Annotated in this window: 89 protein-coding genes, 11 tRNA genes, 1 other RNA gene and 1 riboswitch (1 of these 102 running past the window's edge); of the genes, 52 read left to right on the top strand and 49 right to left on the bottom strand. The window is 70.9% G+C overall.

All coding sequences use genetic code 11. From position 1 onward, the window contains the following. The 5 genes from ABZ876_RS04570 to ABZ876_RS04550 form a co-directional block, all read left to right on the top strand. Positions 1 to 145, top strand: the end of a protein-coding gene (locus tag ABZ876_RS04570; RefSeq protein WP_361774184.1) for a response regulator transcription factor. The gene continues 596 nt to the left of window position 1, outside the view; only the last 145 of its 741 coding nucleotides appear in the window; its start codon lies off the left edge, out of view; the stop codon is at positions 143 to 145. After that, positions 142 to 1,794 (top strand): HAMP domain-containing sensor histidine kinase, encoded by a 1,653-nt coding sequence (locus ABZ876_RS04565; RefSeq protein ID WP_361774181.1) that lies wholly within the window; start codon positions 142 to 144, stop codon positions 1,792 to 1,794. Before ABZ876_RS04570 ends, ABZ876_RS04565 begins: the two co-directional genes overlap by 4 nt. A gap of 14 nt (positions 1,795 to 1,808) precedes the next feature. Further along, entirely contained in the window at positions 1,809 to 3,230 is a 1,422-nt protein-coding gene (locus tag ABZ876_RS04560; protein ID WP_361774178.1) for a bifunctional glycosyltransferase family 2/GtrA family protein, read from the top strand. Beyond that, positions 3,227 to 5,488, top strand: coding sequence for a glycosyltransferase family 39 protein (locus tag ABZ876_RS04555; RefSeq protein ID WP_361774175.1), 2,262 nt, complete (start codon positions 3,227 to 3,229; stop codon positions 5,486 to 5,488). Before ABZ876_RS04560 ends, ABZ876_RS04555 begins: the two co-directional genes overlap by 4 nt. 180 nt (positions 5,489 to 5,668) lie before the next feature. Next, positions 5,669 to 6,454 carry a TetR/AcrR family transcriptional regulator gene (locus tag ABZ876_RS04550; RefSeq protein WP_361774172.1) on the top strand — a complete coding sequence of 262 codons (786 nt, stop codon included), beginning with the start codon at positions 5,669 to 5,671 and terminating at the stop codon, positions 6,452 to 6,454. Between the two features lie 10 nt (positions 6,455 to 6,464). On the opposite strand, the gene ABZ876_RS04545 is transcribed toward ABZ876_RS04550, so the two are convergent. The 4 genes from ABZ876_RS04545 to ABZ876_RS04530 all read right to left on the bottom strand — a co-directional run bounded on the left by ABZ876_RS04545 (position 6,465) and on the right by ABZ876_RS04530 (position 10,989). Further along, positions 6,465 to 6,938: a PPOX class F420-dependent oxidoreductase gene (locus tag ABZ876_RS04545; RefSeq protein ID WP_361774169.1), complete on the bottom strand. Its 474-nt coding sequence runs from the start codon at positions 6,936 to 6,938 to the stop codon at positions 6,465 to 6,467. A gap of 51 nt (positions 6,939 to 6,989) precedes the next feature. Next, positions 6,990 to 7,811: a YceI family protein gene (locus tag ABZ876_RS04540; protein ID WP_361774166.1), complete on the bottom strand. Its 822-nt coding sequence runs from the start codon at positions 7,809 to 7,811 to the stop codon at positions 6,990 to 6,992. Between the two features lie 111 nt (positions 7,812 to 7,922). Beyond that, the gene (locus tag ABZ876_RS04535) at positions 7,923 to 10,454 is read right to left on the bottom strand and encodes an MFS transporter (RefSeq protein WP_361774163.1); all 2,532 of its coding nucleotides are present in this window, start codon (positions 10,452 to 10,454) and stop codon (positions 7,923 to 7,925) included. 19 nt (positions 10,455 to 10,473) lie between these two features. After that, positions 10,474 to 10,989 carry a MarR family transcriptional regulator gene (locus ABZ876_RS04530; protein ID WP_361774160.1) on the bottom strand — a complete coding sequence of 172 codons (516 nt, stop codon included), beginning with the start codon at positions 10,987 to 10,989 and terminating at the stop codon, positions 10,474 to 10,476. Between the two features lie 247 nt (positions 10,990 to 11,236). Between ABZ876_RS04530 and ABZ876_RS04525 the strand changes: the two genes are divergently transcribed. Further along, positions 11,237 to 11,431: a hypothetical protein gene (locus ABZ876_RS04525; protein ID WP_361774157.1), complete on the top strand. Its 195-nt coding sequence runs from the start codon at positions 11,237 to 11,239 to the stop codon at positions 11,429 to 11,431. A gap of 114 nt (positions 11,432 to 11,545) precedes the next feature. Here ABZ876_RS04525 and ABZ876_RS04520 read toward each other — a convergent pair whose 3' ends face one another. The 8 genes from ABZ876_RS04520 to ABZ876_RS04485 all read right to left on the bottom strand — a co-directional run bounded on the left by ABZ876_RS04520 (position 11,546) and on the right by ABZ876_RS04485 (position 16,292). Further along, positions 11,546 to 12,457, bottom strand: coding sequence for an RNA polymerase sigma factor SigF (locus ABZ876_RS04520; RefSeq protein ID WP_361774154.1), 912 nt, complete (start codon positions 12,455 to 12,457; stop codon positions 11,546 to 11,548). A 246-nt stretch (positions 12,458 to 12,703) separates the two neighbouring features. Continuing rightward, positions 12,704 to 13,756 (bottom strand): SigB/SigF/SigG family RNA polymerase sigma factor, encoded by a 1,053-nt coding sequence (locus ABZ876_RS04515; protein ID WP_361774151.1) that lies wholly within the window; start codon positions 13,754 to 13,756, stop codon positions 12,704 to 12,706. Between the two features lie 206 nt (positions 13,757 to 13,962). Further along, positions 13,963 to 14,256, bottom strand: coding sequence for a Dabb family protein (locus ABZ876_RS04510; protein ID WP_361774148.1), 294 nt, complete (start codon positions 14,254 to 14,256; stop codon positions 13,963 to 13,965). Positions 14,257 to 14,302: 46 nt separating this feature from the next. After that, entirely contained in the window at positions 14,303 to 14,479 is a 177-nt protein-coding gene (locus tag ABZ876_RS04505; protein WP_361774145.1) for a hypothetical protein, read from the bottom strand. A gap of 165 nt (positions 14,480 to 14,644) precedes the next feature. Then, a tRNA-Ser gene (locus ABZ876_RS04500) sits at positions 14,645 to 14,729 on the bottom strand. Positions 14,730 to 14,799: 70 nt separating this feature from the next. Then, positions 14,800 to 15,228, bottom strand: a complete 429-nt coding sequence (gene tadA / locus ABZ876_RS04495) for a tRNA adenosine(34) deaminase TadA (protein ID WP_361775537.1) — start codon at positions 15,226 to 15,228, stop codon at positions 14,800 to 14,802. A gap of 66 nt (positions 15,229 to 15,294) precedes the next feature. Beyond that, positions 15,295 to 15,819, bottom strand: a complete 525-nt coding sequence (locus ABZ876_RS04490) for a hypothetical protein (RefSeq protein ID WP_361775534.1) — start codon at positions 15,817 to 15,819, stop codon at positions 15,295 to 15,297. 287 nt (positions 15,820 to 16,106) lie between these two features. Next, entirely contained in the window at positions 16,107 to 16,292 is a 186-nt protein-coding gene (locus tag ABZ876_RS04485) for a hypothetical protein (RefSeq protein ID WP_361774143.1), read from the bottom strand. 157 nt (positions 16,293 to 16,449) lie between these two features. Between ABZ876_RS04485 and upp the strand changes: the two genes are divergently transcribed. Further along, positions 16,450 to 17,085, top strand: coding sequence for a uracil phosphoribosyltransferase (upp, locus tag ABZ876_RS04480; protein ID WP_234519035.1), 636 nt, complete (start codon positions 16,450 to 16,452; stop codon positions 17,083 to 17,085). A gap of 222 nt (positions 17,086 to 17,307) precedes the next feature. On the opposite strand, the gene ABZ876_RS04475 is transcribed toward upp, so the two are convergent. The 6 genes from ABZ876_RS04475 to ABZ876_RS04450 form a co-directional block, all read right to left on the bottom strand. Further along, positions 17,308 to 17,955 (bottom strand): LytR C-terminal domain-containing protein, encoded by a 648-nt coding sequence (locus ABZ876_RS04475; protein WP_361774139.1) that lies wholly within the window; start codon positions 17,953 to 17,955, stop codon positions 17,308 to 17,310. 141 nt (positions 17,956 to 18,096) lie between these two features. Continuing rightward, the gene (locus tag ABZ876_RS04470) at positions 18,097 to 18,393 is read right to left on the bottom strand and encodes a type II toxin-antitoxin system VapB family antitoxin (RefSeq protein WP_004943146.1); all 297 of its coding nucleotides are present in this window, start codon (positions 18,391 to 18,393) and stop codon (positions 18,097 to 18,099) included. A gap of 281 nt (positions 18,394 to 18,674) precedes the next feature. Continuing rightward, positions 18,675 to 18,821 carry a hypothetical protein gene (locus ABZ876_RS04465; RefSeq protein ID WP_361774136.1) on the bottom strand — a complete coding sequence of 49 codons (147 nt, stop codon included), beginning with the start codon at positions 18,819 to 18,821 and terminating at the stop codon, positions 18,675 to 18,677. A gap of 70 nt (positions 18,822 to 18,891) precedes the next feature. Further along, positions 18,892 to 19,179 carry a hypothetical protein gene (locus ABZ876_RS04460; RefSeq protein WP_361774133.1) on the bottom strand — a complete coding sequence of 96 codons (288 nt, stop codon included), beginning with the start codon at positions 19,177 to 19,179 and terminating at the stop codon, positions 18,892 to 18,894. 148 nt (positions 19,180 to 19,327) lie between these two features. Further along, the gene (locus ABZ876_RS04455; RefSeq protein ID WP_361774130.1) at positions 19,328 to 20,002 is read right to left on the bottom strand and encodes an HdeD family acid-resistance protein; all 675 of its coding nucleotides are present in this window, start codon (positions 20,000 to 20,002) and stop codon (positions 19,328 to 19,330) included. 455 nt (positions 20,003 to 20,457) lie between these two features. After that, positions 20,458 to 21,060: an HhH-GPD-type base excision DNA repair protein gene (locus tag ABZ876_RS04450; protein ID WP_361774127.1), complete on the bottom strand. Its 603-nt coding sequence runs from the start codon at positions 21,058 to 21,060 to the stop codon at positions 20,458 to 20,460. A 98-nt stretch (positions 21,061 to 21,158) separates the two neighbouring features. Here ABZ876_RS04450 and ABZ876_RS04445 point away from each other — a divergent pair, with 98 nt between their 5' ends. The 9 genes from ABZ876_RS04445 to ABZ876_RS04405 all read left to right on the top strand — a co-directional run bounded on the left by ABZ876_RS04445 (position 21,159) and on the right by ABZ876_RS04405 (position 31,902). Next, positions 21,159 to 23,342, top strand: coding sequence for a penicillin acylase family protein (locus ABZ876_RS04445; protein ID WP_361774125.1), 2,184 nt, complete (start codon positions 21,159 to 21,161; stop codon positions 23,340 to 23,342). Beyond that, positions 23,332 to 23,964, top strand: a complete 633-nt coding sequence (locus ABZ876_RS04440) for a GNAT family N-acetyltransferase (protein ID WP_361774122.1) — start codon at positions 23,332 to 23,334, stop codon at positions 23,962 to 23,964. Before ABZ876_RS04445 ends, ABZ876_RS04440 begins: the two co-directional genes overlap by 11 nt. 10 nt (positions 23,965 to 23,974) lie before the next feature. Continuing rightward, on the top strand, positions 23,975 to 24,454 hold the full coding sequence (locus tag ABZ876_RS04435) for a cupin domain-containing protein (protein WP_361774119.1): 480 nt from the start codon (positions 23,975 to 23,977) through the stop codon (positions 24,452 to 24,454). Next, complete coding sequence (locus tag ABZ876_RS04430) at positions 24,442 to 25,215, top strand: SDR family NAD(P)-dependent oxidoreductase (RefSeq protein ID WP_361774116.1); 774 nt, start codon at positions 24,442 to 24,444, stop codon at positions 25,213 to 25,215. Before ABZ876_RS04435 ends, ABZ876_RS04430 begins: the two co-directional genes overlap by 13 nt. A gap of 221 nt (positions 25,216 to 25,436) precedes the next feature. Next, entirely contained in the window at positions 25,437 to 27,197 is a 1,761-nt protein-coding gene (locus tag ABZ876_RS04425; protein ID WP_361775531.1) for a copper resistance protein CopC, read from the top strand. A 335-nt stretch (positions 27,198 to 27,532) separates the two neighbouring features. Beyond that, positions 27,533 to 28,846: an ABC transporter substrate-binding protein gene (locus tag ABZ876_RS04420; protein WP_361774113.1), complete on the top strand. Its 1,314-nt coding sequence runs from the start codon at positions 27,533 to 27,535 to the stop codon at positions 28,844 to 28,846. Next, on the top strand, positions 28,843 to 29,826 hold the full coding sequence (locus ABZ876_RS04415) for a sugar ABC transporter permease (protein WP_361774110.1): 984 nt from the start codon (positions 28,843 to 28,845) through the stop codon (positions 29,824 to 29,826). The genes ABZ876_RS04420 and ABZ876_RS04415 overlap by 4 nt, the downstream gene beginning before the upstream one ends. Next, a complete protein-coding gene (locus ABZ876_RS04410) occupies positions 29,823 to 30,707 on the top strand; it encodes a carbohydrate ABC transporter permease (RefSeq protein ID WP_361774107.1) in 885 nt (294 codons plus the stop codon). Before ABZ876_RS04415 ends, ABZ876_RS04410 begins: the two co-directional genes overlap by 4 nt. 103 nt (positions 30,708 to 30,810) lie before the next feature. Then, complete coding sequence (locus ABZ876_RS04405) at positions 30,811 to 31,902, top strand: hypothetical protein (RefSeq protein WP_361774104.1); 1,092 nt, start codon at positions 30,811 to 30,813, stop codon at positions 31,900 to 31,902. Between the two features lies 1 nt (position 31,903). Here the strand turns inward: ABZ876_RS04405 and ABZ876_RS04400 are convergent, their stop codons facing one another. Further along, positions 31,904 to 34,624, bottom strand: coding sequence for a SpoIIE family protein phosphatase (locus ABZ876_RS04400; protein ID WP_361775528.1), 2,721 nt, complete (start codon positions 34,622 to 34,624; stop codon positions 31,904 to 31,906). Positions 34,625 to 34,879: 255 nt separating this feature from the next. Here ABZ876_RS04400 and ABZ876_RS04395 point away from each other — a divergent pair, with 255 nt between their 5' ends. Continuing rightward, the gene (locus ABZ876_RS04395; protein WP_361774101.1) at positions 34,880 to 35,392 is read left to right on the top strand and encodes a hypothetical protein; all 513 of its coding nucleotides are present in this window, start codon (positions 34,880 to 34,882) and stop codon (positions 35,390 to 35,392) included. 85 nt (positions 35,393 to 35,477) lie between these two features. Here the strand turns inward: ABZ876_RS04395 and ABZ876_RS04390 are convergent. Continuing rightward, positions 35,478 to 35,565, bottom strand: a tRNA-Ser gene (locus tag ABZ876_RS04390). Between the two features lie 73 nt (positions 35,566 to 35,638). On the opposite strand from ABZ876_RS04390, the gene ffs reads away from it, so the two are divergent. The 6 genes from ffs (at position 35,639) to ABZ876_RS04360 (ending at position 44,807) form a co-directional block, all read left to right on the top strand. Then, positions 35,639 to 35,735, top strand: an RNA gene (gene ffs / locus ABZ876_RS04385) — signal recognition particle sRNA small type. A gap of 102 nt (positions 35,736 to 35,837) precedes the next feature. Then, on the top strand, positions 35,838 to 38,132 hold the full coding sequence (locus tag ABZ876_RS04380) for a DNA polymerase III subunit gamma and tau (RefSeq protein WP_361774098.1): 2,295 nt from the start codon (positions 35,838 to 35,840) through the stop codon (positions 38,130 to 38,132). A 124-nt stretch (positions 38,133 to 38,256) separates the two neighbouring features. Beyond that, complete coding sequence (purD, locus tag ABZ876_RS04375; RefSeq protein WP_361774095.1) at positions 38,257 to 39,519, top strand: phosphoribosylamine--glycine ligase; 1,263 nt, start codon at positions 38,257 to 38,259, stop codon at positions 39,517 to 39,519. Between the two features lie 394 nt (positions 39,520 to 39,913). Continuing rightward, positions 39,914 to 41,677, top strand: a complete 1,764-nt coding sequence (locus tag ABZ876_RS04370) for a hypothetical protein (protein ID WP_361775525.1) — start codon at positions 39,914 to 39,916, stop codon at positions 41,675 to 41,677. 296 nt (positions 41,678 to 41,973) lie between these two features. Beyond that, positions 41,974 to 43,473, top strand: a complete 1,500-nt coding sequence (locus ABZ876_RS04365; protein ID WP_361774092.1) for a N,N-dimethylformamidase beta subunit family domain-containing protein — start codon at positions 41,974 to 41,976, stop codon at positions 43,471 to 43,473. A 434-nt stretch (positions 43,474 to 43,907) separates the two neighbouring features. Continuing rightward, positions 43,908 to 44,807 (top strand): phosphoribosylaminoimidazolesuccinocarboxamide synthase, encoded by a 900-nt coding sequence (locus ABZ876_RS04360; protein WP_361774089.1) that lies wholly within the window; start codon positions 43,908 to 43,910, stop codon positions 44,805 to 44,807. Between the two features lie 54 nt (positions 44,808 to 44,861). Here the strand turns inward: ABZ876_RS04360 and ABZ876_RS04355 are convergent. The 4 genes from ABZ876_RS04355 to ABZ876_RS04340 all read right to left on the bottom strand — a co-directional run bounded on the left by ABZ876_RS04355 (position 44,862) and on the right by ABZ876_RS04340 (position 46,174). After that, a tRNA-Gly gene (locus ABZ876_RS04355) sits at positions 44,862 to 44,937 on the bottom strand. Positions 44,938 to 45,441: 504 nt separating this feature from the next. Continuing rightward, positions 45,442 to 45,517: transfer RNA gene (locus tag ABZ876_RS04350), tRNA-Gly, on the bottom strand. Positions 45,518 to 45,627: 110 nt separating this feature from the next. Beyond that, a tRNA-Gly gene (locus ABZ876_RS04345) sits at positions 45,628 to 45,702 on the bottom strand. A gap of 154 nt (positions 45,703 to 45,856) precedes the next feature. Further along, positions 45,857 to 46,174 carry an Lsr2 family protein gene (locus tag ABZ876_RS04340; RefSeq protein ID WP_361774086.1) on the bottom strand — a complete coding sequence of 106 codons (318 nt, stop codon included), beginning with the start codon at positions 46,172 to 46,174 and terminating at the stop codon, positions 45,857 to 45,859. A gap of 363 nt (positions 46,175 to 46,537) precedes the next feature. Between ABZ876_RS04340 and purS the strand changes: the two genes are divergently transcribed. The 7 genes from purS (at position 46,538) to purM (ending at position 54,472) form a co-directional block, all read left to right on the top strand. After that, a complete protein-coding gene (gene purS / locus ABZ876_RS04335) occupies positions 46,538 to 46,801 on the top strand; it encodes a phosphoribosylformylglycinamidine synthase subunit PurS (RefSeq protein WP_015659417.1) in 264 nt (87 codons plus the stop codon). Then, entirely contained in the window at positions 46,798 to 47,478 is a 681-nt protein-coding gene (purQ, locus tag ABZ876_RS04330) for a phosphoribosylformylglycinamidine synthase subunit PurQ (protein WP_361774083.1), read from the top strand. Before purS ends, purQ begins: the two co-directional genes overlap by 4 nt. After that, positions 47,475 to 49,733 (top strand): phosphoribosylformylglycinamidine synthase subunit PurL, encoded by a 2,259-nt coding sequence (gene purL, locus ABZ876_RS04325; protein ID WP_361774080.1) that lies wholly within the window; start codon positions 47,475 to 47,477, stop codon positions 49,731 to 49,733. The genes purQ and purL overlap by 4 nt, the downstream gene beginning before the upstream one ends. A gap of 348 nt (positions 49,734 to 50,081) precedes the next feature. Then, positions 50,082 to 50,879 carry a sterol carrier family protein gene (locus tag ABZ876_RS04320; protein ID WP_361774077.1) on the top strand — a complete coding sequence of 266 codons (798 nt, stop codon included), beginning with the start codon at positions 50,082 to 50,084 and terminating at the stop codon, positions 50,877 to 50,879. A 58-nt stretch (positions 50,880 to 50,937) separates the two neighbouring features. Beyond that, positions 50,938 to 51,747 carry an META domain-containing protein gene (locus ABZ876_RS04315; RefSeq protein WP_361774074.1) on the top strand — a complete coding sequence of 270 codons (810 nt, stop codon included), beginning with the start codon at positions 50,938 to 50,940 and terminating at the stop codon, positions 51,745 to 51,747. A gap of 85 nt (positions 51,748 to 51,832) precedes the next feature. Continuing rightward, entirely contained in the window at positions 51,833 to 53,359 is a 1,527-nt protein-coding gene (gene purF, locus ABZ876_RS04310) for an amidophosphoribosyltransferase (RefSeq protein ID WP_361774071.1), read from the top strand. Positions 53,360 to 53,392: 33 nt separating this feature from the next. Beyond that, positions 53,393 to 54,472: a phosphoribosylformylglycinamidine cyclo-ligase gene (gene purM / locus ABZ876_RS04305; RefSeq protein WP_361774068.1), complete on the top strand. Its 1,080-nt coding sequence runs from the start codon at positions 53,393 to 53,395 to the stop codon at positions 54,470 to 54,472. Between the two features lie 84 nt (positions 54,473 to 54,556). On the opposite strand, the gene ABZ876_RS04300 is transcribed toward purM, so the two are convergent. After that, complete coding sequence (locus ABZ876_RS04300; protein WP_234519094.1) at positions 54,557 to 54,808, bottom strand: DUF3073 domain-containing protein; 252 nt, start codon at positions 54,806 to 54,808, stop codon at positions 54,557 to 54,559. Positions 54,809 to 55,082: 274 nt separating this feature from the next. Continuing rightward, positions 55,083 to 56,216, bottom strand: coding sequence for a Glu/Leu/Phe/Val dehydrogenase dimerization domain-containing protein (locus ABZ876_RS04295; RefSeq protein WP_361774065.1), 1,134 nt, complete (start codon positions 56,214 to 56,216; stop codon positions 55,083 to 55,085). 232 nt (positions 56,217 to 56,448) lie between these two features. On the opposite strand from ABZ876_RS04295, the gene ABZ876_RS04290 reads away from it, so the two are divergent. Both ABZ876_RS04290 and bldC read left to right on the top strand, forming a co-directional pair. Next, positions 56,449 to 57,291 (top strand): hypothetical protein, encoded by an 843-nt coding sequence (locus tag ABZ876_RS04290; RefSeq protein ID WP_361774062.1) that lies wholly within the window; start codon positions 56,449 to 56,451, stop codon positions 57,289 to 57,291. A 569-nt stretch (positions 57,292 to 57,860) separates the two neighbouring features. After that, positions 57,861 to 58,067: a developmental transcriptional regulator BldC gene (bldC, locus tag ABZ876_RS04285; RefSeq protein WP_003949541.1), complete on the top strand. Its 207-nt coding sequence runs from the start codon at positions 57,861 to 57,863 to the stop codon at positions 58,065 to 58,067. A 496-nt stretch (positions 58,068 to 58,563) separates the two neighbouring features. On the opposite strand, the gene ABZ876_RS04280 is transcribed toward bldC, so the two are convergent. From ABZ876_RS04280 to ABZ876_RS04235, 10 genes are all read right to left on the bottom strand, one after another. Beyond that, positions 58,564 to 58,758, bottom strand: coding sequence for a DUF6274 family protein (locus ABZ876_RS04280; RefSeq protein WP_361774059.1), 195 nt, complete (start codon positions 58,756 to 58,758; stop codon positions 58,564 to 58,566). A 1,366-nt stretch (positions 58,759 to 60,124) separates the two neighbouring features. Continuing rightward, a tRNA-Asp gene (locus ABZ876_RS04275) sits at positions 60,125 to 60,199 on the bottom strand. A 93-nt stretch (positions 60,200 to 60,292) separates the two neighbouring features. After that, positions 60,293 to 64,321, bottom strand: a complete 4,029-nt coding sequence (gene hrpA, locus ABZ876_RS04270) for an ATP-dependent RNA helicase HrpA (RefSeq protein WP_361774056.1) — start codon at positions 64,319 to 64,321, stop codon at positions 60,293 to 60,295. 129 nt (positions 64,322 to 64,450) lie between these two features. Continuing rightward, a complete protein-coding gene (locus tag ABZ876_RS04265) occupies positions 64,451 to 64,900 on the bottom strand; it encodes a hypothetical protein (protein ID WP_361774053.1) in 450 nt (149 codons plus the stop codon). A gap of 94 nt (positions 64,901 to 64,994) precedes the next feature. Beyond that, positions 64,995 to 65,876 carry a hypothetical protein gene (locus ABZ876_RS04260; protein WP_361774051.1) on the bottom strand — a complete coding sequence of 294 codons (882 nt, stop codon included), beginning with the start codon at positions 65,874 to 65,876 and terminating at the stop codon, positions 64,995 to 64,997. 9 nt (positions 65,877 to 65,885) lie between these two features. Further along, entirely contained in the window at positions 65,886 to 66,419 is a 534-nt protein-coding gene (locus tag ABZ876_RS04255; RefSeq protein WP_361774048.1) for a SigE family RNA polymerase sigma factor, read from the bottom strand. Between the two features lie 382 nt (positions 66,420 to 66,801). After that, positions 66,802 to 66,878, bottom strand: a tRNA-Phe gene (locus tag ABZ876_RS04250). Between the two features lie 24 nt (positions 66,879 to 66,902). Further along, a tRNA-Asp gene (locus ABZ876_RS04245) sits at positions 66,903 to 66,977 on the bottom strand. A 37-nt stretch (positions 66,978 to 67,014) separates the two neighbouring features. Further along, positions 67,015 to 67,087: transfer RNA gene (locus tag ABZ876_RS04240), tRNA-Glu, on the bottom strand. Between the two features lie 80 nt (positions 67,088 to 67,167). Next, entirely contained in the window at positions 67,168 to 68,844 is a 1,677-nt protein-coding gene (locus tag ABZ876_RS04235) for a metallophosphoesterase (RefSeq protein WP_361774045.1), read from the bottom strand. 108 nt (positions 68,845 to 68,952) lie between these two features. Between ABZ876_RS04235 and ABZ876_RS04230 the strand changes: the two genes are divergently transcribed. The 6 genes from ABZ876_RS04230 to ABZ876_RS04205 all read left to right on the top strand — a co-directional run bounded on the left by ABZ876_RS04230 (position 68,953) and on the right by ABZ876_RS04205 (position 77,817). Continuing rightward, complete coding sequence (locus ABZ876_RS04230) at positions 68,953 to 69,303, top strand: metallopeptidase family protein (RefSeq protein ID WP_361774042.1); 351 nt, start codon at positions 68,953 to 68,955, stop codon at positions 69,301 to 69,303. A 365-nt stretch (positions 69,304 to 69,668) separates the two neighbouring features. Beyond that, entirely contained in the window at positions 69,669 to 70,199 is a 531-nt protein-coding gene (locus ABZ876_RS04225; protein WP_361774039.1) for a hypothetical protein, read from the top strand. Positions 70,200 to 70,459: 260 nt separating this feature from the next. Next, the gene (locus tag ABZ876_RS04220) at positions 70,460 to 72,709 is read left to right on the top strand and encodes a DEAD/DEAH box helicase (protein ID WP_361774036.1); all 2,250 of its coding nucleotides are present in this window, start codon (positions 70,460 to 70,462) and stop codon (positions 72,707 to 72,709) included. 175 nt (positions 72,710 to 72,884) lie between these two features. Next, positions 72,885 to 76,010 (top strand): FG-GAP-like repeat-containing protein, encoded by a 3,126-nt coding sequence (locus tag ABZ876_RS04215; RefSeq protein ID WP_361774033.1) that lies wholly within the window; start codon positions 72,885 to 72,887, stop codon positions 76,008 to 76,010. A 99-nt stretch (positions 76,011 to 76,109) separates the two neighbouring features. Continuing rightward, positions 76,110 to 77,645: an amino acid permease gene (locus ABZ876_RS04210; protein WP_361774030.1), complete on the top strand. Its 1,536-nt coding sequence runs from the start codon at positions 76,110 to 76,112 to the stop codon at positions 77,643 to 77,645. A 99-nt stretch (positions 77,646 to 77,744) separates the two neighbouring features. After that, a tRNA-Lys gene (locus ABZ876_RS04205) sits at positions 77,745 to 77,817 on the top strand. A gap of 113 nt (positions 77,818 to 77,930) precedes the next feature. Here ABZ876_RS04205 and ABZ876_RS04200 read toward each other — a convergent pair. Then, positions 77,931 to 78,092, bottom strand: coding sequence for a hypothetical protein (locus tag ABZ876_RS04200; RefSeq protein WP_361774027.1), 162 nt, complete (start codon positions 78,090 to 78,092; stop codon positions 77,931 to 77,933). Between the two features lie 1,291 nt (positions 78,093 to 79,383). On the opposite strand from ABZ876_RS04200, the gene ABZ876_RS04195 reads away from it, so the two are divergent. From ABZ876_RS04195 to ABZ876_RS04185, 3 genes are all read left to right on the top strand, one after another. Next, on the top strand, positions 79,384 to 79,626 hold the full coding sequence (locus ABZ876_RS04195; RefSeq protein WP_361774024.1) for a hypothetical protein: 243 nt from the start codon (positions 79,384 to 79,386) through the stop codon (positions 79,624 to 79,626). Positions 79,627 to 79,673: 47 nt separating this feature from the next. Beyond that, on the top strand, positions 79,674 to 79,901 hold the full coding sequence (locus tag ABZ876_RS04190; protein WP_361774021.1) for a hypothetical protein: 228 nt from the start codon (positions 79,674 to 79,676) through the stop codon (positions 79,899 to 79,901). A 123-nt stretch (positions 79,902 to 80,024) separates the two neighbouring features. Then, the gene (locus ABZ876_RS04185; RefSeq protein ID WP_361774018.1) at positions 80,025 to 80,975 is read left to right on the top strand and encodes a restriction endonuclease; all 951 of its coding nucleotides are present in this window, start codon (positions 80,025 to 80,027) and stop codon (positions 80,973 to 80,975) included. Positions 80,976 to 81,199: 224 nt separating this feature from the next. Here the strand turns inward: ABZ876_RS04185 and ABZ876_RS04180 are convergent, their stop codons facing one another. Further along, on the bottom strand, positions 81,200 to 81,403 hold the full coding sequence (locus ABZ876_RS04180) for a hypothetical protein (protein WP_361774015.1): 204 nt from the start codon (positions 81,401 to 81,403) through the stop codon (positions 81,200 to 81,202). Between the two features lie 1,148 nt (positions 81,404 to 82,551). Between ABZ876_RS04180 and ABZ876_RS04175 the strand changes: the two genes are divergently transcribed. Together ABZ876_RS04175 and ABZ876_RS04170 are read left to right on the top strand one after the other, a co-directional pair. Continuing rightward, on the top strand, positions 82,552 to 85,263 hold the full coding sequence (locus ABZ876_RS04175; protein WP_361774012.1) for an ADP-ribosylglycohydrolase family protein: 2,712 nt from the start codon (positions 82,552 to 82,554) through the stop codon (positions 85,261 to 85,263). A gap of 167 nt (positions 85,264 to 85,430) precedes the next feature. Further along, positions 85,431 to 86,108 carry a hypothetical protein gene (locus tag ABZ876_RS04170; RefSeq protein ID WP_361774009.1) on the top strand — a complete coding sequence of 226 codons (678 nt, stop codon included), beginning with the start codon at positions 85,431 to 85,433 and terminating at the stop codon, positions 86,106 to 86,108. 313 nt (positions 86,109 to 86,421) lie between these two features. On the opposite strand, the gene ABZ876_RS04165 is transcribed toward ABZ876_RS04170, so the two are convergent. From ABZ876_RS04165 to ABZ876_RS04145, 5 genes are all read right to left on the bottom strand, one after another. Continuing rightward, positions 86,422 to 88,035 carry a GTPase domain-containing protein gene (locus ABZ876_RS04165; RefSeq protein ID WP_361774006.1) on the bottom strand — a complete coding sequence of 538 codons (1,614 nt, stop codon included), beginning with the start codon at positions 88,033 to 88,035 and terminating at the stop codon, positions 86,422 to 86,424. Positions 88,036 to 88,037: 2 nt separating this feature from the next. Beyond that, the gene (locus ABZ876_RS04160) at positions 88,038 to 91,850 is read right to left on the bottom strand and encodes a GTPase (protein WP_361774003.1); all 3,813 of its coding nucleotides are present in this window, start codon (positions 91,848 to 91,850) and stop codon (positions 88,038 to 88,040) included. Continuing rightward, positions 91,847 to 92,347, bottom strand: a complete 501-nt coding sequence (locus tag ABZ876_RS04155) for a PASTA domain-containing protein (protein ID WP_361774000.1) — start codon at positions 92,345 to 92,347, stop codon at positions 91,847 to 91,849. Before ABZ876_RS04155 ends, ABZ876_RS04160 begins: the two co-directional genes overlap by 4 nt. 928 nt (positions 92,348 to 93,275) lie before the next feature. Continuing rightward, on the bottom strand, positions 93,276 to 93,989 hold the full coding sequence (gene ribA, locus ABZ876_RS04150) for a GTP cyclohydrolase II (protein WP_361773997.1): 714 nt from the start codon (positions 93,987 to 93,989) through the stop codon (positions 93,276 to 93,278). A gap of 138 nt (positions 93,990 to 94,127) precedes the next feature. Continuing rightward, entirely contained in the window at positions 94,128 to 94,637 is a 510-nt protein-coding gene (locus ABZ876_RS04145; protein WP_361773994.1) for a MarR family transcriptional regulator, read from the bottom strand. Positions 94,638 to 94,853: 216 nt separating this feature from the next. On the opposite strand from ABZ876_RS04145, the gene ABZ876_RS04140 reads away from it, so the two are divergent. From ABZ876_RS04140 to ABZ876_RS04120, 5 genes are all read left to right on the top strand, one after another. Beyond that, complete coding sequence (locus ABZ876_RS04140) at positions 94,854 to 96,002, top strand: dihydrofolate reductase family protein (protein WP_361773991.1); 1,149 nt, start codon at positions 94,854 to 94,856, stop codon at positions 96,000 to 96,002. 82 nt (positions 96,003 to 96,084) lie between these two features. After that, positions 96,085 to 96,158: transfer RNA gene (locus ABZ876_RS04135), tRNA-Met, on the top strand. A 393-nt stretch (positions 96,159 to 96,551) separates the two neighbouring features. Next, positions 96,552 to 97,682, top strand: a complete 1,131-nt coding sequence (locus ABZ876_RS04130) for a PP2C family protein-serine/threonine phosphatase (RefSeq protein WP_361775522.1) — start codon at positions 96,552 to 96,554, stop codon at positions 97,680 to 97,682. Positions 97,683 to 97,950: 268 nt separating this feature from the next. After that, a riboswitch (cyclic di-AMP (ydaO/yuaA leader) is annotated at positions 97,951 to 98,107 on the top strand. Positions 98,108 to 98,118: 11 nt separating this feature from the next. After that, positions 98,119 to 99,153: a M23 family metallopeptidase gene (locus tag ABZ876_RS04125; RefSeq protein WP_361773988.1), complete on the top strand. Its 1,035-nt coding sequence runs from the start codon at positions 98,119 to 98,121 to the stop codon at positions 99,151 to 99,153. A 225-nt stretch (positions 99,154 to 99,378) separates the two neighbouring features. Continuing rightward, a complete protein-coding gene (locus ABZ876_RS04120; protein WP_361773985.1) occupies positions 99,379 to 100,323 on the top strand; it encodes an aldo/keto reductase in 945 nt (314 codons plus the stop codon). 57 nt (positions 100,324 to 100,380) lie between these two features. Here ABZ876_RS04120 and ABZ876_RS04115 read toward each other — a convergent pair whose 3' ends face one another. The 4 genes from ABZ876_RS04115 to ABZ876_RS04100 all read right to left on the bottom strand — a co-directional run bounded on the left by ABZ876_RS04115 (position 100,381) and on the right by ABZ876_RS04100 (position 105,608). Beyond that, positions 100,381 to 101,757 carry a PrsW family intramembrane metalloprotease gene (locus ABZ876_RS04115; RefSeq protein WP_361773983.1) on the bottom strand — a complete coding sequence of 459 codons (1,377 nt, stop codon included), beginning with the start codon at positions 101,755 to 101,757 and terminating at the stop codon, positions 100,381 to 100,383. 63 nt (positions 101,758 to 101,820) lie between these two features. Then, entirely contained in the window at positions 101,821 to 102,612 is a 792-nt protein-coding gene (gene trmB, locus ABZ876_RS04110; RefSeq protein WP_361775519.1) for a tRNA (guanosine(46)-N7)-methyltransferase TrmB, read from the bottom strand. Between the two features lie 192 nt (positions 102,613 to 102,804). Then, entirely contained in the window at positions 102,805 to 104,022 is a 1,218-nt protein-coding gene (gene lhgO / locus ABZ876_RS04105; RefSeq protein WP_361775516.1) for an L-2-hydroxyglutarate oxidase, read from the bottom strand. A 164-nt stretch (positions 104,023 to 104,186) separates the two neighbouring features. Next, complete coding sequence (locus tag ABZ876_RS04100; protein WP_361773980.1) at positions 104,187 to 105,608, bottom strand: MFS transporter; 1,422 nt, start codon at positions 105,606 to 105,608, stop codon at positions 104,187 to 104,189. A 672-nt stretch (positions 105,609 to 106,280) separates the two neighbouring features. On the opposite strand from ABZ876_RS04100, the gene ABZ876_RS04095 reads away from it, so the two are divergent. Beyond that, the gene (locus ABZ876_RS04095; protein ID WP_361773977.1) at positions 106,281 to 108,365 is read left to right on the top strand and encodes an asparagine synthase-related protein; all 2,085 of its coding nucleotides are present in this window, start codon (positions 106,281 to 106,283) and stop codon (positions 108,363 to 108,365) included. 129 nt (positions 108,366 to 108,494) lie between these two features. Here the strand turns inward: ABZ876_RS04095 and ABZ876_RS04090 are convergent, their stop codons facing one another. After that, a complete protein-coding gene (locus tag ABZ876_RS04090; protein WP_361773974.1) occupies positions 108,495 to 109,259 on the bottom strand; it encodes a helix-turn-helix domain-containing protein in 765 nt (254 codons plus the stop codon). A 431-nt stretch (positions 109,260 to 109,690) separates the two neighbouring features. Here ABZ876_RS04090 and ABZ876_RS04085 point away from each other — a divergent pair, with 431 nt between their 5' ends. Both ABZ876_RS04085 and ABZ876_RS04080 read left to right on the top strand, forming a co-directional pair. After that, on the top strand, positions 109,691 to 111,040 hold the full coding sequence (locus ABZ876_RS04085) for an NAD(P)/FAD-dependent oxidoreductase (RefSeq protein ID WP_361773971.1): 1,350 nt from the start codon (positions 109,691 to 109,693) through the stop codon (positions 111,038 to 111,040). A 208-nt stretch (positions 111,041 to 111,248) separates the two neighbouring features. Beyond that, positions 111,249 to 112,901 carry a SpoIIE family protein phosphatase gene (locus ABZ876_RS04080; RefSeq protein ID WP_361773968.1) on the top strand — a complete coding sequence of 551 codons (1,653 nt, stop codon included), beginning with the start codon at positions 111,249 to 111,251 and terminating at the stop codon, positions 112,899 to 112,901. A gap of 16 nt (positions 112,902 to 112,917) precedes the next feature. On the opposite strand, the gene ABZ876_RS04075 is transcribed toward ABZ876_RS04080, so the two are convergent. Then, positions 112,918 to 114,180, bottom strand: a complete 1,263-nt coding sequence (locus tag ABZ876_RS04075) for an MFS transporter (protein WP_361775513.1) — start codon at positions 114,178 to 114,180, stop codon at positions 112,918 to 112,920. A 182-nt stretch (positions 114,181 to 114,362) separates the two neighbouring features. Between ABZ876_RS04075 and ABZ876_RS04070 the strand changes: the two genes are divergently transcribed. After that, positions 114,363 to 114,911, top strand: a complete 549-nt coding sequence (locus ABZ876_RS04070; protein ID WP_361773965.1) for a MarR family transcriptional regulator — start codon at positions 114,363 to 114,365, stop codon at positions 114,909 to 114,911. Positions 114,912 to 115,343 lie beyond the last annotated feature (432 nt).

The raw sequence follows: 115,343 nt of genomic DNA, 5'->3' as shown, positions 1-115,343 counted from the left end.
CGTGTGGTCCTACGACTTCGGCGGGCAGGCCAATGTGGTCGAGCTGTACATCTCCTATCTGCGGCGGAAGATCGACGCCGGCCGTGAGCCGATGATCCACACACGGCGCGGCGCCGGCTACCTGATCAAGCCCGCGGCGTCATGAGCAGGCGACGACGACCGCGTACGCAGAGGCGAGGACGACAGCCGCGCACGCTGCGGACACGGCTCGTCGTCTCGGCGGTCAGTCTGATCGCCGTGGTGTGCGCGGTGATCGGCACGGTGACGACGATCGCACTGAGCCAGCATCTGTACAAGCAGAAGGACGCACAGGTCGTCGAGGCCGGCCGGCGTGCCGCCGGGCCGCCCAGGGGGGTGCCCGGTGGGGGGCCGCTGGGACCCGGCGACGGCTCGGAATCGCCGTCCGGCACCGGGTCCCTGCCGGGCGCCTCGGACCGGATCGACTCGACGGACGCGAAGCTCGACTTCATCGTCACCAAGGGCGGGACGCAGCCCGGGAACATCGCCGCCGTGGTCGACACGAGCGGCAGGATCGTCAAGGCGGCCGTCGCCAAGGTGAACAACGACAAGGGCATGGTCCCCAGCCAGCTCGACGCCGCGCAGGTCGCCGCGCTCGCGACCGTGCCGAAGGAGGGCATCCACAGCGTCGATATCCCGGGCCTGGGTGGGTACCGGGTCAGGTACATGTCGGGCATCCGCGGCAACTACTACATCGGGCTGCCCACCTCCGACGTCACCGACAACGTCGACACTCTCATCCTCGTCGAGGTCAGCGTCGCCGGCGCCGGTCTCGTCGCCGCCGGGATCGCCGGATCCGTACTGGTCGGACTCGCCCTGCGGCCCCTGCGCAAGGTGGCCGCGACCGCCACCCGGGTCTCCGAACTGCCGCTGCACACCGGCGAGGTCACCCTCGACGAGCGGGTGCCGGAGTCCGAGACCGATCCCCACACCGAGGTCGGGCAGGTCGGGGCCGCGCTCAACCGGATGCTGGACCACGTCCACGGCGCCCTGCACGCGCGCCAGCAGAGCGAGACGCGCGTACGGCAGTTCGTCGCGGACGCCAGTCATGAGCTGCGCACCCCGCTCGCCTCCATCCGCGGCTACGCCGAGCTGACCCGGCGCGGACGCGAGGAGACCGGGCCCGACACCCGGCACGCCCTCGGAAGGATCGAGTCCGAGGCCGGGCGCATGACGCTCCTCGTCGAGGACCTGCTGCTGCTCGCCCGGCTGGACGCGGGCCGCCCGCTCCAGTTCGGGCAGACCGACCTCGTACCGCTCGTCGTGGACACCATCAGCGACGCCCGGGCGGCCGGGCCGGACCACAACTGGCGGCTGGAGCTGCCGGACGAGCCCGCGCTCGTGTCGGCGGACGCCGCCCGGCTCCAGCAGGTGCTCGTCAACCTGCTCGCCAACGCCCGCACCCACACCCCGCCCGGCACGACCGTCACCGCACGCGTCGTGCGGCGGGGGCCATGGCTGTGCGTGGACGTCCAGGACGACGGCCAGGGCATTCCGCCGGATCTGCTGCCGCACGTCTTCGAACGGTTCGCGCGCGGCGACTCGGCGCGCTCACGGGCCACCGGCTCCACCGGACTCGGGCTGGCCATCGTGCAGGCCGTGGCGACCGCGCACGGCGGCGCGGTGACCGTCGACAGCGTGCCCGGACGCACGGTGTTCACCGTGCATCTGCCGGCGCTCACCCCGTACGTCCCCGCGCCCGCTCCCGAAACGAACCGGCAACGGCACTCACAGGCACGGCACAGCCTCACCACATGGGTGCGACAGGGCGCTTGAGAAGAGTCGGGGGCATGCGAACCGATTCCTCTCCCGGCCCCCTGCCGGCGCGGGAGCACCTCCCGGCCGCCGGAGCCGGTACGCCTGTGCTGGACGTAGTGATCCCCGTCTACAACGAGGAGAAGGACCTCGAGCCGTGTGTGCTCGGACTGCACGAGCACCTCAGGCGCACCTTCCCGTACGCCTTCCGCATCACGATCGCGGACAACGCGTCCACGGACACCACACCGCAGGTGGCCGCGCGGCTGGAGGCGGAGCTCGCGGAGGTGACGTCCTTCCGGCTGGAGCAGAAGGGGCGCGGCCACGCGCTGCGGACCGTCTGGTCCGCCTCGGACGCCCCGATCCTCGCCTACATGGACGTGGACCTCTCGACCGACCTCAACGCGTTGCTGCCCCTGGTGGCACCGCTGATCTCGGGCCACTCCGACCTGGCGATCGGCTCCCGGCTGACCCGTACCTCCCGGGTCGTGCGCGGCCCCAAGCGGGAGTTCGTCAGCCGCGCCTACAACCTCATCCTGCGCGGCTCGCTCCAGGCCCGGTTCTCGGACGCGCAGTGCGGCTTCAAGGCGATCCGCCGTGACGTGGCCCAGGTGCTGCTGCCGCTGGTGGAGGACACCGGCTGGTTCTTCGACACCGAGATGCTGGTGCTCGCCGAGCGTGCCGGTCTGCGCATCCACGAGGTGCCCGTCGACTGGGTCGACGACCCCGATTCCACGGTGCACATCGTGAAGACGGCGACCGACGACCTCAGGGGCGTGTGGCGGATCGGCAGGGCGCTGGCCACCGGCTCGCTGCCGCTGGACCGGCTCGCCCGGCCGTTCGGCGACGACCCGCGTGACCGGGACATCCAGGACGTGCCGCGGGGCCTGGCCCGTCAGCTCGTCGGCTTCTGTGTGGTCGGCGGCCTGTCCACCCTCTTCTACCTGGCGCTCTACAGTCTCTTCCGGCAGTTCTCGGGCGCGCAGATCGCCAACGCGCTCGCGCTGCTGGTCTCGGCGGTCGCCAACACGGCGGCCAACCGCCGGCTCACCTTCGGGGTACGCGGCCGGGGCGGCGCCGTCCGCCACCAGGCGCAGGGCCTGGTGGTCTTCGGCATCGGGCTCGCCCTCACCAGCGGCTCCCTCGCCGCCTTGAACGCGGCTACCGGCAATCCGGCGCATTCCACGGAGCTGGCGGTGCTGATCGCCGCCAACCTCGCGGCGACCGTGCTGCGGTTCCTGCTCTTCCGGGCCTGGGTCTTCCCGGACCGGCGCGACGGCGACCATGCGCCCGGCTACGACCGGACCCCCCGCACATACGACAGCACGTACGGCACCACGTACGACACCGCCCAGTTCCACGCCGGTGCCGACGCGGACCGTGCCATCTGGAGGGACGCCCCCACGCCGGTGCAGCCGGTGCGTCCGCAGGACACCGACCCGAGGGACTACCGATGACCACCCACTTCGAGCAGCCGACCCACCAAGGTGGTACGGGGCCGCACTCCTGGGGACCGCCCTCCACGGCACCGGCGGCACCGGTCCCCGGTGCCGGTGAGCCCGGGCAGCCACTGGTGCGCAGACTCCGGCGCGGCCGGCCCGAGGACCCCCGCTGGGCCCGTCCCGCGTTCCTCGGTCTGCTGCTCGCGACCGCTCTGCTGTACCTGTACAACCTGAGCGCCTCCGGATACGCCAACTCCTTCTACTCGGCGGCGGTCCAGGCCGGCAGCGCCTCCTGGAAGGCGTTGTTCTTCGGCTCGCTGGACGCGGGCAACGCGATCACCGTCGACAAGCCCCCGGCCGCGCTGTGGCCGATGGCCCTGTCGGTACGGATCTTCGGGCTGAACTCGTGGGCGATCCTCGTCCCCGAGGTGATCATGGGCGTCCTGACGGTCGCCGTGGTGTACGCGGCCGTCCGGCGCCGGTTCAGCCCCGCGGCCGGCCTGATCGCGGGTGCCGTGCTCGCGCTCACCCCGGTCGCGGCGCTGATGTTCCGGTTCAACAACCCGGACGCGCTGCTGGCGCTGCTGATGGCGGTCACGGTCTACTTCGTCGTCCGGGGTCTGGAGGACGGCCGCACCAAGTGGCTGGTCTGGGCGGGTGTCGCGGTCGGCTTCGCCTTTCTGACGAAGACCCTGCAAGCCTTTCTGATCCTGCCGGCCCTCGCGGCCGTGTACGGCGTCTGCGCGCCCGTGAAACTGAGGAAGAGGCTGCTGCAACTGGGCCTCGCGACGGTCGCGCTGGTCGTCTCCGGCGGCTGGTGGGTCGCGACCGTCGAGCTGTGGCCCGCGTCCTCGCGCCCTTACATCGGCGGCTCGCAGAACAACTCGTTCCTGGAACTGACCTTCGGCTACAACGGCCTCGGCCGCATCAACGGCGACGAGACCGGGAGCGTCGGCGGCATGGGCGGCGGGGGCGGCGGTCAGTGGGGCGCCACGGGCTGGGACCGGATGTTCGGCGCCGAGATCGGCTCCCAGATCTCCTGGCTGCTGCCGGCCGCGCTGATCCTGTTCGCCGCGGGCCTCGTCCTCGCCGGCCGGGCCGCCCGGACGGACCTGACCCGCAGCTCCTTCCTCGCCTGGGGTGGTTCGCTGCTGACGACCGCGGTCGTCTTCAGCTATATGGCCGGCATCTTCCACCAGTACTACACGGTGGCTCTGGCCCCCTACATCGCCGCCCTGGTCGGCATGGGCGTCACGGTCCTGTGGGAGGAGCGGTCGAGGACCTGGGCGTCGCTCACGCTCGCGGCCACCGCCACGGCGACCGCGGCCTGGGGCTATGTGCTCCTCAACCGCACGCCGGACTATCTCCCCTGGCTGAAGTGGCTCGTCCTCCTCGGCGGTCTGGCCGGCGCCCTCGGCCTGGTCTTCGTGGCCCGGCTCGGGCGGCAGCTCGCCCTCGCGACGGTGGGTCTGAGCATCGTGACCGCCCTCGCGGGCCCGGCCGCGTACACCCTGACCACGGTGAACGAGGGCCACACCGGCTCGATCGTCACGGCCGGCCCGGCGGGCGCGAGCAGGATGGGCGGCCGCGGTGGTCCCGGTGGCCCCGGCGGCCCCGGCGGTGGCGGCATGCGCGGCGGCTTCGGCGGCGGTATGCCGGGCGGCAACCAGCAGAACGGCAACGGCACCACCCAGGGCGGGCAGGGCGGCGGCTTCCCGGGCGGCGGAACCGGCGGCTTCCCCGGAGGCTTGCCCGGCGGCGGCATGCCGGGCCAGAACGGGCAGGGCCAGAACAGTCCGGGCCAGAACGGTCCGGGCCAGAACCCGCAGCAAGGCAACGGCCTTCCCGGCACCGGCCGGACGGGCGGGGACGGCAGGGGTGCCGGCGGCATGGGCGGCCTGCTCAACGGCGCCCAAGTCGGTTCCGAGGCCAGGAAGCTGCTGGAGAAGGACGCCGGGAAATACACCTGGGTCGCCGCGTCCATCGGCTCCCAGAACGCCGCGAGCTACCAACTCGCCACCCGAGACCCGGTGATGGCGATCGGCGGCTTCAACGGCAGCGACCCGTCACCGACGCTCGCCCAGTTCCGGAAGTACGTGGCGCAGGGCAGGATCCACTACTTCATCTCCGGCGGCGGCTTCGGCGGCAGGGGCGGCGGTGCCGGCGGCTCCGGCGTCTCCTCGCAGATCAGCTCGTGGGTCGAGAAGAACTTCAAGAAGGTGACGGTCGGTTCGGCCACGTTCTACGACCTCACGCGGAGGACCGGCGGCTGACGGCCGGCCCGGGACCCGAGGGTGGGCCTCGAAGCGGTGGGCCGGGCACATGCGCGGCCCACCGCTTTTCGCGGGGACGGAACGGGAAGAATCGGGGGTGGCGGCCGCACAGCGGTCTCGCGCCCCCGAAGGGGCACCTGGCATCGTGATCAACGGTCGGAGTGTCGAGGAAGGTGCGCCATGGTGAAGGCAGCCCAGCGGGCCGGGCGCCCGTTGCGGACCAGCGTCTGGCTGGAGGGAAAGGCCCCCCGGGGCGGCGGCACGCGCGCAGCCGGCGGTCAGCCCTCCGGACTGGACCGCGAGCGGATCACCGGGGCGACCGTGCGGCTGCTGGACGCGGAGGGCCTGGCGAAGTTCTCGATGCGCCGCCTGGCCGCCGAGCTGAACGTCACGGCGATGTCGGTCTACTGGTACGTGGACACCAAGGACGACCTGCTGGAACTGGCGCTGGACGCGGCCTTCGGGGAGATGCGGTTGCCGGCCGCCGACGCGGACCGGGACTGGCGCCACCAGCTGCGGGCGCTCGCCGCGGAGTACCGGGCGCTGCTGGTGCGCCACCCCTGGCTGTCCCCGCTGGCCGGGAGGTTCCTCAACATCGGCCCGTACGCCGCCGCCTTCTCGCTCGCCGTGCAGCGGGTGATCCGGCTGACCGGGCTGCCCGCGCACGAGCAGATGGGCGCGATCTCGGCGGTCTTCCAGTTCGTGTACGGATTCGGCACGATCGAGGGGCACTTCATCGAGCGCTGTGCGGCGGCCGGGACGACCCAGGACGAGTACTTCCGGCAGGCGCTGAGCGCGGTGACCCGGAGCCCCGACCTGGGTGAGGCCGTGCACCGCTCCGCGGACCTCGTCGAGGCCCGCGGCGGCGACACGGTGGAGGAGATGCGCGACCGAGACTTCGCGTTCGCGCTTCAGACGCTGATCGCGGGGATCGAGGCCATGGTCGCCCGGGGCCGGCCCGGGTGACCCAGGGCGGTCAGTCCTGCGGGGGCGCGAGGCGGGCGGGGAAGCCGCCGGTCGCCACCGGGCCCCACTTCACCGGGGTGATCCGGATGATCGACTTGCCCTGCCGGACCATCGCCTCGCGGTACTCGTCCCAGTCCGGGTGTTCGCCCGCGATGGTGCGGTAGTACTCGACGAGCGGCTCCACGGAGTCCGGCGCGTCGATGACCTCGGCGGTGCCGTCGACCTGGACCCACGGGCCGTTCCAGTCGTCGCTGAGCACGATCACACTGACCCGTCCGTCTCTCCTGGCGTTGCGCGTCTTGGCCCGCTCCGGGTAGGTGGAGACCACGATCCGACCCGAGTCGTCGACCCCGCAGGTCAGCGGAGAGCCCTGGGGACCTCCGTCGGCCCGGCGCGTCAGCAGGATCGCGCGGTGCCGGGGGCGTACGAAGTCCAGCAGCTCGTCCAGCGATACGGCGGTGTTCGTCGCGATGTCGGGTGCCATGGGACGGAAGCCTAGGCGCTCACGCGGCCGGGGAGCCCGACCCCGCCGTGCCTACGCCTGCGGGAGTGACTCGCCCTGCACCGCCTGGATGTCCAGTTCCACCCGCAGCGTCGTGCCGATCGCGGCGATGCCGGCCTGGAGGACCTGGTTGTAGTTCATCGCGAAGTCCTCGCGGCGCAGTTCGGTCGTGGCCCGGAACGCCGCGCGGGTGCCGCCCCATGGGTCGGATCCGGTGCCGAGGTAGGCGAGGTCGAGGTCGACCGGGCGGACGACGCCGCGCATATGCAGCTCTCCATGGACCGTCCAGCGGTCGGAGCCGGTGGCCGTCAGGCCGGTGGAACGGTAGGTGATCCGCGGGTGCGCCTCGACGTCCAGGAAGTCGGCCGAGCGCAGGTGGTCGTCGCGCATGCCGTTGCCCGTGTCGATGGACGCGGCGCCGATGACGGCCTCGACGCGGGACTTCCGCACCTCGTCCGGGGCGATCTCGATGCGCCCGGAGAACTCGGTGAACCGGCCGTGCACGCTGGAGATGCCCAGGTGCTGCGCGACGGCGCTCACCGAGGAGTGCGCAGGGTCGATGGCCCACGGTCCGGGCGGCGGCAGCTCGGCGCCGCCCTGCCGGGCCAGCGTCACGGCCCCGATCTCGGCCCGGCCGCTCGCGGTGACGATCGCGCTGGAGGCGGCGGGCGCGTACCCGACCGCTGTGACGATCACCGTGTACGCGCCGGGTGCCAGTTCGGTGGTGTCCCGGACGGACCCCTCCGCGTCGGCCTCGGCACGCAGCACCTGCGTACCCGTCATGTCGGTCACGGTGACGACCGCGTGCGACACGGCCCAGCCGTCCCGCGTACGGATGCGTGCGGTCAGTGCCATCGTGTGGTCTCCCTCTGAATCCTTGAAAATCCCCGTGGAAAGGCTCAAAAAAATCCGGCCCGCGGGGGCGCACCTCCGCTCAGAGCGCGCCCCCACGGGCCGGGGTCCGGCCTACTCGCCCGGGTGGGCGAGTTCGATGTCGTGGTCGTCGACGCCGCGGCCGCTCACCGTCACGGCCGTGGCCACCGGCGGATAGCCGGTCGCGATGACGGTGTACTCGCCGCCGTTCAGGTCGGTGAAGGCATACGCCCCGTCCGCGCCGGTCGTGGCCGTGCCGACCACGTTTCCGGCCGCGTCCACCAGGGTCACGCGAGCGTCCGCGAGCGGGCCGTGCGGGGCCCGTACGACGCCCTGTACCTGGGCGCCGGAGTCGAGGTCGACCTCGATCCGGGTGACCCCGGTGCCGCCCACCTCGACGGGCAGGGCCCGTGGCCGGAAACCGGCGGCGTTCACCGCGACGGTGACGGGACCCGGCACCAGTTCGGCGAAGGAGAAGTCGCCCTGCTCGCCGGTGGTGGCGGTGGCCAGCAGATCACCGCGGACGTCCGTGACGATCACCATCGCGTCCTTGACCGGCAGTGCGGTCTCGGCGGCCCGGACGACACCGCTCAGGCCGCTGGTGCCGCTGAGCAGGATGTCGTACGCCACCGGCTCCCCGTTCACCACGATCGTGGACGCCTGCGGCTGGTAGCCGTCGGCGGAGGCGATCAGGACGTACGAGCCCGTGCCCGGCGCGTCCACGGCGTAGGAGCCGTCCGCCCCGGCGACCGACCGGCCCAGCTGGCGACCCCCGAGGGAGATCAGCGTGACGGCTGCCTGCGGGACCGGGGCGCTCTCGGCGCCGCGGACGAAGCCGCGCACCGGGATGCCGCCGGACGGCGTGGACTCGCCGGGTGCGGCGAGGGTGGCGACGGCCGCGAGCCTCTGTGCGGCCGTGCCCTCGGCAGCGGTCTCGGTGCTCGCCATGGCCCAGCTGGGAGTCTTCTCCTCGGCGGGGCCGGTCGTCACGGTGGCGGTCGCGGTGGCCGCCGGGGCCTGCTCGGCCTCGGCCGCCGCGGCCTGTGCCAGGCCGCCCCGGGTCTTCAGCGGGACCTCCTTGATGAACAGCGTGATCACGAAGGCGAGGAACGCCAAGCACGCGGCGATCAGGAAGACGTCGCCGATGGCGTGGCCGTACGAGCTCTCCATGAGGGTGCGCAGCGGCCGGGGCAGCTTGGCGAGGTCCGGGATGGCGCCGTCGGAGCCGGAGTGGGCCGCCAGCCTCCGGTACTTCGGGCTGAGGTCGACGAGGCCGTCGGTGAAGTAGTGGGTGATCCGGTGGGCCATGATCGCGCCGAGCGCGGAGACGCCCATCGCACCGCCGAGGGAGCGGAAGAAGGTCACCGTGGAGCTGGCCGAACCGAGGTCGGTGGGCGCCACCTGGTTCTGCGTGGAGAGCACCAGGTTCTGCATCATCATGCCGATGCCGAGGCCCATCAGCGCCATGAAGACGGCCGTCTTCCAGTACGCCGTGTCGTACCGGAGGGTGCCGAGCAGCGCCAGACCGGCGGTGACCAGCACGCCGCCGCTGACCAGCCACGCCTTCCACTTGCCGGTCTTGGTGATGACCTGGCCGGAGACAGTGGAGGAGACGAACAGGCCGCCGATCATCGGGATGGTCAGCACACCGGACATCGTCGGGGACTTGTCGCGGGCCAGCTGGAAGTACTGGGCGAAGAAGACCGTGCCGGTGAACATCGCGACGCCCACGAAGAGCGAGGCGAGCGACGACAGGGTGATGGTGCGGTTGCGGAACAGGCGCAGCGGGATGATCGGCTCGGCGGCCTTGGTCTCGACGAACACGAAGACCGCGCCGAGAACGACCGCGCCCGCGACCATGGCGTACGTCTGCCACGACAGCCAGTCGTACTTGTCACCGGCGAAGGTGACCCAGATCAGCAGCAGGGAGACGGCGGCGGAGATGAAGAGCGCGCCGGCCCAGTCGACCTTGACGTCCCGCTTCACCACGGGCAGGTGCAGGGTCTTCTGGAGCACGATCAGCGCGATCACCGCGAAGGGCACGCCGACGTAGAAGCACCAGCGCCAGCCGAGCCAGGAGGTGTCGGTGATGACGCCGCCGATCAGCGGGCCGCCGACGGTGGCGACGGCGAAGGTGGCGCCGAGGTAGCCCGAGTAGCGGCCGCGCTCACGCGGGGAGATCATCGCCGCCATGACGATCTGCGCCAGGGCGGACAGACCGCCGACACCGACGCCCTGGACGACACGGCAGGCGATGAGCATGCCGGGATTCTGCGACAGGCCCGCGGCCATCGAGCCCAGGACATAGATGACCAGGGCTATCTGGACGAGCGCCTTCTTGCTGTAGAGGTCCGCGAGCTTGCCCCACAGCGGGGTGGTCGCGGTCATGGCCAGCAGCGACGCGGTCACGACCCAGGTGTAGGCGGACTGGCCGCCGCCGAGGTCGCCGATGATGTGCGGCAGTGCGTTGGAGACGATCGTGGACGACAGGATCGCCACGAACATGCCGAGCAGGAGCCCGGACAGGGCCTCCATGATCTGCCGGTGGGTCATCGGAGCGCCGTCGGGGGAGCCTCCCCCGTGCTTGGCGTGAGCCCGCACACCGGCTGGTGTGGTCGTTGCCATGGGCTTCCTTTTCTTACGTCTATGCGGGTGTACGGGTGGTCCGGTCGGCAACGGGTTCCGCCGGGGGTTCCGCCGCGGGGGCGGAGTGCGCGAGCCGGGGTGCGGAGCGGCAGTCGCCGAAGCTCTCCCGCAGCCGCGTCATCAGCTGGATGAGCCGGAGGACGTCGTCGTCAGGCCAGTCGGCGAGCCGCTCGGCCAGCAGTTCGGTGCTGCGCCGGGACAGTTCGTCGAGCTGGGCCATGCCGGCGTCGGTCAGGCGCAGGATGCGGGAGCGTTTGTCCGCGGGGTCGGGGGAGCGCTCGATCCAGCCGCGCTCCGCGACGTGCGCGACATGGCGGCTGGTGACCGACATGTCGACGGCCAGCAGCTCCGCGAGCTTGCTCATGCGCATGTCGCCGTGACGACCGAGCAGGGTCAGCACGGCGGCGGAGCCGCCCGGGCACTCGGGCGGCAGGATCCGCCCCATGTCCCTTTTCACGGCACCGATGGCGCTGAGCTGTCGCGCGAGCTCTGCGTACTGCGCTCGCTCGGCCATCGCACCTCCCGATAATTCGTTGCCTAGAGCAACCTTAGGTTCATTGGTTGCTGCAGGCAAATGAATCATTGGGTCCGACGCGTAAAAAGTTGACAAAGGCAAGTATTGGCGAGTGTAAATCCCGAGGTGAGAGCCGGGAGCGCAGACCCGCCCGCCGGGCGCGGACCAGGCCGTTCAGCCCGAACCGGGCATCAGGGCGCAGCCCCCCACTTGGGTGGCAACCGCGGATTCGCTAGGGTCTCGGGCCATGGCTAACACCCAGGGCCCCCAGGGCAACTACGACCCCGCCGGCAGCACGCAGATGTTCCGCGCGTTCGTCGACGAGGCGCCGCAGGCCAGGCAGTCGGCCCCCGCCTCGGCGGGGCCGCGCATCGGCCTGATCGTCGGTGTCATCGCCGCCGTGGTGATCGTCGCCGCGGTCGCCTGGCTCGCGATGAAGTAACCGGCCGGGAGCCGGACTCCGGACGGAGACGGCCCCCGGGGCTTTCTCTCGCACAGGCCGAAACGGCCGGCGGGCCGGGCTGACGCGACGTCAGCCGGGCCGGGCGCGGCGGGGCTAGTCCGAGATCAGGCCCTCCCGCAGCTGCGCCAGCGTGCGGGTGAGCAGCCGGGAGACATGCATCTGGGAGATGCCGACCTCCTCGCCGATCTGCGACTGCGTCATGTTCGCGAAGAAGCGCAGCATGATGATCCGCCGCTCACGGGGCGGCAGTTTGGCCAGCAGCGGCTTGAGGGACTCGCGATACTCCACGCCCTCCAGCGCCGAGTCCTCGTAGCCGAGGCGGTCCGCGAGCGAGCCCTCGCCGCCGTCGTCCTCGGGTGCGGGCGAGTCCAGCGACGACGCCGTGTACGCGTTGCCGACGGCGAGGCCGTCGACCACGTCCTCCTCCGACACCCCGAGCACGGAGGCGAGTTCGGTGACCGTCGGCGAGCGGTCCAGCTTCTGCGACAGCTCGTCGCTGGCCTTGGTGAGAGCCAGGCGCAGCTCCTGGAGCCGGCGCGGCACCCGCACGGACCACGACGTGTCCCTGAAGAACCGCTTGATCTCACCGACCACCGTCGGCATGGCGAACGTCGGGAATTCCACCCCGCGTTCGCAGTCGAACCGGTCGATCGCCTTGATCAGACCGATCGTGCCGACCTGGACGATGTCCTCCATCGGCTCGTTGCGGCTGCGGAAGCGGGCGGCCGCGTAGCGCACGAGGGGGAGGTTCAGCTCGATGAGCGTGTCCCGGACGTAGGCGCGCTCCGGGCTGTGCTCGTCGAGGGCGGCGAGCCGCAGGAAGAGGGAGCGGGACAGGGTGCGGGTGTCGATGGGCTCCGAGGACGGAAGGTCCGGGGCCTCGGGAGCCGGAAGGATCTCGGCACCCGGGAGGTCCTGAGGGGCCTGAAGGTCCTGGAGCACGTCGGGCGCGGGGTCGCTCTGCATGAGCGTGAGCACCTTCGAGCTGCCCTGGTCTGCGGACATGCCACCCCCTTTGGGTCGCGGGACGGTCGCGGCGGACGCTCCCGTCGAGAGGAACGCAGCCTCCGACTGAATACCGGCCACGAGGCTGCGGCAAACGCGCTCCGGGAAGAATGTCACATGTCGGCAACACGCTGTAGTGACATGTCGACATCTACGAGGTGAAGGTGCCCTGGTTGGAAGGGTTCTGACTGCCTTTCAGTGCAGAACTGTCGGGAAGAACCCTTGGGAATGATTCGCTCGCGTGAGTTATGCATCGATCCTGTTTGCGGATCTCAGTCGCGCGAAGCTCCTGGCGAGGAGCCTTGACACATGCATCTGGGAGACCCCCAGTTCGGCGCTGATCTGCGACTGGGTCAGATTGCTGTAGTAGCGCAGCAGCAGGATCCGCTGCTCGCGCTCCGGCAGCTGGACGAGCAGATGCCGTACGAGATCGCGGTGCTCGACTCCGTCGAGGGCCGGATCCTCGTAGCCGAGCCGGTCCAGGAGCCCCGGCAGTCCGTCGCCCTCCTGGGCGGCCTCCAGCGAGGTGGCGTGGTACGAGCGCCCGGCCTCGATACAGGCCACCACCTCGTCCTCGCTGATGCGCAGCCGTTCGGCGATCTCGGCGGTGGTCGGGGAGCGCCCGTGCGTCGTCGTCAGGTCCTCGGTGGCGCTGTTCACCTGTACCCACAGTTCGTGCAGCCGGCGCGGGACGTGGACCGTGCGGACGTTGTCGCGGAAGTAGCGCTTGATCTCGCCGACGACGGTCGGCATCGCGAAGGTCGGGAACTGCACGCCCCGGTCGGGGTCGAAGCGGTCGATGGCGTTGATCAGACCGATGGTGCCGACCTGGACGACGTCCTCCATGGGCTCGTTGCGGGAGCGGAAACGGGCGGCGGCGTAGCGCACCAGCGGGAGGTTCGCCTCGATGAGGGCCCCGCGCACGCGGTGGTGCTCCGGCGTGCCCGGCTCGAGATCCTTCAGCTGGGCGAAGAGCACCTGGGTGAGGGCCCGGGTGTCGGCGCCGCGGCGCTTCGGGGGGTTGGTCGCCGAGGCTGGGTCCGGGGGCGCGGAGGAGGTGCTGTCGGGGGGCTGGGGGTCGCGGGAGGGCGAGGGGGTGGTGTCGGGCGGCCGGGGGTCGGAAGGGGCGGTGGAGGCGGAGGAGGCGGGCGCGGGGGTGCTGTCGGGTTCCCGGGGTTCCGGGGAGGCGGAGGTGGCGGATTCCTGGCGTCGTGCGGGAGCCGTGGCGGACGTCCGGTGCCGGCCGGGACTCGGGCGCGGGGCCTCCTCGTCCTGGGGTGGCGCAGTACTGGCCGACACGGTCAACGCCACCTCTTCATCCACTAACGCCTCTGTCAACTCACCGTCAAAAGCGGTCATAGCATCACAAGAAATGGACACTCTGTGCAAGCACCGCATAACGCCGTGTTGAGGGAGAGTTGGGGCACTAGACACAGGAGAGCCCGCCACCGTTCCGGTGGAGGGCTCCGCGGGGGGTGTCGCACGGAATCCGTGCCCGCTGTCGCTCAGATTTCGTAGTCCGCGATCACCCAAGTGGCGAACTCGCGCCACATCGCGACGCCCGCCTGGTGCGCCGGGTGCTCGAGATAGCGCCGCAGCGCGTCCGTGTCGTCGACCGCCGAGTTGATCGCGAAGTCGTAGGCGATGGGCCGGTCGGTGATGTTCCAGGCGCACTCCCAGAAGCGCAGTTCGTCGATCTGGTCGCCTAGGGCCTCGAAGGCACGCACCCCCTCCACCACGCGCGGGTCGTCGCGCCGGACGCCCTCGTTGAGCTTGAAGAGGACCAGGTGGCGGATCACGGGCGCTCCCAGGGGTGTGACGGTGGCCGCCCGGCCCGGTGGAACGTCACTGGGCTCCGTCGGCGATCCACGTCATGAATTGGCCGATGGCCTTGGCGGCAGTGGAGATGCCCTCGAACCCTATCTGGACGTAGTCCGCGGCCTTGGATGGGTCGGTGATGATCACGTAGAGCACGAAGACCACGAGCGCGTACAGCGCGACCTTCTTTCCCTGCACCGCCACCGCGGCCTCCCCCGTCTGCTGCGCCTCGCGGGCCCGTTCGCCGGCGGTGAGTGTATCTCGGCCGGGTGTTCGGGTCCCGCAAAAGATCACGAATGCACCAGGTCCTCACCTGACCCTTTCCCGGACGCACGAAGGGCCCCGTCTGTCGACGGGACCCTTCTCCGGCGGTAGCGGAGGGATTTGAACCCTCGGTGACTTGCGCCACACTCGCTTTCGAGGCGAGCTCCTTCGGCCGCTCGGACACGCTACCGAGGGAGACCCTACCCCAAGGTGGGCCGGGGTCTGAAATCCGTTTCCGGTGATCGCCCGGGCGGGGATTCTCAGCGGGCCCGGAAGAAGTCCGTGAGGAGCTGTGCGCACCGGTCGGCGAGCACGCCGTCGACGACCTCGGGGCGATGGTTGAGGCGCCGGTCGCGCACCAGGTCCCACAGCGACCCGGCAGCGCCGGCCTTGTCGTCGCGCGCGCCGTAGACCAGCCGGTCCACCCGGGACTGCTGCACCGCGCCCGCGCACATCGTGCAGGGCTCAAGCGTGACGACGAGCGTGCAGCCGGACAGCCGCCACTCGCCGAGCGCGTTCGCCGCCCGGCGGAGCGCGAGGATCTCCGCATGGGCCGTCGGATCGCCCGTCGCCTCGCGTTCGTTGTGACCGGTGGCCAGCACCGAGCCGTCCGCGGACAGCACAACGGCGCCGACGGGCACGTCACCGCCCTCGGCGGCCTTGCCGGCCTCGTCCAGGGCGAGCCGCATGGCGGCCCGCCACCGGTCGCGCACCGGATCGGGGGCCGGCGTCCCGTCCTCGATCACCCGGAGCTCCTAGCGGACGGTCTCCAGGACCTCCGAGGCGCCCAGGGCCTCGGCGATCGAGCTGAGCGCGTCCTCGGCGTCCAGGGCGCGCAGCTCCTTCTCGCCGACGCCGAGGTCGTCGAGGATCTCGCTGTCGCCCACGGGTCCGTGCGGCACGGCGGTGTCCGAACCGGCCGCGTCGTCGTCCTCGGCCTCCCCGTCCTCCGTGCCGTCGAGGTCGAGGGAGTCCAGGTCGGCGACGTCGTCGCCGGGCTCCCTTCCGAGCAGTTCGTCGGTGAGCAGGATCTCGCCGTACGAGCTGCGGGCGGCGGCCGAGGCGTCCGAAACGTAGATACGAGGGTCCTCCTCGCCATCCACGCGGACGACGCCGAACCACGCGTCCTCCTGCTCGATGAGTACGAGCACCGTGTCCTCGTCGACCGAGGCGTCGTGGGCCAGGTCGGTCAGATCCGACAGGGTCTCCACATCGTCGAGCTCTGTGTCGCTCGCTTCCCACCCGTCTTCGGTGCGCGCGAGCAGTGCGGCGAAGTACACCGTGACTCTCCCACTGGTCATAGGCGTGCCGGTTGGGGGTCCCCCCGGCGGAGGTCGTGGGCGGGGAGCGTGTTCTCCGAGCCCCGCCCACTCGGAATCGTGGCAGAAACAAGGCGTTCAGGGGACGTCTTCGGCTCCCTGTGTCTGGCCGTTTCGATCGAGGATGCTCCGATCGAACACCCCGGTCGAAGCGGTCCACTCACCAGCGCACTCATTGCCGCCACCAGCGGATCGTACGCGGCCCGGGGCGTTGTGGCCGCACGGCCACCCCCAAGGCGGCCGCGTCGCTACCAGCGGAAGGTGCGCATGCGCATGACGTGACGCAGGCGCGCGGCCTTGGCTCGACGGGGCTGGACGCGGTCGCGGAGCTCCCGGGCCTCCGCGAGTTCGCGCAGGAACACGGCCCGGCGCCGCCTGCGCTCGGCGTCCGTGTCCTGCGTTTCGGGTTCCTCGTGGGAGTCCCCCTCGGGCATAGGCACACCACCCCCGTTCCGTCCCTCCCACTTTCCCCCTGATGGGGGGATCGATGCCAGGTGCGGGCGGTCCTCTGACGAGCCGCCGGCCGGGTGGCGGCCGGCGGGGCGGTACGGCCGGGCGGCCGCCCCGGAAAGCCCGGTTACTGTTAGGGACATGCGTCTCCACGTCGTCGACCACCCGCTGGTCGCCCACAAGCTCACCACGTTGCGCGACCGCCGCACCGACTCCGCGACCTTCCGTCGGCTCGCCGACGAACTCGTCACCCTGCTCGCCTACGAGGCCACGCGGGACGTGCGCACCGAGCAGATCGACGTCGAGACCCCGGTCGCCGCCACCACCGGCGTCAAGCTCTCCCGCCCCCGCCCGCTGGTCGTCCCGATCCTGCGGGCCGGCCTCGGCATGCTCGACGGCATGGTCCGGCTGCTGCCGACCGCCGAGGTGGGCTTCCTTGGCATGATCCGCAACGAGGAGACGCTCCAGGCCTCCACGTACGCGACGCGCATGCCGGAGGACCTCTCGGGGCGCCAGGTGTACGTCCTGGACCCGATGCTCGCGACCGGCGGCACGCTCGTCGCGGCGATCCAGGAGCTGATCAGGCGCGGAGCGCGCGATGTGACGGCCGTGGTGCTGCTCGCCGCCCCGGAGGGCGTCGAGGTGATGGAGCGCGAACTGGCGGGCACACCGGTCACGGTGGTCACGGCCGCCGTCGACGACCACCTCAACGAGCACGGCTACATCGTGCCGGGCCTCGGAGACGCGGGCGACCGGCTGTACGGGGCAGCGGAGTAGACGGCGCACGCCGGGCCGGGCGGGGGTCGCCGATGGCGGCCGCGCCCGGTTGCTTCCGTTCGCGTGGTGACCGGTACGTCCCGTTGCGCTGTGCGTTGCGTTGCGGTGCGCGTCCCGTTGCGCTGTGCGTTGCGTTGCGGTGCGCGTCCGGTTGCACCGCGCGTCCCGTTGCGGTGTATGTCCCGCCGCGGTGCTCGGTCCCCGGCCGCCGCGGCCGGTCGCTCAGCAGCCCTTCTTGGCGTTCTTGCCCGGGGACGGTGACGAGGCCGGGGCGGTCAGTGCCGCCAGGGCCTTGTCCGCGTCCGGCTTGGCCGTCAGAGACTTGAAGCCGTCACCCAGGATGAGGTCGACGGCCGTACCCGTGCGGGCGTCGGTACGGCGCTCGGCGTCCGCGAGCTGTGTGCCGAGGACCGGGATCGCGGTGTCCAGGGCGGTCTTTGAGCCGAGCAGTACCCCGGTTCCCTTGACCTTCTTGTCGTAGTCCTGGCTCGCGTTGCCCACCGTGCCGATGCGGAAGCCACGCTTCTTCAGCTCGTCCGCGGTCTCCTTGGCCAGGCCGGTGTGCGCCGTGGCGTTGAGGACGTTGACGGTGATCCGGCCGGGCTCGGTCAGAGCGCCGGCGGCCGTCGTGGGCGACGCGCTCGGCCCGATGGCGCAGCCCGCCTTCGAGCCGACCGCCAACGTCCTGTCGCCGCCGGTGAAGACGTCGATGAGCTGCAGTGTCCCCCAGCCGATCAGCCCGACGGCGGCGACCGACGCGACGATGGCGAACACGAGCCTGCCGCGGCGTCGTGGCCGGCGCATCCTCGGATACTTGTCCCCCGTGATCCGGTACTGGCCACCCATGCCTGGGGGAGTCAGCATGCTCATGGGCGCAGCGTAGTGCCCCTGGGCGGCAATGCCTACTAGATGATCATTGGGCGTCTCTCGGTCCAACCCGAACGGGTCACGGGAGCGGGCACGCCGCGCGAGCCGGAGCCCTCCGCACAAGGTGGGCGGGCGTGCCGGACATCAGTCGAGTTCGAGCACTCTCGCGTGCAGGACCTGGCGTTGTTGCAGCGCCGCGCGCACCGCGCGGTGGAGGCCGTCCTCCAGATACAGGTCGCCCTGCCACTTCACGACGTGCGCGAAGAGGTCGCCGTAGAAGGTCGAGTCCTCGGCGAGGAGAGTCTCCAGATCGAGCTGCTGCTTGGTCGTCACGAGCTGATCGAGGCGGACCGGGCGCGGCGCGACGTCCGCCCACTGCCGGGTGCTTTCCCGGCCGTGGTCGGGGTACGGCCGGCCGTTTCCGATGCGCTTGAAGATCACACGGAAAGCCTACCGGGCCAGACGTTCCGGGCGCAGCCATGGCGACGGAGTGCGACGAAGGAAAAGAGGCAGTAAACGGGTGCAATACGGAACCCTGGCTCGCGAGGAGCGACAGCCGGCCGGTGTCCGGGACACCGCGCGCGGGCCCCCGTGGGGTGCTCCCGCGCCTCTTCGGAGGCATGGAACAGCCTCCGGTCACGCCTTCGCGGGTCCGGGCCCGGAGCACCGCGCGCGGTGGTGCCGGAGAGGGGCGGCCGCCCGGTGGGGGCGGCCGCCGTGCGCTACTCGGGGTCACCCTCCCGAGCGCGGGCCGGCGGGGGTTCCTCCCCGTCGTCGGGTTCGGGTTCGGATTTCGGTCGCAGTTTCGTGCTGCGGATGGCCTCGGCCCGCAGCAGGGCGATCAGGGCCGCGTACGGATCTCTGGGCATGACGTCGTCCTCGCGTTGCTGACGTTGCCGGCCTTGTCGGCGGCAGGTGATGGTCCGGAGGCCGGACCTGTCAGCAGCGCAGGACGACGGTGCGCAGGGCGGACAGGGCGGGGAACAAGGGTGCGCGTGCGGACGCCGGTACCGGGCCCGGCGGTTGGGACGGCCCGCCGGTCCCCCGTGGCACCGGCCGCAGCGGCGCCGGGGCACGGGGGCCCTGAGCGCTGGCCGGCCGCAACGCCGTGATGAGTTCCTCGTGCTCCGCGTCGCAGACCTGAACCGCGGACACCTCGTCGGATTCGGCCGTCACGGCCTCGGCGTGCGCACCGACCGCGAGCAGCGCGAGGAGCACCAGGAGCACCCGCAGCCAGATACACCGACGAGCGGTGCGAGGGGGGTGCGGGGTGGTGCTCACAGGGGTCATCTGCCCGTCGACACGGCGCCGTTCATCGCATCGGCCGCGAGAATCGCCCGCTTGAGTGATTTGCGCGGTGCGCGGTTGACGTGGGTCACACGGTGCGCGGGATCCGCTCGGCGCGGCCGCGGATCCGGAACGCCGTGATCAGCTCGACGACACCGACCACGACCAGCCACCAGCCGGCGACCAGCACCAGAACGGCGATCGACTTGAACGGCGAGACGATCAGCACGATCCCGGCGACGAAGGTGACGATGCCGAGGAAGATCTGCCAGCCGCGGGCGGGCACCCCGGGGTCGTGTGCGGCTGCCACAGCCTGGGCGATCCCACGGAACAGCCAGCCGATCCCGATCCACAGCGCGAGCAGCAGGATCGACTCCAGTGGGCCCCGGAAGCAGAACAGTCCCAGCACGATCGACAGGGCGCCGCTGAGGAACCCGAGGACCCGCAGCGAGGTGGCCCGGTGCGTGCCGAAGGCGGACGCCACCTGGAGAATGCCGCTGGCGATGAGGTAGATCCCGAAGAGGACCCCGGCGGCGAGCAGCGACGGGCCCGGCCAGACCAGCACCAGGATCCCGAGGATCACGGACGCGACACCGGTGGCCAGGACGACCTGCCAGGCGGTGCGGGAGAGCAGGTGCAGAAGGCCCTCGACGGGTGGCTCGAGGCCGTCGGAGGGCCTCGGCGCGTGCGGGTCGCGCGAGGCGTGGACGTGACGGTCGTCGTACTCGGATCCCCACGGGGAACCGCTCGGTGCGTCGGTCATGGTCCATGCTTGGACCGGTCACGCAGGACCCGCCACCGGGGCGGTCCGATCGACTGACCGGCGCACACGGACCGGTGACTGCCTGTGTGGCGACCGCGTGCGCTGCGGGCGACGGCTACGTCCGAAGACTGCGCCCGGCCACTGCGTGCGCTGCGTCCGGCGACTGCGTGCGTGCCGGCCCGGCCACTGCGTGCGCTGCGTCCGGCGACTGCGTGCGTGCCGGCCCGGCCGCTGCGTGCGCTGCGTCCGGCGACTGCGTGCGTGCCGGCCCGGCCGCTGCGTGCGCTGCGTCCGGCGACTGCGTGCGTGTCGGCCCGGCCGCTGCGTGCGCTGCGTCCGGCGACTGCGTGCGTGCCGGCCCGGCGACCGCGTGCGCTGCGGGCGACGACCGCGTGCGCTGCGTCCGAAGACTGCGTGCGTGCCGGCCCGGCGACCGCGTGTGTGCCGGCCGGCGGTTACGGGCCCGCGGTCCTGGCCGCCTTGGCCGCCTTCGCCGCCGCCTTCATCTCCTGCTTGTGCGCACGGACCTTAGCCAGCGAGTCGGGGCCGGTGATGTCGGCGACGGAACGGTGGGAGTCCGCCTCGCCGTACACCCCCGCGGCCTCGCGCCAGCCCGGGGGCAGCACGCCCAGCTGCTTGCCGAGCAGGGCGAGGAAGATCTGCGCCTTCTGTTTGCCGAACCCGGGCAGTTCCTGGAGCCGCCTCAGCAGCTCCGGCCCGCTGCCGACGTCCTTCCAGAGGGCCTCGGCGTCGCCGTCGTAGTGCTCGACGAGATAGCGGCACAGCTGCTGGATGCGCCCCGCCATCGAGCCCGGGTAGCGGTGCACCGCGGGCTTCTCCGACAGCAGCGCGGCGAAGGCCTCCGGGTCGTATGCCGCGATCTCGTGCGCGTCGAGGTCGTCCGCGCCGAGCCGTTGCGCGATGGTCCACGGCCCCTTGAACGCCCACTCCATCGGGATCTGCTGGTCCAGCAGCATCCCGGTCAGCGCGGCGAGCGGACTGCGCCCGAGGAGCGCGTCGGCTTCGGGGTCCTGGGCGAGGTGAAGCGTGACATCCATGTCCCGATGATCGCCCCGCCGTACGGCGTCCGCACCCTTCGCGTACGATCCCCCTGACACTTAGGCAAGGCTTACCTAAATTAGTCGAGGGGCGCAGGGTGACCATCGAGACCTACCGCGACGCCTGGGGCATCCCGCACCTGCGCGCCGGCGATGCCCACGCGCTCGCCCGAGCCCAGGGCCGGGTCACCGCGCTGGACCGCGCCTGGCAGCTGGAGGTCGAGCGGCACCGCGCGCGGGGCACCTCGGCGTCCTTCCTCGGCCCTACCGCCCTGGCCTGGGACCTCCTCGCGCGACGGGCCCGCCTCGACGACACGGCCAGACGCTGCTTCGCCGCCCTGGAGAGGCGGGACCCGGAGAGCGCCGACTGGGTGCGCACCTACACCGACGGCGTGAACGAGGGGCTGGACGAAGGCGCCCGCCGCGCACCCGAGTTCGCTAGCACGGGACTCGTCCCCGGCCCCTGGGAGCCCTGGCATCCCCTCGGCGTCTGGCTCGCCACCCACCTCCTGTTCGCCGGGTTCCCCGCCAAGCTGTGGCGGGAGGAGGCCGTACGGCACCTCGGCGAGGAGGCCGTCGCCCTCTTCGCCACCGACGGCCCCGGCACCTCCGGCAGCAACGGCTGGCTGGCCGGCGGCGAGCGGACCACGACCGGGCAGGCCGTCATCGCGGGCGACCCCCACCGCCTCATCGAGGCCCCGGGCGTCTACCAGCAGATCCGTCTGGCCTGCCCGGAGTTCGACGTCTTCGGCCTCGCCGTCCCCGGCGTTCCCGGCATCGCCCACTTCGGTCACACGGGCCCGGTCGCCTGGGCGATCACCAATGCGATGGCCGACTACCAGGACCTCTACCGCGAGCGGCTGCGCCGCACGGCGGACGGAGGCGTGGAGGCCCTGGACCCGGACGGACGGTGGCGCGCCGCGGCCCGCCACATGGAGCGGGTCCAGGTGGCCGGGGCGGACCCGGTCGAGGTGGAGGTGATCGAGACGCCGAGGGGCCCGGTGATCAGCGGCGGCCCGCAGGACACCGGCGAGGACACCTACACCGACACCCGCACCGGTCGGGACACGGACACGCACACCGCCACTCACACCCCCACAGACCAGGACCCCCCGCTCGCCATCGCCCTCCGCCACCCGGCCCGGGTCACCGGGGAGCTGGGCTTCGGTGCCCTGCTCCCCCTGCTGCGGGCGCGCAGCGTCGCCGATGTGGACCGGGCGCTGGACCGTTGGGCCGAACCCGTCAATGTCGTCCTGGCGGCGGACGTCCACGGCGGTGTGCTGCATCGCGTCGCCGGCGCCGTACCCCTGCGGGCCGAGGCCAACCGCATACGGCTGGTCCCCGCCTGGGAGCCCGGCCACGAGTGGCGGGGATGGCACCCGATGCCGCGCGGAGCCGTCGACGACGGCATCGCCGTGATGGCGAACCAGCGCGGTCCGGCCTCCCCGCTCGGCGTCGAGTTCGCCCCCGCGCACCGGGCGGACCGAATCCGCGCACTGCTGACACGGGAGGCCGTCTGGTCCGCCGGGGACATGGCGGCCATCCACATGGACACCCATCTCGCCACCGCCGCGCCCTTGCTGGACCTTCTCGCCGCTCTCGACGGCCTCACCCCCGCGGCGAGCGCGCTGCGCGGCCGTCTGCTGCGCTGGGACCGGCACATGGATGCCGGCAGCACGGCCGCGGCGGCGTACGCGGCGGTGCGCGCCGCGGTCGTACGACGGCTGGCGGCCCACCCCGCCTTCGCCGAACTGGCCGCCCTGACCGCCCACCCGGAGGTTTTCCACCCTTGGCTGGCGCTCCTGCACCGGATCGCCCACGCCCTCGAACGCCTGCTCAGGGCCGAGCGGCTGTTCGGCGTCGACCGTGCCGCGCTGGTGCGGGAGGCCGTCGAGGAGGTCGCCGCGAACCCGCCGCGAGGCGCCTGGGGGGACACCCACCGGCTGGCCCCCTGGCGGGCGCTGGCGGGGACGCCGTACGACACACCGGAGGACGACGAACCGCCGTACGAGGAACCGGGCCTGTCCGGCGACCACGACTGTGTCCTGTGCACCTCCGCCGTCCCCGGGCTGACCGATCTGAGTGCGCGCGGCCCGTCGGCCCGTTACGTCTGGGACCTGGCCCGCCGCGACGACAGCCTCTGGGTGGTCCCCTTCGGCGCCTCGGGCGTCTCGGGCTCGCCCCACCACCGCGATCAACTCCCTTTGTGGCTCGAGGGGGACCTCGTCCCGGTCGTCACCGACTGGGACCTGCTGAAGAAGGAGGGCACCGATGGCCGCTGAGCCCCGCGTCCCCGCCCGGGAGGCCGTCCACGAACAACTCGTCGACGGATTCGGCACCGTGCGGATCCTGCGCCTGGACCCCTGGGCCGACCTGGACCCGGTGCACGCCTGGGTGAGCGAGGAACGCGCCTCGTTCTGGGGCATGAACGGGCTGTCGAAGCGGCGGGTGGGCGAGATCTACGCCCATCTGGACACGCTCGACACCCACCACGCCTTCCTCCTCGTCAAGGACGGAGAACCGGCCGCGCTCCTTCAGACCTACGAGCCGACGGCCGACCGGGTCGCCGAGTGCTACACCGTCGAGCCCGGCGACATCGGCGTCCATCTGCTGCTCGCGCCCGCCGGACCCGGCGGGCCCCGGCACGGCTGGACATCGGGGCTGCTGACCGCCGTCACCGCGTACGTCCTCACCGGCCTCGGACGGCGGCGGATCGTCGTCGACCCCGACGAGCGCAACGCGAAGGCCGTCGCCCGCTTCCTGCGCCAGGGCTTCGTTTCCGGCCCCACCGTCGTACTGCCCGAGGTGGACCTCCCGGACGTGTACCTGCCCGAGAAACGCGCCCGGCTGGCGTTCCTCGACCGCCAGGCGGCCTTCGGCGACGAGGCCGCCTACAGGGCCTAGTCTGCGTGCCGTGACCCCTGACGACCTCATCGCGCACTACGGCCTGGAACCGATCCCGCGTGAGGGCGGGCGGTTCCGGCGGACCTGGGCGGGTCCGGAGCGGCCCGACGGGCGGCCGGAAGGCACCGCGATCGTCGCGCTGCTGACCGCCGCACCGGACGACTACTCGGCGCTGCACCGCCTCCCGTCCGACGAGACCTGGCACTTCTACCTCGGCGACCCGCTGGAACTGCTGCTCCTCGCCCCGGACGGCGGCGCCCGCACGGCCGTCCTCGGTCCGGACGTCCTCGGCGGCCAGCACGTCCAGCTCACCGTGTCCGCCGGCACCTGGATGGGCGGGCGGGTCGCCGAGGGCGGGGCGTGGACGCTCTTCGGGTGCACGATGGCCCCGGGTTTCACGGAGGAGGGCTACGAGCACGGCGACGCGGCCGTGCTGAGCGCCCGTCACCCCGCCGCGGCGGACCGGATCGCGGGGCTGTGCCGGCCGTGAGCGGGCTGCTGGCGGGGCAGGTGGCCCTGGTGACCGGGGCGGGCGGCGGCATCGGAGGCGGTATCGCGCTGCGGTTCGCGGAGGAGGGCGCGGCGGTCGCGGTCCACTGCCGCACCTCGGTGGAGGCGGCGCGGGAGGTGGCCGCGCGGATCCGTGACGCGGGCGGCCGGGCCGTCGTCCTGCGGGCCGATCTCACCGACGAGGACGCGGCCCGGCGCCTGGTGCGGGAGGCGGCCGAGTGGGGCGGGGGCCGGCTCACCGCGCTGGTCAACAACGCGGGTGTGCAGCCGACACGGGAACTGGCCGGGATGACGGCCGCCGAGTGGCGGGCCGTGCTCGACGCGAACCTCTCGAGCGTGTTCATGTGCACCCAGGCGGCGGCGGAGGTCATGCGGGAGACCGGTGGCGGCAGCGTGACCCACATCGCCTCGATCGAGGCGACGCACCCGGCGCCCCTGCACGCCCACTACTGCGCATCCAAGGCCGCCGTCGTCATGCACGCCCGGTCGGCGGCCCTGGAGTACGGCCCGCACGGCATCCGCGTCAACACCGTCTCGCCCGGGCTGATCGATGGCGACGGCCTGGCCGAGACCTGGCCGGAGGGCGTGCGGCGGTGGCAACGGGCCGTGCCGACGGGCCGCCTGGGGCGCCCGGAGGACGTCGGTGACGCCTGCGTGTTCCTGGCCTGCCCGCTCGCGTCCTGGATCACCGGCCACGATCTGGTGGTGGACGGCGGGGTGTCGGCCCGGCCCACGTGGTGACACGGCCGCCCGTCATGATGGCGTGACCCGCGTACGCGTGCGTCGTGTCGCCCCGGTACTGAGCACGGGGCGGGTCGTGTGCGTACGTAACGGGACCCGGGAACGGCGGATACGGGAGACATGACGTGGGCGCAGGACGCGTGAGCGGGAGGACCGCGGGGGTGGTCGGACGCCCGAGGGGGCTTCGGCACCTGGCCTTCCTGCTGGTCGCCGTTCCCTTGATGCTTCTCGCGGGAACGGGTTCCGCGTCCGCGCACGCCGCGCTGAAGGGCACCGATCCGGCGGACGGCAGCGTGCTGAAGACGGCGCCGAAGGCGGTCACCCTCACCTTCACCGAGTCGGTCGGGCTGCTGGACAACTCCATCCGCGTTCTCGACCCGGGCAACCGCCGGGTGCACACGGGCAGGCAGGAACACGCGGACGGCCGGGCCGACACCGCGCGGGTCACGCTCCCGCACCTCGCCGACGGCACCTACATCGTGGCCTGGCGGGTGGTGTCGGCCGACAGTCACCCGGTGTCCGGCGCCCTCACGTTCTCCGTCGGCAAGCCCTCCGTGACGACCGCGGTCGTGCCGGGCGACACGGCCCAGGACGCCGCCTCGACCATGCTCTACGACCTCGCCCGGTACATCGCCTACGGCGGGCTGGCCCTGCTGCTCGGCATCACCGCGTTCGCGATGGCGACCGGCGTGAGCGGGGCCCGCGGCCTGCTGGTGGGCGGCTGGTGGACGCTGCTGGCCGCCACGTGCGCGCTGCTGCTGCTCAGGGGCCCGTACGAGCAGGGCAGCGGCCCGGCGGCGGCCTTCGACCCCTCGGTCCTGCGGGAGACGGTGACGAGCCGCCCGGGCCTCGCGCTGCTCGCGCGGCTGGTGCTGCTGGGGCTGGCGGCGGTGGCCGCAGGGCGGACGGGGACGGCGCCGCGCGGCCGGCTCCGGTTCGCGATCGTGAGCGTGCTGTCCATCGCACTGGCCGTCACCTGGGCGGTGTCCGAGCACGCCGCCGCCGGGATCCAGGTGCCCGTGGCGATGACGTCGGCGGTGCTGCATCTGCTGGCGATGGCGGTGTGGCTGGGCGGTCTCGCGGCCCTGCTCACGGCGCTGTACCGGGCGCCCGAGGAGCTTCCGGCCCGCGCGGTGGCCCGTTTCTCGCGGCTGGCCTTCACCGCGGTGGCCGTGCTGGTCGCCACCGGCGTCTACCAGTCCTGGCGAGGCCTCGGCTCCCTCGACGCGCTGACCTCCACGGCGTACGGCAGGCTGCTGACCGCGAAGCTGGTCGCGGTGCTGCTCCTGTTGACTGCGGCGGCGTACTCGCGCCGCTGGACGGCGCGGCTCGCGGTGGCCGCGGCCGCGGTGCCGGAGCGGGTGCGGGAGACGGTCGCGGCCGGGACGGGACGGGCACAGGCCGTGGCGCGTCACGAGGACGCCGTGGACGCGGTGGACGCGGTGGAGGTGGTGGACGCCGTGGACGCGGATCGGGAGCGGCGGCCGGACCCCGGGCCGCACCGGCGTGCCCTGCGCCGCTCGGTGCTGGCGGAGATCACGGTCGGGATCGTGGTGCTGGTGCTCACCACGCTGCTGACCGGTACGCAGCCGGGCCGGGCGGCCGCGGAGACGGCGGCGTCCACGGCCGCGGCCGAACAGCCCCTCGGCTCCACCATGGTGCTCCCCTTCGACGTGGGCACGCCCGGCGGGCACGGCAAGGTGCAGATCGAGCTGACGCCGGGCCGGGTGGGCGAGAACGCCGTCCAGGCGGTCATCTACGGGCCGGACGGCGGCATCGCCACCGTTCCCGAACTGCGCCTGAGCTTCACGTTCAAGGAGCGCAACCTCGGCCCCCTGGACGCGCGCCTCACCGACCGGGGCGGCTACTGGGCAGCGGACGCGCTCAATCTGCCGCTGCGGGGCACCTGGACCATGAAGGCGACCATCCGCACGACCGACATCGACCAGGTGACCGTGTCGAAGCCGGTGACGATCGGCTGACGCAGGCGGCGAAAATACGGAACATGATGTTCCGTCACGTCTCGCGATGAGTGGAACTGTTTGGTTCCTGGGTTGCGGCCGTGCGTCTGACCATGGCTGACGCTCCGTCTGGACCGGTGCCCCGCACGCCGGTTCCTTGCCTTCTCCAGCCCGAATGCCAGCGGAAGCGATCAAGCCTGTATCGATTACGTTTCCAATACGGCCGTTGACAGCTCTTGACGCATGACCGGACCTACGAGTGGGATGACGCCCACAATGTTCGGTCGAGTTGGTTTCTGATTGATTCTGACCCGCTCGCTGGGCCAGCCTGACCGACCCTGCCCCCAGGAGCCGTCATGCACCACACTCCGTCCGGTCCCTCCCTTCCGAGTCCGAGCCGCCGCTCCCTGCTGCGCGGCACCGGTGGTGCCGCCGTCCTCGCCGGCGCGGGCATACCCCTGCTCGGCGCCTGCGGAGGCAGCGCGGGAGCCGGGGACCCCAAGACCGTGACACTCGGTTCCAACGCCTCGGACGCCGTGCCGAAGAAAGCGTTCGCCGAGATCTACGCGGCCTGCAAGAAGAAGTCCGGGATCACGGTCGATGTGAACACCAAGGACCACAACACGTTCCAGGAGCAGATCAACTCCTACCTCCAGGGAACGCCCGACGACGTGTTCAACTGGTTCGCCGGCTACCGCATGCAGTTCTTCGCCGCGAAGAAGCTCGCCACCCCGATCGACGACGTGTGGCAGACCATCGGGGGCGACTTCCCCGACGCGATGAAGGCCCTCAGCAAGGGCGAGGACGGCAAGTACTACTTCGTGCCGCTGTACACGTACCCCTGGGCGATCTTCTACCGGAAGAGCGTCTTCCGGCAGCACGGCTACGAAATCCCCACCACGTGGGACAAGTTCGTCGCCTTGTGCAAGCAGATGAAGAAGGACGGACTGACCCCGCTCGCCTTCGGCGACAAGGACGCATGGCCCGCGCTCGGCACCTTCGACCAGATCAACTTCCGTACCAACGGCTACGACTTCCATGTCCAGCTGATGGCGGGCAAGGCGTCCTGGACCGACACCAAGGTCCGCAAGGCCTTCGACCACTGGGCCGAGATCCTCCCCTACCACCAGGACGGTGCCATCGGCCGCACCTGGCAGGACGCCGCTCAGACCCTGGTGTCGAAGAAGGCGGGCATGTACCTGCTCGGCTCCTTCGTGGCACAGCAGTTCACCGACAAGGCCGACCTGGACGACCTCGACTTCTTCGCCTTCCCCGAGATCGACGCGTCCTTCGGGCAGGACACCGTCGAGGCGCCCACCGACGGCTTCATGGTGAGCAGGGCCCCGAAGAACCACGCGGGCGTCGTCAAGCTCCTGGAGTTCCTGGGCACTCCGGAGGCCGAGCAGATCTATCTCACGTCCGACCCGAGCGTGGTCGCCGCCTCCAGCAAGGCCGACACCTCCTCGTACACCGCCCTCCAGAAGAAGGCGTACGACATGATCTCCGGCGCCAAGCACCTCACCCAGTACATGGACCGCGACAGCCGGCCCGACTTCACCTCCACGGTGATGCAGCCCGCGATGCAGACGTTCATCCGCAACCCCAAGGGCGTCGACAGCCTGCTCTCGTCCATCGAGCGCCAGAAGAAGTCGATCTTCGTGTCCGCATGAGCGCCGAGACCAGCCCCCGGAACCCGGAGACGGCCGCCGTGCCGCCTCCGGGCGGCGCGCCCGTGAACGGCAAGCGCACCCGGCAGGGGCACCGCCGCCTGCTCACTCGCCGTGACCGGCTCACCCTGGGACTGATGGCGGGTATCCCGACGGTCCTGCACATCGCGCTCGTATGGCTCACCGCCCTCGCCTCCATCGCCCTCGCCTTCACCACCTGGGACGGCATCGGCTTCGACTCGATCACCTGGGTCGGGCTGGACAACTTCGAGGAACTGTTCACCAGCAACCCGCAGTTCTGGCCCGCCGTCCAGCACAACGTCGTCTGGTTCGTCGTCCTGATCCTGATCCCCACCCCGCTCGGCCTCTTCCTGGCCGTGCAGCTGGACAAGCGGATCCGGTTCAGCAGGGTCTACCAGACGGCCTTCTTCCTGCCCGTCGTGGTGTCCTTCGCGGTCATCGGATTCGTCTGGCAACTCGTCTACAACCCCGACACGGGTCTGATCAACAGCCTGATCGGGGCCAACAAGCCCGGCCACTACATCGACTGGATCGGCGACCCGGACCTCAACCTGTGGGCCGTCCTCATCGCCGCCTCCTGGCGGCACACGGGCTACATGATGATCCTGTACCTGGCCGGCCTGAAGGGCGTGGACCCCTCCCTGCGCGAGGCGTCGGCCCTGGACGGCGCCAACGAGTGGCAGACGTTCAGGAACGTCATCTTCCCGACGCTGCGCCCCACCAACACCATCGTCCTGGTGGTCACGATCATCGAGTCGTTGCGCGCCTTCGACCTGGTGTTCGTCTTCAACGGCGGGGCGCACGGCACCGAACTGCTGTCGATCCTGGTGACGAACAACATCATCGGCGAGTCCAGCCGCATCGGGTACGGGTCGGCGATCGCGGTGGTCCTGCTGATGATCTCGCTCGGCGTGATCATCCCCTACCTGGTGAGCACCTTCCGGAAGGAGCGCCGATCGTGAGCACCGTGACCGTGGCCAAGCGGCGGCCGCCCATCCGTCCCGCCCGGGTGCTGCTGCACGTGTTCCTCGCCGCAACGGCGCTCGCCTGGCTGGCGCCGCTGCTGTGGGCGGTGTACGCGGCCCTGCGGCCGTACCCGGAGACCAGCACCAAGGGCTATGTTTCCTGGCCGGACAAGCTGAGCCTCGAGAACTTCACCGGTGCCTTCCAGCAGTCGGGCATGACGCACTACTTCATGAACACACTGCTGATCGCGGTGCCGGCGGTACTGCTGACCCTGTTCCTGTCGTCCTGCGTGGCCTTCTACGTCAGCCGTTTCGACTTCCGCCTCAACCTGGCCCTGCTGCTGGTCTTCACGGCGGGCAACCTGCTGCCGCAGCAGGTTGTCATCACCCCGCTGTACCGGCTCTACCTGCTCGTCGACCTCCCCGGCATCACGGTCAGCGGCAAGCTGTACGACTCCGCGCTCGGTCTGGTCCTCATCCATGTGGCGTTCCAGTCCGGCTTCTGCGCCTTCGTGCTCAGCAACTACATGCGGATGCTGCCCCACGAGCTCACCGAGGCGGCACTGGTGGACGGCGCGTCGGTGTGGCGGACGTACTGGCAGATCGTGCTGCCGCTGTGCCGCCCCGCCATGGCGGCCCTCGCCACCCTGCTGTCCATCTGGATCTACAACGACTTCTTCTGGGCCATCGTCCTGATCTCCACCGGAGAGAACATGCCGGTCACCTCCGCCCTGAAGAATCTGTCCGGGCAGTACTTCACCGACCCCAACCTGGTCGCCGCGGGTGCCCTGCTCACCGCGGTCCCGACGCTGATCGTGTACTTCGCCCTCCAGCGCCAGTTCGTGAGCGGCCTGACCCTGGGCGCCAACAAGGGCTGACCCGGCCCCGGCACCCCGTGCCGGGGCAGGCCCTCTTGATGGCCGTTTCCGCGGCTCCTACCCTGCTGCCCTTGCGGCATCCGTCGGCGAGGGGGCGCGGCTGTTGGCGAAGGAACCGTCCGCGGAGGAGATACTCCGGGCCGTCGAGCGACACGTCGCCCGGCACGGGATCACCGCACGTCTGAGCTCGCCCGGCACCGCGGACCTCAGCCGGCAGCCGCTGCTCGACTGCCGCATCGTCCGCTGCATCGAGAAGCGGGAGGAAGGCCGAAGGAGGGTCCCGGGCCGGCCGGCCGACGTCGCCGGGCGCGAGACGTACACGGATCTGGCCACGCACCCCGTGGACCCGCCCCCCGACCCCTCGACGGCGCGGAAGGTGGAACTCGTCCTCGACGGATCGCTGGGGGAGGTCCCGTGCGACGGCTGTGACGGCGGCCGGAAGGACTGCGAGCGGTGCGCGGGGCGCGGCCGGCTGGACTGCGAACCCTTTGTGGAGTGCGAGGGCTGCGAGGGCGGCATCGACGCCTGCTGGGAGTGCGAGGGTACGGGCCGGCCCCGGCCGCGCGGACGCCGGACGGGCCCCCGCCCCGCGGACGCCCGGCAGCGGGTTCGCTGCGTACGCTGCCGCCGGCCGGACGCGGCCTGCCCCGCGTGTCTCGGCCGGGGCCGCACCAAGTGCGCCGACTGCAAGGGGACGGGTTCCGTCCAGTGCCCGGGCTGCAAGGGCGCGAGACGGCTGAGGCATGCGCAGTGCGCGGGCACGGGCGTGTTCACCACCTGGACCGGCGCGGTCATCAGCCACACCCCCGAGGTGCACACGGTGGAACAGTCCGCCCCGCTCCACCTCCGCCAGCCGACGGACGGCGCGGGCCAGTGGCGCAGAACGGTTCTGACGACGGCGACGGAGAAACTCCCGGAGGACCTGGATCCCCGGCACCGCGAGCTGATCCTCCCGCAACTGGCCCTTGAGAACGGCGAGGTGGGGCGCCGGGTGACCGTCCGCCGGCTTCCTCTGGCCCGGGTGACGGCCCATGCGGACCCCGACCGCGTCTACTTCGCCTTCCCGTCCCACACCGGCATCAAGGTCGTCGAACGGCCCTCCAGACAGCGGGTCGTCCGCTTCACGGCCGTCGCCTCCACGACGCTCGTGGTCGCCGTGCTCGTTCTGGTCCTGGTGGTGGTCGTACTGAGGTGAGTCACAGGGCGATGTCGTCGAACTGTTCCAGCAGAGCGTCGGCCGGCCGCTGCGCGTCGGCGGAGGCGTCTCCGTGCAGGGACAGTTCCGCCCAGATGACCTTGCCACGGGTGGTGTACCGCGTTCCCCAGCGCTGCGCGAACTGCGCCACCAGGAACATCCCGCGCCCGCCCTCGTCGGTGGTCGCCGCCCTCCGCAGCCGCGGCGAGGTGCTGCTGCCGTCCGCCACCTCGCACACCAGACAGCGCCCGTACAGCAGCCGCACCTTCACCGGCGGCGAACCGTACCGGATCGCGTTGGTGACCAACTCGCTGACCAGCAGCTCCGTGGTGAACGCCGTCTCCTCCAGTCCCCACTCCCGCAACTTCTCCCGGCAACGCGCCCGCACCGAGGGCACCACCGCCGGGTCCGAGGGCACCTCCCACTCGGCCACGCACGAGGACGGGAACAGCCGGGTGCGCGCCACCAGCAGGGCGATGTCGTCGCAGGGGTGGGCCGGCTTCAGCGCGTCGAGCACCACCCGGCACGCCTCCTCCGGAGTGCGCCCACCGGCCCCGGTCAAGGCCCGGCGCAGCGCGCCCAGCCCGGCGTCGATGTCACGGTGGCGGTCCCTCACCAGACCGTCGGTGTACAGCACCAGTTCCGACCCCTCGGGCAGGGGCATCTGCACGGTCTCGAAGGGGTAGCCGCCCAGCCCGAGCGGGGCCGAGGCCGGTACGTCGGGACAGCTGATGGTCCCGTCCGGGAACACCACCAGCGGGTCGGGGTGCCCGGCACGGGCCATCGTGCACGCCCCCGTCACCGGGTCGTAGATCGCGTAGAGGCAGGTCGCCCCCGTCACCCCCTCCCCCTCGTGGCCGTCCCCGGCACCGTCCGTGCGCTCCTCGTTGTCCATGCGCACGACCAGGTCGTCCAGGTTCCCGAGCACCTCGTCCACGGGGAGGTCCAGCGTGGAGAAGTTGTGCACCGCGGTGCGCAGCCGCCCCATCGTCGCCGCCGCGTGCAGCCCATGACCGACGACGTCCCCCATCACCAGCGCCACGCGCCCGCCCGACAACGGAATGACGTCGAACCAGTCGCCGCCCACCCCGGCCTCCGCCGGCAGATACCGCCAGGCCACCTCGAGCGCGTCCTGATCCGGCTGCCCGCGCGGCAGCAGGCTGCGCTGGAGCGTCACCGCCATCGCGTGCTCCCGGGTGAACCTGCGGGCGTTGTCGATGGCCACCGCCGCCCGAGCGGCCAGCTCCTCCGCGAACGACAGGTCCTCCTGCTCGTACGCCGGGGAGTTCTCCGTCCGGTAGAAGTTCGCCACCCCCAGCGGCACACCCCGGGCCTGGAGCGGCACGGTCAGCAGCGAACGCAGCCCGTGCTCCAGGGCCTTGCGGGCACGCTCGGGGTCCTGCGACCGCCAGCCGCGCGCCCGCCCCAGGTCCGGCTCCACCACCCCCCGCCCCTCCCGCAACGTCTTCATCTGCGGAGTCTCCGGCGAAAGCGTGATCAGTTCGCCGACCGGATACACCGGCATCGCCCCGGCCTGGCCGCTGATCGCCGCGCGCCGCAGCTGCCGCCATCCCTCGGCCGTCGGCTCCCACCCCTGCAGCACCGAGTCCAGCAGGTCCACCGTGACGAGGTCGGCGAACCGGGGCACCGCCACCTCGGTCAGTTCCTCGGCGGTGCGCACCACATCCAGGGTCGTGCCGATCCGCACGCCGGCCTCGTACAGCAGCTTCAGCCGCTCCCGCGCCACCTCCGCCCGCCCGGTGATCGCCGCCAGCTCCGTGGTGTCCCGCAACGTCACCACGCTGCCGCCGCGTCCCCTGTCCGGAAACGTGGGCCGCTTGTTCACCGCCAGCAGACGGTCCCCCACCAGATGCACTTCGTCGGTGACCGACTCCGACGAGGCGAGCACACAGGCCAGGGATTCCGGCAGTCCCAGATCCCACACGGAGCGGTTGCGTGCGTGCTTCGGCAGGTCGAGCAGCCGCTGTGCCTCGTCGTTGGCGAGCAGCAGCCGCCCGTCGGCGTCGGTGATCAGCACACCCTCCCGCACGGAGTGCAGGACCGCGTCGTGGTGCTCGTACAGCCGTGCGAGCTCCGCCGGGCCCAGGCCGTGGGTCAGCTGCCGCAGCCGCCGGGCCGCCAGCGCGTTCCCGACCGTCACCACCACCAGCGCGCCCGCGCCGGTACCCAGGATCACCGGCAGCTGCGGCGTCCACAGCCGGGACACGTTCTTGACCGTGATCCCGGCCGAGACGAGGCCCACGACCTTGCCCTGCGCGTCGGTCACCGGGACCACCGCCTGCACGGCGGTTCCCTTGCCCGCGGGCAGGGGCGGCCCGCCGGCCTGCTCCACGACGGTGTGACCGTGCAGCGCGGGTTCGATGTTGCCGACGAACTTCTTGCCGATCTCGCCCGGGTAGGGATACGTGTAGCGAATCCCCTTGGTGCTCAGGGCCACCACGAAGTCCACGCCCGTCTTCTTCCGCGCCTCCTCGGTCTTCGGCTGGAGCACCGCGCTCGGGTCACGGCTGCGGAACGCATCGGCCAGGCCGGGGCTACTCGCGAACGACTGCGCCGCGACGACCGACTCCCGCTTCCCCTGTTGCAAAGCGTCCCGGGCCGCCTGCATCACCACGGCCGCCACCGCGGCCAGGACCAGCAGCAGCACGATCACGAACTGGGCAAGGAACACCTGCCCGGCCGCACTGCGCAAGTTCAGCAGGGGGATGCGTCGACCAGCGCGCGGCCGGTGGGCAGCAGACACGAAGGGCTCCGATGTCGCCGGAACTACACCTCCATGGTCCCCTCATAACAGTGCCGGGCAAAGCGGGATCAAAACTCCGGAGACAGGCTGACCGGAACCGTACGAGCGCGGTGCTCGGAGTCCGGTGCGCCTATTGACCCGAATCGGCCAGCTGCGGTCGTGCCGGATCGGGGAACGGCTGCAGACGGCGGCGCAGGAGGCGCGGGGATCCGGATGTATCTCTCCGCGGGCGGTCACAATCCGCCGTCGACCGGATTCTGGGTCGACACGATGACCGCCGAACGCGACCGGGCCGGCCGCGCGATCGTCAAGGCCCAGGTCCACGACCCCGGCTGCCGTGCCCTGGACTTGAGCGGAACCCTCGATCTGACAAAGGTGAGAGGGAGCATCCACGCCGGGCCCTACCCGGTCCAGCTCGGCACCACCCTCGCGCCCGGCCAGTCCGAGCCGGTGACGGTGCTGGTGACCGACCAGGTGGCGAACGGCCCCTGGAAGGCCACGCTCCACCTCAAGAGCGGTCTGTACGAGGAGACGTACAGCGCCCGCATCACTTTCCCGCGCCACCGAGGTCACGGGCGGCCCGCCCGGGCACACATCGGCGTCGGCCGCAGGTCGATGGCCTTCTACGGCGGGGCGACCGGGCTGCTGCTGGGTGGGGTCATCCTGCCGGTCACCGTGATGCTGCGGCGCCGGAAGGCGGCATCCGCGGGACTCTTATCCCGATGACGCCCGTCCCGATGACGCTCGTCACACCGCCGAGACGGAGAAACGCCGAAGGGCCGGACCACTTTCGTGGTCCGGCCCTTCGGACTGGCGGAGGATACGAGATTCGAACTCGTGAGGGGTTGCCCCCAACACGCTTTCCAAGCGTGCGCCCTAGGCCTCTAGGCGAATCCTCCGCCGGAAACATTACATGACGCCGGGGAGTGCTAGCGAACTCGTTCGCGACCCGGGCGATCGGGTAGGCTGGGGCTCAGCCCCTCACGCGGCGCTATCTGACTGAACTCCCCCAGGGCCGGAAGGCAGCAAGGGTAGGTTGGCTCTGGCGGGTGCGTGAGGGGTCTTCTGCGTCTTCGGGCCGGAAGCGCCTTCCCGTCGGGGGCGGGCGGCCTCGCGGGGGAGCGGCTCGAGGCGGGACGTGTTGTCGGTGGGCGCCTATAACCTCGTAAGCGTGTCGTCTCTCGCGCTGTACCGCCGCTATCGCCCGGAGTCCTTCGCCGAGGTCATCGGGCAGGAGCATGTCACCGACCCGCTGCAGCAGGCGCTGCGGAACAACCGGGTCAATCACGCGTACCTGTTCAGCGGGCCCCGCGGCTGCGGCAAGACGACCAGTGCGCGCATCCTGGCGCGCTGCCTGAACTGCGAGAAGGGCCCGACGCCGACTCCGTGCGGCGAGTGCCAGTCCTGCCGCGACCTGGCCAGGAACGGACCGGGATCCATCGACGTCATCGAGATCGACGCAGCGTCGCACGGTGGTGTGGACGACGCCCGTGACCTGCGTGAGAAAGCCTTCTTCGGACCCGCGAGCAGCCGGTACAAGATCTACATCATCGACGAGGCCCACATGGTCACGTCGGCCGGTTTCAACGCGCTGCTGAAGGTCGTCGAGGAGCCGCCCGAGCACCTCAAGTTCATCTTCGCGACCACCGAGCCGGAGAAGGTCATCGGGACCATCCGCTCGCGCACCCATCACTACCCCTTCCGGCTCGTCCCGCCGGGGACCCTGCGGGACTACCTCGGCGAGGTGTGCCGCAAGGAGGCCATCCCCGTCGAGGACGGGGTCCTGCCGCTCGTCGTGCGCGCGGGTGCGGGGTCCGTGCGTGACTCCATGTCCGTCATGGACCAGCTGCTGGCGGGCGCGGGCGCCGAGGGCGTGACGTACGCCATGGCCACCTCGCTTCTCGGTTACACGGACGGCTCGCTGCTCGACTCCGTCGTCGAGGCCTTCGCGTCCGGGGACGGGGCCGCCGCCTTCGAGGTGGTTGACCGGGTCATCGAGGGGGGCAACGACCCCCGCCGGTTCGTCGCCGACCTGCTGGAGCGGCTGCGGGACCTGGTGATCCTCGCCGCGGTGCCCGACGCCGCCGAGAAGGGGCTCTTCGACGCCCCCGCCGACGTACTGGAGCGGATGCAGGCCCAGGCGGGCGTGTTCGGCCCGGCCGAGCTCAGCCGCGCCGCCGACCTCGTCAACGGGGGACTCACCGAGATGCGGGGCGCGACCTCGCCCCGGCTCCAGCTGGAGCTGATCTGCGCGCGTGTGCTGCTCCCCGCCGCGTACGGGGACGAGCGGTCGGTCATGGCCCGACTCGACCGGCTGGAGCGGGGCGTCGACTTCTCCGGCGGCGGCGCGGGCCCGGCCATGGGTTACGTCCCGGGGCCCGGGGCGCACGGCGCGACCGCAGGGGGGCCGGTGCCGCAGGACGCGGCGCCCATTCCGCCCGGCGGGGGCGCCGCGGCGGCCCGGGCAGCGGTGCGGACCGGCGGTGCACCGGCTCCCGGCGTGGACGCGGGCCAGTACGGGGCCGGGGGCCCCGGTGGCCACGACAGCGCGGCGACGCCCGTCGCGGCCCCGCCTTCCGCACCCCGGGAGACGGCCCCCGCCGCCTCGACTCAGCCTCCGGCCGCCGTCCCCGCTCCGTCCCAGGCCCCGGCGGGCCCCGCCGCTCCCGGCGCCTGGCCCACCGCTTCCGCCACCGGCGGCCGACGGCCCGGCGGATGGCCGACGGCGATGCCCGCGGGCGGGGGCCAGACCCAGGCGGCGCCTCCGGCCGGCCCCGCGGCGCCTCCGGCTCCCGCCGCACCCGCACCGGCCGCCTCTTCCGCACCGGCCGCCTCTTCCGCTCCGGCTTCCGGCGGCCTCGACCCGCGCATGCTCTGGCCGAACATCCTGGAGTCGGTGAAGAACCGCCGCCGCTTCACCTGGATCCTGCTGAGCCAGAACGCGCAGGTGGTGGGCTTCGACGGGACGACGTTGCAGCTCGGCTTCGTGAACGCGGGCGCCCGGGACAACTTCCTGAGCAGCGGCAGCGAGGACGTCCTGCGACAGTCCCTGGCCGAGCAGTTCAATGTGCAGTGGAAGATCGAGGCGATCGTCGACCCGTCGGGCGGCGGGGCCCCTCCGGCCTCCGGAGGCTCCGGCTTCGGCGGCGGCTTCAACGCCGGCGGTGGCTCGGCCTCCGGCGGAGGTGGTGGCTACGGCGGAGGGGCGCCGGCCGCTCCGCGCCCCGCCCCCCAGCAGTCGGCACCCCCGGCGCGTCCGGCCGCAGCGGCGTCCCCGGCCGCGGCCGGTCCTGCCTCCGCGCCGTCCCCGGTGGCGCCCGCCGCCCCGGCGCGGCACGCGGTCGCCCCCGAGGACGACATGCCGGAGGACGACGACCCCGACCTCGACGAGTCGGCTCTCTCCGGCCATGAACTGATCGTCCGGGAGCTGGGCGCGACGGTGGTGGAGGAGTTCTCCAACGAGTGAGGAGTCTCCGGCGGGCAGGGCATGGCGAGTGACGCCGGTTCTTGGATAAAGCCACAAACCTCTGTCCATCCTCCCTTCGGTGGCCCCGACAAGGTCACCGTCCCGCGACCGTTAGGCTGACCCCGTGAAGGTCCTTGTCATCGGTAGCGGTGCCCGCGAACACGCCCTGTGCCGTTCCCTCTCCCTCGACCCCCACGTCACCGCGCTGCACTGCGCCCCCGGCAACGCGGGCATCGCCGAGGTGGCCCGGCTGCACCAGGTCGACGCCCTCGACGGAGGCGCCGTGGCCGCGCTGGCCACGGAGCTCGGTGCCGGGCTGGTCGTCGTGGGCCCGGAGGCACCGCTCGTCGCGGGCGTCGCGGATGCCGTGCGCGCGGCCGGGATCCCCGTCTTCGGCCCCTCCAAGGAGGCCGCGCAGCTGGAGGGCTCCAAGGCGTTCGCCAAGGACGTGATGGCGGCGGCGGGCGTGCCCACCGCACGTTCGTACGTCTGCACCACCGCCGACGAGGTCGAGGAGGCGCTCGACGCCTTCGGCGCCCCGTACGTCGTGAAGGACGACGGCCTCGCCGCCGGGAAGGGTGTCGTCGTCACCGCCGATGTCGACGCCGCGCGGACGCACGCGGCCCACTGCGAGCGCGTCGTCATCGAGGAGTTCCTGGACGGCCCCGAGGTGTCCCTGTTCGCCGTCACCGACGGCAGGACGGTCCTCCCGCTCCAGCCCGCGCAGGACTTCAAGCGCGCGCTGGACGGCGACGAGGGGCCGAACACCGGCGGCATGGGCGCGTACTCGCCGCTTCCGTGGGCCGACCCCAAGCTGGTCGAGGAGGTCCTGCGGACCGTTCTCCAGCCGACGGTCGACGAGATGCGCCGCCGCGGCACCCCTTTCTCCGGTCTGCTGTACGCGGGCCTGGCGATCACCTCGCGCGGGGTGCGGGTCATCGAGTTCAACGCCCGCTTCGGCGACCCGGAGACCCAGGTGGTCCTCGCCCGGCTGAAGACCCCGCTCGCCGGTGTGCTGCTGGCCGCGGCGAACGGCACCCTCGCCGACGTCGGCCCCCTGCGCTGGAGCGACGACGCGGCCGTCACCGTGGTCGTGGCCTCGTACAACTATCCGGGCACCCCGCGCACCGGAGACCCGATCACCGGCCTCGACGAGGTGGCGGCCGAGGACGCCCCGCATGCGTATGTCCTGCACGCGGGCACCAGGCGCGAGGGCGACGCGGTGGTGAGCGCGGGCGGCCGCGTGCTGTCCGTCACGGCGACCGGCGCGGACCTCGCCGAGGCGCGCCGACGGGCGTACACGGCGGTGGACCGCATCCGGCTCGAGGGCTCCCAGCACCGTACGGACATTGCGGCGAAGGCCGCGGAGGCCGCCGCCCGGGCCTGAGTCCGCGCCGACGCCCGGTGAACCCCACGGGCCCCGAATCCGTCTCCGGATTCGGGGCCCGTACCGTGTGTGGGCAGGCCGCGAACCGGGGCCTGGTCCTCGCCCAGCGTCACCCACCTTTCCCCAAGGCCATTCCATCGAGTGAGCGGTGACCCATCCGGCTGACGAGGGCCGGGGCCCCAACTAGGGTGCGGCGCAGGCCGTTCCGGCACATGGCTCACCGGCATTGCGATGTCAGTGACGGGTGCCACAGTGGGGGAGTGAGCAACGCACGGGTGTCCGGCGACGAGCACGGCGAAGGACACGACGGAAACCGTCGCGGCGCAGGGCGCGCCGGACACAGGCGGGCTGCACAGAGGCGGGACAGAGGGGGTGACGTCCGGTCGTGACCGGTATGGGTGTGGAGGCGGGCGCGCAGGCAGCGCGCTCACGGGCCCTTGCCGTGCTGCGGATCCGCAGCAGGGCACTGGCCGTCGCCCTGCTGCCCGCCGCCGTCGCCGTCGTGCTCCTGGTCGGCGGCTCCACCGGCCACATCAGCGGCCGGCGCTGGGAGATCGCCGGCTGGGTCATGACCGCCGTCGCCGGCGTCGTCCTGCTCTCCGCCGCCGGTATCGCCCTGGTCGTCGCCCGCGCCCGCCCCGCCGTCAGCCCGACGGTCCCGATCGCGGAGGAGGCGGCCCCCGATCTGTACCGGATGGTCCGGGACCTGGCCGACCGCCTGGACGTCCCCGCCCCGTCGTCGATAGCGCTCACGCCCGACTGCGACAGCTGGCTGGAGGACCGCACGCACCGCGCCCACGGCCCGCCGGCCCCCAGCGGGGAGGTGATATCCGCGGCCCGGGGGATACGCGACCTGTCGGCTCCCCGGCCCCACCGGGCCCCGGCCGCGCCCGTGCTCGTCATAGGTTCGCCGTTCCTGTGGTGGATGCGGGTGGGCGAGCTCCGCGCGGTCCTCGCCCCCGTCGTGGCCGGCACGGGCCCGTCGGCGCACCCGGACATAGCGGCGGCCCGCCGTTTCGTACGGGGGCTGGACGCCGCCGTCGCCGTGACGTCCGCACCCGAGCACGGCGCCCTCGCGCGTTCGGCGCTGGCCGGAGTCGGCTGGGTGGCCCGCCTGCTGCTGCGGAGCTGCCGGGTGCATGCGGCGGAGATGGAGCGGGGGGTGGCGGCGGCCGCGGCCGAGCGTGCACAGGCTGTGGACTACGGTCTGCGGATCGTCGCGCAGGAGCAGGTGGGGCTGGCGTACGCGGGCTGGGACCGCCTGCTGACCCGGGTCGCACTGCCGGCCTGGCGGATGGGCCGCTGGCCCTCGCGACTGGATGCGGGGGTGGTGGCGGCGCTGACGGAGCTGTCGCGACGGGACCGGCTGGCCGAGGGCTTCGCCTCCCGGCTGGGCGAGCGACCGGCCTGCGATCTGCTGGAGGAGCCGGGCCTTGTCGACGAGGCGGCCTCGCTGCTCGCGGCCCGGCTCTTCCACGGGGGCCCGGCCGAGCCCGGCCCGGAGTGGGCTCCGGTGGCCTGGCAGGAGTATCCGGAGGAGGTCGTCGACCGCAAGTGGCGCACCGACGCGGCCCGTCTCCAGCGCGTCCTGGACGCCCTGGGCGTCCAGCAGCCCCCACGGTCGGCGGTGCCCGGCGCGGACGGCCCGACGCTGGAGCGGGTGCTGGAGTACCTGACGGTGCGGGCGGCGGGGACCGGGGACTACGCGCCGGCCCCCACCGCCCCCGACGACGACGGCGTGGTCGCCAGTGTGCGGGCCGCCGCCCTCGTCGCCGGGCTCAGCGCCGCGATGGCACGGGAGGAGGCGGCCGCCGACCGGACACCGGGCGGTGGGGACACTGGGCAGCCGCCCGGCCCGGACCCGGCACTGTGGGAGGAGGCGGTGCTCCCGCTGTTCCCGCTCCAGCCGCCCCGTACCGGCCGGGAACTGCTCGTGGACCACGTCACCGCGATGGTGTGCTGCGCCGCGACGGACACGGCCGGGGCGGCACCGGGGCTCGACTGGCTGGACGGCCCCTCGCTCCTGGTCAAGGGCCGACGCGCGGCCGACCTTGCCCCTCGGGTCCTCACCCTGGTCGAGGAGGGCGACCCGGCTCCGCTGCGTAGCTGGCTCCAGGACCTGGGCGTGCGCCCCGAGAAGCCGGTCCGGCTGGTCTGACATCCGGCCACACGGCACCGGCGTCCCCTCCAGCCCGAACCGGCCCGCGCTCCGCCCCGGCCCGCACCCGTCGCACCCGTCGGCACCCCCGATCCCGCCCACCTGCGGAGACATCGAGTACGCCGATTCCGCAAGCCCGACCCCTGGCCGCAGAATCCCATTCCGTTCACGTCAATTCACGACGAACGGTGACGGAGTGCGTGCGTAATGTGATGTGCTGGGATCGAACGCGCACGAGGCACATGCCAGGGCAAGAGCTGACGAGGGCTCACGGGGGACGAGGGAGGGGACAGCACATGGGGTCGGAGCACATCCGCCGCTGGGAGTCGGGCGCTCTCGCGCATGCCGTGACGGATCCTTTCGGCCAGGGCCCCGTTCCCTGGCTCCGGGGAAGCGAGACGTACTTCGACGACACGGGGCAGGTAGTCCCCTGGTACGTGGATCCGGCACCGGCCCACATCCCGTCCCAGGGGCCCAAGGGCGCCCGTGTCCCGGCGCCCCGCACCGGCGGCCCCCGCTCCGCCGACGACGTCCACCGCCAGATCAAGGGCTTCACATCGACGGGCGCGGTCGCTCCGGGCGACGCCATCGACTTCCACATCACCGTCGACCCGCCCCAGGAGTTCGCAGTCGACGTGTACCGGATCGGGCACTACGGCGGCGACGGAGCATCCAAGATCACCACCAGCCCCCGGCTCTCCGGTATCGTCCAGCCGCCCCCGCTCACCGCCGACCGCACGGTCTCCTGCCACCACTGGTGGCTCTCGTGGCGGCTGCAGATCCCCTCGTACTGGAGCATCGGCGCGTATGTCGCCGTCCTCACCACCGCCGACGGCTACCGCTCCCATGTGCCCTTCACCGTCCGCGACGGCCGCCCTGCGGATCTGCTCCTGCTGCTGCCCGACATCACCTGGCAGGCGTACAACCTCTACCCGGAGGACGGGCACACCGGCGCCAGCCTCTACCACGCCTGGGACGAGAACGGCCGGCTGCTCGGCGAGGCCGACGCCGCCACCACGGTCTCCTTCGACCGCCCGTACGCGGGCGCCGGCCTGCCCCTGCATGTCGGCCATGCCTACGACTTCATCCGCTGGGCCGAACGTTACGCCTACGACATCGCCTACGCCGACGCCCGTGATCTGCACGCGGGCCGGATCGACCCCACCCGCTACCGCGGCCTGGTCTTCCCCGGCCACGACGAGTACTGGTCGGCGCAGATGCGCCGCACCGTGGAGCTGGCCCGCGAGCACGGCACATCGCTGGTGTTCCTGTCCGCCAACACCATGTACTGGCAGGTGGAGCTGGGCCCCTCCCCGTCCGGGGTCCCGGACCGGCTGCTCACCTGCCGCAAGCGCCGCGGCCCGGGGAAGCCCGCGCTGTGGCGGGAGATCGACCGCCCCGAGCAGGAGATGATCGGCATCCAGTACGCGGGACGGGTCCCCGAGCCACACCCCCTCGTCGTCCGTAACGCCGAGCACTGGCTGTGGGAGTCGACCGGCGCCGACGAGGGCGATGAGCTGGACGGGATGGTCGCCGGCGAGGCGGACCGTTACTTCCCCCGGGCGCCCCTGCCCGAGCACCAGGGCCGCATCCTGCTCGCGCACTCCCCGTACCGGGACGGCGAGGGCGTTCTGCGCCACCAGGAGACCTCCCTGTACCGGGCGCCGTCGGGAGCTCTGGTCTTCGCGTCCGGAACGTTCGCCTGGTCTCCCGCGCTGGACCGTCCCGGCCACACGGACACCCGTATCCAACAGGCCACGGCAAACCTCCTGGACCGCATCTGCAAGCGCGACTGAGGCTCCCCGACCCGCCCGCCTCCGGCCCGTCCGCCGTTGGTCCGTAGCCTGTCCGGCCTGGCCTCCGGGTCCGTCTGCCTGGTCCGCGGCCGGTCCGCCCCGGTCCGCGGCCGGTCCGCCGTCGGCCGGTGACGTGCCCGGCCCCGGCTCCGGATCTGTCCGCCCCGCTCCCCGGCCCGTCCGCCTCCGGATCCGTCCGCTGCCAGCCGGCTCCCGACCTGTCCGAGCCCGGTCCCCGATCCGTCCGCCCCGGCTCCCGACCCGTGCCGTACCAGCCCCCGACTCGCCCTCCCTCGGCTACCGACCCCGCCTTCCCCCGGCCCCCAACCCCGCCTCCCCCGGCCCCCGACCCGCCCGCTCCCCGCCCCCGGGCCGGGCTCGCTCCTCGTATACGGGAGAATCGAGCCAATTGGACAGAACCACGGGGAGGAACCGTGTCCGGATTCGTCGAAAAGCCCGAGCCCGTCCAGGTGCCGGGTCTGGTGCATCTGCACACCGGCAAGGTGCGCGAGCTGTACCAGAACGAGGCGGGCGACCTCGTGATGGTCGCCAGCGACCGTACGTCCGCATATGACTGGGTGCTGCCGACCGAGATCCCGGACAAGGGCCGGGTCCTGACCCAGCTGTCGCTCTGGTGGTTCGACCAGCTCCGTGATCTGGTGCCGAGCCACGTCCTGAGCACCGAACTGCCGCCCGGCGCCCCGGCCGACTGGGCCGGCCGCACGCTGGTCTGCAAGTCCCTGCGGATGGTCCCGGTGGAGTGTGTGGCCCGGGGCTATCTGACCGGCTCGGGCCTAGTCGAGTACCGGGAGTCCCGCACGGTGTGCGGCCTCGCCCTCCCCGAGGGGCTGGTGGACGGCTCGGAGCTGCCCGCGCCGATCTTCACTCCCGCCACCAAGGCCGCGGTCGGCGAGCACGACGAGAACGTCTCCTACGAGGAAGTCGTCCGTCAGGTCGGCGCCGAGACCGCCGCCCAGCTGCGGCAGGCGACCCTCGCGGTGTACGGCCGTGCCCGTGACATCGCCCGTGAGCGCGGGATCATCCTGGCGGACACCAAGTTCGAGTTCGGGTACGACGGCGACACGCTCGTCCTCGCCGACGAGGTGCTCACCCCCGACTCCTCCCGTTTCTGGCCCGCCGACCGGTGGGAGCCGGGCCACTCCCAGCCGTCGTTCGACAAGCAGTTCGTCCGGGACTGGCTGACGTCCCCCGCCTCCGGCTGGGACCGCACGAGCGAGCAGCCTCCGCCGCCGCTGCCGCAGGAGATCGTCGAGGCGACCCGGGCGAAGTACGTGGAGGCGTACGAGCGTCTGACGGGCGTCAGCTGGGCGTGACGGCCGCCCTGCCCACACGAAGAAGCCCCCGGCCTCGGGCCGGGGGCTTCTCTCTGGAGCGGACGACGAGGCTCGAACTCGCGACCTCAACCTTGGCAAGGTTGCGCTCTACCAACTGAGCTACGTCCGCACTGCGCGCTTGCGCGAAAGCAACTATACCCAACCCGGAGCGCGTGCGGGACGCACCACCGGATGCCGATTCACCGGCCCGGGCGGTGAGCCGGCCGGCGGCCGGGTCCCTGCGCACGGCCTCCGGCGGGAGGGCGGCCGCTCCACGATCCCGGCCACGGGCGTCCGCCGGCGACGCGGACCGGCGGCCCGGTCCCTGCGGTGAGCGCGTGGAGGAGGGCGGCGACGCGCCCAACTGCGATGGACCACGTGGCCCTTCTTCCGGGTGCCGTGTCGGGAGGCCGTCGCGCGCCATGGCCGTCCGACGCCCTCGCGGACCCGTCGCGCCGATCCCCACCAGGCCCGCGCCGCGGCGATCCCGACCACCACGAGCGCCCCGGACCGATATCGGCCTCCGCATTCGCATCCGGCGAGTTCGGTGCCCGTGGATGTGGCGACCCTCACACCGTCCACCGTCCGCGTGCACGAGAAAGGCCCCGGTCGATCGACCGGGGCCTTTGCTCCGTGGAGCGGACGACGAGGCTCGAACTCGCGACCTCAACCTTGGCAAGGTTGCGCTCTACCAACTGAGCTACGTCCGCACTGCCCCCGACCGGCTCTCACCGATCGGTGCGAGCACCAGCGTACCCGATCCTTTCCCCGGCTCTCGACAAGCTCGAGCAGGGGTCTCATGAAGGGTCGGCCGATGCCGTGGAGCGGGTGACAGGGATTGCACACTGCGCCTCCCCCTTGGAAAGGGGGTGTTCTGCTACTGAACTACACCCGCGTGACTCCTGGGGTCTCGGCCTTCCGGCCTCGCCCCTCGGCGTGATCCAGACTCTAGCTGATCACCAGGGGTGCAACGCAAGTCCGTTGCGGGCGGGGGTGGACGGGGGCGGCCGCCGGGCGGACGGGAGCCGCCCCGCGACCGCGCAACCGTGTCACTGCGCCTCTGCGAACGCCTCGTAGACCTTCTTCGGGATCCGGCCGCGCGGCGGGACGTCCATCTTGTTGGAGCGGGCCCAGGCGCGGACGGCGGCCGGGTCCGGCGTCAACGCAGTGTGCGTGTACGCCTTGCCGGACTTCGCCTTCTTGCGGCCTGCCTCGACGTAGGGTTCCAGCGCCTTACGCAGTTTCTTGGCATTGGCTCGATTGAGGTCGATCTCGTACGACTTGCCGTCGAGTCCGAAGGCGATCGTCTCCGCCGCTTCTGAGCCGTCGATGTCGTCAAAGAGAGTGACCACGACACGCTGCGCCACGAATATCGGTCCCTTCGTGCGGCACCTCCGCGATCATCCGCCATGACGTGCGCGGACGTCCGGGGATGCCGGGGAGATGTCGACTGTCCGGCAGTAATTGGGCAAAGTATCGGCTAATGCCAATTCCTTTGTACAGTGCCCGGCATTGCATTGTGAAGACCGACTGAATACCTCCGCGTGTCCCGACGGCAATGCTCCGTCGCCGTTCTTCTGCGGTTTTTCCGAGGATTTTCCGTACGGAGCCCGCCCGAGCGATGCAGGATCGTGATGGGACTCCCGTAGGAAGCTACGAATCTACGCGAGTAGAAATTTTGTGCAGGTAGTCTGAAGGGACCTGCTCAGCACCACACACCGGGAGTGCCAGTGGCACGCGTCGTAGTCGACGTCATGCTCAAGCCGGAGATCCTCGACCCCCAGGGCCAGGCGGTCCAGCGCGCCCTGCCGCGGCTCGGTTTCGAAGGCATCTCCGACGTACGTCAGGGAAAGCGATTCGAACTCGAGGTGGACGGGCCGGTCGACGAGGCCGCGCTCGCCCGCATCCATGATCTTGCGGAATCCTTCCTCGCCAACACCGTGATCGAGGACTTCACCGTCAAGGTGGAGGAAGTCGCGGAGGCCGCCAAGTGACCGCTCGTATTGGCGTCGTCACTTTCCCGGGCAGCCTCGACGACCGGGACACGCAGCGCGCGATCCGTCTTGCGGGCGCGGAACCCGTCGCCCTCTGGCACAAGGACAAGGACCTCAAGCAGGTCGACGCCGTGGTGCTGCCGGGCGGTTTCTCGTACGGCGACTATCTGCGCGCCGGTGCCATCTCCCGCTTCTCGCCGGTGATGGGGTCCGTTATCGAGCAGGCGAAGGCCGGCTTGCCGGTCCTCGGGATCTGCAACGGCTTCCAGATTCTCACCGAGGCCCACCTCCTCCCGGGTGCGATGCTCGGCAACGACCACCTCCACTTCATCTGCCGCGACCAGAAGCTGCGGGTGGAGAACGCGGGGACCGCCTGGACCGGCGACTACACCGCCGGCCAGGACATCCACATCCCGCTGAAGAACATGGACGGCCGGTACGTCGCCGACGACTACACGCTCGACAAGCTGGAGGCCGAGGGCCGGGTCGTCTTCCGTTACGTCGACTTCAACCCGAACGGCTCGCTCCGGGACATCGCCGGCATCACCAACGAGGCCGGTAACGTCGTCGGCCTCATGCCGCACCCCGAGCACGCCGTCGAGCCGCTGATCGGTACCGGTCGTACCGACGGGCTCCCGTTCTTCACGTCGATCCTCAAGAAGCTGGTGGGCGCATGAGCCGGACGCCTCTGGACACGGTCGAGCACGCGACCGCGACCCCCGACGTCGAGCTGCCCTGGGCCGAACTCGGCCTGAAGAAAGACGAGTACGAGCGGATCCACGAGATCCTGGGCCGCCGCCCGACCGGCGCCGAGCTCGCCATGTACTCGGTCATGTGGTCCGAGCACTGCTCCTACAAGTCCTCCAAGGTCCACCTCCGCCAGTTCGGGGAGAAGGCGCCCGAGTCCGAAGCCCTGCTCGTCGGCATCGGCGAGAACGCCGGTGTCGTCGACGTCGGCCAGGGCTACGCGGTCACCTTCAAGGTCGAGTCGCACAACCACCCGTCCTATGTGGAGCCCTACCAGGGCGCCGCGACCGGTGTCGGCGGCATCGTGCGCGACATCATCGCGATGGGCGCGCGACCGGTGGCCGTCGTCGACCCGCTGCGGTTCGGCGCGGCCGGCCACCCCGACACCAAGCGCGTCCTGCCGGGCGTCGTCGCCGGCATCGGCGGCTACGGCAACTGCCTGGGTCTGCCGAACATCGGCGGCGAGGTCGTCTTCGACTCCTGCTACCAGGGCAACCCGCTGGTCAACGCGGGCGCCATCGGTGTCATGCGGCACGAGGACATCCACCTCGCGAAGGCCTCCGGCGCGGGCAACAAGGTCGTCCTGTACGGCGCCCGGACCGGCGGCGACGGCATCGGCGGCGCCTCGATCCTGGCCTCCGAGACCTTCGACGACGCCAAGCCCAGCAAGCGCCCGGCGGTCCAGGTCGGCGACCCCTTCCAGGAGAAGCTCCTCATCGAGTGCACCCTGGAGGCCTTCAAGGAGAAGCTGGTCGTCGGCATCCAGGACCTCGGTGCGGCCGGTCTGTCCTGCGCCACCTCGGAGCTGGCCTCCAACGGCTCCGGCGGTATGCGCGTCAGCCTGGACGACGTGCCGCTGCGCGACTCCACGCTCTCGCCCGAGGAGATCCTCATGAGCGAGTCGCAGGAACGCATGTGCGCGGTCGTGGAGCCGGAGAAGGTCGACCGCTTCCTTCAGATCTGTGAGAAGTGGGACGTCATCGCCACCGTCATCGGTGAGGTGACGGACGGGGACCGGCTGGAGATCTACTGGCACGGCGAGAAGATCGTCGACGTGGACCCGAGGACGGTCGCGCACGAGGGCCCGGTCTACGAGCGCCCGTACGCCCGCCCCGAGTGGCAGGACGCTCTCCAGGCCGACGACGCGAACAAGCTTCCGCGACCGGAGACCTCCGAGGAGCTGAAGGACCAGGTCCTGAAGCTGGTGGCGTCCCCCAACCAGGCGTCCAAGAAGTGGATCACCTCCCAGTACGACCACTTCGTGCAGGGCAACACGGTCCTCGCCCAGCCCGAGGACTCCGGGATGATCCGCATCGACGAGGAGTCCGGGCTCGGTGTCGCCATCGCGACCGACGGCAACGGGCGGTACGCGAAGCTCGACCCGTACGCGGGCGCGCAGCTCGCCCTCGCCGAGGCGTACCGGAACGTGGCGACCACAGGTGCCAAGCCGCTGGCCGTCTCCGACTGCCTGAACTTCGGCTCGCCCGAGGACCCGGCGGTGATGTGGCAGTTCGCGGAGGCCGTCCGCGGCCTGGCGGACGCCTGCCGGCAGCTCGGCACCCCGGTGACCGGCGGCAACGTCTCCCTCTACAACCAGACCGGCGAGGCCGCCATCCACCCGACCCCGGTGGTGGCCGTCCTCGGCGTCATCGACGACGTCGCGCGCCGTACGCCGGTCGCCTTCCGGGAGGAGGGCCAGCTGCTCTACCTCCTCGGTGACACCCGCGAGGAGTTCGGCGGTTCGGCCTGGTCGCAGGTCGTCCACGACCACCTCGGCGGTCTGCCGCCGCAGGTCGACCTGGAGCGCGAGCGGCTGCTCGGCGAGATCCTGATCTCGGCCTCCCGTGACGGCATGATCGACTCCGCGCACGACCTGTCCGACGGCGGTCTGATCCAGGCTGTGGTCGAGTCGGCGCTGCTCGGCGGCAAGGGCGCGCGGCTGATCGTGCCGGACGGGCTCGACGCGTTCACCTTGCTCTTCTCCGAGTCGGCGGGCCGCGCGATCGTCGCGGTGCCGCGCTCCGAGGAGGTCCGCTTCAACGACATGTGCGGCGCGCGCGGCCTGCCCGCCACCCGCGTCGGTGTCGTGGACGGCGACACGGTGGAGCTCCAGGGCGAGTTCGAGCTGTCGCTGGAGGAGCTGCGCGAGGCGCACGAGGGCACCATCCCGGCGCTTCTCAAGTAGGTCCCGTCGGCCGCAGGACCACGTCCTGTCGGTCGTACGACGGTGAAGGCCCCGCCCGGTCCGCCGGGTGGGGCCTTTGTCGCGTTTTGTCACGCCGGGACCGGTTCGCTCCGCCGGGCCGGAGCCGAAGCACCGTTCTGGCCGGGGGACTCGGGCAGCCGCAGCGCCAGCAGTGCGGCGAGGGCCATCAGCCCCGTCCGCCCCACGCCGTACGCACCACAGCCGCATCGACGCGGGAGGGAGCCCGGACGTGGTCGCCGCCGACGCCGCCGAGCGGGCCGGGCGTGCCTTCGAGCTGGTGGAAAAGGGCCTGAGCGGGCTACGCCGTGAAGGCATAGGCTCACCTCCATGCCCCCGGCCAAGAAGCGCACCCGGACCTACGACCCGGCCAGGATCCGGGCCGCCGTGATGGCCCAGTTCGGACACATACGGGACGCCGTACGCGCCCTCACCCCCGAGCAGCTGGCCCTGCCCACGCGACTCGGCGACTGGACCGTACGCGACCTCGCGGCGCACACCGGGATGGCCCTCGGGGCCGTCAACCGGTTCCTCGACCTGCCGGAACCCGCCCGGCAGGAAGTGACGCTCCTCGACTGGCCGTTCGCCACCGCGGCCAACGCGGCCGGCATCGACGACATGAGCCGTCAGCTCGCAGAGCGGAACCCCGACCTCGACGCCTACCTCGAGGGTGTCGCCCAGCGCTTCACCGAGAGCCTGGACCGGCATCCGGGCACCCGGTTGCTCGCCACCGGCGCCGGCCCCCTGCCGCTGGCCGACTACCTCGTCACCCGCACCGTCGAACTCGTCGTCCACACCGATGACCTGAACGCCGCCGTCCCGGGGCTCGACATCCCGTACGACCGTCAGGCCCTCGCCGCCTGTACCCGGCTGCTCGCCGACGCCCTCGCCGTCCGGGCACCCGGCGCCTCCACCGAGGTGCGGGTGCCGCCGTACGCCGTCGTGCAGTGCATCGAGGGCCCCCGCCACACCCGCGGCACCCCGCCGAACGTCGTCGAGACCGACCCGCTGACCTGGATCCGGCTGGCGACGGGCCGGATCGGGTGGCCCTCCGCCCTCGCCGACGCCAAGGTCAGCGCGAGCGGCGAGCGGGCCGATCTGGGAGACCTGCTGCCCCTGATGACGTGACCGCCCGGGCCGGGGCGCGGGCGGGGAACCGCGCCCGGGACCCACCCGTCCCACCGCCATGGACAAGCACCGACTGACCCTCACCGTGCTGACGCTGCTCCCGCTCGCGGTGGCCTGCGGCACCGAGGCCGGTTCGGGCGGCGGCAGCGCTTCCGTCGCCCCGGGCACCGGCTCGTCCGTCGCCGGCGTCCACTGGCGCGTCGACAGCCTCACCGCCGACGGCACCACCCGAAAGGCCCCCCGCGGCGCGTACCTCCGGATCGACGACCACGGCCGGGCCCACGGCAACTACGGCTGCAACAGTTTCGGCGCGTCCGCCGCCCTCCGGGGCGACCGCATCGACTTCGGCCCCGCCCAGTCCACCGAGATGGCCTGCGACAAGGCGCCCATGGCGTTCGAGCGGGCCTTCTCGCGGGTGCTCGCCGGCCGTTCGCTCACCGCCGCCGTCGACCGCGACGCACTGACGCTCACCACCGAGGACGGCGGCCGCGTGCACCTGACCAGGGAGAGCGACGCCCCTCTGTACGGCACCAGGTGGCGGATCACCGCGCTGGTCGACGGCGACGTCGCCTCCTCGCTGCCCGCCGAGGCGGCCGGAAAGGCGTGGTTCACACTCGACAGGAGGGCGGGTACGGCATCCGGAGCACTCGGCTGCAACCGCTTCACCGCGTCGGCGACCGTACGGGACGGTCACCTCACGCTGGGCAGCCTGAGGACCACCCGGAAGATGTGCGACGGCTCACTCATGGACACCGAGAAGAGCCTCAGCACACGCCTCGGTCCATCGCTCGCGTATCGGCTCGGGCACCGTGGAATCACGCTGACCAGCGCAAACGGCAGGGGCATCGACGCGGTCACCGAGGGGTGAACCCGGGCGGCCGACGAGGCCGGGCGCCGCACGGAGCAGATGACCGGATTCGGACCAGTGCACGATCTCGCCTACACTCGGAACCGTGCCACGTGGTGACGGTCGACTCAATCACGATCTGCTTCCCGGCGAGAAGGGCCCCCAGGACGCATGTGGCGTCTTCGGTGTCTGGGCTCCGGGCGAAGAGGTCGCAAAACTCACGTACTTCGGGCTCTACGCCCTCCAGCATCGGGGCCAGGAATCCGCGGGAATCGCGGTCAGCAACGGCTCCCAGATCCTCGTCTTCAAGGACATGGGCCTGGTCTCCCAGGTCTTCGACGAGACCTCGCTGAGCTCCCTCCAGGGTCACATCGCGGTCGGACACGCACGCTACTCGACCACCGGCGCCTCCGTCTGGGAGAACGCCCAGCCGACGTTCCGTGCCACGGCGCACGGCTCGATAGCGCTCGGTCACAACGGCAACCTGGTCAACACGGCGCAGCTCGCCGAGATGGTCGCCGATCTCCCCAAGGAGAACGGCCGCGCCACCCAGGTGGCCGCCACGAACGACACCGACCTGGTCACCGCCCTGCTCGCCGGCCAGGTCGACGACGACGGCAAGCCGCTGACCGTGGAGGACGCGGCCGCCAAGGTCCTGCCCCAGGTCAGGGGCGCCTTCTCACTCGTCTTCATGGACGAGGACACCCTGTACGCGGCCCGCGACCCGCAGGGCATCCGTCCGCTGGTCCTCGGCCGGCTGGAGCGCGGCTGGGTCGTCGCCTCCGAGACGGCCGCGCTCGACATCACGGGCGCCAGCTTCATCCGCGAGATCGAACCCGGCGAGTTCGTCGCCATAGACGAGAACGGCCTGCGCACCTCCCGATTCGCGGAAGCGAAGCCCAAGGGCTGTGTCTTCGAGTACGTGTACCTGGCCCGTCCGGACACCGAGATCGCCGGCCGCAACGTCTACCTCTCGCGCGTCGAGATGGGCCGCCGCCTGGCCCAGGAGGCGCCCGCCGAGGCCGATCTGGTGATAGCGACACCCGAGTCCGGAACGCCCGCGGCGATCGGTTACGCGGAGGCGTCCGGAATCCCGTTCGGCTCCGGCCTGGTGAAGAACGCATACGTCGGCCGGACCTTCATCCAGCCCTCGCAGACCATCCGCCAGCTCGGTATCCGGCTGAAGCTGAACCCCTTGAAGGAAGTCATCAAGGGCAAGCGCCTGGTCGTCGTGGACGACTCGATCGTGCGCGGCAACACCCAGCGGGCGCTGGTGCGGATGCTGCGCGAGGCGGGCGCCGCCGAGGTCCACATCCGGATCTCCTCCCCGCCGGTGAAATGGCCCTGCTTCTTCGGCATCGACTTCGCCACGCGCGCCGAGCTCATCGCCAACGGCATGACGATCGAGGAGATCGGAGCCTCGCTGGGCGCCGACTCCCTGGCGTACATCTCCCTCGACGGCATGATCGAGGCGACCACCATCGCCAAGCCGAACCTGTGCCGCGCCTGCTTCGACGGGGAGTACCCGATGGAGCTGCCCGACCCGGAGCTGCTGGGCAAGCAGCTGCTGGAGACCGAGCTGGCGGCCGGTCCGGCCGCCACGGCCGCGGCCGACGCGATCCGTCGCCCGTGACATTCGCCGTACGACACGAAAGTTCTCATCGTCATGTCTGAGACCGTCAGTGCCGAGGGCGGCGCCAGCTACGCAGCAGCGGGCGTCGACATCGAAGCGGGCGACCGCGCCGTGGAGCTCATGAAGGAGTGGGTGAAGAAGACGCAGCGGCCCGAGGTCCTCGGTGGCCTCGGCGGCTTCGCCGGCCTCTTCGACGCCTCCGCCCTCAAGCACTACGAGCGTCCGCTGCTCGCCTCCGCCACGGACGGCGTCGGCACCAAGGTCGACATCGCGCGCCGGATGGGCGTCTACGACACCATCGGCCACGACCTGGTCGCCATGGTCATGGACGACATCGTGGTGTGCGGCGCCGAGCCGCTGTTCATGACCGACTACATCTGTGTCGGCAAGGTCCACCCCGAGCGCGTCGCCGCGATCGTGAAGGGCATCGCCGAGGGCTGTGTGCTGGCGGGATGCGCCCTGGTGGGCGGCGAGACGGCCGAACACCCCGGCCTCCTCGGTGAGGACGACTTCGATGTCGCGGGGGCCGGTACGGGCGTTGTGGAGGCCGACCGGCTGCTCGGCGCCGACCGTATCCGAGAGGGTGACGTGGTGATCGCCATGGCCGCCTCCGGGCTTCACTCGAACGGGTACTCGCTCGTCCGGCATGTCCTTCTCGACCGGGCGAAGCTCGGCCTCGACCGGCACATCGAGGAACTGGGCCGCACCCTCGGCGAGGAGCTGCTCGAGCCCACGAAGATCTACTCGCTGGACTGCCTGGCCCTGACCCGCACCGCCGAGGTGCACGCGTTCAGCCACGTCACCGGTGGCGGGCTCGCGGCCAACCTGGCCCGGGTGATCCCGGACGGCCTGCACGCGGTCGTCGACCGGTCCACCTGGGCCCCCGCGCCGGTGTTCGACCTCGTCGGGAAGACCGGCGACGTCGAGCTCCTGGAGCTGGAGAAGACCCTGAACATGGGCGTCGGCATGATCGCGGTCGTCCCCGGTCAGTCGGTGGACGTCGCGCTCGCCACCCTGGCGGACCGCGGCGTCGAGGCATGGGTCGCCGGCGAGATCACCGGCCGGGATGACCACGCGACGGGCGCCGCGCTGGTGGGCACGTACGCACGGTAGGAGCCTCGCGGGCCGAGTCCTGGCGGACAGCACAGAACCCGGCCCGTGGCCAGGCCACGGGCCGGGTGGGAGTTCAGTGCAGGGTCAAGCGCCGCGGCGACGCTGCTGCGGGGACTGGTCGTCCTCGTCCTCGTCGTCGTCCTCATAGAGGTCGGCGTACCGTGCGTACAGGTCGTCGTCGTGCTCATCGTCCTCGAACCGGTCGCCGTTCGGCGACGCGTTCGACGTCGATGCGCCCAGCTCCTCGGCCAGGCGTGAGAGATCCGTCCCACCGCTGTTGTACTTCAGCTGGCGGGCGACCTTCGTCTGCTTGGCCTTGGCCCGGCCGCGCCCCATGGCTCGACCCCCTCAACGACGGGGCTCGACGGCCCCAGAGTCTTGACACGCGTTCATGATCCGGAACGGGCTCTCCGTGGAGAGACCGGCCCGTAGGGCTTCCACGGTACCTGAGCCCACGCCCATACGGTACGTCGCCCGCAGGGCGGGCGTGTGCACAGGACCGTCGAGGCGCCCCGTCCTCGCTGGTCACGGCCGATTTTAACCACTTATTGGCGGACGACCCGCCGATAAGAGTGAGAGTTCTCTCCAAGCTCTCGTCGGCGGGTACCGGTCAGACCTGTGCGGCACCCCCGGGAAGGGCCGCCGTGACGGACCCGGTCCGCGCCTCCGCCATCCGCTGCTCGGCGATCCGGTCGGCCGCCGCGGCCGGCGGAATACCGTCGTCCTTCGCACGTGCGAATATGGCCAGCGTGGTGTCGAAGATCTTCGCCGCCTTCGCCTTGCACCGGTCGAAGTCGAAGCCGTGCAGCTCGTCGGCCACCTGGATGACACCGCCGGCGTTGACGACGTAGTCGGGGGCGTACAGGATCCCGCGGTCGTCGAGGTCCTTCTCCACTCCCGGGTGCGCGAGCTGGTTGTTGGCCGCGCCGCACACCACCTTCGCCGTCAGCACGGGCACGGAGTCGTCGTTGAGCGCGCCGCCCAGCGCACAGGGCGCGTAGATGTCGAGCGCTCCGAGGGCATGGGAGCCGCGGATGAGGGCGTCGGTGTCGGTGGCCACGGCCACCTCCGGGTGCGCGTCGGTGATCCGGCGCACGGCGTCCGGGCGCACATCCGTGATCACGACCTGGGCGCCGTCCTCCAGCAGGTGTTCCACGAGGTAGTGCCCCACCTTGCCGACGCCCGCGACGCCCACCGTGCGCCCGCGCAGAGTGGGGTCGCCCCACCGGTGCTGGGCCGAGGCCCGCATGCCCTGGAAGACGCCGTAGGCGGTCAGCACGGAGGAGTCGCCCGCGCCGCCGTTCTCCGGGGAGCGGCCGGTGGTCCAGGGGTTCACCCGTGCCACGACGTCCATGTCGGCGACATAGGTGCCGACGTCGCAGGCGGTGACGTACCGGCCACCGAGCGAGGCCACGAAACGGCCGTACGCGAGCAGCAGCTCGTCGGTCTTGATCCGCTCGGGGTCACCGATGATCACGGCCTTGCCACCGCCGTGCTCGAGGCCGGCCATGGCGTTCTTGTACGACATTCCGCGCGCGAGGTTCAGCGCGTCGGCGACGGCCTCCTCCTCGTTGGCGTACGGGTAGAAGCGCGTACCGCCGAGCGCGGGGCCCAGAGCGGTGGAGTGGATCGCGATGACGGCCTTGAGGCCACTGGCCCGGTCCTGGCAGAGCACGACTTGCTCATGGCCTCCCTGGTCCGAGCGGAACAGGGTGTGCAGGACGCCGTCGGATACGTCGGTCACGGTGGTGACTCCCGGTTGAGTAGCGGCGGTTGGGTGCGGGTCCCGTGCGGGTGGCGGGCCCCGTGGGCATGAGCGTAGAGCGTGTGGGCGCCCGCCAGCCGCGCAGTGCCCAGGATCACCCTCCCTCGGAGTACACCGGGATCGGTTCGTGGGACGATTTGCAATGGTTTTCCACCTCGTTCGGCCGCGCCCGGACGGGTTTCACGTCAGGTCCGATGGGGAGGGAGCAGGCGTGCCCAAGGTGTCCTCGGTGATCGTCCCGTACGCGTCCTACTTGCGGGTGTACGAACCGCTGGCCGCCTTCCCCGAGCCGGAGCGCAGCCACTGGGCGCGTTACGCCCGGCGCCCCGACCGCCCCTCGTACCAGGACGAACTGCGCCGCTCCCTTGCCGACTTGGTGCCCACGCCGCCGGTGGCGGTTCCGGTGCACGAGAGCAGCGACGCCTTCGTGACCGAGGTCGAGGGAGTGCTGTGCGTGTGCCCGTGGCGCACCCGGCTGCGCGGCTGGCAGGCACTCGGGGAGCTGGTGCAGGAGCTGCCGGCGCCGATCCTGGACGCGGTGCTGCCGCCGGTCGTGCGCCGCCAGGCCGCCCAGGACTACGAGCGCTGGCTGGAGCGCAATCCGGACGCCCGGCCGTGGATCCGGACCGCGACCTGGCAGGTGCCGCTGAACTGGTTCGTGCTGGTCTCGGACGATGAGCGCCGGTACGAGAAGGGGTCCGCCGAGGTGCCTCCGATGCTGCGGTACCGCACGCCCATGGTGCAGGCGCGGCGGCGCACCGCGCGGGCGCTGCGGACCCTGAGGGACGCCATCGACGAGGGGCCGCTGATCGAGGGCCTGGTCGACGTGGGGCGGTGGCTGGAGGAGTTCCACCCACGGTCGCTGGTCGAGCTGGACTACGGCGGGCTCGTCCATGTCCTGCCGCCCGCGGAACTGGACGGCGACCACTCGGCCGCGGATGTCGCCGAGGGCATCGAGGCCCTGCGGTACGGGGACGGCGCCACGGCGGGGGAGGCGTACGGGCGGCTGGTGGAGCGCTGGCGGGGCGTACGGGACCGTCGCTCGGCCAACTGAGGGCGGCTTCCGGAGTCAGGCCTTCGGGAGCCGGTGCACGAATTGTGACCTGCGAGACATGGTGAAGTGACAACCATTGGCCCATGGTTGACCTACCGCAGGCCCGCCCGGGGGGACGTAGGTATCGATCCGGGCTTATGCCGTCAAGCGTGACGGACGGCACTTACAAGGACCTTGCGCCTTACGGCCCTCCTCATGCCAAAATAGGACAAGGAGTCCGGGGGAGGCTCCTTCTGCCCACTTGGCACCACTTATGGGCGGAATCTCAGCATTGCACTCTCTATGGGGGGTCTAGTGCCTCCTGATCGCCACTGTGACTGATCGTCACAGTGGCGTGACTGTCCGCTATGGCATGGTCCATCGGCTTCCGTCGCTGATGAACACCTGGGAGGGCAATTCCATCGGTTTGGCCGACGCGGCTGGACAGATGGTGTAGTTGTAGTGCCGAGGACAAGCCGTTCGTCCTATAACCGACTCGACTCGCGTCCGCCATTTCGGGCAACGCGGGTCAAGGTGCAGAATTTAGAGGAAAGAACCGAGAAGGTTCGGTTCTCCCGAGGAGGCCGCTCATGACCGCTCGCACCCCTGATGCCGAGCCGCTGCTGACCCCGGCTGAGGTCGCCACGATGTTCCGCGTCGACCCCAAGACGGTCACGCGGTGGGCGAAGGCCGGCAAGCTCACGTCGATCCGCACGCTCGGCGGGCACCGCCGCTACCGCGAGGCTGAGGTGCGCGCTCTGCTCGCGGGCATCCCGCAGCAGCGCAGCGAGGCCTGAACAACTGCATAGCCGGACATACCGGCAGGTCCCCCAATCTGCCGCGACGTCCGAACCACAGCTCCAAGCGACGCGGGCTCTGCCCCAACAGCGCCCTCGCCCAAGGTCAGTAGAGGCACGACAAGGGTGCGTCGTCGATCGCGCTGGACTCCGCCGGGTCCAGCGCGATCTTTTTTGTGCCCTGATCCGTGGTCGCGGGCCGGTCTGTGAGCGGCCTTGTCGGAGTCTGGGGAGGGGTGTCGGATCTACTGTGCGGTACCTCGGGAGACAGTGCAATTGCACATATTAAATTGACTTGTTGTAGGAGGGGTGTAAGTGCAGGGGTCACCAATACTTGTGTGGTGACACCCGTCACACGTTCGCGGCCTTGTGGTGTTCATGTTGCCCTTGCTAAAGGAACACGGCTGCGTGAAGGGGGTGTTGGGCGGGGCGTACGTTCACGAGTGCCCCCGTGGACGCCCTCCAACCCCTCTCGGCGGCCGGTTCCGAGGCCGGCTCACGACGTGGCGGGGCGGTCCTCCTCGGGGATCATCCCGGGCCCTTCGTCCTCGGCGCGCTGGCCGGGCTCCATGGCCAGCCGCAGAAGGTGATGGCAGACCGCGCAGCGGGGCGTCAGATGGCGGTACCCGGAAGCGGCGGACAGATGTGCACGGAGCAGAGCACGGGTCTCGTGCCGAGCGGACGTCGCCATACGCCACCTCCTCGGGGCCCGACCGGGCAGGGCCTTGAGTTCTGGGGTACTGACGAAAGCCGACGCCGTCAAGACACCCCGAAACACCCCGGAACCGGCACGCCGATGTCCTCGACATCCGGGGCGCGCGCGGAATGGTCGCTTGGGCGGGGGCGCCTGGGCGTCGGGGATGGGGAGAGAACGGGGCCGGAGCGGCGCTGGCGCCTGGGAATCGGGGATGGGGGAGGGAACTGGGCCGAAGCGGGGTCGGTGAGGCGCCGGGTGCGTCGAGGACGTTGAGGACGGCGAAGACGGCGGGTGCCGAAGGCACTGGGGGAGTGGGGGCGTGGGGGCGGTGGAGACGCTGGAGAGGCCGGAGGCGGTGAAGCTGCCGGGTGCGCCGGGTGCGCCGGGCGCGTTGGGGATGTTGAGGCCGACGAGGGCGCCGGAGGCGTCGAAGTCGCCGAAGACGGACGCCGAGGATGCCGAGGACGCTCGCGGTGTCGGGGTGCCGAGGACCCTGAGGGCGTTGGAGTTGGCGGAAACGGCGGGGACGTCAGGGGCGCCGAGGAGACGGCAGATGCTCGCGGAATCGGGGGCGGCCAGGCTCCGGGGACCGCGGACACGCGGAAGGGGTCGAGGGCGCCGGAGGCGTCGAAGTCGCCGAAGACCGTGAAGAGGCCAGGGGCACTGGAGACACCGAAGACGCCGGGGAAGGCGAAGAGTCGGGGACGCCGAGGGCACCGAGACGGTGGGGTACCCGGGGTGCCGAAGGCGCCGGTCGGGTGCGTCGGAGGCGGTGAAGGCGTGAGGCCGGTGAGGGCGAGGCGGCTGATGACTGCGAAGACGCCGCGGGCATCGGAGACGCCGGGGAAGGCGAAGGGCTGGAGACGTCGAGGGCGTTGGGGACCGCGAGGTCACTGAGACGGCGGGGCGCCGGGGGTGCCGCAGTCGCCGGGACAGCGGGAGGCGTCGGGGGCGCCAGGGCGTCGGGGCGTCAGGGGGCGTCGGGGCAGTGGAGGCGCTGAGGCCGGTGTGGGTGGCGGAGACATCGGAGGGGCTGAAGATGGCCAGACCGGCAGGGACGCCGGGGGAGCCGAAAGACACCGTGGGTGCCGTGGGCGAAAGCTTCGTGGATGTCGGGGACGGAAGAAGCCGCTGGAGACGGCAGGACCCATTGGAAGGGGCTGAAGGGGGCGGAGGCGTCGAGGCTGCCGAAGACCGCCAGAGGCCGCGGGCACAGGAGACGTCGAGGACGCTGAGGACGGTGGACGCCGAGACGGCGGGGCGCGGAAGGTGCCGAAAGCCTCCGTGCCGGGCGGCCGGTCAGGTGAGGCCTGACGGTGGCATGAGAAAGCCCCGCATCCGTAGATGCGGGGCTTCGCTGCGGTCCTGACGGGATTTGAACCCGCGGCCTCCACCTTGACAGGGTGGCGAGCACTCCAAACTGCTCCACAGGACCAGATTTCGCGGCGCTCGTCGTGCGGTGCGCTGCGAGAAGAGACTGTACAGGAGGGTGAGCCCCTGGTCGAACTCACCCACCGTGAACGAGCCGTTACGGCGCCGCCGCGTCGATCGCCTTCACGATGCGCTTGTCCGAAACCGGGTACGCCGTGCCCAGCGCGTGCGCGAAGTAGCTGACCCGCAGCTCCTCGATCATCCAGCGGATGTCCAGCACCGAGGAGGGCACGGGACGGCCCTGTGGCTGCTGCTCCAGCAGCCACGCGTACTCGTCCCGCATCTCGTGGACCTTCGCCATACGCGTGGTGTCCCGCTGGACGTTCGTCGGCATCTGCTGAAGCCGGCGGTCCGCGGCGACCAGATAGCGCATCAGGTCGGGCAGGCGCCGGATGCCCGCCTCCGTGACGAAGCCGGGCTTCACAAGGGCGTCCAGCTGACCCCGTACATCCGCCAGGTTCGGCAGCAGCGCCGGGCTCCGCACGGCCTTCAGACGGCGCTCGCAGGCCTGCCACGCGGCCAGCACCTGCTGCACCTGTCCGACCGTACGAACCGTTGCGTCGACGATCTCCGCACGCACCCTGTCGTACAGCTTCCGGTACGACTCCTCGTCCCACGCGGGCCCGCCGAAGTCCCCGATCAGCTTGTCCGCGGCCGCCGTCGCGCAGTCGTCGAACAGGGCCTGGATCGAGCCGTGCGGGTTCGCGGACAGGCCGAGCTTCTGCTGGTTCGTCAGCTTCTCGGACGCAAACTTCGCCGGGTTGACCGGGATGTTCCGCAGGATCAGCCGCCGCGTGCCCTTCCACATCGCCTGCGCCTGCTCCGCCTCCGTGTCGAACAGGCGCACGGAGACCGTGTCGCCGTCGTCGACCAGCGCCGGGAACGCCTTGACCGGCTGACCGGCGCGCCGGGTCTCGAAGACACGGGTGAGAGAGCCGATCGTCCAGTCCGTCAGACCCGTACGCTCCAGGGACTCCCCGCCCCGCCGCTCGGCCGTGGCCGCCGCGGCCTGCGAGAGGGCCTGGCGCGCCTTCGGCTTCAGCCGGAGCTTCAGCGCCTCCAGATCCTTGTCCTCGGCCAGCTTGCGGCGCCGCTCGTCGACGACCCGGAAGGTGATCTTCAAGTGGTCGGGCACCTTGGACCAGTCGAAGTCGTCGGCCTCGAACGGCACGCCCACCATGCGCTTCAGCTCGCGCGTCATCGCCGTGGTCAGCGGCTCCTGGAGGGAGGGAGTGTGCGTCTCCCCCTCGGGGGGCGCCGCCTTCTCCAGGAACGCCTTCGCATAGTTCGGCGCCGGCACGTAGTTGCGGCGGATGGGCTTCGGGAGGGAGCGGATCAGTTCGGTGACCAGTTCCTCCCGCAGGCCCGGGATCTGCCAGTCGAAGCCCTCGTCCGTGACCTGGTTGAGGACCTGCAACGGGATGTGGACGGTCACGCCGTCCGCGTCCGCGCCCGGCTCGAACTGGTATGTGACCTTGAACTTCAGCCGGCCCTGGCGCCAGGAGTCGGGATAGTCGTCCTTGGTGACCGCGCCCGCCTTCTCGTTGATGAGCATCTCGCGCTCGAAGTCGAGGAAGTCGGGCTGCTCGTGCCGCTTGTGCTTCCACCAGGAGTCGAAGTGCGCGCCGGACACCACGTCGTCGGGCACCCGCTGGTCGTAGAAGTCGAACAGCGTCTCGTCGTCCACCAGGATGTCCCGGCGCCGGGCGCGGTGCTCCAGCTCCTCGACCTCGGTGAGCAGCCGGCGGTTGTCGGCGAAGAACTTGTGGTGCGTGCGCCAGTCGCCCTCGACAAGGGCGTTGCGGATGAACAGCTCGCGACTCGCCTCCGGGTCGATGCGCCCGTAGTTCACCTTCCGCTGGGCCACGATCGGCACGCCGTACAGCGTGACCTTCTCGTACGCCATGACGGCCGCCTGGTCCTTCTCCCAGTGCGGTTCGCTGTACGTCCGCTTGAGCAGGTGGCCGGCCAGCGGCTCGACCCACTCGGGCTCGATCTTCGCGTTGACCCGCGCCCACAGGCGGGACGTCTCGACGAGCTCGGCCGACATCACGAAGCGCGGCGGCTTCTTGAACAGGGACGAACCGGGGAAGATCGCGAATTTGGCGTTGCGGGCACCGAGGTACTCGTTGCGTCCGCCGTCCCTGCGCGTGCCGGGGCCGGAGTCCTTGGACTCCTTCACGTCCTTCAGCCCGATGTGCGAGAGCAGACCGGCCAGAAGCGAGATGTGGACACGGTCCGCCGGGGCGTCCTGCTCGTTCAGGTGGATGCCCATCTGCTTGGCAACCGTGCGCAGCTGGGTGTAGATGTCCTGCCATTCGCGGATGCGCAGGAAGTTCAGGTACTCCTGCTTGCACATCCGGCGGAACGACGACGAGCCGCGCTCCTTCTGCTGCTCGCGGATGTAGCGCCAGAGGTTGAGGTAGGCGAGGAAGTCGCTCGTCTCGTCCTTGAAGCGGGCGTGCTGCTGGTCGGCCTGGGCCTGCTTGTCGGCGGGGCGCTCGCGCGGGTCCTGGATGGACAGCGCGGCGGCGATGACCATGACCTCGCGGACGCAGCCGTTCTTGTCCGCCTCCAGGACCATGCGCGCCAGGCGCGGGTCGACCGGCAGTTGGGCGAGCTTGCGGCCGGTGTCGGTGAGGCGCTTGCGCGGGTCCTTCTGGGCCGGGTCCAGTGCGCCCAGTTCCTGCAGGAGCTGGACGCCGTCGCGGATGTTGCGGTGGTCCGGCGGGTCGATGAAGGGGAACTTCTCGATGTCGCCGAGACCGGCCGCGGTCATCTGGAGGATGACGGAGGCCAGGTTGGTGCGGAGGATCTCGGCGTCGGTGAACTCGGGCCGGGTGTCGAAGTCCTCCTCGCTGTACAGCCGGATGCAGATGCCGTCCGACGTACGGCCGCAGCGGCCCTTGCGCTGGTTGGCGCTGGCCTGGGAGACCGGCTCGATGGGCAGGCGCTGGACCTTGGTGCGGTGGCTGTAGCGGGAGATGCGGGCGAAGCCGGGGTCGATGACGTACTTGATGCCCGGGACGGTGAGGGAGGTCTCGGCGACGTTCGTGGCCAGAACGATCCTGCGGCCCGTGTGCGGCTGGAAGACGCGGTGCTGCTCGGCGTGGGAGAGGCGGGCGTACAGCGGCAGGATCTCGGTGCTCTGCCAATCAGCGCCTCCGGCGCGGGGGTACTGCTTCCTGGTCAGCGCGTCCGCGGTGTCGCGGATCTCGCGCTCTCCGGAGAGGAAGACCAGGATGTCGCCCTGGCCCTCGCCCAGCAGCTCCTCCACGGCGTCCGTGATCGCGGTGATCTGGTCGCGGTCGGTGTCGTCGGAGTCCTCTTCGAGGAGGGGGCGGTAGCGCACCTCCACCGGATAGGTGCGGCCGCTGACCTCGACGATCGGCGCGTCGCCGAAGTGGCGGGAGAAGCGCTCCGGGTCGATGGTGGCCGAGGTGATGACGACCTTGAGGTCCGGGCGCCGGGGGAGGAGCTGGGCGAGGTAGCCGAGCAGGAAGTCGATGTTGAGGGATCGCTCGTGGGCCTCGTCGATGATGATCGTGTCGTAGGCGCGCAGCTCGCGGTCCGTCTGGATCTCGGCGAGCAGGATGCCGTCCGTCATGAGCTTGATGAAGGTGGCGTCCGGGTTCACCTGGTCGGTGAAGCGGACCTTCCAGCCGACGGCCTCGCCGAGTGGTGTGTCCATCTCCTCGGCCACCCGCTCGGCGACCGTCCGGGCGGCGATACGGCGGGGCTGGGTGTGGCCGATCATTCCGCGGACACCACGGCCGAGCTCGAGGCAGATCTTGGGGATCTGGGTGGTCTTGCCGGAGCCGGTCTCACCGGCCACGATCACGACCTGGTGGTCGCGTATGGCGGCGGCGATCTCGTCCTTCTTCTGGCTGACCGGCAGCTGCTCGGGGTAGGTGACGGCGGGGACGCGGGCGGCGCGCTCGGCGATCCGGTCCTCGGCCTTGGCGACCTCCGCCTCGATGTCGGTGAGCACGGCGGCCCGGGCCTCGGGCTTGCGGATCTTGCGCGCGCCTTCGAGCCTGCGCCCGAGACGGTGCGCGTCGCGCAGGGACAGCTCGGCGAGTCGGGGCGCGAGGGCGCCGAGGGCGGGGGCGGGATGCGTAGACATACGCGGTCCAGGATCTCACCTTGGCGAAATTCATGGCTAACGATTTGCGTCCGGCGATTCGCCGGGGGTGAGACCGGCCGGTGAGCAGGGGCGGAACGCGTCTCTTCCGCCCCCGGTCCGCTCTTCCGCTCAGTCGTCGCCCGGCTTGGGGGAGGCCGGAGCCGGAGACGCCGCAGGGCCCGGGGCCGGGGCCGGTACATGGGGCGCGGAAGCCGGGGCCGGAGAGACCGGCGCGCTCTGAGTGGTCTGGGCGCGGGCCGTCCGCTCCTGGGCCATGGCCTTGGCGGTGTTGGAGACGGCCTTGATCCCCAGATAGGCGGTGGTCATGCTGCTGACGGCGGTGAAGGCCGCGGTGAGGACGCCGACGATCACGGATTTGTCCCCGTCCAGGCGCCATACCCCGAAGATCGCGACTCCGGCGATCGCGAGGTTGCTCACGACCACCGCGAGCAGGCCGTAGCGCGCCCGGTCCTTCTCCAGCTCGACGTCCCCCATGGCCTTGGCCCGGTCCCCGCCCATGATCTCCCCCGCCCGCACGGCTGCGTCGACGGCCAGAAGGTAGCGCTCCAGCGGGGACATGCCAACATCCGGCACGCCCTCCGCAACGATCCGCAACGAGGAAAGCCCCGCCCCGGGGGGACGGGGCTTTCGGCCTCGACAGCGCCTCGGTCTTTCAGCCGCTCTGGGAGGTGGTCTGCCCCTTCTGCGCCGGGTGCTCGTCGGCGTACCGCACCATGCTGAGGTAGTGCACCAGGTCGATGAAGCGGGGGTCGCCGACAGCCGCGAGCAGTTCCCCGCTGGTGACGGGGGCGGAGGCCTTGGCGGCCGCGTCGGGTTCGACGGAGAGGCTGACATTGTTGTGTCCGGAGCGGAAACGGACGGTGGTGGACATGGTCCCGGGCGAGTCCGTGATCATGCGGACCGCTTCGGCCTTGATGCCGCCTGGCAGCGTGGCCTGCAGGCAGCTTCCACCCTTGTCGGCAATCGCGGCGGAGGGGCAGGGCTTCGGGCCCGGGCCGTCGCCGGAGGGCCGTACGGTGAAGATGATGGTGAACACCTTCCCGTCTGCGGTTTCGCCCTGGTAGCGCGACACGTCGAGGTCGACCGGCCGGATCAGGCCGACGGAGTCCGGCAGCAGTTTGTCGAGGAGGACAGCCGCATCTTGCTGGAACTGCGCTCGCCGCTTCCGCTCGGCGGGGGGCACGTTGGCCTTGGCTCGTTCGTCGTCGCTCGTGGGGTCGATGTGGACGGGGGTGCGGTACGGCTGCGGCTGGACCGACTCGTGTGGCGAGGGTGTGCCGCTCGTGGCGGGACGGACCGTCGTGCGGGCGTCGTGTCCGGCGGAAAGCGTCAGGGAGCCGAAGACCACGGCCCCGGCGACACAGGCGATCCCGGCGGCGGTGGTGAGACGGGCACGCGCACTGCGGCGCCGGCCCTGGGTGACCGCGGCCGGAACCAGGTCGTGCAACGACGGCAGTTCCGCCACCGCGCTGTCCATCGCATCCTTGACCAGCAGGGCGCTGCGGTGCTCGTCCTCGGTGATGTTGTCCTTCATGACGGTTCCTCAGCTCCCCGTGGCGTAGATGTGGGCCTCGCCCAGTTGGGCGCGCAGCTTTGCCAGGGAGCGTGAGCACTGGCTCTTGACGGTGGACTCGCTGCACTTCAAGAGCTCGGCGACGGACTCGACGCTCTGGTCCTCCCAGTACCGCAGCACGACGACGGCCCGCGCTCGGGGCGGAAGATCTGCCAGTGCCGACATCAGCGTCACCCGCACATCGGCGTGGTCGGGTGCGGGCCGGGGATCGGGGCGGGAGTGCGCCATCAGGTCCCGCAGCCGGCGTCGTCGCTCGGCCAGATAGGTGCGGGTGAGCACGGTCCTGGCGTAGGCCTCCATGTGATCGGCGGCGCTCGCCCGCCGCCAGTGCTGGAAAAGCTTGGCGAGCGTGGTGTGCGTCAGGTCCCGGGCCGTGTCCGGGTCCCCGCACAGCAGGTACGCGGTCCGGTACAACCGTCTCTGACTCGCCTGTGCGAAGGCCTCGAAGCTCTCGGGCGCCTGGGATCCCCGCGGCGCTTCGGAGCCTCGGCCGTTCTCCGGCATCTGCTCTCCCTTCCGGGCCCTGTCAAGGGGGCTTGTCCTGTCACCCCTCTTCAGAGCGCTGCCGCACCCTAAAGGTTGAAACCGAATTTGCATCGGTCCACGCGCGCTCCCGGCCCGCACACGGTGGGCGGTTTCCTGTCGGGGCGCTGCGGTCGTCGGAGACGTCGGCCCGCCGCCGGATCGTGCAGATCACGGAGTGAGGTCGATGGAGTTCCAATGACCCGGTCAAGCACCCCGTCGGAACGCTGGAGGCCTGGTCTGGAAGACGCCGTATGCGGATGGCGGCCGACCTGGCGACTCGCTGACCTGGGCGCTGCCGTCAGTACGCCAACGAAAAACCCCCGCCGATGATCTCGACGGGGGTGTTTTCGCTGTTCAGCGATGGTGGCTGGGGCCGGGGTCGAACCGGCGACCTTCCGCTTTTCAGGCGGACGCTCGTACCAACTGAGCTACCCAGCCATGAGGTTTCACGTGAAACCTCAGCGGTCCTGACGGGATTTGAACCCGCGGCCTCCACCTTGACAGGGTGGCGAGCACTCCAAACTGCTCCACAGGACCAAGCTATGCGTACGACAGTGTCGCACATGGTGTTGCGTGCCCCCAACGGGATTCGAACCCGTGCTACCGCCTTGAAAGGGCGGCGTCCTAGGCCGCTAGACGATGAGGGCTATCGGCCCGCCTGGGCGCTTCTCAGCGCGTCGGGGACGTGAGAAGCATATGGGATCGGGCGAGGGTTCGCCAAAACGGTTTAGGGGGCGCTCGGCGCGAGCGCCGCACCGGAGCCGTTCGAACCTGCGCCGGAACGGCTCGGACCGGTGCCGGAAGGGCGCGGAGTGGCGCCGGAGGGGCTCGTGGGCGCGGTGTCCGGGGAGACGGCGCCGGGGGGCAGGGCCGTGCCCGGCTGGTTCTCCTTGGCCAGGTGGCGGCTCACCTCCGCCGTGGTCTGGCCCAGGCCGCCGAGCTTGATCGCGTCCCACGCCTGGAGGCGGCGGGTGTTCCGGTCGAGGTAGAGGATCGAGGCCTCGACGGGCGCGGGGTACTGGTGCTCGACCGCACGCAGCCCGCTGCCGCCCGTCGAGCCCTCGATGCGCAGCCGGGTGCCGTACTTCATGATCTCCATCCCCTCGTGGTGCACATGGCCGGCCAGGACCATGGGCACCTCGCCGTCCGTCTGGCGGGCGGCCGTCGGCTCGTGGGCGATCGCGAGGTCGACGGGCGTCCCGGCGGCCTTCTGGTCGCGCAGTGCGGAGGCCAGACGAGCACCCGCCAGCTCTTCGGCGCGGTCACCGCCCCGTGCCACGGAGCGGTCCGGGGTGAACTGCGGGTCGCCGATCCCGGCGAAGCGCAGGCCCGCGACCGTGATCGCCCTGCCGTCGTCGAGGACGTGCACGTTCTTCATGTGCTCCAGGTAGCGCTGGGTGGTGCGGGAGTCGTGGTTGCCCCGGACCCAGATGTACGGGGCACCCAGATCCGTGATCGGGTCCAGGAAGCCGTTCTCCGCCGCCGTGCCGTGGTCCATGGTGTCGCCCGAGTCGACGATCACGTTGACGTCGTACTGGCGCACCAGGGACGCGATGATCTTCCAGGCGGCCGGGTTGAGGTGGATGTCGGAGACGTGCAGGACCCGGATGGTCGTCGGGTCGGGTTCGTACGCCGGAAGGGTCGAGGTGACGTCGTACAGCTTGGTCACGTTCGTCACCAGGCGGGCCAACTCCTTCTGGTAGACGTCGAACTCGGTGACGATGCTGCGCGCGTTGCCGACCAGGGAGGGAGCCGAGGAGAGCAGGCCGGAGAACTTCGGCTCCAGGACCGACTTGGGGTTCCAGGTGGCGTACGCCGTCGCGCCCGAGGCGGTGAGCAGCGCGAGCGCCAGGCCGCCGGCCGCCAGGGCCCGGCGGGGGCGGCGGTAGACGGCGAGGCCCAGCGCGGTGGCGCCGGCGACCACCGCCACACACGAGCGGGCGGCCAGGTCGAGCGTGCCGTGTTCGACGTCGTGGGTGATCTCCTGCTGGAGCCCGGAGATCCGCTCCGGGTGGTCGACGAGGGCCTGGGCGCGGACCGGGTCGAGCTGGTCCACGTTGACGTCCAGGCGCACGGGGGCGTCGTGGCTGTCCAGCCGCAGGGCGCCGAGCGGGGAAATGTTGATCTTCGTGCCGCCGATGAGCGAGGGGCGCAGGGTCATGGTGGTGTTCATGGGCCCGACCGGGACGCGCACGTTGCCCACGATCAGCAGCCCGAGCCAGGCGCCGAGGAGGACGACGGCGACCATGCCCAGCGCCCGGAGCCAGGGGTGCGGCTGCGGGGCGAGTTCGGCCGCGGGCAGGGGACGGAGCGAGCGGTAGTGCCGGGCGAGGGTGCCGGGCGCCCTTCGTATGCGGTTCCAGGCTGCGGCAGGGGTGAGCGGGACGAGGCGGACACGGGCCATTGGTGCCGTATGCCCAGATCGCCCGCCCGATATGCGGGACACTCGATGTCCCACCTGTCAGGGTCCCGACACCTCACCCAGGAGCGTGTCGTACCGGACAATGGCCCTGTGCTGGAGATGACGCGCGAGGAGTTCGAGGAGCTGGTCGCCGAGGCGCTCGACCGGATCCCGCCGGAGCTGACGCGGCTGATGGACAACGTGGCGGTGTTCGTCGAGGACGAGCCGCCCGTCGACGATCCGGAGCTGCTCGGGCTGTACGAGGGCACCCCGCTGACCGACCGCGGGGAGTGGTACGCGGGCGTGCTGCCGGACCGGATCACCATCTACCGCGGGCCGACCCTGCGGATCTGCGAGACACGGGAGGACGTGGTCGCGGAGACCGAGGTGACGGTGGTGCATGAGATCGCGCACCACTTCGGGATCGATGACGCGCGACTGCACGCGCTGGGGTACGGCTGAGGCGCGACCGCGCGCGCCGGGGTACGGGGATGGCGGCTGAGGCGCGATGGCACGCGCCGGGGTACGGGGATGGCGGCTGGGCGCGACCGCACGCGGTACGGGGATGGCGGCTGAGGCGCGACCGCACGCGCCGGGGTGCGGGGACTGCGGCTGAGGCGGGGTCGCGTGTGCCGGGGGTGCGGGGGTGGTGTCCGTGGGACACCGGCGTGAGAGCCGCGCACGGCTCTTTCCGCGCGTGTGACCGTGACTCACTCCGCGCGCGTAACTGTGACGTGTGACGCTCTCCGCGCGGAGCGCGTGTCCTCTTGCGGGCGACGGGAGTTGGGCAGGGGGACTTTTCTCACCGCCTCCGGAGGTGGCTGCCCGTGCGCGCCTGTTACGTATCCGTTCGTCTGGCCGCCACGGCGATCGCCATCGCCGCGGCCGCCGGCTGTGTGAGCGTGGGCGACGACGCCGGCAGTCCTTCGCCGTCCCACTCGGCGGGGCAGCGCGGGGTGGCCGCGCCGGACGGGGGCTCCGGGTGGGGCCGGGGCGGCGGCGGCGACCCGGGCGGTCCGGCGGCCAAGGGTGGTGCGTCGAAGTCGGGGAAGTCCGGGAAGGACGCCTCCGGCTCGCCCTCCGCATCGGCGTCCGGACACGGCCCCGGGGCCAACGGCCCCAGGCCGAGCGGCGGCCAGACGGCGGGCAACGGCGACGGTGGCGGCGGTGCGGCACCCCCCGGCCCGACCGGGGGAGAGTCCACCCCCACCCCCACCGAGCAGCCGTCGGCCACCAGCGAGCCCGATCCGCCGTCACCGACTCCGACGACCGCGGAGCCCTCCTCTTCGGCGCACGAGCAGTCCGCGCAGCTGGTGCTGCGGGAGCCGGCACCCGAGGCCGGGGAACCGGTGATGTAGCCGGGCCCGCGGTGGTCCCGACGCACCCGGACGGCTCATGTGGTGAGGGTCACCCGGGGCCCGCGGGATTCGGTTTGCACTCGGTGGGTGCGGGTGCGTATGGTGGTAGATCGTTTGATCCCATTTGCCCGGCGCCTACAAGACGCGCCGCGTGTGGCGCGTACTCTCCCTTGCCGTGGCCGGACCGCATAGAGGCGGTCGATTGCGACTTCACGGATGTTTGGGCGCGTGCCGTGAACTCCGGAAGGTTCGCATTTCGCATGTCCATTGCCAATACTGAGCACGTCGTCCTGTCCGAGGACACCGAGGACCAGGACACCGCTCCCCAGATCACCTTCGCGGATCTCGGTCTGCCCGAGGGTGTCGTCCGCAAGCTCGCGCAGAACGGCGTCACCGTCCCCTTCCCGATCCAGGCCGCGACCATCCCGGACGCCCTGGCGGGCAAGGACATCCTGGGCCGCGGACGGACGGGCTCGGGCAAGACGCTGTCCTTCGGTCTGCCGACCCTCGCCACCCTGGCCGGCGGTCACACGGAGAAGAAGAGGCCGCGGGCGGTCATCCTCACCCCGACGCGCGAGCTGGCCATGCAGGTGGCCGACGCGCTCCAGCCCTACGGTGACGTCCTCGGCCTGAAGATGAAGGTCGTCTGCGGCGGCACCTCCATGGGCAACCAGATCTACGCCCTGGAGCGCGGCGTTGACATCCTGGTCGCCACCCCGGGCCGCCTGCGCGACGTCATCAACCGCGGCGCCTGCTCCCTCGAGGACGTGCAGATCGCCGTGCTCGACGAGGCCGACCAGATGTCCGACCTGGGCTTCCTGCCCGAGGTCACCGAGCTGCTCGACCAGGTGCCGGCCGACGGCCAGCGCATGCTCTTCTCCGCGACCATGGAGAACGAGATCCACACTCTCGTCGAGCGGTACCTCACCGAGCCGGTGAGCCACGAGGTCGACGCCGCCCAGGGCGCCGTGACGACCATGTCGCATCACATCCTCATCGTGAAGCCCAAGGACAAGGCTCCGGTCACCGCCGCGATCGCCTCCCGCAAGGGCCGGACCATCATCTTCGTCCGCACCCAGCTCGGCGCCGACCGTGTCGCCGAGCAGCTGCGCGACGCCGGGGTGAAGGCGGACGCGCTGCACGGCGGCATGACCCAGGGCGCCCGCACCCGGACGCTGGCCGACTTCAAGGACGGGTACGTCAACGTGCTCGTCGCGACGGACGTCGCGGCCCGTGGCATCCACGTCGACGGCATCGACCTCGTGCTGAACGTGGACCCCGCCGGGGACCACAAGGACTACCTGCACCGCGCCGGACGTACGGCTCGTGCCGGGCGTACGGGCACGGTGGTCTCCCTCGCCCTGCCGCACCAGCGGCGCCAGATCTTCCGGCTGATGGAGGACGCGGGCGTCGACGCCTCGCGCCACCTCATCCAGGGCGGCGCCGCGTTCGACCCGGAGGTCGCCGAGATCACCGGTGCCCGCTCCATGACCGAGGTTCAGGCCGAGTCGGCCGGGAACGCCGCGCAGCAGGCGGAGCGTGAAGTCGCGCATCTCAGCAAGCAGTTGGAGCGGGCCACCCGGCGCGCGGCCGAGCTGCGCGAGGAGGCCGACCGGCTGGTCGCCCGGGCCGCCCGGGAACGGGGCGAGGACCCGGAGGCCGCGGTGGCGGCAGCGGCGGCGGAAGCGACGTCCGGCGAGTCGCCGGAGACCGCCGAGACGCCGGCTGCCGAGATCTCGGTGCCGGAGCAGCCGACCGCGCAGGACGTCGAGCGCGCGCGGCAGAGCGAGCGTGAGGAGCGCACGGCCGGTTCGGCGTCGTACGAGCGGCGTGAGCGCCGGGACGACCGGGGCGGCTCCCGCCGGGACGGCGACCGTGACCGCGACCGTGGGTTCGACCGCGACCGTGGCTTCAACCGGGACCGTGAGCGTGGTTTCGACCGTCGTGACGGCGACCGGGGCGGCCGTTCGTTCGAGCGGCGTGACGACCGCGGCGGCTTCCGCCGCGACGGCGACCGCGACCGTCGTCCCTTCGACCGCGACCGCCGTGACGACCGGGGCGGCTTCCGCCGCGACGGCGACCGTGAGCGTGGTTTCGACCGTCGTGACGGCGACCGGGGTGGCCGTTCGTTCGAGCGCCGTGACGACCGCGGAGGCTTCCGCCGGGACGGCGACCGCGACCGTCGCCCGTTCGACCGCGACCGCCGTGACGACGACCGGGGTGGCCGTTCGTTCGAGCGCCGTGACGACCGCGGAGGCTTCCGCCGCGACGGCGACCGCCGTCCGTTCGACCGGCGCGACGAGCGTGGCGGGCACCGCGGCAGCGACCGTCCGTTCAACCGGGACCGCCAGGGCGACCGCCCCGGCTTCGTCCCCCACTCGCGGCTTCGCCCGAGCGGGGGGACCGCCGGCGGTGCGCACGACCGCCCGTACGGCCGTCGCGACGACCACCGCGGCACCGGCTCCATCGGCCGCCGCGAGGACAAGCCGCGCTGGAAGCGCAACGGCTGACGCCGTCCACGGCAACCCTCCGCACCGCGCCCCCGCCCCGATCCCGGGCGGGGGCGCGGTGCTTTCGCTGAACTGCCTGTAACATCAGCCGACTTCTGAGGGTGATGTGACGGCCGGGGCCGGGGGGCATCTGGGGCGGCGCGCGTCCCCTCTCCTGCTTTCGGAGAGGAACACCGTGGTCCGGTCTGTCTTCGCGCATCGTTCCCGCACCAGACGCACGGCCGTGGCTGCGGCCGTCGTCGCCGCCGCGCTCGCGGCCGGACCCGGCCCCCTGCTTCCGTCCGCCTCGGCGGCACCGGACGCACCGCGGGAGACGGTGGTGCCGGCCACGTACCGCAGTACGTACACCTCGGCGAGCCTCTACAACGCCGATGTCGTGAACGGCCCGACCGGCGCGGGTACCCGGGGCGTCTTCCACTACCTGGAGGGTCACGGGACGCAGCTGGTGTGGACGCGTTACTCGGACGGCCGGTCCTTCGACGCGCCGGCGGCCCCGGTCGGCGTGATCACCAGAGGGACGAGCAGCGACGTGCTCTCCTACCACTACAACGACGGCCGGGTCGCGCTGTGGAACGCCCCGGACGGTACGACCACTACCCTCCGCGTCCCCGAGGGTCAGGCTCTGTACGGCGTCTACGGCAGCACGGCCGTCACCGACCAGGACATCACCGCCGCGGACGGCACCGTCACCACGGTCAGGCACCTGCTGACCGCGGGGCCCGAAGGCGCCACGCGTGACGTGGCCGTCGAGGGCATCCCGGCGGGCATGACCCTCATGGGCCCCGTGGGCGGTGATGCCACCGGGCTGGTCTTCGCCGCCAAGGTGGACGGCGCCCTGCGCATGGTCGCGGTCGACCCGGACACCGGCCGGGTGGGGAGCTGGACGCCCGCACTGCCCAACGGCTACTCCCTGACCCGGCTCTCGCCCGAGCACCTCGTCGTGTACCGCGGTTCCGACAGCGCCACGGCGCTCGTCTTCTCCCGTGCCGATCTGGCGGCCGCCCCGGCCGAGGTTCCCCTGGACCGTGATCAGAGCGTCGGCGGGCGGTCCGTCGGGCTCGCCGTGGTCGGTGACTGGATCGTCCACCGTCCCGGCAACGGCGGCCAGGTGACGGCCGTGCCCCTCGCGGGCGGCCCCCGGCTCACCCTGATGGCCTCCTCCCTCGGCGGCCTCTCGGCCGCGCCGGACGGTACCGCCGTCGTCATCGGCCGCATGGGCGACGACGACTGGGGTATTCAGCACATCCAGGCGGGCCCGGACGGCAAGCCCGCCGTGACGCTCGTCAAGCCGCTGCCCAAGCCGCCCTCCAGGATCCAGGGGCTCTCGCTCGACCAGGGGCGGCTCGTCGAGGCCGACCCGAGCTCGGCGGGGTACCGCGACTCTTACGGCCGGACCGTCGCGGTGACCGGAACGCCCGAGTTCGGCGAGCGCTCCAACTACGACGGAACCGATCTGCTGGTGGGCGGGTGCCCGGCAGCGGACGTCGGTTGCTCCCAGCTGCACGGCCTGCCCGACGGCCGCATCGCCTGGGTGAGCAGGGACTCGAGCGGCGACCGCATCCGTGTCGCCGGACCCGCGCCGTATTCCCTCTGGGACCGGGCCGTCCCGGCCGGCGGGCAGATCACGGACGCGTCCGGCCAGTACCTCATCTACACGACCGCCACCGAGCAGTCCGTCCTCAAGGTCGGCAACGACGGTTCCGCCGCGGTGACTCGCGCCCCCGGTGCCGCCGCCCTCTCGGGCGACACCCTGTGGACGGCGGCCGCGACCCCCGGCGACGTCACCGCCTACGACCTGACGACCCGGAAGACCACCGAGACCGTCACCACCGGCGCCGACTGCACGCCGGCCGAACTCCAGGCGCTCGGCCGCTGGTTGTACTGGACCTGTGAGGGGCGGGCCGGGGTCTACGACCGTATGGCGAAGAAGTCCGTGCCCGTGCCGGCCGGCGAGGCGAAGCTCGGCGACGGGTACGTCGTGACGCACGACAAGCAGGCCGGGACGCTGACGACCGTCGCCGACGGCAGCCCCGTCAGCCGCGTCATCGGCGACCTGCCCGACACCGGTGCCTCGCAGAGGGACGTGCGCTGGACGGTGGACGAGTCCGGTGGCAACGCGGCCTACGTCGACGACAAGGAGCAGGTCCACCTCGTGCCGTCCGGCGTGCCCCAGCAGCCGCTGCGGCTGCTGGGACCGGCGCAGAACGTGTCGCGGGTGATGCCGGGCGCGGTCGACACGGCCACGAACACCCTGACCACCGTGCTGCTGTCGAAGCCGGCGTCCGGATGGCGGCTGACCGTACGCAGCAAGCGCACCGGACAGGTCGTCGACACCCAGGACGCCGGGACCGTCACACGCGGCGAGTTCAGAGTCGGCTGGTCCGGCATGGATCACCGGTTCGCCTCGGACGTGCCCCTGCCGACCGGCTCGTACGACTGGACGCTGTCCGTCACCCCCGCGGACGGGGCCGGGCAGCCGCTGGAGGTGCGCGGCACGGTCAGGCTGTCGAACGGCAGCCCGCTGCGCCACGACCACGTCGGTCCGTCCGGGCTCCCGGACGGCATCGGCGACCTGCTCACCCTCGACTCCTCGGGGGCCTTCACCTTCCAGCGGGGGACGGGCAAGGGCTCCTTCTCCGGGAAGGTCTCGGGGAAGGGCTGGTCCACGAAGGCCGGGGCCGTGCCCTTCGGCGACCTGAACAAGGACGGCTGCAACGACGTCCTGGTGCGCATGTCCGACGGCTCGCTGCGCGGCTACAAGGTCCGGTGCGACGAGGCACTCACCACCTCCACGCCGTACACCGGACTCGGCACCGGCTGGAACGCGTACGACGTGCTCACCTCGCCCGGCGACCTGACGGGCGACGGGCGGCCGGACCTGCTGGGCCGGAAGGCCTCCACCGGGGACGTCTACCTCTTCGCGGCGAAGAGCGGCGGCACACTGGCGGCCGGGAAGAAGATCGCGTCCGCCTGGAAGGGCTACACCAGGGTCGTCGGTGCCGGTGACCTCAACGGCGACGGATTCGGCGACGTCCTGGCCCGGGACAAGGCCGGGACGCTGTGGCGGTACAACGGCACCGGGACCGGGGCGCTGAGGAGCCGGGTCAAGGTCTTCACGAACTGGGGCGGCTCCTACAACGCGATCGTCGGCGTCGGGGACATCACCGGCGACGGCAGGGACGACCTGGTCGAGCGGGACACGGCGGGCAACCTCTACCGGACCGCCGGGGACGGCAAGGGGTCCTTCGGGTCGCGGACGAAGATCGCTAGTGGCTGGCAGGGCTACCGGGGGCTGTTCTGAACCGTTCCCGGCCGGCCCGGCCCTGCCCACACCGACTCTTGGCAGTAGCACCCAACCTGTGATGCATGTCACGCTCTCGGTCAGGGAAACGCTGGGGGCATGACAAGCGACGCACGACCGAACGGGCCGTCCGACGAAGAGCGGCTGGCCCAGCTTGGCTACACCCAGGTTCTCGCCCGCCGGATGTCGGCGTTCTCCAACTACGCGGTCTCCTTCACGATCATCTCCGTCCTCTCCGGCTGTCTGACGCTCTACCTCTTCGGGATGAACACCGGCGGCCCCGCCGTGATCACCTGGGGATGGGTGGCCGTGGGGCTGATGACGCTGTTCGTCGGGTTGTCGATGGCCGAGATCTGTTCGGCGTACCCGACCTCCGCGGGCCTGTACTTCTGGGCCCACCGGCTGGCACCGCCGCGCTCGGCCGCGGCATGGGCCTGGTTCACGGGCTGGTTCAACGTGCTGGGCCAGGTGGCGGTGACGGCGGGCATCGACTTCGGTGCCGCGTCCTTCCTCGGCGCGTACCTCAATCTCCAGTTCGACTTCGAGGTCACACCCGGCCGCACGGTCCTGCTCTTCGCGGCGATCCTGCTCCTGCACGGCCTGCTGAACACCTTCGGCGTCCGCATCGTCGCCCTGCTCAACAGCGTCAGCGTGTGGTGGCATGTGCTGGGGGTCGCGGTGATCGTCGGTGCGCTGGCGCTCGTACCGGACCACCACCAGTCGGCGTCCTTCGTGTTCACGAGATTCGTGAACAACACGGGCTGGAGCAGCGGGATCTACGTCGTGCTGCTGGGCCTGCTGATGGCCCAGTACACCTTCACCGGGTACGACGCATCCGCCCATATGACCGAGGAGACGCACAACGCCTCCACGGCCGGCCCCAAGGGCATCGTCCGCTCCATCTGGACGTCCTGGATAGCGGGCTTCGTCCTCCTCCTGGGCTTCACCTTCGCCATCCAGTCCTACGACAAGGAGCTGACGTCCCCGACCGGCGCGCCGCCCGCCCAGATCTTGCTGGACGCCCTCGGCGCGACCACCGGCAAGCTGCTGCTGCTCGTGGTGATCGGTGCGCAACTGTTCTGCGGGATGGCGTCCGTGACCGCCAACAGCCGCATGATCTACGCCTTCTCCCGTGACGGCGCGCTGCCCTTCTCCCGGGTGTGGCACACGGTCAGCCCGCGCACACGCACCCCGGTGGCGGCGGTGTGGCTGGCGGCGCTCGGCGCGCTGGCCCTGGGCCTGCCGTATCTGATCAATGCCACGGCGTACGCGGCGGTCACCTCCATCGCGGTGATCGGCCTCTACATCGCCTATGTCATCCCGACCCTGCTGCGGGTGCGCAGGGGGGAGACCTTCGAGCGGGGGCCCTGGCACCTGGGCCGCTGGTCGCAGGCGATCGGGGTGGTGTCCGTGGCATGGGTCGGGGTGATCACGGTTCTCTTCATGCTCCCGCAGGTCTCCCCGGTCACATGGGAGACCTTCAACTACGCCCCGGTCGCCGTCCTCGTCGTCCTCGGCTTCGCGGCCGCCTGGTGGCTGGCCTCGGCCCGCCACTGGTTCCTCGACCCCCGCCACGAACGCACCCTCGCCCGCGAGGCCGCCCGCGCCGGCTCCCCCGAACCGGCAGATCCGTAACCCTTCCGGCACCCGCACGGCGCACTTCCGGCCCGGCTCCCCGATACCCGATCTACGACACGGCCTGGTCCGGCTATGCTCGGGGAGGCAACCTTGCCCGGGCCCTTAGCTCAATTGGCAGAGCAGTGGACTTTTAATCCATTGGTTGTGGGTTCGAGTCCCACAGGGCCTACCGTGTCTGACCTGCGTCTTTGCAGCAGACGGGCCTCCTCTCAACCGAGAGGAGGCCCCTTTTTTACCCTTTTGGGAACGCCTCTGGGAACGGAGGTTCTCCCAGAGCTGCGGCTACGCCGCCTCCAGCCTCTTGCCGCCTTTGCCCTTCTTGGAGCCGCCGCTCGGCTTCTTCGAGGTGCTCTTGGTCGGCTTGTTAGCACGCGGCACGATCGACACCGAGGCTTCCGCCGCCATGCGGTCCAGTTCCGGCAGGACGCTCGTGTGGGTGTCCATCGGCAGGTGGAAAGAGGAGTGGCCCAGCCTCTCCTGGACGATTCGCGTCCACGCCGGCGAGCGCCAGCTTGGCCGCTCCGTGCCGCATGTCGTGCAGCCGGATCTGCGGCAGGTCGACGCCGCTCAAACCGGTCGGAGAAGTACTGAGGGTGGTAGCCCTCGCCGTTCTCCCGGGTGAACACCCGCCCGCTCTCCACCCAGGTCCCCTGGGCAGACCACTCGGCCCGCTCGGCGTCCTGCTTCTTCCGCCACTCCCGCGGGAATCTGGTGGTCTCAGAATCGAGGGTGAGGACGCGGACGCTGTCGGTGGTCGAGGTCCACCTCGTCCCAGGGCAGGAAGCACGCCTCACCGTGCCGTAGCCCCCGGAAGGTGAGCAGGTGCCACAGGGGGTGCAGCCGGCAGTGCTCGGCCCCGCCGATAGGCGACGCAACGCCCCCATTAGCTGAATGATCTGTGATTCATCGCGCCTTCGTCACGACAATCCAGTGCCACGAACGCGTTTCATGCCGAGTGTCGAACTCAGCGAGGGTCGTCCAGCCTCGCCGCCACCGACCCCCTCCGTGGTACTTAGCCCGGCAGGAGCATGTGCAGAGCGGTCCCCGCGCGTTCTTGCAGCTCGAGGTACAAGCCTCGTAGGGGTTGAACTCGCGGCCGACCATGATCCGATCATTCCTGGCCATCAGCTCACCAGCCAGCCGCAGGAAGTGCTGGCTGGGCACGGTCCAGCATCCTCGCTTCTCCTGCCAGAGGGGACGGGTACTGGTTGGCATGTAGTCCCCGATCCTCTGTTCCTGGTGCCAGCTGGTGTGTTGGGGAAGCCAGACGCCGAGCGGCCCTTCGGCCGGGAGCGCGAGCGCAGCCAGATGGTTGTCACGCCATGCCGGGAGCCACTCCGGGGGCTCGAGGAAGCCCTGTGGGGGGAGAGTAAACCGCTCGGCACGCTTGGGTCGGGGCCCGCCTTTGCCGAGTTCGGTGGTCACTTCGCTGGCTGGCTTGCCAGATGCGTAGCACTGGAACGGGCTGAAGTGGGCCCGGCGGTGGGAATCCACGTTGCCAGCCGCGTCGACGTGAACGATCTGCCCACAGTTACGGCATATGGCTTCAACACCCACTCGGCTTCGCCCCCCTTGTTTGACGGTGGTTACCACTGATCTACCTGGAGCTTCGCCGTGTTGTCACCCCGACCCCAGCCGCTCCGCGCGTTCGTCCGGTAGCAATGGCCGCCTGCCGGCGGTATCACCGAGACACCTCGGAGACGTATGCACCAGGGGGCGCGGTATCGCTGTCCTGGTGTCGCGCGTCCGCCTGGTCGCCCACGTTGGACTCAGCGATGGCGGCCGACAGGGTCTCGACGGGGAGGTCCTGGACCTGCGCATGGAGCGGGCCGCGGTGCTCTTCCTCGGCGCCGACTACCGCCGGGCGGCCCTGCCCGAGGTCGACGCGCTAGTGGGCGCCTTCTCCCGCACTGCCGGGCCCACCAGCGAAAAGGCACGTTCCTGCCGCGCCCAGGCCGCGCCGAACTGCGCCAGGTAACTGTCGCGCTGCACGAGTTCGAAGCCGTCCTCCGCCAGGTACGGACCGTGGACAGCGACGCAAGCGACGAGGCCATCGGACTGTGTCGCGCCATCCGATTCCTGGAACTGTCCGAGGGACGACTCGTCGAGGCCCGCCGGATGCTCGAACCACTCCACGACGAGATGTGCGTGGTCTACGGTCCCGAGGACGAGGACACCGCGGAGATCGCCGAGGCCCTGGCGCGTATCCGCCTCACCCAGGACAGCACCCACCGGGAAGCACCGGAGACTTGACGGCCATCAGCGGCCTGAACTTCGGCACGTGGATGTGATCGTCCTTGCAGCCGCATCCGACCTGCGTGCGTGTATTTTGCTCTGCGCTCCTGTGCTGCACAAGGATCAACTTGGAGGAGTTGAGTGAGCGACACCCCGACGGACGCCACTGTGGACGACCTGCCGAGATTTCATGATTTCTTCGCCCCCGCTCTAGCCGTCCTGGCGGCCGGGAAGACGATGCAGACGCGCGACATCATCGCCGAGGTCTCCGACCAGCTCGGGCTGACCTCCGAGCAGCGCAATCAGGTCATACCCAGCGGACAGCGGCGCCTCGACAATCGCGTGACGTGGGCGCTGAGCTACCTGTTCCACGCCGAGGCCGTGCGGAAGCCCCGCCGTGGTCTGTTCGAAATCACCGAACGGGGACTCAAATTGGCCCAGGTGCATCCGGATGGGTTCGGCCTCGATGTACTGCGGCAGTTCGAAGAGTTCCGTGCTTTCCAAGCACGATCCAAAGGATCCGCAGGGGCGCAGGCAGACGGCCCCACCGGCGGCGGCGACACCAGTGATCAAACACCTTTCGAGCAGATCAGCGCAGCAGTCGAACAGCTTGATGCCGACGTCGCCACCGAACTGGTGCAGCGTCTTCACGCCGCCCCGCCTGAGTTCCTGGAGAAGGCGGTCCTGCGCTTGCTAGTCGCCATGGGCTATGGCGGCAGCGACGAGGCAGCCGTCCATCTGGGCGGTCCCGGGGATGGCGGGTTCGACGGAGTCATCAATCAGGACCCCCTTGGTATCGGCCGCATCTACATTCAGGCCAAGCGGTATAAGGCGGACAACCCCATCGGCAGGCCGGACGTGCAGGCGTTCCTGGGCGCGCTACACCACGCTGGCGCCGCTGGCGGCGTCTTCATCACCACCAGTCGGTTCACGCCTGACGCCGTCGCCTTCGCCCGGTCCATCACCCCACGCGTCATCCTCATCGATGGCCCACGTCTCGGACGGCTCATGGTCACCCACGGAATCGGGGTACAGGAGCGGCAGACCTTTCGAGTAGTGGAGACTGACGAAGACTTCTTCGAGACCGCATGATCGGGCCCGCTTGACCCGAGGCTCACTCGATCGCTTGCCCAGCCAATACCTGCCGGCCGGGGATAGACGGGTCCTCTGCCTGCTCGTCGGGGTCTGCCAGGATCACGCGTAGGCGTGCGGCATACGGCGGCAACTCGTTCACGCGCGTTCGATTCAAGTACCACTGGCCCCTGCGCGTGCCGCCGGAAAGTCCGCGGGGACCTCGACCTCGTCGACTGGTGGCTTCAGCAGGCAGGGCCGACAGCCATCTGGACCTTCTTCAATCGCGCGGCCGGGACCGCGTCGACGTCGTAGCCGGGGTTATCGCTCGCCCACGCGGCTTCGGTGCATTCGCCGGCCTCGGTCGGTGACGTGCGCTGCAGCCACTGGAAGGTCGTCGAGCAGTCCACCTGGCTGTAGTTGCCCAGGGCCTGCGCGTTGGCTGGCACCCCAACCGATTTCGTCCAGACGAGGACGTCTCGGGTGGGCGGGCAGCTCTTCGCCGAGCCTGACGGCTTGGCCCTTCCCGCGCGAGGTCCGCTAGGGGTGGCCTTCGCCGTAGAGCCGTGGTTCTTAACGGTCGGCCGGGAGGAGGTGTGCGCAGGTATCGCTTTGGCGTCTCCGGTGCTGCCGCCCCCGCAAGCGGCGGTCAGCAGGATGGCGGCGATGGGCAGAATGATGCGACGCACGAAGCCCCCCGACAGTGCAGCAGTTTCGTGCAGCCACAGTGGCAGCTGAGTACGGAGCACGGGCTGTTATTGCCGGACCGTGACGATGCGCCTGGTCGGCCGCGAGCTATTGACCCCAAGCCGCTGGCAAACCCCTCGATCAGGTAGAGCGTATCGACGAGTGCCAGGCGGACTTCTGGCCCCACGCTCACCCGACTGTTCCAGCTCTCGGGCATGGACGCGCGATGGGTCCGCCGCCCGGGAACCTGAAATCCGGGCAGGTCGTAATGGAGATCCACCGCGCGGAGCAGCTGCGGTGTGTCCTTCTGCCCGGCTGGTTCACGATAACCGCGGCCGGGTTCGTGGGCCGCAGGTATCAGACACCTGCTCGCCGCACGGCAGGCCGGTCAGCCGTGGCCGCACTACCGCAACGAGTACGAGAGCTGGGTCTAACCGACCCAGTTCGAGCGGCACGTCGAGCAGACGGAGAGCATGCTCAGAACGGCCAACTGAAGTGCACCCGTCCTCCCGCGGGAGATCGCCGTCCTCGAAGCCAAAGGCTGCGGCCCCTATCGCGATGCCTTCGGCCCGTGCACCGGCCGCTGCCTCTTCGGAGACGTGGCCACGAGGTCGGCGAGGGCGACTGCCCATCGGTCGACGTGGCATCCCTCACCGTTTGACTGGGCGCGTTGGCCGCACGAGTACTGCTGTGAACCCTTTGCTGCCTATCCTGACAACCACTCGCTATCGTCTCCTTGACGATAACTGAGGTGTCGTGTCAATCTGGCGCAGCATCAAGCCGCCGATGAACCGACTTTTTCAGCCTGCGAGTTGCGGCTGCGCCACCCCGACTTCTTACGCCTGGGATCGCTGCCCGCCCGCCACTGCTCGGCTCACAAACGTGCGCCGCCGCACCACATGGAGGCTCCATGGGCCACGCCCGTAAACCCCAGCCCTGCTTGGACTCCCTGGGCGCCGACCGGGCCGCCGGCGTACTGCTCGGGGCAGCCGTGGGCGACGCGTTGGGCGTGCCCTACGAGTTCGCGGCAAGGCTGCGCGAGGACCAGCAGCCGCAGATGATCGGCGGTGGCCTGGGTCCGTACGAGCCCGGCGAGTACTCCGACGACACCCAGATGCAGTTGTGCATCGCCGACGTCGCGGCCACCGGGGCGGACCTGCGCACCCCCGAGGCCCTCGACCAGATCGCCGCCAACTTCCAGCAATGGCTGAGCGGCGGCGCCACCGACGTCGGCTCGCAGACCCGCACCGTCCTGGACGCCGCCCGCCGGGCTGGTGGAGCGCCGGGCGCGGCGCTGTTGGAGGCCGCACGAGGCTTCACCGCCGGCAACGATCGCGCCGCCGGGAACGGCTCGCTGATGCGCACCGGGATCGTCGCTCTCGCTCACCTGGGCGACGCCGCGGAGATGGCCCAGGCCGCCACCGCCGTCAGCGCGCTCACCCACCCCGATCCCGACTGCGCCGACGCCTGCGTGCTGTGGTGCTCCGGTATCCGTACCGCGGTTCTCAAGGGCACGTTCGACGGCGTCCGCGCCGGCCTGGACCTGCTCCCCGCGGAGCGCCGGGGCGTGTGGGCGCGGCGCTTGGACGAGGCGGAGGCCCACCCGCCGCACCACTTCGGCAACAACGGCTGGGTGGTCCACGCCCTCCAGGCCGCCTGGTCGGCGGTCACCCGCACCGCCGTCCCCGAATTGCTGCCCGCCAAGGGCAGCTTCCCCACCCAGCACTTTCATCTCGCCCTGGAGGCGGCGGTGCGCGCCGGGACGGACACCGACACCGTCGCGGCGATCGCCGGCGCCCTGCTCGGCGCACGCTGGGGCTGCTCCGGCATCCCGCTCCAGTGGCAGCAGGCCGTCCACGGCTGGCCTGGCCACAGACAGGCCGACCTGGTCCGACTGGCAGTGCTCACCGCCCGCGGCGGGAGCAACGACGACGCAGGCTGGCCCTCGGCGCAGCGCATGCCGATCCCGCCGCAGTCCAGCCGGGCCTTCGCGATACACCACCCGCACGACCCTGGGGTGGTACTGGGCAACCTGGCCCTGACACAGCGTGCCGAGCCGGTCCCCGTCGATGCCGTGGTCTCTCTGTGCCGGGTCGGGACGGACCCGGTCCTCCCCGGCAGCGACATCGAGCATGTCCGCGTCTGGCTAGTGGACAGCCAGGGACACAACGCCAACCTCCACTACGTCCTGGACCAAGCAGCCCGCCAGGTACTGCGGCTCCGCCACGCCGGCAAGCGGGTCCTACTGCACTGCGCGGCCGGGCAGAGCCGCACCCCGGCCGTCGCAGCCCTCTACAGCCACCTGGCCACCGGAACCGACGCCGAGACCGCGCTGAACGACCTGCGCCGGGTGTTGACCGGCGGCTGGCATCTCGACAAGCACCCAGAGATGCAGGACGCGGTGCACGCGTTGGCCACCCCGGCGGCCAGCAGTGGCACCTCTCCGGTGAGCCGGCCGCGAGAGGTCGAGGAAGTACGGCAGGAGCGCGACGCGGAGCCGGAACGGCAGGTTGAGTTCTTGAAGGAGAAGTGGGCGGCCTCGCGGGTGCGCGGGCTGCTGCTCGGTCTGGCGGTGGGGGACACGCTGGGCGCGGCCCAGGGCAAGCTGCCGGCCGAGGGCTCGTTGCGGGCCGGGGTCAGCACCCAGTTGGCCTGCTTCACCGCCGAGGGCACGATCCGCGCTTGCGTGCGCGGTGACCACAGGGGCCTGTGCCATCCCCCGTCGGTGGTGTGGCACGCCTACTGCCGGTGGGCCGCCCTGCAGGGCATAGAGGTGGAGCGGATGCGGAGCCGCTGGGTCACGGTTGGTGACGAGGAGTGGCCCGACGGCTGGCTCGCCCAGGTGCCCGTGCTGGCACACCGGCGGGGTTCGGCGCCGGCGACCGTGGCCGCCTTGTCCAAGATCGAGCAGGGCACCGTGGAGAAGTCGACTACGACGAGCCGCGGCTGCCATGCGCTCACCCGTACCCTCCCCGTCGCCGTGGCCGTTGCGGGGCACGACCCGGAGTACTGGGTACGGCAGGCTCGCGAGATCGCCGCCCTCACTCACGGCGACCCGGCCGCCCAGTCCGCCGCGGCCCACGCGACCGTGCTGCTCAGCTACTGCCTGACCAGCACTCCCGAGGTGCAGGAGTCCCTGTTCGTCGCGCAGTCGCAGGTGCGCCAAGCCCTGATGGACGCCATCCACGCGCTTCCTGATATCGACCCCGACCTGTCCAGCAGGGAACGCGTACAGCTCATCAAGGCACTTGAGCAGGCCGACAAGCATCCTGCCGCCCCGAAACGCCTCGCCTACCTCGCCCCGGACGCCACCGCGCCCTCGGCGCTGTTCGGTGGCCTGTATGTCGCTGCCTCCTTTCCAGAGCGGGACCAGGTGGACGCCGCACTGCGCTTCGCCGCCGGAGCGCCCGACGGCGACTCGGTGGCCTGCGTGACCGGGGCGCTGCTCGGAGCGGCCCACGGCGCGGAGGCGCTGCCCGTCGATCTGGTGAGCCGGCATGAACTGTCCTGGGTGCTCGACACCCTGGCCCGCGACCTCGTCGCCCAGATCGTCGACCGCCCCAGCGGCGGCGGGTACGGAGGAGGCTGGGACCCGCACTGGTTCGGCCGCTACCCCGGCTAGTGATCCGCCGAGCGCCCTGAGGGCTTCCCAGGCGCCGACCTTGACCAGCTCCTCGCCTACTGCACCTCGCTGCACCCGCCCGCCGGCCACCTCATCTACGTCGAGGGAAACGTCCCGCACGCCGCGCACCACATCTGCAACGCAGGTATCCACATCAAGGAGCCAGAGTGATCGTCCTTCCGCACGATCTAGATCTGCCGGACCGCGACACGGTGCTCGGTCAGGCGTTCCCCTTCGACCGAGCCCGCTGGATATCCGTGCTGCCAGACGCCACGTGGTGGCCGGCCGAACTTGACTCATGCCCACTCGTAGGCAATTGGCCGCGGGTGGATCGCCGCACCGTGTTCAGCATCGCTCACAAGGCGGACACTGTGGAAAGGCGTCGGCATCTGCTCGTCGCGGCGCTGGTTTGGGGCACGGGCACCAAGGCCCGGTCAGTAGGCAGACGCGCGCAAATCTTTCGCCCCTGTCCAGGTACTGACATCGACGCGCGACTCGACGCGGCACTCGCGGCGCTCCGAGAGCGACGAGCTACAGAAGCGTACTGGGCCTTGAACAATGACCAGCACATCCCCTACCTGGGGGCGGCGTTCTTCACCAAGGTCCTGTACTTCGCCGGGCACGAGAGCCTCACCGGGCCCTATCGGCCGGTCATCCTGGACAGCGTCGTCTCGCAAGCCCTCAAAGACCTGAAAACGGTCGACGCCGACTGGCCGGAGAACGGCTGGACCACGGACCAGTACAGGCAGTACCTGGAGGGAGTACACGACCTTGCGCAGAGACGAGGCGTTCTGCCGGACCAGGTCGAGGCGGCGCTGTTCTTTCACGGCAAGCAACTGCCCTGATTGCCAGGCGCCGTACGCGGCATCGGCATGCTCTCTGTGTATCAGCAGCGACGAGCGCACGCTCCCAACGGGACTGAAGCGACGTTGTAGAGCCGACGGCCCTGGCGCTCGGCTCCGCCAACGGCGACGTGCTCGGCGGCATGGAACGGGCCGCGGTCCGCACCAGTCAGACGACGGTCAGTCCCTGCCCCTGCTGGACCCTCGCCAGCCCGGCGGCCACGCGGAGGAGCATCCCGCGTGGCTGCACCCCCCGTAACTTCGAAGACCCGCTAATGACCTGTTCCCTGAGGTTGGGCCACAGTGGCTCACTCGCTTACGCCTCTGTCTCGGGCAGGGGCACGGTACCCGCTCGAAAGAGACCCTCGCCTTCCGTCACAGCTTCTTGCAGTTGCTTGACGAGTTGGCGCAGGCTTGCGTCGAGGTCGACCTGGTCTCTCGTCTCCGCGACGATCGCTTCACGCACGTCGTCGACGAACGGCTGCCAGGTGTCGCGAGTGCGCTGCGTGCACTCAGTGACGACCTGTTGTCGCTTCTCGGCCGCCGCCTTGTCCTGGTTCAGGCGCGCGCGATCCGCTCCCTGCGCGTCGACGACTTTCGCCAGGTAGACGGCAAGGGGAAGCGCGGCTTCGGCGATGCCGATATGCCGTCCCAGGCCCCCGGCCGCCTTCGCCGAACGGGCCTTCCCGCCGGCGTTCGGCACGGGTGCGTTGTTCGCGGCCTTCAACATATCGATCAACATAGTCCCGACCGTCTCGACATGTTCTGCGGCACCGCCGGCCCCTGCCGGGGTCGTGGAGGCGTCCTCCCCGGACCCGAGTGTCGCGACCAACGAAGCAAAGCCGGCCCAGGAGGGGCGGGCACGCTCTCGCTCCTTGGTCTTGCGGATCGACTGCTGCAACCGTTGGAGGCGGACCTCGTGCTTGGTGAACCACTCGTCGAGCGTGCGCTGAATCTCGGCCTGAAGTGCACCGGGGCCGGAACTCGGCTCCCACGACCGCCGCATCACCTCCTCGATGAGACCGTCGAGGCTGGCTTGAGCGGCCCGATCGAGAGTGTCGAGTTCGCTCTCCCATACGTCGCGGCGAGCGACGCCACTGGCAGCTACGTCGGCACGCGCCGTGTACTCCGACAGTTGCCTACGTAGTTCGGTCATGGTTTCGTCCAGGACCGCTGTCCAGTACCGTTGCCCGGCCGTGTGCCGCCATCTGGGCAGCGCCGAAGGGGACACCGCCTCGAACGCATCCGCGAGGTCTCTCATGCCGTCCCAGTCACGGAAGTCATCCCAGGTCTCTCGGCTGAGATCTGTGTCCGGGCCTGCCGTCTGGAACGGGTCCTGCGAGACAACGAATACCGGTGTTTTGTCGTCCAATTCGAACAGTTCCCGCAACTCGCGTACCTTGCGATCACTCAGTTGCCGGTACTCCGCGAGGTCGTACTCTGGGTCCACACCCGCCTCGTCGAACCGCGAGATGACGAACCACATCGACCCTACCGGCCATTCCCGCGTGAACAGCTTCTGAAGCATGTCGCGTTCGGCGGTCGCCAACTGCGGAGTCAGTACCGCGATGCCGACGTCCGTGAGTCCGACCGCCGCCATCGATCGGCGCGAATTGTTCTGTGCACGAATGTCGGACGCACCGACCGCGAATCCGGGAGTATCGCGGATGATGCACCCACCGACCTCGGCGTCGTTGACCTCGAAGGTTTCGTGGCGTGCGCTGATCGTGAGCCAGCCGGGAACATCGCCGCCCGAATCGACGAGCAACCGGCGGAGCAGGGAACTCTTGCCGGTGTCGTAGGACCCGAAGAGGGTTACGACCGGTCTGTCCAGCTTCTCGAACGCATCCCAGTCGTCGACGTACTGCCCGACCAACGATCCGCCTGGAAGTCGCCCCAGCCAGTCCCGTACGGCATCGATGTCGACCACTGTTACTCGTTCCTCTCTGGGGTGCCGATCAATTCGTCCGCAGCCGCGATCAAGGCCCCGACCACCTCGGCCTGCGCTTTCACCGAGTCCATCCGTTCCCTGATCGACGATTCGAAATCGAGGTGCTCGTCGAGCAATGTTTCGAGTTCCTTGGTCCGCTGTTCGAGGTATCCGACGGGACCTTCACCCTGCTCACCGTGCGTGATCTGTTCGACGATCCCCGCAGCCGCTTCGTCAATCACCTGCAACGCCGACTCCTGCTGGTTCTTGTGTTCCCCAGCCTTTTGGATGTCATTGGCCATCGCCGCGGCATCCACGACGGCAGCGACGACCCCGAGGACGACCCCGACCTTGGCAACCTTGACGCCGCCCTTCACCGCACCCCACGGCTTGAACTTATAACCAAACTGCTTGCCGATCGCGTAAACCGCGTTCCGAGTTCCAAGGGCTTTCGCAAGCGGCGCTGCGGCTCCTGCGACGTTGCCGGCACCCTCGGTCAGATCCTCGTACCAGGCGTTTCCCTGGGCCTTGAATTCTGCCGCGAACTCGGGTGTCACCTGGAACTCGGCAGCGCGCATCTCGCGTCCGATTGCTGATATGTGGTCGCTGTACCACTCGTCCAGTTGGCATGCCGCGTCGGCAAGGTACCGTTCGAGATCAGCTTCGAACTTCGGAGCCTTCCACCAGGAGTCGACGAGATTCTCCAGCTTCTGGCCGTCCTTACGAACGAGTTTCGCGACCGCGGATTTCGCCGCTACCAAGTGGCGGTCCACCATACGGCGGGCGTCCTCTCGAAGTGAACCTTCGAGGACCACGGCGTCGTTCACTGCAGCCCGGAGGGTAGCGATCACCGGTTCCGAGCGACGCAACTCTTTCGTGCCGTCGACCTGCACCTGGTGAAGCGTGTGCTGGTGACGCTTGAGGTCGGTGACCGTCGCATCGAAGGCGGCCGACGCCGCCGCAGCGGACAGCTGCTCGTCGGAGAGTCCTGATATGGCGCCCGTGAATGCGGTCACGCCGTCCCACAGCCGATTCTCGTCGAAATCACCGGGTTCTGCCGTTACATTGCCTCCCACCAGGCCGAACGGATCGCCGGACAAGCAGTGGATCCTGTCGATATCGACTTCGATGGAACGAACGGCGAAGGCTGCACGCAGTTCCTCGCGTTTGCGCTTCTGCAGGTTGAGAAATGCCTCGGGTGCAGTCAGCGGATCCACGCCCAGTTCGTCGCACCGATTGACGAGGAACACCATCCGCCCGCCCTTTGCGACAATCATCTCCGAACCACGCGAGAGCTCTTCCAATATCGAGGTGTTGCCCACCAGCAGATTGATGTGGACGACGACGAACACGAGAGCAGCTTCGGCGATCGCCTCGAGTGCGGCGGTGTCGTGCTCGTCGTGCCCACTCTGCAAGCCGGGCGTGTCCACGAGATCGAACCGTGGGAACTGGTAGCGGTTCGCGGCTGCGGTCGCGGGCACCGCCCGGATGTCAAACGCAGCGTGCGGTTGCCGGCCGCTGTCCACCATGATCCGACGGATCAACGACGACTTTCCCGAGTTGTAGTCACCGAGGACGGCAAGAACTGGCCTTGCCCCGGCAACGCGCCAGAAGGTTCGTGCGATATCGAACAGCGCCGGGTCGCGTCGGGCCGCGTCCTCGAGGTCGCCTCGCCAAGAGTGGATGTCTGCCGTCGACGGTGCGCTCCACGCCGCAGCTATTGCGCGCGTCAGCCGGCTGCGGTCCTCCTCCCGGCGACTCGAGTACGCCTCATGGACGGCATGGTCGATCTGCGCCGACTGGTGGCCGATGCCAGACTCGAGCCAGTCCTCGCCCAACAAGGCCCGGGTCACCTCGGCCGGGGATTCCCCCATCCGACGCTGCGCACGCAGCATGACGTCGGTCACAGCAGGTGCGGGCTTGATCGAACCGGCGTAGGTCTGCAGGCTGTCGATCAACCGCACGATCCGGCTGCGCGCCATGCGAAGCTCGATCGCAGCGCGGAGCGACTCGCCGACCGTAGGAGCCAACAACGACCACGCAGCTTCCCGGCTGTCGCGGACGAGGGCATCCTCATAATCGACGAACGTCTGATCCACAGCGCGATGGCAGTCTGTAAAAGCCTGAGCCTTCGCTTTTTGCGCCTGCTCCGACGCCTGCTGGCTCATCTTCTTGCCGAAATGCTGCTGGAGCTGTCCTACGATCCCGACGCCCGCGGCAGCTGCGCCGAGTACCCAACCTGCGGGATTCCAGAAGAGGGCCAACGCGGCGGGTACCGCAAGGGCGCCTACACCCATCGCGATGCCCGCGCCCCTGACAACATCACCCGCCTCACCGCCGCCCTCGTCGCCGAGGATCACCGCGGCGTGCGATACCGCCGCCCCGTTGTCGATGGACTCATGGTCCACCGCGACTTCAAGCTCACGCTGCAGGAACGCCCGGCGATCCGCCCGAACAGCCTCCACCGCAGCGGAAATGACATCTTGATCGAAAACAACCTCCGCAAACTTCGACTCGTCGATCGCAGTCTGCTCGTCGAATGCCCTCCGGATCAGATCATCCGCGTTGGCCTTCGCCTGTCGGCGGCATCCCGCGAGGTGCGAAGCAGCGAGGTGCCGGACGAAGCGGTCCAATGCTCCCTTGACCGGCAACGTGTACGGGCGGCCCCGCGCCTGCTCGGATACTTCAACCAGATCCGCGCTGAGAGCCACATCGTGCAGCCACACGGCACGTTCGGCCTCTTCCGGATAGCCCAACACGGCGAACAGCGACTCGACCTCGCGTTCGAGGGATGCCGCTTCTTGCTCGATCTCGACCGCCAGGTCCTCGAGTTCGCCGACCCCTCGGCGGCACCGTGACCGGACGTCCTCGCGCAGCGCGGTCAACCGGAGCTCGGCGCCGCCTTCCTCGATCGAGGTGGCTATCAGGCGCTCCAGCGTCCCGAAGTTCGACCAGCGATCGAGGTAGTCCTTCCCGAACTCATCCCGTTCGCGGTGGAAGTTCTCCGGGGCTGGGCCGTGGAAGGGGGTCGTGGCGCGCGCGAACAAGGCCCGTCGGCTGTGGATCGCGACGACCGGTGTGTCGGGCAACCCAATCTGTACGAGCTGGGTCCGAATGTTGTCCGTGTGCTGGCGAACCGATTCGGACAGATTCCTGCGGCCAGCCTCGCGAACTTTCGCGGGGTGGCGCCAGCGCAAGTTGCGGACGTTGAGGACAGCCACCACCGGCTTTCCGTGGTCGCGGATCCAGGCGGCGATCTTCTCGAACTCCATCGCCTGCTGAGACTGGCTGTCGAAGCACAGAAGCACGATGTCAGCGATCTCGACTGCCTCGCGAGCCTTGGCCTCGAGATCCTCGCGGCTCTCGGTCCGTCCCCAGCCGTTGATCCCGGGTGTGTCGAACAGCCGGCAATCCCGCCACTCGATTGGACGCACCTCGGTGGTCCAATCGCTGACACCCGGTGAGACATACTCCCCGTCGAGCTGGCCGAACGCCGACAGCAGGGTGCTCTTTCCGACGCCGGTGCGTCCGAAGAACGCGATGTTGAACGACCCGAGCGACTCGCGCTCACGATCGAGGTGACGTCGCAGTTCCCCCGGAAACCCACGAGTGAAGTCATCCAGTCGGATGATCAAGCCAGACGAGGACGACGCGACGCGCTGCCCTTGCGCAAATGCGCCGACCAGGTCGTCCGTGATGTCATCCAGACGCGTCAGTTCCGCGCGTCCCTGCTCGACGGCCGATCGAACGGCCTCATCCAGCGACACCACCTCTGTCGCCAACTCGTCACCATTTCCCGCTGACAGACCGGTCATGGCGCGACGGTGATGCTCGTCGAGCTGTCCAGGGCCTGGCAGGCGACCTTCACGGACTTGCTGGTGAAGTCGGGCATGGTCGATCCGGCGGCCTGTGGCGCGGCGCCTTCGTCCGTGGCGGGGCAGGTCTCCTCGAGCTTCACCGTGGCGAAGTCGACCTTGGTGTCGGTCGGGTGTTCGCCGGGCGTCGGGGTCTGCGAGCAGACCTTCCAGTTGCGGTCGAAGGCCCGCATGCGGCCGCGCCCGAGGGCGTCGTGCGAGGTCAGGCTGTAGAAGCCGACGGCTTGAGCCCGGTCCTGCGCGGACTGCAGGCCCTTACCGATCATGTCCGGCAGGGTGACCGTCTTCTTGTCGTCCGTGGCGGGCGCGTTGCCAGCGGCCGGCAGCTGGTCGTTGGCGCTCTGCACGCTACTGGGCTTGCTGCTAGCAGTGTCAGTGCCCTCCCAGGCGGTGAGCATGAGCGCGGTGGGCGCCGCGGCGATGGTTCGGGTGTGCATGATCCCCCCTGAGCGGTTCCGCTGCTGAGGCACCATCATGCGACATGTGCGGCCTTGGTGAAGGCACTGTGAGGCGTTGCCACGTTGACGGCGGGGTGGCCGGTCGATAGTGCTTCGGAGCGTGCTGGGGCACGCTGCCAGTGCCTCACGGCGCGCTATGTACCCAGCGCCCAGGTCGTGTGCCCGCATCGCCAGGCGATCGCGCGACAGAGCCGCTAGCCTGTCCTCACCGGCCCGGACAGGGCACGCGCAGACGGCCAAGGGGCCCTACCCCAACCGGGTAGGGCCTCTTGGTGTTGGGAAGGCACTCCGACGCTCCCCTCATCCGGCGCTCGGCTGACCTGGGGGACTGCCTGGCCCCTGCCGCCGGCACCGCGGGACGGGTTCCTCTGGGAACGCTCTGGGAACGGAAGGACGGAGAAAGGCGGTGAAAGATCACGAAGGCCCTGCACGCCACTGGGCCTGTGACCTGCGCAGACAGGGAAAACGGGGGCAAGATCAGGAAACATGCGCGCACCGCTTGCCGGACTTTTAATCCATTGGTTGTGGGTTCGAGTCCCACAGGGCCTACGGCTGCGGAGGAGGGTTTAACCCCCTCTGACCTGCTATGACACGCCTGGGTTGACTTCGGTCGACCCGGGCGTCGTCTGTTTTGCGGGCATGGACCGGAGCGGCTGCGCGCCGCTGGGGACGATCAGATCCATCCTCGCCGTCCTGCCGGACGGGCGGCCGCATGACGGTTTTCTGCGACGGGTTCCTCGTGGCGGCGGACAGGCGGTGCGGACAGGCAGTTGCGTACCGTCCCGGGGCCAGGGCTGCCTGTTCGGCGGTCTCCTCGAGGGGCGCCCCATCGGCGGCGGTGCGGGGCTGCCGGGCGGCTGAGCTGCACACGGAACTCGTGGGCGCCGAAGAGACGTTGCCGCCGGTATCAGCCCGCCGTCAGTTCCGCGAGGGGCAGGGTGTGCTGGGTGTGGACCACCTTCGCGCGCAGGTAGCGGACGTTGTGTGCCGTGGTGAAGACACCCGTGGGGACGTGCTGGGTGACCGTGAGGCCGAGACCGCGCAGCTGGGCGGCCTTGTCGGGATTGTTGGAGAGCAGGTCCAGGCTGTCGATGCCGAGAGCGTGAAGCATCTGCGCGGCGGCCGTGTAGTCGCGGGCGTCCTCCGGCAGTCCGAGCGCGGCGTTCGCCTCGTACGTGTCCAGGCCCTGGTCCTGGAGGGCGTAGGCGTCGAGCTTGTTGTAGAGGCCGATGCCGCGGCCCTCCTGACGGAGGTACAGCAGGACGCCGCCCCGGTCGGCGATGCGCTCGACCGCCTCGCGCAGCTGGGGGCCGCAGTCGCAGCGGGCCGAGCCGAAGGCGTCACCGGTCAGGCACTCGGAGTGCAGCCGCACCAGCGGGGGCCGGCCGGCGGCGGGCTCGCCGAGCAGCACGGCCACGTGCTCCTGGCCGTCGGCGAGGCCGTGGAAGGTGACCAGGTCGGCGGTGACCGTGTAGCCGTCGCCGAAGCGGAGCGGGACCGTCACGCGGGTGCGGACTGTGGCGCCGGGAAGGCCCGTGGTGGCGAGGAGGTCGGTGGCGGTGGGCAGACGGGTCGGGTCGCTGCTGTCGCTGGCTGCGGTGGCGTCGCGTTGGTCGCGCATATGTGTCGTCTTTCTCCGGGCCGACGGTTGTGGTGCGGAGGGTGGGCCTCCATGTTTCAGTTTTGAAGCACAACCTCGGTCGGAGACTCTATCCCGTGCTTTAAGTTTCAAGCAACCTGTTTGACGGAGTGGCCGCCCTTACTCCGCGGAGGAGCGCCGCCGCCACGGCAGGCCGTCGCACCCCGGGCGTTCCTCGTCGCCCTGGAGCGCATCCGTGATACGGGCGCAGATCTCCTCGAGCTGGGTCACCTGCTCGGGAGTGAGGTGATCGAAAACGGCGGCACGGACCGTCTCGACATGCCCCGGCGCCGTGCGTTCCAGGAGCTCCATGCCCGCGTCCGTAAGAACCGCCAGACTGCCGCGCCGGTCGGTGGGGCACCCCTCCCGGCGCAGCGTGCCGTCCTTCTCCAGGCGGGTGACGACGTATGTCAGCCGACTGCGCGTGATCTTCAGCGTCTCCGCGAGGTCGGTCATCCGCATCTGGCGGCCGGGCGCGTCGGAGAGGTTGGCGAGAACGGAGTAGTACAGATGTGGCATGCCGGCCTCCTGCTGGAGCTGCCGGTCGACGGTGTCCTCCAGGAGCCATGACGCGGCGAGGTACGAGCGCCAGGCGCGCTGTTCCCCGGGAGTGAGCCAGCGGGTCGTCATATCGCACAGTGTAGTTATTGTTTAAATCTTGAAGCAAGGGTGGCCGAGGCTCTCGCCGGACCTCGACCACCGGCCCTGCCCTGACGCATCCTGACCACGCGGCCACGGGCCCCGGACACGGACCCTGGCCAACGACCTCGGCCGGCGAACCCTGCCCCCGGCCCCGGCCCCCCGACCGATCCTCGACCCCGGCCCCGATCCCTGGAGCGCACCCTCATGGCCCATCCCTATGTCCTGTTGTCCGCCGCCGTCTCCCTCGACGGCTTTCTGGACGACACCGGGCCCGAGCGGCTCCTGCTGTCCGGGCCGGAGGACTTCGACCGAGTCGACGATGTGCGGGCGGGCAGCGACGCGATACTCGTCGGCGCGGGCACGCTGCGCACCGACAACCCGCGGCTGCTGGTCTACTCGGAGGAGCGGCGCGCGGCCCGGGTCTCCGCCGGGCTGCCGGAGTACCCGTTGAAGGTTGTGGTCAGCGCGTCCGCGGACCTCGACCCGGACGCCCTCTTCTGGCACACGGGCGGCGCGAAGGCCCTCTACACCACGGACAAGGGCGCGGAACGGCTGCACGGGCTGCTGCCGGCGGACGTGGACGTGGTCGCACTCGGCCCGGACGTGGAGTGGGGGGCCGTGCTCACACATCTGGGCGAGGTCAAGGGCGTCAGGCGGCTCATGGTCGAGGGCGGCGGGCGGGTGCACACGCAGCTGCTGCAGCAGGGGCTCGCGGACGAGCTGCACCTCGTGCTCGCTCCGCTGGTCGTGGGACAGCCCGACGCCCCGCGGCTGTTCGGGCCGGGGGCCTACCCGCCGGGACGGATGCGGCTGCTGGAGACACGACCGGTCGGGGATGTCGTGCTGATGCGCTACGTACCCACCGCGCCCGGTACCGGCCGGTCGGCCACCGCCGCGGACCGGCGATGGCTGGAGACGGCGTGCGAGCTGGCGGGGCAGTGCCCGCCGTCCCGGACGGCCTTCAGCGTGGGGGCGGTGATCGTCGCGGCCGACGGCACGGAGCTGGCGCGGGCGCACTCCCGGGAGGGCGGGGACCCGGTGGTGCACGCGGAGGAGGCGGCGCTGGCCAAGCTGGACCCGGCGGATCGGCGACTGGCCACCGCCACGGTGTACAGCAGCCTGGAGCCCTGCGCCCGCCGCGCGTCCCGGCCGGCGCCGTGCGCCCGGCTGATCCTCGACGCCGGGGTACGACGGGTGGTCACGGCCTGGCGTGAACCGGACACGTTCGTGGCGGCGGCGGACGGGAACGCGCTGCTGACGGCGGAGGGCGCGGATGTGGTGCTGCTGCCCGGGTACGAGGAGCTGGCCAAGGCGCCGAACACCCATCTGCTGTCCCCGCCCGAAGGCCGCTGACGGCCGAAAAAAGCTGTCAAGCGCCGTGGACGTAAACCTGTGCGCTGCCTATCCCGCGCATGGCGTACACTGGAATCACCGACGCGGGGTGGAGCAGCTCGGTAGCTCGCTGGGCTCATAACCCAGAGGTCGCAGGTTCAAATCCTGTCCCCGCTACTGATGGCCGAGGGCCGGAGTCCGAAAGGGTTCCGGCCCTCGGTGTTTTCTCGTGCCCGCCACCCGTCCGTGTTCCCGGGCGTGTACGCCGGTCGGCCCACAGCGGTCGCCCCCCGCCCGTCCTCCGGGAAGCCTGGACGGGTGGTGCAGCGAGGTAGCGCGTGGCGGATCGAGGAGCCGTGCGACAAGGAGGACGGCGGGCCAGGGCCCGGAAGACCGTACGGCGGGACAGGCGTCCCGTACGACCAGACCATCGGCGGCCCCGCCGTCACCTCTCACCCGGAGAAGGACGTCCGGCCCGGTGACCGCTCCGCCGATGACCCCGATGACCCTCATGACTCCCATAGCCCCCATGACCCTCATGACTGGCCCGGGGACGCCCGGCCTTCGGGGATCGGGCCCGGGGACGCCCGGCCGCCGAGTACCGGCCCGGTGGAGAGCCGCCGGAGTTCGTATGTGCGGGCGCTGCTGCGGGCCCTGCCCGCGCTGCTCATCCTCCTCGGCGTCTGCTGCGGCCGGCTGACCCCGTCGGTCTTCCCGGCCGTCCCCCTGTTCACCGCCGCGCCGCTCGTGGCCGCGCCCCTGCACTCGCTGCGCGGCACCGTGGTCACGGGCGCCGCGGCCCTGGCCGCCGTCCTGGCGGTCCACCTCGGACTCGCCGTACCGGGGCCGTCCGGCGAGGTCACCGAGGCGGTCACCACCGCCGCAGCGGCCGTCCCCGCCGTCCTGATCAACGTGCTCGTACGCCGCAACGACGCCCGCCTCGCCTCCGCCCGCCGGATCGCCGAGGCCGCGCAGCGCGCCGTACTGCCCGAGCCCGCCGCCCGGATCGGGGGCCTGCTGATCGCCGCCCGGTACGACGCGGCGCAGGCCGACGCCTCCATCGGTGGCGACCTGTACGCCGTGCAGGACTCCCCGCACGGAGTACGTCTCGTGGTCGGGGACGTGCGGGGCAAGGGGACGGGTGCCGTGGCCGCGGTCGCCGTCGTCATCGGCGCCTTCCGGGAGGCGGCCGAGCAGGAGGCGTCCCTGGAGGCCGTCGCCCAGCGCCTGGAGCGTGCGCTGTCGCGTGAGGGCGTCCGCCGGGAGGGCCCCGACGCCCACGAGGGGTTCACCACCGCCGTCCTGGCGGAGATCCCGCACGAGGAAGGCGCCGTCCGCATCGTCAACCGCGGCCACCCCGCCCCCCTGCTCCTGCTCCCGGACGGCACCCTGCGCGAACTGGAGGCGCGCGAGCCGGGGCTGCCGCTCGGGATGGGCGACCTCGCCCTCTGGCCCGACCGCGCGGAGGAGTGGGACTTTCCGCCCGGTTCGACGCTGTTCTTCTACACGGACGGCGTCTCGGAGGCCCGGGACGCGCGCGGCGAGTTCTACGACCCCGCCGATCGCCTCGCCGGGCGGGTCCTGCCCACTCCGGGCGCGGTGCTGGCCGCCGTCACGGAGGACGTCGCCCGCCACACCGGCGGCCAGGCCACGGACGACATGGCGCTGCTGGCCGTGCGCCGCCGGTCCGAGCGCTCATGAAGACCTTGGAGGACCAAAAGCCGTGGGGCGCCCGGACCTTGTCACGGTGGGTGAACGGGCGAACCCCCTCCGCATAACAACTGACACACCATCAGTATGGGTGGGGCGGGTGAGGCAGGGTCAAGTCGCCCGTTTTTCACCGTTCGTGTCGTGAAAGTCCTGGCCAAGAGCGTTAATGATCTGTCCGAACGGCTTGGAATCCGGTGCCCGGGTCTATTAACGTTCGATAACGCAGCGCGGTCGTCCCAGCCGTCACCCGAGGCGGCTCCGTGCGCGTGTGCCGAATCCCGCAAGGGAACCGGGGAACCACCAACTTGGGGTGAATCGGGCGGATGCCGCCGTGTCAAAACGGTCGGTATACGCGCGTAGGAGACCTTCCCCTCCGAACCCGTCAGCTAACCCGGTAGGCGAAACGGAAGGAAAGGAGTGCGCCCACGTGGCGTCCAACCGGCCTGCCGAGAGTACCTCGTTCGCCCCTGGCGGCACGCAGACGATCGGCTTTGCGTCCCGCACCGACGAGGGCCCCTGGGAGGAGTGGAACCCCACCGAGGATTCCGTCCGCCCCGTCCGCGGTCGGCACCGCGTCACCAAGCAGCGCGGCGGCGGGCTCGCCCGCAGCTCCACCGTTCTCGGCGTCGGCGTGATGGCCGCGGTCGGCGCGGGCGGCATGGCCACCGCGCAGACCGGGAAGCCGCCGGTGTCCATATCCCTGCCCGACCTCTCCTCGGTCACCGACTCGGCCAAGTCGCTCATCGGCGAGGACACCAGCGCTCCCAAGGGCTCCGCCACCCCCCTGAGCACCGCGGGTGTCAGCACCGCCGACGCCGCCGCGGGCACCGAGGACGCGGGCGAGGTGCTGCGCGCCCGGATCATGCGGCAGGCCGAGTCCCAGCAGGACCGGATGGCCGCAGCGGCCGCACAGGCCGCCGAGGACGCCGCCGCGAAGAAGGCCGCCGCCGCGGCGGCCAAGGCGCAGGACGCCGCCCGGGCCAAGGCCGCCGCCGAGAAGAAGGCGGCGGAGGCGGAGGCCAGGAAGAAGGCCGAGGCCGCGCGCCTGGCGGAGCTCGCCAAGCAGTACGCGCTGCCCACCTCCTCGTACACCCTGACCTCGCGCTTCGGTGACGCCGGCGCCATGTGGTCCTCCGGCTACCACACGGGTCTCGACTTCGCCGCCCCCACGGGCACGCTCATCAAGGCCATCCACAGCGGCACCATCACGCAGGCCGGCTGGGCGGGTTCGTACGGCTATCGCACGGTCCTGACCCTCGACGACGGCACCGAGCTGTGGTTCTGCCACCAGTCGTCGATCAGCGTCACCGTCGGCCAGAAGGTGTCCACGGGCGATGTCATCGGCCGCGTGGGCGCCACCGGCAACGTCACCGGGCCGCACCTGCACCTGGAGGTCCACCCGGGCGGGGGCAGCGGGATCGACCCGATGGCGTGGCTCCAGGGCAAGGGCCTCAACCCCTGACGCCTGGGTCCATGACCCCGGCGCCCGTTCCCTCCTCCTGCCCCGCCCTTTCCCGGACCCGCCACTCCTCTCCTGAGCCCCGGCGGTCCTGACGACATCCCCCCGACGTCAGGGCTGCCGGTCAGGTGAGCGGAACAGGCACGCGGAACGGCCCACGGGCGGAACAGGCACACGGAACGGCCCACGGGCGGAATAGACGCTTCCGGTACGGGCGTTGAGACGGGCATGACGTCTCTTCTCAAGCTCGGCTCCTCGGATCTCGAGGTCTTCCCCCTCTCCCTCGGCGGCAATGTCTTCGGCTGGACCGCCGACGAGACGCAGTCCTTCGCCGTGCTCGACGCCTATGTGGCCGCCGGCGGCAACTTCGTCGACACTGCCGACGTCTACTCGGCGTGGGGCCCCGGCAACAAGGGCGGCGAGTCCGAGACCGTCATCGGCAAGTGGCTGGCGGCCCGCTCCAACCGCTCCGACGTGATCATCGCGACCAAGGTCAGCCAGCACCCCGAGTACCGGGGGCTGGGCGCCGCCAACATCAAGGCGGCGGCCGACGCGTCCCTGCGCCGCCTGGGCACCGATTGCATCGACCTCTACTACACGCACTTCGACCAGCCGGAGGTGCCGGTCGAGGAGATCATCGGCGCGCTCGACGACCTGGTGAAGGCGGGCAAGGTGCGCGCCATCGGCGCCTCCAACATCTCCGCCGAGCGCCTCCAGGCGTCGCTCGACTTCTCCGACCGCGAGAACCTGGCCCGGTATGTAGCGCTCCAGCCGCACTACAACCTGGTCTCCCGCGACACCTACGAGGGCCCGTTGCAGGACGTGGCCGTCCGGGCGGGCCTGGCGGCCGTTCCCTACTACGCGCTCGCCTCCGGCTTCCTCACAGGCAAGTACCGGCCGGGCACCACCGTGGACTCGGCACGGGCGCAGGGGGCGGGCAAGCACCTGGAGACCGAGCGCGGCCGACGCGTGCTCGGGGCCCTCGACAAGGTCGCGCGGGCACGGGGCGCGGAGATCGCGACGGTCGCGCTGGCGTGGCTTGCGGCCCAGCCGACGGTCCTGGCCCCGATCGCCTCCGCCCGCACGGTGGAACAGCTGCCCGCGCTGCTGGCGGTGGCGGACCTGACCCTCACGGAGGAGGACCTGGCCAAGCTGACTGAGGCGTCGGCGTAGCGCGCGGTAGCGACCGTCCGCGACGGCGGAGCCGGCGGCGCCGCACCGCCCGCGACCCTACGAGCGGTAGGGGTTGTATGCGGGATACGGCGACGTCGGCCCGTACGGCGCCGGGTGCCACGGGCCGTACCCGTACCCGGGGCCGTACCCGTACCCGGGGCCTTGCCCGTACCCGGGGCCTTGCCCGTACCCGGGGCCGGGCCAGACCGGTGGGTGCACCGGCGCCGTCGTCCGCGCGGCGTGCGCCAGCGCCGGTCGCGCCACTGCCCGCCGCGCCCACAGCGCGGAGAGCAGCTCCCTCTCCCGCACGACGAAGTCGGCCCCCGCCCGGCCGCGGTGCCCCCGGTGCCGCAGGAACGCCAGGGAGGTCGCGTACGCCTGGTACTCCGCCACCGAGCGCGCCGCCGCCTTCCCGGAGTGCTGCCGCGCGTACTGCCGGGCCAGCCGCCGCGCCCGCATGGAGCCGAGGACGAACGGCTCCACGGGCCCCAGCCATCCGGTGGCCGCGTACGCGGGCAGCTCCTCCCTTACCGTCCTCAGCTCCCGCTGCCGCGTCCAGATCACCAGCCAGGTCAGCAGCGCGAACGCGGGCGCCATGAAGGACGCGTACACCGCGAAGAACCCGTACTCGCCGAACGACGACGACCCGTTCCACATGGAGTGCATGCCCATGGCGAGCAGCAGACCGCCCAGGGGCATCAGGACGCGCAGTGCGGGCCGGCGTTCGGCGTTCAGCGCCGCGATACCGAAGCCGATGCCGGTGAGCACGGTGAACAGCGGATGCGCGAAGGGCGCCATCACCACCCGGACGAAGAAGGTCGCGGCCGTCACGGAGGCGAGCCCGCGCCCACCGCTGATCTGGTCCGTGCCGAAGGCCGTGCCCAGATAGAGGACGTTCTCGGTGAAGGCGAAGCCGGTGGCGGTGACCCCGGCTATCACGACCCCGTCCACGATCCCGGTGAAGTCCCGTCTGCGGAACAGGAATACCAGCAGCAGGGCCGCCGCCTTGGCGGACTCCTCGACGATCGGCGCTATGAGGGTCGCGCCGAGTGTGTCGGCGCTGTTCGGGTCCGCGGTCGCGGTCGCTATCCATCGGGTCGCGAAGCTGTTCGCGACGATGGCGATGAGCGCGGCCGCGCACGCCCCCCATGCGAAGGCGAAGATCATGTTCCGCCAGGGCCCGGGTTCCACCCGGTCCAGCCAGCGGAACGCGGCGACCAGCAACGGCACGGGCAGCACTGCGAGTCCCAGCCCTACCAGGAATCCCTCGGTGCCGGTCTGCTGCCGCACGAGGGCGAGGATGACGAGTCCGGAGAGAGCGAGGAGCGTGATCGGCGCGCCGTAGCGCACCCACCGACGCTGCCACCAGTGCGGGTGCCGGTTCTGGCCCGCGTTGCCGTCGGGATGCGTCGGATACGGGGGACAGATGGCCACGGCATCGACCCTAACGAGACAGGGGCGTCGCCCGCGACGGTACCCGGCGGGCTCGCGGGGCGCTCAGTCGCCGGCGGAGGACTGGTCCCGGTGCGGTACGCGCCGGAACAGCAGGTCGTTCACCACATGCCCCTTGTCCAGCCCCTGGCCCTCGAAACGGGTCAGGGGACGGAATTCGGGCCGTGGCGCATAGCCGCCGCCGGGCCGGGTGTTCTCGAAGTCGGGGTGCGCGGTGAGCACCTCGAGCATCTGCTCGGCGTACGGCTCCCAGTCCGTCGCGCAGTGCACCAGCGCGCCCGGCTTGAGGCGGGCGGCGGCGAGCGTGAGGAACTCGGGCTGGATCAGGCGCCGCTTGTGGTGGCGCTTCTTCGGCCACGGGTCGGGGAAGTAGACGCGCAGCCCGTCGAGCGCGTCGGGCGGGAGCATCTCGCGGAGCAGAATGATCGCGTCGCCGTTCGCGACCCGGATGTTGGTCAGCCCGTTCCGCTCGGCGAGGCCCAGCAGATTGCCCTGACCGGGGGTGTGCACGTCGACGGCGAGGATGTTGGTGTCCGGGTCGTCGGCGGCCATCCGCGCGGTGGCCTCGCCCATGCCGAAGCCGATCTCGAGCACCACGGGGCGCGTGTTCCCGAACAGCTCGGTGAGATCGACGGTCCGCTGCCCGTCGATGTCCAGTCCCCACTGGGGCCACAGCCGTTGCAGGGCGTCCGCCTGCCCGGCCGTGACCCGGCTGCGCCGCGGCTGGAAACTCCGGATCCGCCGCTCGAAGTGGGACCCGGCGGGATCGGCCCTCGGCCCGTCGGGGAAGCGGGGCTCTCCCTTGGCCCGGCTGTGGCGCGGGGAGGCACCGTGGATACGCGGGGGCCGGCCGGCGGGGGCGCCCGCGGGCTCTTGGGGGGCGAAATCGAGAGAGTCAGACACAGTGGCATCAATTTTAGGGGGAGGACGACCGTGACCGGCCGGCCCGGCCCGTCGTACGGCATCGCGACGGCAGCCCGACGGCACCCGGCATGGCGACGGCGGTCGGGAGCCGGGTCCGCGGGCGGCTCACGCCCGGGCCAGTACCGCCAGCGCCCTGCGTGCGACCTCCCGCCCGATCGGCAGCGAGGCGGTGGCGGCGGGCGACGGCGCGTTCAGTACGTGCACCGCCCGTGCCCCCTGCCGGATCAGGAAGTCGTCCACCAGCGTCCCGTCCCGCAGCACGGCCTGCGCCCGCACTCCCGCCGGGGCCCGCACGAGGTCGTCCGCCCGGACCACCGGCAGCAGCCTGCGCACCGCCTGGGTGAACGCCTCCTTCGACACCGACCGCCGCAGCTCACCCGCCCCGTACCGCCAGTGCCGCCGTGCTATCCGCCACGACCCCGGCCATGCCACCGTCGCGCCGAGTTCCCGTGGCCGTACGGCTCCCCAGCCGTACCCCTCGCGGGCCAGCGCGGGGACCGCGTTCGGCCCGATGTGGACCTCTCCGTCGATGCCTCGCGTCAGATGCACCCCGAGGAACGGAAAGGCCGGATCCGGCACCGGATACACCAGCCCCCGCACCAGCTCGGGCCGGGCCAGCGCGTAGTACTCGCCCCGGAACGGCACGATCCGCATGCCGGGCTCGTCGCCGGTCAGCCGGGCCACCTCGTCACAGTGCAGTCCGGCGCAGTTGACCAGCACGCGTGCGCGAAGGACCGTCCCGTCGGCCGTGCGCACGGCGACGCCCAGGGCCGGGCGCCGGTCGATCCGTACGACCTCCGCCCCGTACCGGATCTCCGCCCCGGAGGCCTCGCCCAGCTGCCGGGCGACCGCCACGAAGTCGCAGATCCCGGTCGTGCCCACGTGGATGGCGGCGAGACCGCGCACCTCCGGCTCGTACTCCGCGATCTGGGCCGGGCCCAGTTCCCTGACCGGTATGCCGTTCTCCCGGCCGCGCTGGACGAGTGCGTGCAGGCGGGCCAGCTCCTCGCGCTCCGTGGCGACGATCAGCTTGCCCGTGACGGAGTGCGCGATGCCGTACTCGGCGCAGAACTTGACCATCTCGGCGGCGCCCTTCACCGCGTAGCGCGCCTTCAGGGAGTCGGGGCGGTAGTAGATCCCGCTGTGGATGACCCCGCTGTTGCGCCCCGTCTGATGGCGGGCCGGCCCTGACTCCTTCTCCAGGACCGTCACCCGGGTGCCCGGGGCGGCACGCGTGATCGCATACGCCGTCGACAGGCCGACGATGCCGCCGCCGATCACCAGCACGTCGCAGTCGTACGCGATCTTCCGCACCTGCTCCACCTCCCGGTTTCGATAGTGCACTGCGCCACTGACAATGCCCTCAAACCCCGGAGGAACCGAAGACCGCGCAGGTCACACGGCCGCGTCGGGCCCCGGAAGGGCGCGTCGGCCCCGGAAGGCGCGCCGGGCCCCCGGAAAGGGACCCGGGCCTCCCGGCGGCGCGCCTACGCCGGTGCCATCAGCAGCGGCCGTGCCCGCTCCCGCAGCTCCGCCACGCGCGGTTCGTCCCCGTACGGCTCCAGCCGGTGCAGCAGGTCCCGCACGTACTCGGTGGTGCGCGCCGACGATATGCGGTTGGCCACCTCCACCGCCCGCACGCCCTGCTCGCAGGCCGCGTCCAGGTTGCCCGACTCCAGTTCGGCGACCGCCGACACGACCAGCCGCAGCCCGTGCGAGCGCACGAACTCCTCCGTGGGCCGGGACAGCGCCTGCTCGGTGAAGCGGCGGACCTGGCGCGGGGCCTTGAGGTCGCGGTAGCACTCGGCGGCGTCGGCCGCGAAGCGGTCGTAGGAGTAGAAGCCGAGCCAGGACGGGTCGTTGTCGCCGTCGCGGGCCCGTTCCAGCCAGCCCTCGGCGGCCTTCAGGGCCGCGCCGGCCGCCTGGGCGTCACCCGCGCGCGCGTGCGCCCGGGCCTCGACCAGACGGAAGAAGCTCATGGTGCGGGCCGTGGCCAGGCCGCGGTTGCGTTCCAGGGCGGCCTGGGCGAGGTCGACGCCCTCGTCGCCGAAGCCGCGGTAGGTCGCCTGGAGCGACATGGAGGCCAGGACGTATCCCCCGAGGGGCACGTCGGCGGCCGCCCGGGCGAGGCGCAGTGCCTGGATGTAGTAGCGCTGGGCGGCCTCCTGCTGTCCCGTGTCGAAGGCCATCCAGCCGGCCAGCCGCGTCAGTTCGGCGCTCGCCCCGAACAGCGCCCGGCCCACCTCGTCCGAGTAGGAGCCGAGCAGCAGCGGCGCCGCCTCCACTCGTAAGCACTCGGGCACCATGGACGAACGCCAGTCGCCGCCCCCGTACTTGGAGTCCCAGCGTCTGGCGTCCTCCGCGGCCTCGCGGAGTTTCCGTACGTCGCTGTGGCCGACCTTCAGCGGTGCTCCCGATCCGTCGCCGGAGCCGGGGTCGCGCGCCACCGAGCTGTCGGCCGGGGTTATCAGCCAGCGGGAGGCAGGGGTGGCGTAAGCGCTCACCGCGAACGATCCGGCCAGCGACTGCCAGATGCCGCCGCCGGTCCGGCGCCCGGCGAGGTCGAGGCGGTACAGCTCCGTCGCCGACTTCACCGCCTGTCCTACGTCCCGGGGGAAGGCGAGGCCCACTTCCGGTGCGGGATCCGCGTCCGCCAGCCCGATCTCGTGGAGCGGTACCGGGCGGCCGAGCTTCTGGCCGATGGCCGCGGCGATGAGATGCGGCGCGGCGCCCTGCGGCACCATGCCCTTCGACACCCAGCGCGCCACCGAGGTCTTGTCGTAGCGAAGCGTCAACCCGCGTTGGGCGCCAAGGTCGTTGACGCGCCGGGCGAGTCCTGCATTGCTGATTCCCGCGAGGGCGAGAACGGCGCCGAGCTTTTCGTTCGGCCCGCGTTGCTCCCTGGACATGCGCCACCCCTCGAACAGACGGCTGCCGCAGCGATGGCATAACCGTGCGGCATTCGTAAACCCAGCGTAGTTCGCCGCATCCCATGCGTTAAGGGGCTTAAATCCGGATGGCGGGATTGTGGTCCGTACCTCAGTACGGAGTGTTGCGGTGTGCTCCTGGTGTGTGGCCGTGCGCCCGCCCGTGCGCTCTTCTCCGGCCACCGGGGGAACGGTTCCATGGGCCGTGCGTGGGTCGGCCCGCTGCACTGGATCCAGTGGGCTGGGGGACACCGCCGCCTCCATCCCCGCGGGCGGCGGACCGGTCCGGGAGGCGAACTCCGCCTCCCGGACTGTGCGTTGCGCAGCCCCTGTACGGAGCGTGCGCACGCCTGCCTGCCCTCCACCGCTTTGGCTGAAAATCGACGGTGGTTTTCGGGGGTGATCAAGCCCCCCACCATGACTCTTGAGGGCGCGAACAGCGTTTTCGGGGAGCGAATCGGGGGCGCATTCGCGTCGCTGTCTTTCTCCGTTCTCCCTGCCCGAAAAGGGAGTTCACCGGCTGGTGGCCGGAGGTCCAAGGGCGCGTTGCGGGGCGTGTAAGGCGTGGCGCAAGCCCTCCGGCGCGCGTTCTTCGTGGCAGCATGGGAGCCGTTCGTACGGTGCACTGGTTGTCCACAGCCTGTGGAGGCGTCGATGCGGTGGTTGGTGGGATGGAGCAGCACCGCCGCTGGAGCCGCCGGGCCGGGATCGGCCGGAGCCACCGGATACGACGGTGAGACCGTGCACCCGGTTGGCGCCCAGCTCCTGTGGGGCGACCCCGATCCCCTGTGGGCCGTCGGTGACTGGCGCCCCGACGAAGTGCGCGTAGTGAAGGCGGACGCGCAGACCCGTATCGCGGTCCTCGGCATCTGCGGGGCCTCCGACGAGGAACTGCGCGTCGGCCTGTTCGCCGCCCGTGGAGGAGCACTTCGCCATCTGACCGCCTGGTCCGGCAGCTACACCGCCGTCGTCCAGGTCGGGCGCAGGATCACGGTGTGCGGTGATCTCGCCGGCGCGCGGCCCGTCTTCCACACCCCCTGGGCCGGCGGCACCGCGTACGCGACCGCCGCGCTCCCCCTCGCCGACCTCATCGAGGCCAATCTGGACTTCGGGCACCTGGCGGCCCTCCTCGCCGCCCCCGACGTACCGGCCGCGCTCCACGACTCGACCCCCTACGACGGCGTACGGCGCATTCCGCCGGGTCACGCGCTCATCCTGCGCGCGGGGGCCCGGGAGATCGCCGGCTATGAACCGGTCGCCTCCCTGGCGGTCGCCGCGCCTCCGGCGGACCCGGCCGACGCCGTGGACGCGGTGCGCGACGCCCTGGTCGACGCCGTACGCGCTCGGCTGGCGGCACCTCGGCATGTGCCGGGCGTCGAGATCGACCCCGGACCCGTCCCCGGAATGGGACCGGCGGAACGCCGCGCGGCGCGCGGCATGCCCGTTCCCGGGATCGGCGCGGACCTCTCCGGAGGGCCGGCCTCCGGCACGCTGGCTCTTCTCGCGGCCGGCCTTCCCGGGATGCCCGGCACGATCCTCGGGCACGGCACCGGTGCCGGCGAACGCCTGCTGGCCGTCACCTTCAACGACCTCGCCGTGCGGGGCCGCGACGCCGAGCTGGAGCGGGCCGGCACCCTCGCCGCCAATCCCCGTCTGCACCATGTGGTGGTGACCGGAGGAGAGGAAGCGCTCCCCTACGCCGAGCTCGAGGCCCCGCTGACCGACGAGCCGGGCCCCTCCCTGGTGACGGCGGCCAGGCACCGCGCGCGACTGGCTTCGGGCAGCGCGGACCACTTCACGGGCTACGGCGCGCGCCAGGTCCTCGACGCGCATCCGGCCCGTCTCGCGGACCTGCTGATGGACCGCAGGCGACGCCATCTCGTGCGTCCGGTCGCCGCGCTGGCGAGGGCCGACGGCTCGGTGATGGTCTCGGCGCGCGTGTACGCCGCGGCGCGCAAGCTGGCCCGCACGTCGTACCGGGCCGGTGTCGCCTCGCTCGCCGACCGTCTGATGCAGCAACGCTTCGAGGAGCCCGGGGGAGCGGTGGGTGCGTCGCTCGCCGCCCTCACCTGGGCCAGACCGGGGCCGGCGGCGCGCTGGCTGACGGGCGAGGCCCTCGCGGAGGTATCGGCTCGCCTGCAAGGAGCCGCCGGCCAGGCGGGAGCCGGTCCCGGGCAGCGCCCCGGAGACCACCGCGCGCGTGCCGCGCTGGCGAGACACGCGGCGGACGTACGGGTGCTGGAACAGGCCGCCGAGATCCGTTCCCAGCGGCTGCACTCGCCGTTCCTGGACAATCAGGTCGTCCGTGCCTGCCGTGTGCTGCCGGAGGCGCTGCGGGTGCAGCCGGGGGCGCGGGCGGCGATCCTTCGCACGGTCCTGGAGGGCGCGGGTGTCGGGGGACTGCCGCCCGGCTGGGGCGCCCCCTCGCATGCGTCGTCGGCGGCCGCGGCCCGAGCCGGTCTCCGGGTGGCCGTTCACTCCCTGATGGCCCTGTTCGACACGCCTCTGCTGGCGGAGGCGGGTCTGGTGGAGGCCCGGGTCGTCCGCAAGGCGGTGCGCGCCGCGGCGGACGGCGAGCCCCTCCCGCTGGACGGCCTCGCGGACCTGGTCTCCCTGGAGCTGTGGCTGCGCCGCCTGCTCGCCCGCCGGGGCACATGCTGGTCGGGCACCCCCGCCCGGGCGCGCGCGGTACCGGCGGGCATATCGGCACGCGGGCGAGCGCTCGGGGCCGGGACGTAAGCACCGCAGGCCCGACGGCGCATCCTCCCCTGCGTGAGCGTCCCCGACCCCCGTACGCGGGCGACGCGGTGCCCGCGTACGGGAGGTTCCGTCGGGTGGTGGGCCCCCGGTGCCCGGGGCCCGGCCGACTCACGCCGGGCGGGACCGCAGTCCCTCCAACAGGATGTCGAGCAGCCGGGTCGAGGCCGCCGCCTGCTGTGCCGCGTCCGGCAGCGAGGGCGCCGCCGTGGCGATCACCAGCAGCACGTCCGAGACGGTGACGTCCGCCCGCAGCTCACCCGCCGCGCGCGCCCGCTCCACGAGCTGTCCGACGACCTCCAGCAGCGTCGCCGTGCCCACGTCGTCCGGCTCCGGCGCGGGCTGGGCCACGAGCCGCAGCTCGGTGGCCGAGGGCATCCGCTGCTGCGGCAGCCGCGCCTCGTCCACGGGCGCCGCGCCGGGACCCTCGGTCCCTTCCTCGACGACCCCGACCCGGAGCACCTGCGGCGGCAGCAGCCGCCCCGCGCCCGACGCCACCGACGTCCGCAGGAAGCGCGACAGCGCCGACCACGGATCGTCCTCCTGGCCGAGTGCCGCCCTGGCCTGGTCGGTCAGCCGGGACGTCTCCTCCTCGGCTATCCGCCGCACCAGGACGTCCTTGCTCGGGAAGCGCCGGTAGACCGTGCCGACGCCGACCCGCGCGCGCCGTGCCACGTCCTCCATCGGTGCGCCGTACCCCAGTTCGCCGAAGACCTCGCGCGCCGCGCGCAGTACATGTTCCAGGTTGCGCTGTGCGTCCACCCGCAGCGGCGTCGTCCGCGAAACGTCCTCGCGTCCGTTGCCCGCCGCAGCGCCCACCGTGCCCGCCGCTGCCACAGCGGACGCGGATGACCAATGAGAGTCCTGAATGTGCATAAGTGTTCCCCCGGTAATGACGTCTCCCCCCGGAGACTCTCCCCGCCATCGGAAGCCGGAGCGTACGGAACGAGCGTCGTACGTGTCCGGGCCCGCCCGTCGCGAGCCCGTCGAGCGCGTCCCCCTACACCCCGTCGACACACGAACATAGTTGAGAGGGGGTCAATTCAGAAGGGGCAGGTTCCGCACGGAGCGCCCCCCGATCGGAGTACGGGCCGGTTACGTCCCGATTGCGCCCCCGAGTTCCACCCGGCTCACACCCACTGACCTGCGGATTTTCCGTGTACTCCGGTAATCCGGCCAACCCTGCGGGGTACCGCCGTCCGGTCACACAATGTGCCAGACCTGTGGACAAACTCGCGCGCCCGGTGCGTCATGGGATGGTGACGGCTGCATTTCATCGGGCGACGCCCACCGAACCCCCGAAGTGTGTGCGCATCCTCATCGTGGGCGGCGGCTACGTCGGCCTGTACACGGCCCTGCGGTTGCAACGGAAGCTGAAGGCGGAACTCGGCCGGGGCGAGGCGGAGATCGTGGTGGTCTCGCCCAATCCCTACATGACGTATCAGCCGTTCCTGCCCGAGGCGGCCGCCGGAGCCATCTCGCCGCGCCACGTGGTCGTCCCGCTGCGCCGGGTCCTGGACGGCTGCCATGTGGTCATCGGCGAGGTCACCGCCGTCGACCACGCCAAGCACACCGCCACGGTCGCCACCCTCGCCACCGGGGAGAGCGGGCGGACGGAACAGTTCTCGTACGACGAACTCGTCCTCGCCCCAGGCTCGATCTCGCGCACCCTTCCGATCCCCGGCCTCGCCGATCACGGCATCGGCTTCAAGACCCTCGAAGAGGCCATCGGCCTGCGCAACCACGTCATCGAACAGATGGACATCGCCTCCTCCACCCGCGACCCGGCGATCCGTGACGCGGCCCTCACGTTCGTCTTCGTCGGAGGCGGATTCGCCGGAGTGGAGGCGCTCGGCGAGCTGGAGGACATGGCGCGCTACGCCGCGCGCTACTACCACAACGTGAAGCCCGAGGACATGAAGTGGATCCTCGTGGAGGCAACCGGCCGCATCCTCCCGGAGGTCGGAGAGGAGATGGGCCGGTACACGGTCACCGAGCTGCGCCGTCGCAACATCGACGTACGCCTCGAAACCCGCCTCGAGTCGTGCGTCGACCGGGTGGCCGTCCTGTCCGACGGCGCACGCTTCCCGACCCGTACGGTCGTGTGGACCGCCGGGGTGAAGCCCCACCCGGTGCTCGCGGCCACGGACCTGCCGCTGAACGGCCGCGGGCGTCTGAAGTGCACCCCCGAGCTGACCGTGGAGGGCGTCACGCACGCGTGGGCCGCGGGGGACGCGGCCGCCGTCCCGGACGTCACCGCGGAGGACCCGGGCGCGACGACCGCACCCAACGCCCAGCACGCGGTGCGCCAGGCCAGGGTCCTCGGCGACAACATCGTGCGCTCGCTGCGCGACCAGCCCCTGGAGACGTACGCCCACAAATACGTCGGCTCGGTCGCCTCCCTGGGGCTGCACAAGGGCGTGGCACACGTCTACGGGCGCAAGCTGAAGGGCTACCCCGCCTGGTTCATGCACCGCACGTACCACCTGAGCAGGGTGCCCACCTTCAACCGCAAGGCCCGGGTACTGGCCGAGTGGACCCTGGCCGGACTCTTCAAGAGGGAGATCGTCTCCCTCGGTTCACTCGAACATCCCCGTGCGGAGTTCGAACTCGCGGCCGGTGGAAAGCCTTCAGGGGACCCGAAGGGGTCGTCCTGACCGGATCCAGGAACTACCCCGTAAGGGCCGACGTCTGACGGATGTCGGCCCGGTCCGACAGACTGGTCCCCGACCCCGGGCGGGCCGACCCCCGCCCTGACGAACCCACCAGGCTTTCCCCACTGTGCCGCCACCCCGGGGGCAGGCCCCCGGACTCCAGACCGGATCCGGAGCCGGCCGGCTACGACAACGACAAGGCAAGGAATCGGTGAACTTCACGCGCTGGAGCGCCCGGCTCCCCGGAACGCAGCGCCGCGCCGCAGCGCGGACCGAGCACGCGGTCCCCCCGGACCGGCGGGGAGAAGGCTCCGTGCCCGCGGCCCGCGCCGAGCGGCTCACCGAAGACCCGCCGGGCGTGCCAGCCGTCGACGAACTGCCGGTGCGCGAGGTCCTCGACCGCATCCCGGCCCTCGTCGCCCTGGTGCACGGCCCGGACCACCGCGTCGCGTACGTCAACGACGCCTACGCCGCGGCCTTCGGCCCCCGGCCACTGGGCGAACCCGCGTGCGAGGCACTTCCCGAGCTGGAGGAACTCGGGCTCCTTCCGCTTCTGGACCAGGTGCTGCGCAGCTCCAGGCCGCGCACGGTCAAGTCCCGCAAAGCGCCCGGTGGCCGCTCCTACACGTTCACATGTACGCCGGTCGACGTACCCGGCGACACCTCCCGGGGCGTGCTCGTGTTCGCCGCCGACGTCACCGACCACGCCGAGGCGGCGGAGCGGCTGCGCGCCAGCGAGCGCGAGCAGCGCCGCACGGCGGTGACCCTTCAGCGCTCCCTGCTGCCCCAGGAGCTGGAACAGCCCGACGATCTGCGCATCGCCGCCACCTACCAGCCCGGCGGCACCGAGGCCGCGGTCGGCGGCGACTGGTACGACGTCATCACCCTCGGCGGCGGCCGCACGGCCCTCGTCATCGGCGATGTGATGGGCAGAGGCGTCAGAGCCGCCGCGGTGATGGGCCAGCTCCGCACGGCCGTCCGCGCCTACGCCCGCCTCGACCTGCCCCCGCACGAGGTCCTACAGCTCCTCGACGGTCTCGCCACGGAGATCGACGCCAACCAGATCGCCACCTGCGTCTACGCCGTCCATGACCCGAACGAGGGCCGCCTGGTCTACGCATCGGCCGGCCACCTCCCGATCCTGGTCCGCGACGAGAACGGCAGTGTGCTGCGGGCCGACGAGCCCACCGGCCCGCCCCTCGGCACGGGTGGCTGGATGTATGCGTCGGGCTCGGTTCCGCTGGGGCCCGGTTCCACCGCCGTCCTCTACACGGACGGTCTCGTCGAGCGCCGGGACGCCGACCTGGACGAGGGCATCGCGGCCCTGGAGAGCGCCCTCTCCGGCGCGACGGGCACGCCGCAGGTGATCTGCGACCGCCTGCTGCGCTCGGCGGGCGTCACCGCGGGTCACGACGACGACGTCGCGGTCCTCGTGCTCGAGCACCCCGCGCGTACGGGCCCGGACGGCGACCTCTTCCGCAACGCCGCCCTGGAGCTGCTCGGCGGGGTGGAGGCGGCGCCACGCGCGCGTGCCTTCGCCTCCGGGGTCCTGACGAGCTGGCGGTTCCCGGCGGATCTGCACGATCTGGGGGTGCTGGCGGCGAGCGAACTGGTGGCGAACTCGCTCCAGCACGGCATGCCGCCGATGAAGCTGCGCCTCAGACGCACGGACCGCCGGCTGATCGTCGAGGTGACCGACGGGGACGACCATCTGCCCCGCCGCCGCCGGGCGGAACCGGCGGACGAGGCGGGGCGGGGCATCGCGATCGTGGCGACGATCGCGTCGAGCTGGGGCTCGCGCCGCACACCCGGGGGCGGGAAGGCGGTGTGGTGCGAGTTCGCCCTGCCGCGGGGCGCGGGCTGAGTGGCGGGGGTCCGGCTCAGGCGCGCGCCGACGCGGGTTCCGCCGCCGGGCCGCCTTGCGCCACCACCAGGGTCCGCCCGGACCACGGCTGGTTCTGCGCGGAGGTGAGCCGCCGCCCGAGCCGGAGGGCCAGAACCGTGATGCCCAGGGAGAACAGCAGGAATGTGACGACGTACGGCGCGGGCAGCGACGCGGCCAGCGGACCGCCCACCGCCGGGCCGACCGCGAGGGCCAGCTGTTTCACCAGAGCGAAGGCCGAGTTGTACTGACCGGCCATCCCCGTGGGCGCGAGATCCGCCACAAGCGGCGCGAGCGTCGGCGACAGCATCGCCTCACCGAGACCGAACAGCGCGTACGTCGAGACGAACGCGGCGGTCGCCATGGCCTGGCTGCCGTGCCCGAGGCCGGCCCACCCGGCCAGGGCCCACGCGACGGCCCAGACGAATCCCACCGCCGCGATGACCCGGGACCGCTTGCGCCGCTCCACGAACTTCAGCACCGCGAACTGCGCGACCACGATCACGGCCGTGTTCGCGGCAAGCGCCGTACCCAGAGCGGACGTCGAGATGCCGGCCGCCTCCACGCCGTACGCGCTCAGACCGGACTCGAACTGGCCGTAGCAAGCGAAGAACAGCACGAAGCCCAGCACGCACAACTGCACCATGGCCCGATTGCCCAGCAGCTGCTTCCAGCTCGCCCGGCCGCTCTGCGGGGCCCCGTCCTCGATGCCGGGCGCGTGCGGGATCCGGACCGTCGACATGAGGACGACGAGCAGCAGGAAGATCGCGGCCTCGATCGCGAACAGCAGGGTGAAGGACGCCGCGCGGGAGGTGTCGATGAGGTGGCCCCCGATCAGACCGCCGACGCCGAGGCCCAGGTTCTGGAGGAAGAACTGGAGGGCGAAGGCGCGCGACCGGGTCTCCGAGGTGGAGCAGTCCACGATCATGGTGGCAAGCGCCGGCTGCATCACGGCCTGCCCGGCACCGAGCACCGCGGCCGACAGCAGCACGCTCACCGCGGTCCCGGACAGTCCCAGGGTGAGCGATCCGAGGGCGGCGGTGGCGAGGGCGGCGAGCAGAACCGGAAGGGGGCCGCGCCGGACGATGGCCCGTCCGGCGATCGGCAGCACCACGAGCGCGGCCACGGCGAAGACGGCGAGTACGACACCCGCCGTCGCTGCACCGAGATCCCGCACCTGCGCCACATAGACGTACAGATACGGGACGGTGAAGCCGAGTCCGAATGCGCTGAGTGCGTTGCCCACGTGGATCCGGCGCATCGCTGCGCCCATCGCCCTGGTCACGTTCACCTTCTTCCTTCCGAGGAGGGCACCCCTGGGCGTGACCCGGAGGTCTTGCGCTTGAAGCGGTTAGCCCTGAACACTTAGAACCTAAAGTTTCGACCTAAACAGTACACTCCGAAGGACTTCAACGCCAAGCGATGGCGTGCGATACTGCGGTCATGGGCGACAACCCCGGCGTCAGTGAGCCGACCCTCGACGAACAGATCGCCGCCTACCAGCGCGAATTCCGGGACCTGGACCCCCAGGTCGAGAAGATCGTCTCGGCGCTGTCCCGCCTCAACCGCCGCATGAACGTGGCCTACGGTCGCCAGACCGCCGCGCTGGGCATCAGCAACGCGGAGTGGGAGGTCCTCAAGGCCCTCGTCCTCTCCGGCGCCCCCTATCGGATGGGCCCGAGCGACCTGGCCAAGCGGCTCGGCCTGACGCCGGCCGCGATGACCCACCGCATCGACCGCATGGTGAGCGAGGGCCTGGTCACCCGGGAGCGGGACGAGGCCAACCGGGTCCGTGTGATCGTGGAGCTGACCGCCGAGGGCCGAGAGAAGTGGCTGGAGGCGATGCGCCAGGCCTCCGGGTTCGAGGAGGACCTCCTCCAGGACCTCTCGTCCGAGGAACGCAACCTCCTCGGTGAGGTGCTGACCCGACTGCTGCGCCGCGTGGAACACGCCCAGCCCGATGCGGGCGGCCGCCTGAGCGATCTGGACTGACGCGGCTGAAGGTTTGCCGGCGCGCCTCCCTGGGGAGGCTTGACAGTCCACACCGCGATCCGTAAAGTTCTTCGGGTTGCCACGGAGCCGTAACGGTTCTGCGGCAGCACCTCCGCCGCAGCAGCGGCAGCAACCCACTCAGCAAGATCACCCAATGGGGTCGAATTCGGCGTGCCGGAATTCAATTCGATTTGGGTACGGCGAGTCCGATCCACCGCGATTGGGAATCGCCGGAGAGATCCGCTAGGGTTGGAGGCGTCGGAACGGCCGAAGGGCCGGGAGGACAACCCCGGTTGACTGGGGATCAGGAACCGAACGGGCCGGAAGGCCCCAAGGAATCTGATAAAGTCGACACCGCCGGAAGGCCGAAAGGCCGGAAAGCACCGAGGAAATCGGGTCGAGAAAAGATCTGATAGAGTCGGAAACACCGAA

The organism is Streptomyces sp. NPDC046931 (assembly GCF_040644655.1).
GTDB lineage: Bacteria > Actinomycetota > Actinomycetes > Streptomycetales > Streptomycetaceae > Streptomyces.
The sequence above is the reverse complement of the archived record's forward strand: the minus strand, read 5'-3'. Positions and strand labels throughout refer to the sequence as shown.

Excerpts from the sequence above, each read along its gene's own strand:
- tadA (WP_361775537.1), bottom strand. The coding sequence starts at position 15,228 with ATGCGGCTCGCCCTGGACGAGGCCGGCAAGGCCGCCGAGGGCGGTGAC.
- ABZ876_RS04315 (WP_361774074.1), top strand. The coding sequence starts at position 50,938 with ATGGACAAGCACCGACTGACCCTCACCGTGCTGACGCTGCTCCCGCTC.
- ABZ876_RS04280 (WP_361774059.1), bottom strand. The coding sequence starts at position 58,758 with ATGGCGACGTCCGCTCGGCACGAGACCCGTGCTCTGCTCCGTGCACAT.
- ABZ876_RS04440 (WP_361774122.1), top strand. The coding sequence starts at position 23,332 with ATGGCCGCTGAGCCCCGCGTCCCCGCCCGGGAGGCCGTCCACGAACAA.
- ABZ876_RS04550 (WP_361774172.1), top strand. The coding sequence starts at position 5,669 with ATGGTGAAGGCAGCCCAGCGGGCCGGGCGCCCGTTGCGGACCAGCGTC.
- ABZ876_RS04160 (WP_361774003.1), bottom strand. The coding sequence starts at position 91,850 with ATGACCGGTCTGTCAGCGGGAAATGGTGACGAGTTGGCGACAGAGGTG.
- ABZ876_RS04265 (WP_361774053.1), bottom strand. The coding sequence starts at position 64,900 with ATGTCCCCGCTGGAGCGCTACCTTCTGGCCGTCGACGCAGCCGTGCGG.
- ABZ876_RS04255 (WP_361774048.1), bottom strand. The coding sequence starts at position 66,419 with ATGCCGGAGAACGGCCGAGGCTCCGAAGCGCCGCGGGGATCCCAGGCG.
- ABZ876_RS04070 (WP_361773965.1), top strand. The coding sequence starts at position 114,363 with ATGGGCGACAACCCCGGCGTCAGTGAGCCGACCCTCGACGAACAGATC.
- ABZ876_RS04450 (WP_361774127.1), bottom strand. The coding sequence starts at position 21,060 with ATGGATGTCACGCTTCACCTCGCCCAGGACCCCGAAGCCGACGCGCTC.
- hrpA (WP_361774056.1), bottom strand. The coding sequence starts at position 64,321 with ATGTCTACGCATCCCGCCCCCGCCCTCGGCGCCCTCGCGCCCCGACTC.
- ABZ876_RS04210 (WP_361774030.1), top strand. The coding sequence starts at position 76,110 with ATGACAAGCGACGCACGACCGAACGGGCCGTCCGACGAAGAGCGGCTG.
- ABZ876_RS04155 (WP_361774000.1), bottom strand. The coding sequence starts at position 92,347 with ATGCACACCCGAACCATCGCCGCGGCGCCCACCGCGCTCATGCTCACC.
- purM (WP_361774068.1), top strand. The coding sequence starts at position 53,393 with ATGTCTGAGACCGTCAGTGCCGAGGGCGGCGCCAGCTACGCAGCAGCG.
- ABZ876_RS04145 (WP_361773994.1), bottom strand. The coding sequence starts at position 94,637 with ATGACGACCCGCTGGCTCACTCCCGGGGAACAGCGCGCCTGGCGCTCG.
- ABZ876_RS04120 (WP_361773985.1), top strand. The coding sequence starts at position 99,379 with ATGACGTCTCTTCTCAAGCTCGGCTCCTCGGATCTCGAGGTCTTCCCC.
- ABZ876_RS04535 (WP_361774163.1), bottom strand. The coding sequence starts at position 10,454 with ATGGCAACGACCACACCAGCCGGTGTGCGGGCTCACGCCAAGCACGGG.
- ABZ876_RS04175 (WP_361774012.1), top strand. The coding sequence starts at position 82,552 with ATGGGCCACGCCCGTAAACCCCAGCCCTGCTTGGACTCCCTGGGCGCC.
- purL (WP_361774080.1), top strand. The coding sequence starts at position 47,475 with ATGAGCCGGACGCCTCTGGACACGGTCGAGCACGCGACCGCGACCCCC.
- bldC (WP_003949541.1), top strand. The coding sequence starts at position 57,861 with ATGACCGCTCGCACCCCTGATGCCGAGCCGCTGCTGACCCCGGCTGAG.
- ABZ876_RS04370 (WP_361775525.1), top strand. The coding sequence starts at position 39,914 with ATGGGTGTGGAGGCGGGCGCGCAGGCAGCGCGCTCACGGGCCCTTGCC.
- ABZ876_RS04100 (WP_361773980.1), bottom strand. The coding sequence starts at position 105,608 with ATGTCCAGGGAGCAACGCGGGCCGAACGAAAAGCTCGGCGCCGTTCTC.
- ABZ876_RS04395 (WP_361774101.1), top strand. The coding sequence starts at position 34,880 with ATGTATCTCTCCGCGGGCGGTCACAATCCGCCGTCGACCGGATTCTGG.
- ABZ876_RS04090 (WP_361773974.1), bottom strand. The coding sequence starts at position 109,259 with ATGCACATTCAGGACTCTCATTGGTCATCCGCGTCCGCTGTGGCAGCG.
- ABZ876_RS04220 (WP_361774036.1), top strand. The coding sequence starts at position 70,460 with ATGTCCATTGCCAATACTGAGCACGTCGTCCTGTCCGAGGACACCGAG.
- ABZ876_RS04420 (WP_361774113.1), top strand. The coding sequence starts at position 27,533 with ATGCACCACACTCCGTCCGGTCCCTCCCTTCCGAGTCCGAGCCGCCGC.
- upp (WP_234519035.1), top strand. The coding sequence starts at position 16,450 with ATGCGTCTCCACGTCGTCGACCACCCGCTGGTCGCCCACAAGCTCACC.
- ABZ876_RS04200 (WP_361774027.1), bottom strand. The coding sequence starts at position 78,092 with ATGGACACCCACACGAGCGTCCTGCCGGAACTGGACCGCATGGCGGCG.
- ABZ876_RS04465 (WP_361774136.1), bottom strand. The coding sequence starts at position 18,821 with ATGCCCAGAGATCCGTACGCGGCCCTGATCGCCCTGCTGCGGGCCGAG.
- ABZ876_RS04540 (WP_361774166.1), bottom strand. The coding sequence starts at position 7,811 with ATGGCACTGACCGCACGCATCCGTACGCGGGACGGCTGGGCCGTGTCG.
- ABZ876_RS04365 (WP_361774092.1), top strand. The coding sequence starts at position 41,974 with ATGGGGTCGGAGCACATCCGCCGCTGGGAGTCGGGCGCTCTCGCGCAT.
- ABZ876_RS04530 (WP_361774160.1), bottom strand. The coding sequence starts at position 10,989 with ATGGCCGAGCGAGCGCAGTACGCAGAGCTCGCGCGACAGCTCAGCGCC.
- ABZ876_RS04560 (WP_361774178.1), top strand. The coding sequence starts at position 1,809 with ATGCGAACCGATTCCTCTCCCGGCCCCCTGCCGGCGCGGGAGCACCTC.
- ABZ876_RS04555 (WP_361774175.1), top strand. The coding sequence starts at position 3,227 with ATGACCACCCACTTCGAGCAGCCGACCCACCAAGGTGGTACGGGGCCG.
- ABZ876_RS04485 (WP_361774143.1), bottom strand. The coding sequence starts at position 16,292 with ATGCCCGAGGGGGACTCCCACGAGGAACCCGAAACGCAGGACACGGAC.
- ABZ876_RS04235 (WP_361774045.1), bottom strand. The coding sequence starts at position 68,844 with ATGGCCCGTGTCCGCCTCGTCCCGCTCACCCCTGCCGCAGCCTGGAAC.
- ABZ876_RS04525 (WP_361774157.1), top strand. The coding sequence starts at position 11,237 with ATGGCTAACACCCAGGGCCCCCAGGGCAACTACGACCCCGCCGGCAGC.
- ABZ876_RS04475 (WP_361774139.1), bottom strand. The coding sequence starts at position 17,955 with ATGAGCATGCTGACTCCCCCAGGCATGGGTGGCCAGTACCGGATCACG.
- ABZ876_RS04095 (WP_361773977.1), top strand. The coding sequence starts at position 106,281 with ATGCGGTGGTTGGTGGGATGGAGCAGCACCGCCGCTGGAGCCGCCGGG.
- ABZ876_RS04300 (WP_234519094.1), bottom strand. The coding sequence starts at position 54,808 with ATGGGGCGCGGCCGGGCCAAGGCCAAGCAGACGAAGGTCGCCCGCCAG.
- ABZ876_RS04425 (WP_361775531.1), top strand. The coding sequence starts at position 25,437 with ATGCTTCTCGCGGGAACGGGTTCCGCGTCCGCGCACGCCGCGCTGAAG.
- ABZ876_RS04075 (WP_361775513.1), bottom strand. The coding sequence starts at position 114,180 with ATGCGCCGGATCCACGTGGGCAACGCACTCAGCGCATTCGGACTCGGC.
- ABZ876_RS04565 (WP_361774181.1), top strand. The coding sequence starts at position 142 with ATGAGCAGGCGACGACGACCGCGTACGCAGAGGCGAGGACGACAGCCG.
- ABZ876_RS04140 (WP_361773991.1), top strand. The coding sequence starts at position 94,854 with ATGGCCCATCCCTATGTCCTGTTGTCCGCCGCCGTCTCCCTCGACGGC.
- ABZ876_RS04545 (WP_361774169.1), bottom strand. The coding sequence starts at position 6,938 with ATGGCACCCGACATCGCGACGAACACCGCCGTATCGCTGGACGAGCTG.
- ABZ876_RS04520 (WP_361774154.1), bottom strand. The coding sequence starts at position 12,457 with ATGTCCGCAGACCAGGGCAGCTCGAAGGTGCTCACGCTCATGCAGAGC.
- ribA (WP_361773997.1), bottom strand. The coding sequence starts at position 93,989 with ATGCGCGACCAACGCGACGCCACCGCAGCCAGCGACAGCAGCGACCCG.
- ABZ876_RS04260 (WP_361774051.1), bottom strand. The coding sequence starts at position 65,876 with ATGAAGGACAACATCACCGAGGACGAGCACCGCAGCGCCCTGCTGGTC.
- ABZ876_RS04415 (WP_361774110.1), top strand. The coding sequence starts at position 28,843 with ATGAGCGCCGAGACCAGCCCCCGGAACCCGGAGACGGCCGCCGTGCCG.
- ABZ876_RS04455 (WP_361774130.1), bottom strand. The coding sequence starts at position 20,002 with ATGACCGACGCACCGAGCGGTTCCCCGTGGGGATCCGAGTACGACGAC.
- ABZ876_RS04320 (WP_361774077.1), top strand. The coding sequence starts at position 50,082 with ATGCCCCCGGCCAAGAAGCGCACCCGGACCTACGACCCGGCCAGGATC.